At 62.2% G+C, this 81,256-nt stretch carries 65 protein-coding genes and 2 pseudogenes (1 of these 67 only partly in view); 48 read left to right on the top strand and 19 right to left on the bottom strand.

Features of this window, described 5'->3' with window-relative positions; all coding sequences use genetic code 11:
- Window positions 1-96: 96 nt before the first annotated feature.
- A complete protein-coding gene (gene uraH, locus V3C40_RS12770) occupies window positions 97-450 on the bottom strand; it encodes a hydroxyisourate hydrolase (protein WP_072454221.1) in 354 nt (117 codons plus the stop codon).
- A gap of 121 nt (window positions 451-571) precedes the next feature.
- Here uraH and puuE point away from each other — a divergent pair, with 121 nt between their 5' ends.
- The 10 genes from puuE to V3C40_RS12720 all read left to right on the top strand — a co-directional run bounded on the left by puuE (window position 572) and on the right by V3C40_RS12720 (window position 17,800).
- The gene (gene puuE / locus V3C40_RS12765; RefSeq protein ID WP_072454222.1) at window positions 572-1,525 is read left to right on the top strand and encodes an allantoinase PuuE; all 954 of its coding nucleotides are present in this window, start codon (window positions 572-574) and stop codon (window positions 1,523-1,525) included.
- 99 nt (window positions 1,526-1,624) lie between these two features.
- Window positions 1,625-3,091, top strand: coding sequence for a xanthine dehydrogenase small subunit (gene xdhA / locus V3C40_RS12760; RefSeq protein ID WP_331777612.1), 1,467 nt, complete (start codon window positions 1,625-1,627; stop codon window positions 3,089-3,091).
- Window positions 3,092-3,101: 10 nt separating this feature from the next.
- On the top strand, window positions 3,102-5,447 hold the full coding sequence (gene xdhB, locus V3C40_RS12755; RefSeq protein ID WP_331777611.1) for a xanthine dehydrogenase molybdopterin binding subunit: 2,346 nt from the start codon (window positions 3,102-3,104) through the stop codon (window positions 5,445-5,447).
- Window positions 5,448-5,456: 9 nt separating this feature from the next.
- Window positions 5,457-6,524, top strand: coding sequence for a xanthine dehydrogenase accessory protein XdhC (gene xdhC, locus V3C40_RS12750; RefSeq protein ID WP_331777610.1), 1,068 nt, complete (start codon window positions 5,457-5,459; stop codon window positions 6,522-6,524).
- A 9-nt stretch (window positions 6,525-6,533) separates the two neighbouring features.
- A complete protein-coding gene (gene guaD, locus V3C40_RS12745) occupies window positions 6,534-7,850 on the top strand; it encodes a guanine deaminase (RefSeq protein ID WP_331777609.1) in 1,317 nt (438 codons plus the stop codon).
- A gap of 43 nt (window positions 7,851-7,893) precedes the next feature.
- Window positions 7,894-9,390 (top strand): adenosine deaminase family protein, encoded by a 1,497-nt coding sequence (locus tag V3C40_RS12740; RefSeq protein ID WP_331777608.1) that lies wholly within the window; start codon window positions 7,894-7,896, stop codon window positions 9,388-9,390.
- A 792-nt stretch (window positions 9,391-10,182) separates the two neighbouring features.
- On the top strand, window positions 10,183-13,617 hold the full coding sequence (locus V3C40_RS12735; RefSeq protein ID WP_331777607.1) for a TonB-dependent receptor: 3,435 nt from the start codon (window positions 10,183-10,185) through the stop codon (window positions 13,615-13,617).
- A gap of 157 nt (window positions 13,618-13,774) precedes the next feature.
- Window positions 13,775-15,472: a bifunctional metallophosphatase/5'-nucleotidase gene (locus V3C40_RS12730; protein ID WP_331777606.1), complete on the top strand. Its 1,698-nt coding sequence runs from the start codon at window positions 13,775-13,777 to the stop codon at window positions 15,470-15,472.
- Window positions 15,473-15,491: 19 nt separating this feature from the next.
- Window positions 15,492-16,721, top strand: coding sequence for a phospholipase D-like domain-containing protein (locus V3C40_RS12725; RefSeq protein WP_331777605.1), 1,230 nt, complete (start codon window positions 15,492-15,494; stop codon window positions 16,719-16,721).
- Between the two features lie 8 nt (window positions 16,722-16,729).
- Window positions 16,730-17,800, top strand: coding sequence for a S1/P1 nuclease (locus V3C40_RS12720; RefSeq protein ID WP_331777604.1), 1,071 nt, complete (start codon window positions 16,730-16,732; stop codon window positions 17,798-17,800).
- Between the two features lie 36 nt (window positions 17,801-17,836).
- On the opposite strand, the gene V3C40_RS12715 is transcribed toward V3C40_RS12720, so the two are convergent.
- On the bottom strand, window positions 17,837-18,601 hold the full coding sequence (locus V3C40_RS12715; RefSeq protein ID WP_331777603.1) for a DeoR/GlpR family DNA-binding transcription regulator: 765 nt from the start codon (window positions 18,599-18,601) through the stop codon (window positions 17,837-17,839).
- 75 nt (window positions 18,602-18,676) lie between these two features.
- Here V3C40_RS12715 and V3C40_RS12710 point away from each other — a divergent pair.
- A pseudogene (locus tag V3C40_RS12710) lies at window positions 18,677-19,261 on the top strand (NUDIX domain-containing protein); the annotation flags it as partial.
- 420 nt (window positions 19,262-19,681) lie between these two features.
- On the opposite strand, the gene V3C40_RS12705 reads toward V3C40_RS12710, so the two are convergent.
- The 7 genes from V3C40_RS12705 to V3C40_RS12675 all read right to left on the bottom strand — a co-directional run bounded on the left by V3C40_RS12705 (window position 19,682) and on the right by V3C40_RS12675 (window position 27,919).
- Window positions 19,682-20,653, bottom strand: a complete 972-nt coding sequence (locus tag V3C40_RS12705; RefSeq protein ID WP_034754516.1) for an ABC transporter permease — start codon at window positions 20,651-20,653, stop codon at window positions 19,682-19,684.
- 4 nt (window positions 20,654-20,657) lie between these two features.
- Complete coding sequence (locus V3C40_RS12700) at window positions 20,658-21,737, bottom strand: ABC transporter permease (RefSeq protein WP_046685488.1); 1,080 nt, start codon at window positions 21,735-21,737, stop codon at window positions 20,658-20,660.
- On the bottom strand, window positions 21,734-23,263 hold the full coding sequence (locus V3C40_RS12695) for an ABC transporter ATP-binding protein (RefSeq protein WP_331777602.1): 1,530 nt from the start codon (window positions 23,261-23,263) through the stop codon (window positions 21,734-21,736). The genes V3C40_RS12700 and V3C40_RS12695 overlap by 4 nt, the downstream gene beginning before the upstream one ends.
- Before the next feature lie 81 nt (window positions 23,264-23,344).
- Window positions 23,345-24,340: a BMP family lipoprotein gene (locus V3C40_RS12690; protein ID WP_034754523.1), complete on the bottom strand. Its 996-nt coding sequence runs from the start codon at window positions 24,338-24,340 to the stop codon at window positions 23,345-23,347.
- A 503-nt stretch (window positions 24,341-24,843) separates the two neighbouring features.
- The gene (locus V3C40_RS12685; RefSeq protein ID WP_034754538.1) at window positions 24,844-25,746 is read right to left on the bottom strand and encodes a LysR family transcriptional regulator; all 903 of its coding nucleotides are present in this window, start codon (window positions 25,744-25,746) and stop codon (window positions 24,844-24,846) included.
- 84 nt (window positions 25,747-25,830) lie between these two features.
- On the bottom strand, window positions 25,831-26,760 hold the full coding sequence (locus tag V3C40_RS12680; RefSeq protein WP_331777601.1) for a pseudouridine-5'-phosphate glycosidase: 930 nt from the start codon (window positions 26,758-26,760) through the stop codon (window positions 25,831-25,833).
- 1 nt (window position 26,761) lies between these two features.
- On the bottom strand, window positions 26,762-27,919 hold the full coding sequence (locus V3C40_RS12675) for a carbohydrate kinase (protein ID WP_331777600.1): 1,158 nt from the start codon (window positions 27,917-27,919) through the stop codon (window positions 26,762-26,764).
- 366 nt (window positions 27,920-28,285) lie between these two features.
- Between V3C40_RS12675 and xapA the strand changes: the two genes are divergently transcribed.
- The 7 genes from xapA (at window position 28,286) to V3C40_RS12640 (ending at window position 36,996) form a co-directional block, all read left to right on the top strand.
- On the top strand, window positions 28,286-29,125 hold the full coding sequence (gene xapA / locus V3C40_RS12670) for a xanthosine phosphorylase (RefSeq protein WP_058050228.1): 840 nt from the start codon (window positions 28,286-28,288) through the stop codon (window positions 29,123-29,125).
- A 120-nt stretch (window positions 29,126-29,245) separates the two neighbouring features.
- Complete coding sequence (locus V3C40_RS12665; protein WP_131374317.1) at window positions 29,246-30,439, top strand: phosphopentomutase; 1,194 nt, start codon at window positions 29,246-29,248, stop codon at window positions 30,437-30,439.
- Window positions 30,436-31,395, top strand: coding sequence for a deoxyribose-phosphate aldolase (deoC, locus tag V3C40_RS12660; RefSeq protein ID WP_034754550.1), 960 nt, complete (start codon window positions 30,436-30,438; stop codon window positions 31,393-31,395). The genes V3C40_RS12665 and deoC overlap by 4 nt, the downstream gene beginning before the upstream one ends.
- Before the next feature lie 12 nt (window positions 31,396-31,407).
- Window positions 31,408-33,789, top strand: a complete 2,382-nt coding sequence (locus tag V3C40_RS12655; RefSeq protein WP_442907253.1) for an aldehyde dehydrogenase family protein — start codon at window positions 31,408-31,410, stop codon at window positions 33,787-33,789.
- A 170-nt stretch (window positions 33,790-33,959) separates the two neighbouring features.
- Window positions 33,960-35,282: a thymidine phosphorylase gene (deoA, locus tag V3C40_RS12650; protein ID WP_331777599.1), complete on the top strand. Its 1,323-nt coding sequence runs from the start codon at window positions 33,960-33,962 to the stop codon at window positions 35,280-35,282.
- An 84-nt stretch (window positions 35,283-35,366) separates the two neighbouring features.
- Complete coding sequence (locus tag V3C40_RS12645) at window positions 35,367-35,774, top strand: cytidine deaminase (protein ID WP_442907252.1); 408 nt, start codon at window positions 35,367-35,369, stop codon at window positions 35,772-35,774.
- Window positions 35,775-35,778: 4 nt separating this feature from the next.
- Window positions 35,779-36,996 (top strand): nucleoside deaminase, encoded by a 1,218-nt coding sequence (locus V3C40_RS12640; RefSeq protein ID WP_331777617.1) that lies wholly within the window; start codon window positions 35,779-35,781, stop codon window positions 36,994-36,996.
- On the opposite strand, the gene V3C40_RS12635 is transcribed toward V3C40_RS12640, so the two are convergent.
- The 4 genes from V3C40_RS12635 to V3C40_RS12620 form a co-directional block, all read right to left on the bottom strand.
- Window positions 36,993-38,156, bottom strand: coding sequence for a dipeptidase (locus V3C40_RS12635; RefSeq protein WP_331777598.1), 1,164 nt, complete (start codon window positions 38,154-38,156; stop codon window positions 36,993-36,995). The genes V3C40_RS12640 and V3C40_RS12635 overlap by 4 nt on opposite strands.
- An 11-nt stretch (window positions 38,157-38,167) precedes the next feature.
- Entirely contained in the window at window positions 38,168-38,590 is a 423-nt protein-coding gene (locus V3C40_RS12630; RefSeq protein ID WP_128140497.1) for a VOC family protein, read from the bottom strand.
- Between the two features lie 160 nt (window positions 38,591-38,750).
- On the bottom strand, window positions 38,751-39,020 hold the full coding sequence (locus V3C40_RS12625; RefSeq protein WP_034754563.1) for a hypothetical protein: 270 nt from the start codon (window positions 39,018-39,020) through the stop codon (window positions 38,751-38,753).
- A 142-nt stretch (window positions 39,021-39,162) separates the two neighbouring features.
- Complete coding sequence (locus V3C40_RS12620; protein WP_034754565.1) at window positions 39,163-39,645, bottom strand: hypothetical protein; 483 nt, start codon at window positions 39,643-39,645, stop codon at window positions 39,163-39,165.
- A 310-nt stretch (window positions 39,646-39,955) separates the two neighbouring features.
- On the opposite strand from V3C40_RS12620, the gene V3C40_RS12615 reads away from it, so the two are divergent.
- Window positions 39,956-40,891 (top strand): choice-of-anchor A family protein, encoded by a 936-nt coding sequence (locus V3C40_RS12615; RefSeq protein WP_331777597.1) that lies wholly within the window; start codon window positions 39,956-39,958, stop codon window positions 40,889-40,891.
- Window positions 40,892-40,917: 26 nt separating this feature from the next.
- On the opposite strand, the gene V3C40_RS12610 is transcribed toward V3C40_RS12615, so the two are convergent.
- Both V3C40_RS12610 and V3C40_RS12605 read right to left on the bottom strand, forming a co-directional pair.
- Entirely contained in the window at window positions 40,918-41,601 is a 684-nt protein-coding gene (locus tag V3C40_RS12610; protein WP_219330077.1) for a TetR/AcrR family transcriptional regulator, read from the bottom strand.
- Window positions 41,602-41,611: 10 nt separating this feature from the next.
- On the bottom strand, window positions 41,612-43,069 hold the full coding sequence (locus tag V3C40_RS12605) for an aminotransferase-like domain-containing protein (protein WP_331777596.1): 1,458 nt from the start codon (window positions 43,067-43,069) through the stop codon (window positions 41,612-41,614).
- Between the two features lie 358 nt (window positions 43,070-43,427).
- Between V3C40_RS12605 and V3C40_RS12600 the strand changes: the two genes are divergently transcribed.
- From V3C40_RS12600 to V3C40_RS12570, 7 genes are all read left to right on the top strand, one after another.
- Entirely contained in the window at window positions 43,428-44,744 is a 1,317-nt protein-coding gene (locus V3C40_RS12600) for an aspartate aminotransferase family protein (protein WP_139090116.1), read from the top strand.
- A gap of 118 nt (window positions 44,745-44,862) precedes the next feature.
- A complete protein-coding gene (locus tag V3C40_RS12595; protein WP_331777595.1) occupies window positions 44,863-46,365 on the top strand; it encodes a CoA-acylating methylmalonate-semialdehyde dehydrogenase in 1,503 nt (500 codons plus the stop codon).
- A gap of 46 nt (window positions 46,366-46,411) precedes the next feature.
- Window positions 46,412-47,779, top strand: a complete 1,368-nt coding sequence (locus tag V3C40_RS12590; protein WP_331777594.1) for an NAD(P)-dependent oxidoreductase — start codon at window positions 46,412-46,414, stop codon at window positions 47,777-47,779.
- On the top strand, window positions 47,779-49,059 hold the full coding sequence (gene preA / locus V3C40_RS12585; RefSeq protein ID WP_331777593.1) for an NAD-dependent dihydropyrimidine dehydrogenase subunit PreA: 1,281 nt from the start codon (window positions 47,779-47,781) through the stop codon (window positions 49,057-49,059). Before V3C40_RS12590 ends, preA begins: the two co-directional genes overlap by 1 nt.
- Before the next feature lie 122 nt (window positions 49,060-49,181).
- Window positions 49,182-50,666 carry an NCS1 family nucleobase:cation symporter-1 gene (locus tag V3C40_RS12580; protein ID WP_072454245.1) on the top strand — a complete coding sequence of 495 codons (1,485 nt, stop codon included), beginning with the start codon at window positions 49,182-49,184 and terminating at the stop codon, window positions 50,664-50,666.
- A 17-nt stretch (window positions 50,667-50,683) separates the two neighbouring features.
- Entirely contained in the window at window positions 50,684-52,075 is a 1,392-nt protein-coding gene (hydA, locus tag V3C40_RS12575) for a dihydropyrimidinase (protein WP_331777592.1), read from the top strand.
- 10 nt (window positions 52,076-52,085) lie between these two features.
- Window positions 52,086-53,321 carry a Zn-dependent hydrolase gene (locus tag V3C40_RS12570; RefSeq protein WP_219330070.1) on the top strand — a complete coding sequence of 412 codons (1,236 nt, stop codon included), beginning with the start codon at window positions 52,086-52,088 and terminating at the stop codon, window positions 53,319-53,321.
- A 2-nt stretch (window positions 53,322-53,323) separates the two neighbouring features.
- Here V3C40_RS12570 and V3C40_RS12565 read toward each other — a convergent pair whose 3' ends face one another.
- A complete protein-coding gene (locus V3C40_RS12565) occupies window positions 53,324-55,078 on the bottom strand; it encodes an allantoate amidohydrolase (protein WP_331777591.1) in 1,755 nt (584 codons plus the stop codon).
- A gap of 72 nt (window positions 55,079-55,150) precedes the next feature.
- Window positions 55,151-56,089 carry a LysR family transcriptional regulator gene (locus tag V3C40_RS12560; protein WP_034754583.1) on the bottom strand — a complete coding sequence of 313 codons (939 nt, stop codon included), beginning with the start codon at window positions 56,087-56,089 and terminating at the stop codon, window positions 55,151-55,153.
- A gap of 131 nt (window positions 56,090-56,220) precedes the next feature.
- On the opposite strand from V3C40_RS12560, the gene V3C40_RS12555 reads away from it, so the two are divergent.
- The 14 genes from V3C40_RS12555 (at window position 56,221) to V3C40_RS12490 (ending at window position 72,052) form a co-directional block, all read left to right on the top strand.
- Window positions 56,221-57,453, top strand: a complete 1,233-nt coding sequence (locus V3C40_RS12555) for a urate hydroxylase PuuD (RefSeq protein WP_331777590.1) — start codon at window positions 56,221-56,223, stop codon at window positions 57,451-57,453.
- Window positions 57,450-58,685: a M20/M25/M40 family metallo-hydrolase gene (locus V3C40_RS12550; RefSeq protein ID WP_331777589.1), complete on the top strand. Its 1,236-nt coding sequence runs from the start codon at window positions 57,450-57,452 to the stop codon at window positions 58,683-58,685. Before V3C40_RS12555 ends, V3C40_RS12550 begins: the two co-directional genes overlap by 4 nt.
- Window positions 58,686-58,742: 57 nt before the next feature.
- Window positions 58,743-59,657, top strand: coding sequence for a LysR family transcriptional regulator (locus V3C40_RS12545; RefSeq protein WP_331777588.1), 915 nt, complete (start codon window positions 58,743-58,745; stop codon window positions 59,655-59,657).
- Window positions 59,658-59,825: 168 nt separating this feature from the next.
- Entirely contained in the window at window positions 59,826-60,497 is a 672-nt protein-coding gene (locus tag V3C40_RS12540) for a hypothetical protein (RefSeq protein ID WP_331777587.1), read from the top strand.
- Between the two features lie 108 nt (window positions 60,498-60,605).
- Window positions 60,606-61,934 carry an MFS transporter gene (locus V3C40_RS12535; RefSeq protein WP_139090127.1) on the top strand — a complete coding sequence of 443 codons (1,329 nt, stop codon included), beginning with the start codon at window positions 60,606-60,608 and terminating at the stop codon, window positions 61,932-61,934.
- 4 nt (window positions 61,935-61,938) lie between these two features.
- The gene (locus tag V3C40_RS12530) at window positions 61,939-62,616 is read left to right on the top strand and encodes a DUF2848 domain-containing protein (protein ID WP_331777586.1); all 678 of its coding nucleotides are present in this window, start codon (window positions 61,939-61,941) and stop codon (window positions 62,614-62,616) included.
- A 4-nt stretch (window positions 62,617-62,620) separates the two neighbouring features.
- Entirely contained in the window at window positions 62,621-63,970 is a 1,350-nt protein-coding gene (locus tag V3C40_RS12525) for an amidase (protein WP_331777585.1), read from the top strand.
- 130 nt (window positions 63,971-64,100) lie between these two features.
- Window positions 64,101-65,393, top strand: coding sequence for a paraquat-inducible protein A (locus V3C40_RS12520; protein ID WP_442907250.1), 1,293 nt, complete (start codon window positions 64,101-64,103; stop codon window positions 65,391-65,393).
- Window positions 65,386-67,017 carry a PqiB family protein gene (locus tag V3C40_RS12515; RefSeq protein ID WP_072454258.1) on the top strand — a complete coding sequence of 544 codons (1,632 nt, stop codon included), beginning with the start codon at window positions 65,386-65,388 and terminating at the stop codon, window positions 67,015-67,017. The genes V3C40_RS12520 and V3C40_RS12515 overlap by 8 nt, the downstream gene beginning before the upstream one ends.
- The gene (locus tag V3C40_RS12510) at window positions 67,014-67,610 is read left to right on the top strand and encodes a PqiC family protein (protein ID WP_331777583.1); all 597 of its coding nucleotides are present in this window, start codon (window positions 67,014-67,016) and stop codon (window positions 67,608-67,610) included. Before V3C40_RS12515 ends, V3C40_RS12510 begins: the two co-directional genes overlap by 4 nt.
- Window positions 67,611-67,657: 47 nt before the next feature.
- Entirely contained in the window at window positions 67,658-68,065 is a 408-nt protein-coding gene (locus V3C40_RS12505; protein WP_331777582.1) for a DUF2946 domain-containing protein, read from the top strand.
- Window positions 68,066-68,142: 77 nt separating this feature from the next.
- Window positions 68,143-70,266: a TonB-dependent receptor family protein gene (locus tag V3C40_RS12500; RefSeq protein ID WP_331777581.1), complete on the top strand. Its 2,124-nt coding sequence runs from the start codon at window positions 68,143-68,145 to the stop codon at window positions 70,264-70,266.
- Between the two features lie 8 nt (window positions 70,267-70,274).
- Window positions 70,275-71,612, top strand: coding sequence for a PepSY-associated TM helix domain-containing protein (locus V3C40_RS12495; RefSeq protein ID WP_331777580.1), 1,338 nt, complete (start codon window positions 70,275-70,277; stop codon window positions 71,610-71,612).
- A gap of 56 nt (window positions 71,613-71,668) precedes the next feature.
- Complete coding sequence (locus V3C40_RS12490; protein WP_331777579.1) at window positions 71,669-72,052, top strand: hypothetical protein; 384 nt, start codon at window positions 71,669-71,671, stop codon at window positions 72,050-72,052.
- Window positions 72,053-72,058: 6 nt separating this feature from the next.
- On the opposite strand, the gene V3C40_RS12485 is transcribed toward V3C40_RS12490, so the two are convergent.
- Window positions 72,059-72,973 carry a LysR family transcriptional regulator gene (locus V3C40_RS12485; RefSeq protein ID WP_034754711.1) on the bottom strand — a complete coding sequence of 305 codons (915 nt, stop codon included), beginning with the start codon at window positions 72,971-72,973 and terminating at the stop codon, window positions 72,059-72,061.
- Window positions 72,974-73,075: 102 nt separating this feature from the next.
- Here V3C40_RS12485 and V3C40_RS12480 point away from each other — a divergent pair, with 102 nt between their 5' ends.
- The 4 genes from V3C40_RS12480 to V3C40_RS12465 all read left to right on the top strand — a co-directional run bounded on the left by V3C40_RS12480 (window position 73,076) and on the right by V3C40_RS12465 (window position 76,835).
- A complete protein-coding gene (locus tag V3C40_RS12480) occupies window positions 73,076-74,185 on the top strand; it encodes a muconate/chloromuconate family cycloisomerase (protein WP_331777578.1) in 1,110 nt (369 codons plus the stop codon).
- A gap of 9 nt (window positions 74,186-74,194) precedes the next feature.
- Entirely contained in the window at window positions 74,195-74,485 is a 291-nt protein-coding gene (catC, locus tag V3C40_RS12475; protein WP_070303391.1) for a muconolactone Delta-isomerase, read from the top strand.
- 11 nt (window positions 74,486-74,496) lie between these two features.
- Window positions 74,497-75,300 carry a 3-oxoadipate enol-lactonase gene (gene pcaD / locus V3C40_RS12470; protein WP_331777577.1) on the top strand — a complete coding sequence of 268 codons (804 nt, stop codon included), beginning with the start codon at window positions 74,497-74,499 and terminating at the stop codon, window positions 75,298-75,300.
- Window positions 75,301-75,443: 143 nt separating this feature from the next.
- A complete protein-coding gene (locus V3C40_RS12465; protein WP_331777576.1) occupies window positions 75,444-76,835 on the top strand; it encodes a sodium:solute symporter family protein in 1,392 nt (463 codons plus the stop codon).
- Window positions 76,836-76,848: 13 nt separating this feature from the next.
- On the opposite strand, the gene V3C40_RS12460 is transcribed toward V3C40_RS12465, so the two are convergent.
- Window positions 76,849-78,243: a GntP family permease gene (locus V3C40_RS12460; protein WP_331777575.1), complete on the bottom strand. Its 1,395-nt coding sequence runs from the start codon at window positions 78,241-78,243 to the stop codon at window positions 76,849-76,851.
- A 995-nt stretch (window positions 78,244-79,238) separates the two neighbouring features.
- Here V3C40_RS12460 and V3C40_RS12455 point away from each other — a divergent pair.
- The 4 genes and pseudogenes from V3C40_RS12455 to V3C40_RS12440 all read left to right on the top strand — a co-directional run.
- Window positions 79,239-79,397: pseudogene (locus tag V3C40_RS12455) on the top strand (IS5/IS1182 family transposase); the annotation flags it as partial.
- A gap of 239 nt (window positions 79,398-79,636) precedes the next feature.
- Entirely contained in the window at window positions 79,637-80,218 is a 582-nt protein-coding gene (locus tag V3C40_RS12450) for a PAAR domain-containing protein (RefSeq protein WP_254798454.1), read from the top strand.
- Between the two features lie 59 nt (window positions 80,219-80,277).
- Window positions 80,278-80,946: a VRR-NUC domain-containing protein gene (locus V3C40_RS12445; protein WP_254798456.1), complete on the top strand. Its 669-nt coding sequence runs from the start codon at window positions 80,278-80,280 to the stop codon at window positions 80,944-80,946.
- Window positions 80,947-80,955: 9 nt separating this feature from the next.
- Window positions 80,956-81,256, top strand: partial view of a type VI immunity family protein gene (locus V3C40_RS12440; RefSeq protein ID WP_072454268.1) — the beginning only. It continues 776 nt past the right edge of the window; only the first 301 of its 1,077 coding nucleotides appear in the window; it begins with the start codon at window positions 80,956-80,958; its stop codon lies off the right edge, out of view.

Below are 81,256 nucleotides of genomic sequence, written 5' to 3'. Positions count from 1 at the left end.
CGCGCGTTACGCTAATCCGACCTACGTGGCCTGCAACGGAAGTAGGTCGGATTAGCGCGTAGCGCGTAATCCGAAAACATTGTTGGCCTCGCGGGATCAGCTACCGCGGTAAGTGGAATACGACCAGGGCGATACCACCAGCGGCACGTGATAGTTCTCATCCGTATGCGCGATGCCGAAGGACAGGGTGACCAGGTCGATGAAGCGCGGCGAGGGCAATTCCACTCCTTGGGCGGCGAAATAGTCGCCGGCATTGAACACCAGTTCATATTGCCCTGCTTTCATGCTGTCGCCTTCCAGCAAGGGAGAACTGCAGCGGCCATCGCTGTTCGTCATATCCATCTTCAATAACACTTTTCCTTCCGGCGCGACTGAAAACAGGGCGACCTTGACGCCGGCTCCCGGTTTGCCGTGGGCGATATCGAGTACATGCGTGCTGAGTTTTCCCATTTGCTATCCTGTATATAGGGTGAGTGAATGTGCTTATCGTGCAAATCATATACCGGTGGCTGCGCCTGGCTATATGATTGGGCATATAGCCAACATTGTCCTCCTATAGGCGCGCCTCCGCATGAACAATTACGAACATTATCCTCGCGACTTGATCGGCTATGGCCGCACGCCACCCCATCCGCAATGGCCGGGCAAGGCCCGTATCGCCCTGCAATTCGTCCTCAATTACGAGGAAGGGGCGGAAAACAGCGTGTTGCATGGCGATCCTGCATCGGAAACGTTTTTATCGGAAATGATCGGTGCGGCCGCTTTTCCTGCGCGCCACCTGAGCATGGAGTCGATTTACGAATACGGTTCGCGCGCCGGGCTATGGCGCTTGCTGCGCATGTTCGAGGAGCGGCGCCTGCCGCTGACGGTGTTTGGCGTTTCGATGGCCTTGAAACGCAATCCGGAGGCGGTGGCAGCCTTCCAGCAACTGGGTCACGAGATTGCCTGCCACGGTTTGCGCTGGATTTCCTATCAAAACATGGATGAAGCAACGGAACGCGAACACATGCGTGAAGCCGTGCAGATCATCCGCGAATTGACGGGTTCCGCCCCGCAAGGCTGGTACACGGGGCGCGATTCTCCGAATACGCGCAAACTGGTGGTCGAACATGGCGGTTTCCGCTATGACGCCGATTATTATGGCGACGACCTGCCATTCTGGGAAAAGGTGGCGTACACGGATGCCGCTGGCATGCCGGCCGTGCAGCCGCAACTGATCGTGCCCTATACCCTGGACACGAACGACATGCGCTTTGCCGCCATGCAGGGCTTTAATTCGGGCACGCAATTTTTCGACTATCTGAAAGATGCCTTTGATGTGCTGTACGCGGAAGGCGATCCGAACGGCTTGAATCAACCGAAGATGTTGTCGGTAGGCCTGCATTGCCGTCTGGTGGGGCGGCCTGGACGGGCCGCGGCGTTGGCGCGCTTTCTCGACTATGTGCAGGGCCATGAGCAGGTGTGGATCACGCGCCGCATCGATATTGCCGAACACTGGCATGCGACGCATCCGTTCCAGGCATAAGTTCTATTGAGATAGGATGATAAGTAAAATCAGTCTTTGCATATAGTTGTCCCATATGCCGGTGTTAATCTCCTATACTGGGACTATACCGAGGCCAGCATGTCAGAACCTATCCGCTTTTACTATCGTGGTGCCGTACAGGAAGTACGCAACGCCGCCCCTACGCAGACTGTGTTGCAGCACCTGCGCGAGGATTTGCATTGCACGGGCACCAAGGAAGGCTGCGCCGAGGGTGATTGCGGCGCCTGCACGGTGGTCATCGGCAGCCTGGTGGACGGCCAGGTCGAGATGAAAGCCGTCAACGCCTGCATCCAGCTCACGCCCACTCTCGATGGCAAGGCCCTGTTTTCCGTGGAAGACTTGCAGCAGCCCGATGGCGCCCTGCACCCGGTGCAGCAGGCAATGGTCGAGTGCCACGGTTCCCAGTGCGGTTTTTGCACGCCCGGATTTGTCATGTCCTTGTGGGGCATGTATCTGGAGAAAAACGGCGAGACGCCCACGCGCTGCGAAATTGACGACACCCTGTCGGGCAATCTGTGCCGCTGCACGGGCTACCGACCCATCATCGATGCGGCCAGACGCATGGGTGAATTGCCGCATGTGGCATTCGATCGCGATGCGTTGCGCGTGCAATTGCAGGCGCTGCAGCGCGGCAGCCTGACTACGTATGAACACGGCGGCCAGCACTTCCACGCGCCGCGCACCCTTGAGGAACTGGTGGCGCTACGCGCGGCCAAGCCGCAAGCCTGCCTGCTGGCCGGCTCCACCGATATTGGCCTGTGGGTGACCAAGCAATTGCGCGATCTGGGCGACATCATTTATCTCGGCAACGTCGCGGCGCTGAAAACCATCGCCGAGGATGACGGCAAGCTGCACATCGGCGCCGGCGCCAGCCTCAACGATGCCTATGCGGCGCTGTGCGAACATTATCCGGAAGAATTGTCGGAACTGTGGCAGCGCTTTGCTTCCTTGCCGATCCGCAACGCCGGTACCTTGGGCGGCAATGTGGCCAATGGTTCGCCGATCGGCGACTCGATGCCGTGGCTGATTGCGCTGGGCAGCGAGATCGTGCTGCGTGGACCTGCTGGCCAGCGCATCATGCCGCTGGAAGATTTTTATCTCGGTTATCAAAAGAAAGATCTGCAGCCAGGCGAATTCGTCGAAGCCGTGCGCGTGCCCTTGCCCCGTGCCGATGTGCATTTCCGCACGTATAAATTGACCAAGCGTTTCGACCAGGATATCTCGGCCGTGTGTGCCGCGTTTGCCTTTGAGCTCGATGGCGAGCGTATTGTTGACGCGCGTATTGCCTTTGGCGGCATGGCGGCCACGCCGCAGCGCGCCGCGCAAACGGAGGCATTCTTGCGTGGACAGGCGTGGACGGAAGAGAACTTGCTCATCGCCATGCGCTTGCTGGCCGACGATTACGCGCCGCTGTCGGACATGCGCGCGTCGAACACTTACCGCATGACGACGGCGCAAAACCTGTTGCGCCGCTTCTGGCTGGAAACTCGCCCCGATGCGCCTTTGCTGTGCATTGCCGTCAACGCCTACGCTTGCCGCGCCTGAAAGGACCAGCATGAACCATCCTGCCACGCCCGAACTGCAAGCGGCCGCCTGGGCCGCCGTGGGCAAGCCCAGCCCCCATGAATCGGCGCAATTGCATGTGCTGGGGCAAGCCACGTACACGGACGATATCGCCGAGCTGCAAGGCACCTTGCACGCGGCGCTGGGTCTGTCGCAAAAGCCGCACGCGCGCATCACGGCCATGGATTTGTCGGCAGTGCGCGCCGCTACGGGTGTTGTCGCCGTCTACACGGCACACGACATTCCCGGCACCAATGACTGCGGTCCCATCATCCATGACGATCCCATCCTGGCGGCGGAACTGGTGCAATACGTGGGCCAGCCCATCTTCATCGTGGTGGCCGATACGCATGACCATGCGCGCCGCGCGGCCCGCCTGGCGCAAGTGTCGTATGAGGAATTGCCCGCGATCATGACGCCGCAAGCGGCCAAGGCCGCGCAATCGTATGTGCTGCCACCGATGCAGCTGACGCGCGGCAACTACCAGGCCGCGTTCGAGGGCGCGCCGCACGTGGTCAAGGGCCAGCTGTATGTGGGCGGCCAGGAACAGTTTTATCTGGAAGGACAGATTTCCTACGCCATCCCGAAGGAAGCGCAAGGCATGCTGGTGCTGTGTTCGACCCAGCATCCGAGCGAGATGCAGCACGTGGTGGCGCATGCGCTGGGCGTGCATTCGCACAACATCACCGTCGAATGCCGGCGCATGGGCGGCGGTTTTGGCGGCAAGGAATCGCAGTCGGCCCTGTGGGCGGCGGCCGCATCGATTGCGGCGGCGAAATTGAAGCGTCCCGTCAAATTGCGCGCCGACCGCGACGACGATATGCTGGTGACGGGCAAGCGCCACTGTTTCTACTATGAGTACGAAGTAGGCTACGACGACGATGGCCGCATCCTTGCCGCCAAGGTCGACATGACCACGCGCGCCGGATACTCGGCCGACTTGTCCGGCCCCGTTGCCACGCGCGCCGTCTGCCACTTCGACAACACCTATTACCTGTCCGACGTGGACATCCGCGCCGCCTGCGGCAAGACGAATACGCAGTCGAACACGGCCTTCCGGGGCTTTGGCGGGCCGCAGGGCGCCATTGCCATCGAGTACGTCATCGATGAAATTGCCCGCCATTTGAAACGCGATGCGCTCGATATCCGCCTGCTCAATTTCTATGGCCGCAACGATGTAGAAGGACGCAACGTCACGCCGTACGGGCAGAAAATCGTCGACAACGTCATTCATGAACTTGTCGCGGAACTGGAAGCGAGCAGCGATTACCGCGCGCGCCGCCTGGCTATTGATGCGTTCAACGAGGCCAGCCCGATCCTGAAGAAGGGCCTGGCATTCACGCCCCTGAAATTCGGTATCGCCTTCAACGTCACGCATCTGAACCAGGCCGGTGCGCTCGTGCACGTGTATGTCGATGGCTCCGTGCTGGTCAACCATGGCGGCACGGAAATGGGGCAGGGCATCAATACCAAGGTCATGCAAGTGGTGGCGCACGAACTGGGCCTGGATATGGACAAGGTACGGGCCACGGCCACCGATACCAGCAAGGTGGCGAACACGTCGGCCACGGCGGCCTCCACCGGTGCCGACCTGAACGGCAAGGCGGCGCAGGATGCGGCGCGCCAGATCCGTGAACGCCTGGCCGATTACGCGGTCAAACTGTACGGTGGCGAGACGGACGCTGTTCGTTTCTTCGACAACCATATCCTCGTGAATGGTCACGTCGTGCCGTTTGCCGAGCTGGTGCAGAAGGCGTATCTGGCCCGTGTACAACTGTGGTCGGACGGTTTTTATGCCACGCCTGGCCTGTCGTGGGATGCGAAGACGATGACGGGCCATCCGTTTTCGTATTACGCGTATGGCGCGGCCGTGGCCGAAGTGGTGGTCGATACCCTGACGGGCGAATGGAAGCTGCTGCGTGCCGATGCCTTGTACGATGCGGGCCAGTCATTGAATCCTGCGATTGATCTGGGTCAGGTGGAAGGCGCATTTATCCAGGGCATGGGCTGGCTGACGACGGAGCAGCTGTGGTGGAATGCGGCGGGCAAGCTGATGACGCATGCACCATCGACGTACAAGATCCCCGGCATTTCCGATTGCCCGGAAGATTTTCGCGTCCAGCTGTTCCAGAACCGCAACGTGGAAGACAGCATTCACCGTTCCAAAGCCGTGGGTGAACCACCATTGTTGCTGCCGTTTTCCGTGTTCTTTGCCATCCGCGACGCCATTTCCAGCGTCGGCCATCACGCCGTGCAACCACCGCTGAATGCGCCCGCCACCAGCGAGGAAATCCTCAAGGCGGTGATGGCCGTGCAAGCGGCGCATGCCGGCGCATAGGGGCTGACGATGAGCGACTGGCTGACAGCAATCGAGAATGACGCGCAGGCATCCGTGCTGGTGACGGTCGCCCTGGTGGAAGGTTCCGGTCCGCGCGAGGCGGGCGCGAAGATGCGCGTCACCCTCGATAGTCAAATGGACACCATCGGCGGTGGCCATCTGGAATTGCGCGCCGTGGAAATCGCCAAGACCATGCTGGCCACGGGGAACACCCATGCGCGGCTCGAGCGTTTCGCGCTGGGCCCCAGTCTCGGGCAATGCTGCGGTGGTGTCGTCCACCTGGCTTTCGAGTATGTCAATGCCAGCCTGCATGCGTTGCTGGTCGCCTTGCGCGAACGCCGCCAGCAAGACAGCTGGCGTTTGACGGCGCTCGACGGTGAACCCGCCTCGGCGCTGTTTGACGCCGCTGGTAACTTGATCGCTGGCACTGGCGAACAGGCACCCGACACGTTTTCGCGCGAACGCAGTACCCATGTCGCTCAGGATGGCAAGGGGCGGCGCTGGCTGGTTGACCCCTGCCTGGCGCCGCGCGCCCACCTGACCTTGTTCGGCGCCGGCCACGTGGGTGCCGCCATCGTGCGCGCGCTGGCCCACTTGCCCTGCAATATCACCTGGGTCGATGAACGCGAAGACATGTTTCCCGCGCAGATACCTGATAATGTCCGCATCGCCGCCACCGACACGCCCGAGGAATTTGTCGCCATGGCGCCGCCCGGCGGCAGTTTTCTCGTCATGACGCATAGCCATGCGCTCGATCAGCGCTTGACGCAAGCCATCATGGAGCGCGAGGATGCGGGCTGGTTCGGCTTGATCGGTTCGCACACGAAACGCAAGCAGTTCGAGCACCGCCTGCGGGCGCGCGGCGTGCCGGACGAGCGCATCGCCGCCATGGTGTGTCCGATTGGCATGCCCGGCATCCGCAACAAGGCGCCGGCCGTGATCGCCGCCTCCGTTGCCTGTCAATTACTGATGGTGTGGGAAGAGGCGGCCGCTGCCGTCCTGGCCGCACCGCTGCGGCTGGCCTCTGCCAGCGCGCCACCGCGCCGCCGAACACGCGCCGCCATTCACCCGTTATAGAAAGAAGTCATGCCGATTGTTCCTGCCACATTGCAAGCTTACCGAGCCAGCTTGCTGCACTTCCACGCCGATCCCGCTTTTAGCGAGGAGGCGCACGCCTGGCATGCGGACGGCTTGCTGATCGTGGCCGATGGCAAGGTCGTGGCCGCCGGCGATTACGCGCAGTTGCAGCCGACTTTGCCGCCGGGCACGCAGATCGTCGATTATCGCGGCAAGCTGATCGTGCCCGGTTTTATCGATACGCATCTGCACTTCCCGCAGACGGAAATGATCGCCTCGCCCGCACCCGGTTTGCTGCCGTGGCTGGAAACGTACACCTTTCCGACCGAGCGCGCGTTTGAGAATCCCGAGCATGCGCGCAACGTGGCTGAGTTTTTCCTCGACGAACTGCTTCGCTGCGGCACCACGACGGCCATGGTGTATGGCAGCGTGCATCCGCAATCGGTCGATGCCTTCTTTGGCGCCAGTGAGGCGCGCGGCTTGCGCATGGTGGCAGGCAAGGTCATGATGGACCGCAATTGCCCCGAGTTCCTGCGCGACACGGCCGAGTCCGGCGCGCGCGAAAGCGAAGAGCTGATCCGGCGCTGGCACAAGCACGGCCGTTCGCTGTATGCGATCACGCCCCGTTTCGTGCCGACCTCGACGAATGAACAGATGCATCTGGCGGGCGAGCTGGCGCGCGCCTATCCGGATACGTATTTGCAGACGCACGTGTCGGAAAACGAGGATGAATGCCGCTGGGTACGCGAACTGCATCCGCACGCGCGCAGCTACCTCGATGTGTATGACCAGTACGGCATGCTGCGCCCGCGCGCCATGTTCGGCCATTGCATCTGGCTTGACGAGCGCGACCGCGCGCGCATGGCGGAAACATCGTCGGCGGCCGCCATTTGCCCGACGTCCAACCTGTTCCTCGGCAGCGGCCTGTTCGATTTCGAGCGGGCCGATGCGGCGAAAGTGCTGCTGTCGCTGGCTACCGATGTGGGCGGCGGCACCTCGTTCTCGATGTTGCAAACAATGAACGAAGCCTATAAAGTAGCACGCTTGAAAGGCAGCTATCTGCCCGCCTTGCGCATGTTTTACCTGGCGACCCTTGGCGCGGCGCGCGCCATGCAACTGGAAGGCACCCTGGGCAATTTCACGGCCGGCACGGAAGCGGACTTCATCGTGCTCGACAAGCAATCGACGCCGCTGCTCGAGCGCCGCACGGCCGGCTGTCAAAGCCTGGAGGAATTGCTGTTTGCCTTTGCGCTGCTGGGCGACGACCGCGCCGTGGCCGCCACCTACTCGGGCGGGCAATGCGTGCATGTGCGGGGGCAAGGCTGACCTACCCGTTGTTCAACACGAATTATCCTGAGCGAGAACGCGAATGCACAAGAAACTCACTGGCCTGGCGCTTGGCGCCGCGCTGGCATTGACCGGAACGGCGCAGGCCGCCAAGGTCACGCCGTCTTCCAACGAGGCGGCTACCGCGCGCCATTTTGCCGCTCTGGTTGCCGGTGCGCAGCCGAAGACAGCCGAGTTGAGCCTGTTCTTTTCCATGATGCCCAAGGGCGGTGATCTGCATCATCATTACTCGGGCGCCATTTACGCCGAGCAATTCCTCGACTGGGTAGACAAGGAAAACTATTGCGTCAACAAGACAACTTACCGCATCGAAAGCAATAAGGACGTTGTGGCGGCCGAGCGCGCCAAGCCGGCCGCGCAGCGTGCCTGCCTGTCGTCCACGGAAGTATTTGCCGACGCGGGCTTGTATGCGGAATTGCTGCAGCGCTGGTCGACCAAGGATTTCTATAACCACGGCGCCATCCAGACGCCACCGGACCGCACCTTTTTTGATACCTTCGGCTACTTCGGTCCCGTGGCATCGAGCAACACGGCCGATGGCCTGAAAACCCTGAAGCAGCGCGCCATCGCGGAAAACCTCAGCTACATCGAGACGATTTTCGAGCTGTCGCCATTCGTGCAAAACGCGCAGTTCGACCAGCAGGTGCTGGCGCCGGGCTTGCAGCCGGCAGCGTTGCAAGCTGTGCTGGCCAACTGGTCGCAGAGCCTTGAGCAGGATACTGGCTTCCAGAAAAGCATCACCGCCTATAACGATAACGTCAACGCCAGCAGTGCCGGCATCGATGACGCGAACTTCACCATGCGTTACCAGGCGTATGTGCTGCGCTTCCTGTCGCCATCGCAAGTGTTTTCGTCGATGGTGGCCGCGTTCAAGGCAGCGAGCTTGAATCCGCTGCTGGTGGGCGTGAATATCGTGGGCCAGGAAAGCGTGAACGTATCCATGCGCGATTACAGCCTGCACATGGAAATGTTCAAGTTCCTCAAGGCAAAGTATCCGAACGTCAAAATCGCCCTGCACGCCGGCGAACTAGCGCTGGGCATGGTGCCGCCGGAAGGCATGGCCTTCCATATCGCCGAAGCCGTCGATGTGGCGGGCGCCGACCGTATCGGCCACGGCATGGATATCGCGTACGAAAACAATGCGCTGGCAACCATGCAGAAAATGCGCGAGCGTAACATTCCAGTGGAGGTGAACCTGACCAGCAACGATTACATCCTCGGTATCAAGGGCCAGGCCCATCCGATCACCCTGTATCGCAAGTATGGCGTGCCGTTCGTGATCTCGACCGATGATGCGGGCGTCTCGCGCAATACCTTGTCGAATGAATACGTGCTGTTTGCCAGCCAGTACAAGACCGATTATGCGGAAATCAAAAAGCTGTCGTACAACAGCCTGCGCTATTCCTTCCTGGCGGAAGCGGACAAGCAGCGTTTGCTGAAAGCGCTCGATGCCCGTTTCACCCGTTTTGAAGCGCAAATTGCCGCAGCCGACAAGGCAGGCAAGGGTGGAAAACCGTAAGTTGCGCGACGTTCAGAACTGATACTCTTAAATGGCCGGATATTCCGGCCATTTTTTATTCCTCATCTTAAATGCCGTGCTGTTATTTTGTTAATTTTGTGGCGGCCATGCGACACAATTAACAGTAGATACACGACTTTATCTGATTTCATGGATGAATCAATTTCAAGTACATATTGCTCATTTATAATCACGCGCCATAAGCCCGGACGCTGTCAGCACGATATCAATCCAACTAGTTACCCCATGCTATTTATATTTTAAATATATAAATATGTAAAAAAAATCGTATTTGTCATCCATTTTTTGATGATGCATAGTGAGATGAAGATGATATTAAAAAGTCACAATTCATCTGGGCGATATCGTATGAAGATGGGTATTTGCAGTAAATAAAGGTGAGATGCAGAGTGAAACAAACAGTCGCACAGCTAAATGACGACATTCTTCTGTATTTTGCCGCCGTGTCACAGTCTTGAAATATTTAACAATTACACTCGCGGCTTGCCATGTTAGCCGGGTAAGCATGTGGGATGAATGACACAGGTGCTAGCGCCCTGGGTCGTACGGATCGGATGTGGTTTTTTCCGCCGTTATTGTCTGGATATGAATAGTTGTGATGTGTGGAGCGGCGTTTTGTGATGGTCTTGTCAGGACCGCAGCCAGTCCCGCCGGCGTAACAGTTGCAGCATCGTAAAGAGGAAATATTGTGTTTGTGTTGCTGTGCGGCGCAGCCGGACAGTGGGGCAATCCAGGATTTTCAAAAAATAATAGTCTTTTCTGGGGTTAAAGATGATCAATCACAAGCGACTTCGGCTGACGCAAATCGCGTTAAGCCTGTCTATTGCACTGGCGGCGGCACCATCGTTCGCACAGAACACTACGTCTTCCATCGGCGGCCGTATCTCGGCCAATGACGGCAAGCCGGCAGCTGGTGCCACCGTTACCATCGTGCACACCGAGTCGGGTTCCGTCAGCAATGTAACGACCGATGCGGAAGGCCGTTACGTCGCGCGCGGCCTGCGTGCCGGCGGTCCATACACCATCACCATCACCAAGAATGGTGAAGTGGAAAAACGCGAAGGCGTGTACGTGCAATTGGCTGAAACGGCCAATGTGGACGCCACCCTGGGCGCACAGATGCAAACCGTGAACGTCACGGGCACGGGCGCACGCGCACAGATCTTTAACCGCAGCAATATGGGCGCCGGCACCAACATCGGCCCCAATGAACTGGCCATGCAAGCGTCGATCCAGCGCAATCTGCAAGATTACGCCCGTTCCGATCCGCGTGTTTCGCAAACGGACAAAGAGCGCGGCGAATTGTCCGTTGCCGGTCAAAACTCGCGCTATAACTCGATGACCATCGATGGCGTGGCCGTGAACGACACCTTCGGCCTGGAATCGAACGGCAGCCCGACGGCCAAGCAGCCGATCTCGATCGATGCGATCCAGTCCGTGCAAGTGAACGTCGCCAACTACGACGTGACGCAAAAAGGCTACACGGGCGCCAACATCAACGCCGTGACCAAGTCCGGTACCAATGATGTCAAGGGCAGTGTCTATTACGTGTTCCGTAATGACAGTATGGCGGGTGACCGTTACGACAACGTCAAAGACAGCTATTACGCACCAGCACCATTCCGCGAAACGACCAAGGGCATTTCCGTTGGCGGCCCGCTGATCCAAGACAAGCTGTTCTTCTTTGCAAACAAAGAAAAGCTGGAAAGTACCCGCACGGCACCAAACTTTGGTCCGCTGGGCAGCTCGATGACGAACGTCGGCGTTACCGAATCCGCTATTGCGGGTTTACAGACGATTGCCAAAGAAAAGTACAACTTGCCAGTCGGCACCACCACCGTGCCTGCCGGTACGAAGTTGACGGTTGATGATGTCTTGCTGAAACTGGACTGGAACATCAACGACAACCATCGCGCGATGGTTCGCTATTCCAAAACCGATCAGTCCGAGCCGATGTTTACCGGCGTAACGTCAAGCGGTATCGCCTTGAACTCGGCTTGGCGTTCGCAGGAAAAGTCGATCGAAACCATCGTCGGCCAGTGGTTTGCCGACTGGACGCCAAATTTCTCGACGGAATTCAAAGTATCGTCGCGCGACTATGAAAGTCTGCCGAAGAACAATTCCACCCTGCCAACCATGTCGCTCAAGTTTACGGGTGCCTTGCCGGCGGGATCGCCTGCAGGCGTGTCGACCAACGACCGTTTCCTGAACTTCGGTACCGATCAGTCGTATCAGTTTAACGTCTTGCGCACCAAGACCAAGGATGCCTACCTGGGCGCGAACTGGGCCCTGGGCGATCATGAAGTCAAGTTCGGCGGCGACTTCAGCAAGAACGATGTCTACAATGCGTTCCTGCAGAACATCAATGGCAACTACACCTTCGGCTGTATCAATAATGTCGGATACTCGTTTGTCAAACCAAACGCGGACGGCAGCACTACTTTCAATTGCAACAGTTCAGCCGCTCTTCAGGAACAAGCCGTACTGGAAAATTTCCGTACCGGACGCCCGAGCTCTTACCAGGTGCAAGTACCATTGGCAGGCGGTTCCTTGGAAAACGCCATTGCTGATTTCAGCCTGAAAAACTATGGCTTCTTCGCCCAAGACGTATGGACCGTCAACAAACAGTTGACCGTGCAGTATGGCGTGCGTGTCGACAAGGCCGCCATCAGCGACCGCCCGCTGTATAACGCTGCCGCGGCGGCACCTATGGTTGCTGGCAACCCGCAGACCGGCAAGGTACAAAGCGGTGGTTTTGGTCTGAACAATACGCAAACCATCGATGGACAGACACTGTGGCAGCCACGCGTGGGCTTCAACTACAAGTTCGACAGTGCCCGTCCAACCCAATTGCGCGGTGGTTTCGGCCTGTTCCAGGGCGCGGCGGCCACGGTATGGATGTCGAACCCGTTCGCTAATCCTGGCGTGGCAACCCGTATCGTTGGTTGCGGCACCAGTGGCTTCAAGGCTTGCCCATCGGTAGGTGGCTTGTTCAATCCTGATCCGAACGCTCAGCCGACGAACTTCGCTGATGCCGCACCTGCAGCCAACGTCGACTTCCTGTCGCCTAACCTGCGCCAGCCATCGATCTGGAAGGGCAACCTGGCGTTCGAACATGAGCTGCCATGGATGGGTCTGGTTTTCGGCGCGGAATATCTGCGTACGCAAAACAAGGATGCCATTTACTACGAGCATCTGAACCTGGGTGCAGCGACGCGTACCGGTACCGATGGCCGTGAGCTGTATTACTCGAATACTGCCTACAATACGAATTGCTGGACTTCAACCGGTGGCTTGTCGTCGACCAATGCGGGTTGCTCGGGTTCCTTCGCCAAGGCACTCAAGAACCCTGCGTTCAACAACGTCATGGTTGCGCAGAAAACGGATAAAGGTGCAGGCAATCTGGTGACCCTGTCGGTCAGCCAGCCGATGACCAAAGGCTTTGGCTGGTCGGTTGCCTACACCTATACAGATGCAACGGAAGTGTCGCCGCTGACCTCGTCGGTATCGACGTCGAACTTCAACGCCCGTTCGATTTTCAATCCGAATGAAAACGTCGCCGCCAATTCCGGCTACCTGGTGAAAGACCGCTTCAATGCTGTGTTGAACTTCCAGAAGCGCTTCTTCGACAACTACAAAACCAGCTTCGGCCTGTTCTATGAAGGTCGCAAGGGTAAGCCATACAGCTGGACCTACAGCAATGACTTGAACGGTGACGGCGTCAGCGGCAACGACTTGATGTACATCCCATCGAAACCAGGTTCGGGCGAAGTGGTATTCCGTGGCGATACGGCAACCAACCACGCTAACGAAGACCGTTTCTGGTCCTTGGTCAATGCCAATGGCGACCTGCGCAGTTCGAAAGGCGGCGTGGTGAAGCGTAACGACAGCTTCTCGCCTTGGACCAACAGCTTCGACATGCGTGTCAGCCAGGAAGTCCCAGGCTTCTTCAAAGGCAACAAAGGCGTGTTCACGATGGACTTCTTCAACGTGGGCAACATGATCAACCGCAAGTGGGGCCGTATCAATGAAATGGCTTTCCGCTCGGCTGGTGGTCAAACCCGCAGCTTTGTTGATTTTGCCGGCCTCGATGCTCAAGGCCGTTATATCTACCAAGTGCGTGACAAGGTAGAGGACTACACCGTGCGTCAACAAAAGGGTGAATCCCAATGGGCGATCCAGGCTACGGTCAAGTACGAGTTCTAATCTCGGCGTCTGACTGAAGTTGCAAACGGCTGGTGGCGACACCGGCCGTTTTTTCGTTTTATGTTGTGCTTTCTTGTCATACTCTGATGGGCTTGCGGCGCACGGCGTCCCCCCGGATGAGATAGTCTTTTTGAATACTGATAACCATGTGGGGACCATGAAACATCATCTGACACCACTCGCCGCCGCAGCGGCCCTGACCTTGCTGCTGGCCGCCTGTGCCGCACCTACCGCGCCTTCCGCGACGTCCGTCGATATCCACCTGGTCGCCCTGAACGATTTTCACGGCAACCTCGACCGTAGCAAATTCACCTATACGAGTGCCGCCGATGCCGAGCGCAAGACGGTGCAGGCCGGCGGCATCGATACCTTGTCCGGCGCCCTGACGGCGTGGCGGCGCGAAGATGCGCAGCTGATTTTCGTCGGCAATGGCGACCTGGTCGGCGCCAGCCCCGCCATGTCGGCGCTGTGGGCGGATGAACCGAGCATCGTCGCCATGAACATGCTGGGCATGAGGGCCAGTTCCGTCGGTAACCACGAATTTGACCAGGGCAAGGCGGAATTGCTGCGCCAGCAGCGCGGCGGCTGCGAGTCGTCGCGCGCCGACAAGGCCTGCAAGTTCACGCCCGACTTCAAGGGCGCCAGCTATACCTATATGGCGGCCAATGTGATCGACACGCAGACGGGCAAGTCCCTGCTGCCCGCCTACCGGATCGAAGAGGCGCATGGCGTCAAGGTGGGCTTGATCGGCGCCGTGCTGAAAGATACGCCGTCCGTGGTAACGGCCGCCGGCATTGCCGGCCTGCAGTTCGGCGATGAGGCGGATGCCATCAACGCCACCTTGCCGCAACTGCGCGCGCAGGGCGTGGAGGTGTTCGTCGTGCTGCTGCACCAGGGCGGCGAGACGAGCGAAGCCGTCGACCAGCCTGATTGCAGCCATTTGAAAGGCGAAGTGGTCGACGTGGTGAAACGCCTCGACCCGGCCATTCAAATGGTCATCAGCGGCCATTCGCACCAGGGTTACCTGTGCCGTGTCGATGGCCGGCTGGTGACGCAGGCGCAGATGGGCGGGCATATGCTGACGCGCATCAAACTCAAGGTCGATCCCGTCAAGAATGCGCTGATCGATGCCAGCGCGCAAAACGTTGTCATGTTGCCAGGCATGTATGAGCCGGACCCGGCCGTGGCAGCCTACCTAGCATCGGTCAAGCAGCGCAGTGAGGCTGAATTGTCTCGCCCTGTGGCCGCCATCGCCGTACCGAACGTGGGCCGCAGCACCAAGGGCAGCGGCGCTTCCGCGCTGGGCGACCTGGTGGCCGACAGTACCCTGTTCGGCGCACGCGCTGCTGGGGCGCAAATCGGCCTGATGAACAATGGTGGCATCCGCAAGGACCTGGAAGCGGGCGCCGATCTGATGACGAACGTGGGCCAGAACCAGGCAGTTGTACCGTTCGGCAATACCTTGATCGTCGTCAGCCTGTCTGGCGCGCAAATCCGCACCTTGCTCGAGCAGCAATGGCCGGGTGCCGAAGCGGAAGAGGGCAACCTGCTGCAAGTGTCCGAAGGGTTTAGCTACCGCTGGGACAGCACGCAGCCGCAAGGCCAGCGTGTGCTGCCGGGCAGCATCATGCTCAATGGCATTCCTATTGAGGACAATCAACAATACCGTGTCGCCGCCAACAGTTTCCTGGCCGGCGGCGGCGACCGCTTTACTGTGCTGGCGGCCGGCACGCGCCGGCTCGACACGGGCGTGCGCGACATCGACGCCTTCAGCAATTACCTGACCGCCCGCGCGCGCGCCGGCAAGCCCGCTGGCAGTGCCACGGCGGCCGGCCGCATCGTGCGCGTCAAATAATCTTTACCAGGAAAAAACCATGCGTCGCTTATTTGTTTCTGTCGTTATTTCCAGTCTGTTCGCGGGCACGGCCCACGCGGACTTCACCATTCCCGGCTTTGAGCTCGTGCACACGTCGCCCGTGGAAACGAGCTTGACGAATCCCGACCTGCGCGAGCCCGTAGCCGTCTGGACCGAGTTGTTCGATTCGGCAAAAAAAGAAATCGTCATCGCCCAGTTCTACGCCGTCAGCAAACCGGGCACGGCCTTTGAAAAGGTGCTGGCCAGCCTGACGGCCGCCGGTCAGCGCGGTATAAAAATCCGCTTCCTGCTGGACCAGAAGGGCGTGGGCTTGTCGGAAGCGGCCACCATCGCGCAGATCAAGGCGATTCCGAACCTGGACTTGCGCCTGATCGACTTCAATAAAATCACGGGCAACGGCATCGTGCATGCAAAATACCTGGCCGTCGATGGCCAGGTGGCGTACATCGGCAGCCAGAATTTCGACTGGCGTTCGTTCGAGCATATCCATGAAACGGGCTTGAAAATCACGGAACCCGCCATGGTGAGCCAGGTGCAAGCCATCTTCGAACAGGATTGGCAAGCCCAGGCATTGACGTCGCAAGGCAGCCGCGCCACGGTGCTCAACAGCAAGGTGGTGCCCGCCAACTACGCGCAGAACGCTTTCCTGCTGGCCAGCCCGAACGCCTACAATCCGGCCGGCGTGGGCGACTCGGAAACGGGCTTGCCCGCCTTGCTGGCGCAAGCGCAAAGCGAAGTGCGCATCCAGCTGCTCGATTACGCGCCGCTATCCTACGGCCCGAACCGCACGCGGCCGTACTACGCCGTGATCGACAACGCCGTGCGCGCGGCTGCGCAGCGCGGCGTGAAGATCAAGCTGATGGTGTCAAGCTGGAATACGGAAGCGCCGGCCATCGCCTACCTGAAAAGTCTGGCCCTCGTGCCGAACGTGGACATCCGCATCGTGACGATTCCTGCGGCGTCGACCGGTTTCATCCCGTTCGCACGCGTGATCCATAGCAAGACCATGACCATCGACGGCAAGCTGGCCTGGGTCGGCACCAGCAACTGGGCGGGCGGCTATTTCGACTTGTCGCGCAACCTGGAAGTGGTGCTGCGCAATGAACAGATGGCGCAACGCATTGCCGCGCTGCATGAGCAGACGTGGAGCTCGGCGTATGCGCAGCCGATCGACATCAACAAGCAGTATCCGAAGCCGGCCAAGGCCACGCCGCAAGGCAAGGAGTAATGGTGAACATGCAAAAACTGCTGAGTGTGCTGGCGCTGGGCGCCGCTTTTGCTTCCGGTAATGTGCTGGCCTGGGGCAACGACGGCCACCGCGCTGTGGGCGCCATCGCCGATCAATTGCTCAAGGGTAGCGCGGCCCAGGCGCAAGTGGCCAAGTTGCTGTTGCCGGGCGAAAGCCTGGAAAAGATTGCCAACTGGCCCGATTGCGTGAAAGGCACGTATTGCGGTCCGCAATCGCCGGAAATGCTGACCTATGTAGCGGCTAACCCCAAGCATGGCGAATACCACTACACGAACGTGCCTTTCCAGAACGCGCACTATCACGACCATGGCGTGGGCACGGCCGATGACGATATCGTGCAGACGCTCAAGCAGGCGATCCTGGTGTTGCAAGGCAAGGCTGATGCGGCCAGCAATCCGCACGGCTTCAGCCAGCGCGAAGCCTTGATCCTGATCACGCATTTGGTCGGCGATATCCACCAGCCTTTGCATGTGGGTAATGCTTTTGTTGGCAAGGATGGTCAGTTTTTCGCGCCCGCCACGCAGGAGCAGATCGACGACGTCACCATTTTCAATGCGCGTGGGGGCAATGACTTGCTGCTCGACGATGCGAAGATGACGGCGCTGTCCGATGCCGTGATCCCTGCGCCGCTGCCGGCCGACGATGGCGCGGCCAAGACGGCAAGCAGCTATCCGAAGTCGCCCACCAAGCCCCTGCATTCGTATTGGGACACGACCGTGGTCGATTACGCCATGCGCCGCCTGAGCACGCGCACGCCGCAGCAGTTTGCGCGCTCCGTGATCGCCAGCGCGCCACAAGTGAGCAGCAACACCGGCGACCCTGCCACCTGGCCGTATCAATGGGCCGATGCCTCGCTGGCGGCGTCGAAGATGGCTTTCACGGATGTGGTGGCTGGCCCGGCCACGCAGCAGACCAGCCGCAAGGGCGAGGTCTACAACGTCTGGAGCTTGACGGTGCCGGACAATTATCCCGTGCCCAGCTCGGCGCTGGCCAAGCAGCAGCTGATCGAGAGCGGCTATCACCTGGCGGCCGTGCTGCAGGCGATCTGGCCGCAGTAAAGACGTCATTCGAAAGCGGCCTGCTGGCCGCTTTTTTCATGCCAGGGTGATGGCGATTCCCATCTCGCGGTAGGGCGCGACCAGGGCGTCTGCCACGTCGCGGTGCACGATGATATCGTTGACCTGACTCAAGGGTGCAATTTGAAACGGCGAAGCCGTATTGAATTTTTCCGGCGAGGCCAGCACGACGGTGCGGGCAGACGCGTCGCTCAAGGCACGCTTCACGCACGCTTCTTCATAATCCCCGGTGGTGATGCCCGCTTGCGGATGCAGGCTGGACACGCCCATGAAGTACAGGTCGGCGCGGATGCGGCCGATGGCTTCCACGGTAGCTGCGCCGACGCCCACGATCGAGTGCTTGTACAGGCGCCCGCCCAGCATCAGCACCTCAATCGATGGATGATTCACCAGTTCGACGGCAACCGACGGACTGTGCGTGACGATGGTGGCGCGCAAGTCGCGCGGCAGCTGGCGCGCCAGTTGCACGGCGGTCGTGCCGCCGTCGAGAAACACCACTTGTCCCGTTTGTATCATGGCGCCCGCCGCGCGGCCGATGGCAGGCTTGGCTTCCGGCGAAATCTGTTCGCGGGCCGCAAACGACGCCAGCGCGGGCGAACTTGGCAACAAGGGCAGGGCGCCGCCGTGCACGCGCTCCAATAGCCCTTCCTTCGCCAGCTCGCGCAGGTCGCGCCGTATCGTGTCTTCCGACAAGCCCAGGCTATCGCTGACGGCCTTGGCGACGATCTGTCCTTCGCGCTGGAGCAAGTCCAGCAGGTATTGTTTGCGTTGATGTGTAAGCATGATTTTTCTTGTATTTTCTTGATATTGCACGAGTTTGCATGATAAAGTCGATCCGTGCAAGCACAAGGAGACACTATGCGCGAAGAAAATAGCAAGCAGGAACGGGTCCGTATCCAGGGCGTGCAAACCCTGTCGCACGACTGGTATCTGCTGCAAAAGACCACGTTCGACTATCTGCGCCACGATGGCCAGTGGCAGACGCAGACGCGGGAAACCTATGACCGCGGCGATGGCGCCACCATCCTGCTTTACAACGAAGTCAAGCGCACGGTGATCCTGATCCGCCAGTTCCGCTTTCCGACCTACCGCGAAGGCCACGATGGTTTCCTGATCGAATCAGCGGCCGGCTTGCTGGAGGAGGCCAGCGCGGAACAGCGCATCCGCGCCGAGGTGGAAGAGGAAACCGGTTACCGGGTGGGGCAGGTGCATAAGATATTCCAGGCCTTCATGAGTCCCGGCTCCGTGACGGAACGCCTGCATTTCTTTGTCGCCGAATACGACCCCGCCAGCCGCATCGGTGACGGCGGCGGCCTGGCGCACGAAGGCGAAGATATTGAAGTTCTGGAACTGCCCTTGGCGCAAGCGCTGCAGATGGTGGCGGACGGCCGAATCTGCGACGGCAAGACCATCATGCTGCTGCAGCATGCGCAGCTGCAACTGATGTCGGTCAAACAAGGCATGCAGATACTCGTTGCCGGCCCGTATCGCTCCGGCACGGGCGACGATCCCGCCCGGATGGCGGCGAATGTGGAAGCCATGGAAGCCGTCTGTCTGCCGCTGTACGCCAAGGGCCACATGCCCGTGCTCGGTGAATGGCTGGCCTTGCCCATGCTGGCGCTGGCCGGTTCAAGCCAAGTGGGCGACGCCGTGTATGAGCAGCTGTTCCACGCGCATGCGACACGCTTGCTCAGCCATTGCGATGCCGTGCTGCGCCTCGGCGGGGCGTCCCAGGGCGCCGACCAGATGGTGGCGGTGGCGCGCAGCCTGGGACTGGCCGTGTTTTTCTCGCTGGACGAGATTGCCCAGGCATAAAAAAAGCGAAGCCCGCGGGCTTCGCTTTTCGTTGGCGCAGGCTGAAACTTAGCGCGATTTGACGAACGGGATACCAATTGCTTTTGGTGCGATGGATTTCGCCATCAAGCCCGCCAGCACGATCACGGTGACGACGTACGGCACCATCTGGATCAAGGAACCCGGGATGCGGCCAACGACCGGCAAGTCCACGCCTTCGATCTGGATCTGGATGGCGGCGAAGAAGCCGAACATCAGGCAGCCGAGGAAGGTGTAGACGGGACGCCAGTTGCCGAACACCATGGCCGTGAGGGCCAGGTAGCCGGCGCCGGCCGACATGTCGCGCAGGAAGAAGCCGCTTTGCACGATGGCAAGATACGCACCCGAGAACGAGCACAGGATGCCGGCCACCAGCATGGCCAGGTAGCGCGTCGCTTCCACGCTCACGCCGGCCGAGTCGGCCGCATGCGGGTTTTCGCCGCAGGCGCGCAGGCGCAGGCCGAAGCGTGTGTGGTACAGCAGCCAGTGCACGAGCGGGATCAGCAGGAACGCCACGTAGACGAGGATGGAATGGCCGCCGATCAAGTGGGCGTAGACCCAGCCGATGAACGGGATGTGCTCCACGTATTGCGTGCCCGGCAAGACGACGTCGAACAGGCGCGCCGAACCGAGGTCGGGCGTGCGGCCGCCTTGCTGGAAGAAGAATTGCGCCAGCACGAACGTCAGTCCGCTCATGGCGATGTTGATCGCCATGCCGGCCACCAGCTGGTTGCCCTTTTGCGTGATGCTGACGTAGGCCTGCAGCAGGGCCAGGGCGACGCAGACGAGCATGCCGGCGGCCATGCCGTAATACGGGTTTTGCGTCGTGTAGGCTACGGCGGCGGAAGCAAACGCGCTGGCCAGGATCTTGCCTTCCAGGCCGATGTCGATCATGCCGCTGCGTTCGGCGAACAGGCCGGCCATGGCGGCAAAAATCAGGACGGGCGCATTGCGCACGGTCGATACCAGGATGCTGGCGAATTGAAAGTCGTCGAGTGTCATGGTGTTAGCCTTTGGTGCGCTTGAGCAGGGCGGAAATGGCCGGTGCGTAGAAGTTTTCCATGGCGCCGCAGAACAGGATGATCAAGCCCTGGATGAAAATGAAGGTTTCGGTCGGGATATTCGGTTTTTCCAGCGACAGGTCGAAGCCACCCTGGATCAGCGCGCCGAACAGCACGGCCGACAGGAAGATGCCGACCGGATGCTGGCGGCCCATCAGGGCGATGGCGATGCCGATGAAACCGGCGCCGCCAACGAAGTTCAGCGACAGATAATGCGTCGAACCCATGATGGAATTGACGGAACCGAGGCCCGCCAGCGCGCCCGAGATCAGCATGACGATGATGATCATCTTGCTGATCGACACGCCCGCATAGTGGGCCGCATGCTTGTTCAAGCCCGTGGCGCGCAGCTTGAAGCCCCACGACGAGCGCCACACCATCACGCCGTAAATCACCAGTGCGGCGATCGCCAAAAGAAAACTGATGTTCAGCGGCGTGTCGCCCAAGGATGGGAACCAGGTGGAGAGGCGCGGCATTTCGCCGCTTTCCGCGAACACGCGGCTGGCCGTGTTCTGCTCGCCCGGCGGAATCAGATACTTCACGATAATGAAGTTCATCAGGCTGGCGGCGATGAAGTTGAACATGATGGTGGTCACCACGATGTGGCTGCCGCGCTTGGCTTGCAGGTAGCCGGGCAGGAAACCCCACAGCGCGCCGAACAGGGCCGCGCCGATCATGGCCGCCGGTATCAATAGCCAGGCGGGCAGGGTCTGGTCGAAGGCCAGCATGGCCACCGTCAAGCCCAGGCCGCCGATATACATCTGGCCTTCGGAACCGATATTGAACAGCCCGGCCTGCATTGCCACGGAGACCGACAGGCCCGTGAAAATGAAGGTGCTGGCGTAGAACAGGGTGTAGCTCAAGCCTTCCGGATTGAGGATGGCGCTGTGGACGAGGATGGACAGCGATTCGGCCGGGTCTTCGCCCAGCATATAAATGACCAGGGCTGCGACCAGCAAGGCCGACAGCAGGTTTAACATGGGCATGACAAAGGCTGTCGCCCAGCGTGGCAAGTCGTTATTCATGATTTATGCATTCCCCCCATCAACAGACCGATGCGGGTGGTATCGAATTCTTCAATTTTCAGTTCGCCGGTGATGCGTCCGCCGCACATGACGAGGATGCGGTCGGCCAGCGCCCGCACTTCTTCCAGTTCGACGGACACCAGCAGGATCGCCACGCCTGCGTCGCGCAGGGCCAGCAATTGCGTATGGATGCTTTCGATGGTGCCGATGTCGACGCCGCGCGTGGGCTGGCCCACCAGCATCAGTTTCGGCTTGGCCAGCACTTCGCGCGCGATCACCACCTTTTGCTGGTTACCGCCCGACAGCAAGCCGATGCGCAGGTCCGGATTGGCCGGACGCACGTCGAACGTCTTCAGCAGTTCCGCGCAACGCGCGCCGATGGCCTTGAAGTTGAACAGGCCCCAGCGGTTTTTCAGGTGGTCCTGGTAACCGAGGATGGTGTTTTGCATGACGGAGAAATTCTTTACCACGCCGTCGCGCAAGCGGTCTTCCGGAATGTGGGCGATGCCCAGGTCGCGGAAGGCCAGCGGCAAGCCGTCGGCATCGTGGCGCTTGGCAAACGGCAAGTCCTTGTCGAGAAAACGCAGCTTGCCCGACGTCGGCAAGCGCATGCCGGACAGAATTTCCAGCAACTCGCTCTGGCCATTGCCCGACACGCCCGCGATGGCGACGATTTCGCCGGCGCGCAAGTTGAAACCTATGTCGGCCAGCAATTTGACTTGCTGATCGTCGGCCAATTGCAAGCCGTCCACTTCCAGCACCGTGGCGCCCGGATTGTACGGTGCACGGGGCAAGTGGCTCTGGATGGGGCGGCCGACCATCATGTTGGCCAGTTCCTCTTTCGAGGTGTCGGCGGTCGCCACGGCGCCCACCACCGTGCCGCCGCGCATGACGGTGACGTTGTCGGTGATTTCCAGGATCTCTTGCAGCTTGTGCGTGATCAGGATGATGGTCTTGCCCTGCTCCTTGAACAGGCGCAGGATTTCAAACAGCGAGGCCGTTTCCTGGGCCGTCAGCACGGCCGTCGGCTCATCGAGAATCAGGATATTGGCGCTGCGGTAAATCTGCTTGAGGATTTCCACGCGCTGCTGCGCGCCGACGGACAAGTCCTCGATCTTCGCCAGCGGGTCGACGTCGAGGCGGTAGCGCGCGCAAATTTCGCGCAATTTCGCTTCCGCTTCCGTGCGGTGGCTGGCCAGGCGAAAACCGCCTTCCGTGCCCAGCATGATATTGTCGAGGACGGTGAAGTTCTCGACCAGCATGAAGTGCTGGTGCACCATGCCGATGCCGAGATTGATCGCTTCCTGGCTGTTGCGGATAGGCTGTACTTTCCCGTCTAGCAGGATTTCCCCGCCGTCGGCACGGTAATACCCGTACAGGATGCTCATCAAGGTCGATTTGCCGGCGCCATTTTCCCCCACCAGGCCATGGATACTGCCCTTGGCGATGGAGAAGCTGACGTCGGCGTTCGCCTTCACATGTCCAAAATGCTTGGAAATGCTGCGAAATTCTACTGCTGGCTGCATAGGTTCATAACTGGATAGTTTCATGGAAACGCGCCGCGCGGAGACTGGCCCCGGCGGCGCGCTAAAAGATACGGAGAAAAATTAAACCGGGCAGCTGCTGCCGACGCGGTAATCGATCACTTTGATCTTGCCATCGATAATGTCCTTACGCGCACCCAACACGCGCTTTTCGATTTCCGGCGTAATCAGCTTGCGGTTGTTTGCGTCGAGCGCCCAATCCACGCCGCCTTCTTTCAAGCCTTTATAGCTGACGCCGCCCTTCCAGGTGCCGTTCTTGACTTGCATGAAGCTGTCGTAGACCGTGTTGTCGACGCGCTTGACCATCGAGGTCAGGATGCTGCCTGGATACAGATGATTCTGGTTCGAATCGACGCCGATGGCCAGCTTGCCTTTTTCCTTGGCCATTTGCAGGGTGCCCATGCCGCTGCCGCCAGCGACGGCGAAGACGACATCGACGCCGCGCTCGAATTGCGAGCGGGCCAGTTCGCCGCCCTTGGCCGGGTCATTCCAGGCGCCGGACGTGGTGCCGACCATGTTTTGCGTGATTTCCATCTTCGGATTGACGGCCTTCGCGCCTTGCGCGTAGCCGCAGGCGAAGTTGCGGATCAGGGGAATATCGATGCCGCCGATGAAGCCGACTTTCTTGCTCTTGCTGGCCATGGCCGCCGCCACGCCCACCAGGTAGGAGCCTTCTTCTTCCTTGAAGACAACGGAATTGACGTTGCTGCCGGCGGCCTGGCCGTCGATCAGCACGAATTTCACGTTCGGGAATTCCTTGGCGACCTTTTGCACGGCTTGCGTTTGCGCAAAGCCGATGGCGGCGATCATGTCGAGTTTCTTGCGGGCCAGGCCGCGCATGACTTGCTCGGCTTGCGTATCGCTCGATGCCTGTACTTCGATGAAGGAAATGCCCGTGTCTTTTTTGAAGCGCGATGCGCCTTCGAAAGCGGATTGGTTGAACGACTTGTCGAACTTGCCGCCCGCGTCATACACGACACCCAGTTTTGGGGTAGCCGCGGACGCTTGAGCAGTCAGAAATACGGCTGCGATCGTCAAACTAAATTGTGTAAGTTTCATGAATTGGCTCCTGGAAGATCGATATTGTATATTTTTTATAGGTGAAACATATAATTTGGGGCCGATTTAGCCTGTTTTTGATGCACGAGGTGATAATTCCTTATCAACATTGCACTGTATTGCACAAGATCATTGCTGACCTCGTGTGCTTTCATGTCGTCAGTGTGATGCTCATGCAACAGTCGCGCCCCGTCTCTTTTATAGGTACAACATCGAATGGGGCTGCCGGAGCGGGCTGGGATGCGCCGTCAGATGACGGGCAGGGCAAGCACGGAACCGGCGCCGCGATGGGCGTCCGAATCACTATGCATCATGCCAGATATGTATGACAAATACGTTTTTGTTTATGTATTTATATGCACTGCATATAAATAGGTTTTAAGAACGCATAACAAAACCGTAGCGAGCGGCAGTGAGTTGTGGTCGAGAAGCGGAGCTGTGCGAATGCACAGTGAGCATCGGAGGCCGCAAATCGCGACGCGCAGTAGGTTTTGTTCGCGTTCTCAGGCAGCCGGGGGATTGAGGATATTCAGGAAGGCCCGCACGACGGGAGCGTCGTCGAGTGTCGTGTAGCTGATGTACAGATTCGCCGACGGGGGATTCGTCTTGATCGGCAGAAACACGACGCCGGGCCAGCCGATGCGGCTTGTCGTTTCCGGCACCAGGGTCACGCCCAGGCCCGCGCCCACCATGGCCAGCAGGGTTTGCGGTTCGCTCGCTTCCTGGAAAATCACGGGTTCGAAACCGGCGTTGATGCAGCATTGCACCAGGTAGCGGGGAAACGCGGATTTGTCGAGGTTCAGGGTCAGCATCGGCTCTTCGGCGATGTCGATCAGTTCGATGGACGTGTTTTTCGCCAGCGGATGGTGTTCATTGACGGCCACGCAGACGTTTTCGCGGAAGCACAGTTCCTGGCGCAGATTATCGTGACGCAAGTCGTCGTCGTTGAGCTTGGGTTCGCGCCAGAAGCCCACGTCGATCTGCTTGGCGCGCAAGGCTTCGTATTGCACCGTGGGACCGAATTCATGGATGGTCCAGGTGACGCGGGGAAATTTGGTCTGGAATTCTTCCAGCAAACTGGGGATAGGGCCCCACATGGCCGAGCCGACGATGCCCACGCGTAAGCGGCCCACTTCGCCGCGGTCGATCTGGCGGATGGTGTCGATGGTCATGCGCATCTTGGCCAGCAGGTCGGCTGCTTCGTTCATCAGCGCCTTGCCCGCCACGGTCAGCTCGAAGGTGCGCGTGGTACGGGCAAACAGGCGTACGCCCAGTTCGCTTTCCAGTTTCATGATCTGCTGGCTCAGGGGCGGCTGCGAGATATGCAGGCGCTCGGCGGCGCGGCTGAAGCTTTTCTCCTCGGCAACGGCAAGAAAATACTTTAACTGTTTCAGATCGATGGACATGCTTTCCTTGCGTTGCGTGTTGCTAGGCGATGGAACGGCGCGCAGACCCGTGAAGGTGCGCGCGCTTTCTTTACAGCAGTCCTATTATCGTGCCACGACCGCCTGCATGGCAATGGCCAGTGCCGTGCCGACTTGCGCATTGTGCTTGACGAGGGCGATATTCGTCGCCAGGCTGCGGCCATCCGTCAGCTGCTTGATGCGCGAGAGCAGGAATGGCGTGACTTGCTTGCCTTTCACACCGCCCGCGTCCGCTTCCTGCAGCGCTTGCGCGGTGATGGCATCGATCTCTTCCTTGGGCATCGCTTGCGCGGCCGGCACGGGGTTGCTGACGACCACGCCGCCTGTCAAGCCCAGCTGCCACTTGGTGCCGATGAACGCGGCTTGTTCGGCGGCCGTATCGAGGCGGAAATCGGCCTTGAAGCCGCTTTCGCGCGTGAAGAAGGCAGGAAAACCTTCCTGGCCCACGCTGATGACGGGCACGCCATGCGTTTCCAGGTATTCCAGGGTCAGGCCGATGTCGAGGATGGATTTGACGCCCGCGCAGACGACGGCCACCGACGTTTGTGCCAGTTCCTGCAAGTCGGCGGAAATATCGAAGCTCGTTTCCGCGCCGCGGTGCACGCCGCCGATGCCGCCCGTGACGAACACGGCAATACCGGCCAGTTCCGCGCAGATCATGGTGGCGGCCACGGTGGTGGCGCCCAGCTTGCCTTGCGACAGGACGAACGGCAAGTCGCGGCGGCTGACCTTCATGGCGTCGGGCGAGGTGCCCAGCAATTCCAGCTGCTCGGGCGACAGGCCCACGCAGATTTTGCCGCCGATGATGGCGATGGTGGCCGGCACGGCGCCGCCGTCACGGATGATCTGTTCCACTTCGCGCGCCATTTCCACGTTTTGCGGATACGGCATGCCGTGCGAAATGATGGTCGATTCCAGCGCCACGATGGCCTTGCCGGCGGCGCGCGCGTCGAGCACTTCTTGCGAGAACAAGAGGAAATTCTGTAATTGGGTCATGTCAGTCCTGTTGAAAGAGGGTAGGTGGGGGCGGCGCCAGATCGGCGTCGTCAATGTTGTCGAGTGCGCCAGCGGAAATCTGGGGCGAGACGGTGGCGGCCGATTCCAGGGTCATGGCGGCCAGCTTCAGGCCGCGCCGGCAGGCCAGTTTCAAATCGCTGCTGTCGTGGTATAGCGACCAGCAGACGGCGGCGGAAAACGCGTCGCCGGCGCCCGTCACATCGACGGCGTCCACTTCGCGCGCGGCCAGGTGGACGATGGGGGCGTCCAGGCTGTCGCCATCCGTGAAGTACACGCCTTCGCCGCCGCAGGTGACGATCACCTGGCGCGCGCCCTGGCGCTGCACTTCGCGGCAGGCGGCGCGCAGATCGGTTGCCGTGGGCAAGGCCCGCGCCACGCGCGTTTCCAGTTCACCACGGTTGAGGATCAGCAAGTGCAAGCCCGACAGGTCTTGCGGCAAGTGCGCCATCTTCGGCTGCGAGACGGCGACGATGACGAGCGGCGTCGCGTGAGCCCCATCCTGGCGGGCATCGGCCAGCAGGGCCTGCACGCTGTCGTGGCCCAGGTTCAGGTCGCAGACGGTGAGGGCGGCGGCGGCGCGCTGCGGCTGGCGGCTATGCAAAAAGGCGGGCGTCAGCTGTTCATACAGTTGCATGTTGGCCATCGCCAGCAGCATTTCGCCATGTTCGTCGAGCACGGCCGTGTAGGTGCCGCTGCTGGTATTGCTTAGATGCAAGCTGCCGCGCATGTCGATGCCCGCGTCTTCCGCGTGCGTCTGCAGGGCGTGGCCGGCCGCATCGTCGCCCAGCGCCGTCAGCAGGGCGACGGGGATCGACAAGCGGGCCAGGTTTTCCGCGATGTTGCGGCCTACGCCGCCAAACACTTCTTCCGAACGCACGGGATTCGAGGTGCCCATCTGCAGGGTCGCCAAGGTGCGCATCTTGCGGTCGAGGTTGGCGGCGCCGATGCACAGCACGGGACGGCTGTCGGGCAGCACATAGGCGCGTCCCAGCAGGCGGCGCTCGCGGATCAATCCGGCGATGTGGCCGGCGACGGCCGAGCGCGACAAGCCTAGTTCGCTCGCCAGGTCTTGCTGCGAGATGAAGGGGTTGTTGCGGATCAGCGTGTACAACTGGTCTTTTTTATTGGTATCGGTCACAGGGTTTTCGCTGGGGTTTAAACATTTGTCTGAAACTGTAAACATTTGTCCGATCGGTGTCAAGCTCGTGTCAAGCGTGCATGAAAAACCTTCGTATGGAGCTTGTATGCATGCATTTTCCAGGGATGGCAGGCTGAGGCTAGCCTCGACTATAATGTCGGCCATTTATATTTGAATTGTATAAATGGGCAAGAAAAATGGTATTTGCCATACATATTCCGTTTGATGCATAGTGGCGGCAAATAGAGGCAATACGCATTTCGATATACCTGTAACACCATACATACCCGATACCTGGGCGCGATATTTTGCCTATACCGCCGCGCAGGCAGCAACCAATCACCATTAGTCAATCAGAGGATAACCATGTCGAACAACACCCCTTTCCACGCCGCCGAAATCATCCGTGCCCGCGCTCCTGAAAATTTCAAGCCGCGCGTGGCGATGATCCTCGGCTCCGGCCTGGGTGTGTTGGCCGAGCAGATGACGGACGCCGTCAGCATCAGCTTTGACGAATTGCCGGGCTTCCCGATCAGCACCGTGCACGGCCATGCCGGCGAACTGGTGATCGGCACCCTGTCGGGCGTCGCCGTCGTCTGCATGAAGGGCCGTGGCCACTTCTACGAAGGCTATGGCATGGGCGTGATGACGAGCGCCATCCGCACCCTGAAACTGCTGGGCTGCGAAATGCTGTTCGTCACCAACGCCGCCGGTTCCCTGCGCCCTGAAGTGGACGCCGGCAGCCTGGTGGCCATCAGCGACCATATCAACCTGCTGCCAGGCACGCCGATGGTCGGCCCGAACGACGACCGCTTCGGCCCGCGCTTCTTCAGCATGGCCAACGCCTACGATGCGGATCTGCGCAATCTGGTCAAGGACACGGCTGCCGCGAACGGCATCACCCTGCACGAAGGCGTGTTCGTCGCCTACCCTGGCCCGAACTTCGAGACGGCCGCTGAAATCCGCATGATGGCCCGTCTGGGCGCCGACACGGTCGGCATGTCCGTGGTGCCGGAAGTGGTGTCGGCCCGTCATTGCGACCTGAAAGTGGTGGGTGTGTCCGTTATCACCAACCTGGCCGAAGGCATGTCGCCATTCGCCCTGTCGCACGAACAAACCCTGAAGTACGCGGCCATCGGCGCGAAAGACCTGGTCAAGCTGATCCTGGCTTTCCTGGCCACCGTGGCCGCCAAACCGCAAGCCTAAGCACTTTTCTTGACGCAGTAGCGGCGCGCCACTTAGCGGCGCTGCCGCGCGGCAGGCCGGGAAAATCCGGCCTACACTGTTCGCATCATCTTCGCATCACTCCATAAAGCGAGCCTTATCATGTCACGCGCATTTATCCTCCTGCTTGATTCTTTCGGCCTTGGCGCGACGCCAGACGCCGCCAAGTATGGCGACGCAGGTGCCAATACCTTTGGCCACATTGCCAGCACTGTCGCCAAAAGCGGCAAGACCTTGAAACTCCCGAACATGGAACGCCTGGGACTGGGCGCCGCGGCGCACCTGGCCAGCGGCGAATGGGCCACGGGCTTCGACCAGCGCGACGGCTTTACCGGTGCCTACGGCGCGGCGCGCGAGCGCTCCACCGGCAAGGACACGCAGAGCGGCCACTGGGAAATCGCCGGCGTGCCCGTCGAATTCGACTGGGGATATTTCCCCCGCACGACGCCGTCGTTCCCGGCCGACCTGACCGACAAGCTCAAGGCCATGTCCGGCGTGCCGGGCTTCCTCGGCGACTGCCATGCCTCGGGCACGGACATCATCAACAAGCATGGCGACGAGCACGTCGCCACCGGCAAGCTGATTATCTATACGTCGGGCGACTCGGTGATGCAGATCGCCGCGCACGAAGAATCGTTCGGCCTCGAGCGCCTGTACGCAGTGTGCGAAATGGCCTTCAAGCTGGTCGAGCCGTACAACATCGGCCGCGTCATTGCCCGTCCGTTCACGGGCAGCAATGGCAACTACACGCGCACGTCCAACCGTCACGACTACGCCGTCGCACCACCCGCGCCGACCCTGCTCGACCACGTCAAGAATGCGGGCGGCGAAGTCGTCGGCCTGGGCAAGATCAGCGACATTTTCGCTACCCAGGGCATCTCCAGAGTCGTCAAGGGCGTCGACAACATGGCGCTGTTCGAAGCGCTGTTGAAGACGGCCGATGAAGTGCAGGACAAGTCGCTCACCTTCGTGAACTTCGTCGATTTCGACCAGGCGTTCGGCCACCGCCGCAACGTCGAGGGCTATGCCGACGCGTTGCGCGAAATGGATGCGCGCCTGCCGGAATTCATGGCCAAGCTCAAGGAGGGCGACCTGGTCGTGATCACCGCCGACCATGGCTGTGACCCCACCTGGCATGGCTCCGACCACACCCGCGAACACATACCGATGATCTTCTTCGGCCCCGGCGTCGCCCCGCGCGCACTGGGCATTTCCGAGACCTTCTCCGATATTGGCCAAACCCTCGCCAAACACCTTGGCGTACCACCACTTGCTAATGGAACCAGCTTGTTATGACACTCATGCATCCCGAATTCAAGCGTAACGAGGCCGTTGGCCTCGACCTGGGCTGGATCAACCAGATCCGCGTCAACCGCGCCGCGACAGACCGCCGCGCGGCCAGCCTGGCAAACCGCCGTACCGTGAAAAAGGAATACCAGGCCGCCTGGCTGGTGAAAGCCATCCAGATGATCGACCTGACCACCCTGGGCGGCGACGATACGCCGGGCAGAGTCGAACGCCTGTGCATGAAGGCCATGCGCCCGCTGCGCGCCGACCTGATGGAGGCACTGGGCCTGACTGACTTGAGCACCGGCGCCGTGTGCGTGTACCACGAGATGATCCAGCCGGCCGTGAAAGTCATCCAGGGCCGCTTGCCCATCGCCGCCGTATCGACGGGTTTCCCGGCCGGCCTGACGAGCATGGAAACGAAGCTGCGCGAGATCGAGCTGTCGGTCGCCGCCGGCGCTTCCGAGATCGATATCGTCATCACGCGCCAGCACGTCCTGAATGGCAACTGGCAAGTGCTGTACGACGAAATGCTCGCTTACCGCAAGGCGTGCGGCGAAGCGCACGTGAAGGCGATTCTCGCCACGGGCGACTTGCTGACCATGGAAAACGTGGCCAAGGCATCGTGGGTCTGCATGATGGCCGGCGCCGATTTCATCAAGACTTCCACCGGTAAAGAGGGCGTGAACGCCACCATTCCCGTGGCCCTGACGATGGTGCGCACGATCCGCGAATACCACGAGCAGACGGGCTTCCAGGTGGGCTTCAAGCCGGCCGGCGGCGTCAGCTCGGCCAAGAGCGCGCTGCAATACCTGACCCTGATGAAGGAAGAGCTGGGCAACGAATGGCTGCAGCCGCACCTGTTCCGCATCGGCGCTTCCAGCCTGCTGACCGACATCGAGCGCCAGCTCGAGCACTACGTCACCGGCAGCTACTCGGCCAATCATCGTCACGCACAACCTTAAAGAACAATCGTCATGCCAACAATTAACGAGATTCTCAATACTATGGACTACGGCCCTGCTCCCGAAAGTCAAAAAGAAGCGCAGGCGTGGCTCGATGGCCACCAGCGCACATTCGGTTTGTTCATCGACAATGCCTGGAGCGCGCCAGCGGAACTGTTCGCCTCGACCAATCCTGCCGACGGCACGCAGCTGGCCGAACTGACGCAAGCGACCGACGCCGACGTGGAACGCGCCGTCGACGCGGCGCGCCGCGCGCTGCCCGTATGGCAGGGCATGGGCGGCCACGGCCGCGCGAAAGTCATGTACGCACTGGCCCGTTTGCTGCAAAAGCATTCGCGCCTGTTCGCCGTGCTGGAAACCCTGGACAACGGCAAGACCATCCGCGAGACGCGCGATATCGACCTGCCGCTGGCCGCGCGCCATTTCTACCATCACGCCGGCTGGGCGCAGCTGCAGTCGGAAGAGTTCGCCGACTACCGCGCCGTGGGCGTGGTAGGCCAGATCGTGCCGTGGAATTTCCCCCTGCTGATGCTGTCGTGGAAAATCGCTCCGGCCCTGGCCGCCGGTAACACGGTCGTCTTCAAGCCGGCAGAATTCACATCGCTGACCGCCATGCTGTTCGCCGAATTGTGTGTGCAGGCGGGCGTGCCGGCCGGCGTCGTCAATATCGTCACCGGCGACGGCCGCGTGGGCTCGGCCATCGTCAACCATCCTGGCGTCGACAAGATCGCGTTTACGGGTTCGACCGAAGTGGGCCGTTTGATCCGCGAAGCGACGGCCGGCAGCGGCAAGAAGCTGTCGCTCGAATTGGGTGGCAAGTCGCCGTTCATCGTCTTTGAAGACGCGGACCTCGATGGCGCCGTGGAAGGCCTGGTCGATTCGATCTGGTTCAACCAGGGACAAGTGTGCTGCGCCGGTTCGCGCCTGCTGGTGCAGGAATCGGTCCAGGAACGCTTCCTGAACAAGGTGCGCGCGCGCATGGAAAACCTGCGCCTCGGCTCGCCCCTGGACAAGTCGATGGACGTGGGGGCGCTGGTCGACCCCGTGCAGCGCCAGCGCATCGCCGCGCTCGTCGATTCGGCCCGCGCCGAAGGCTGCGACGTGTGGCAACCGGCGTGCGAACTGCCGGCTGACGGTTCGTGGTTCCCGCCGACCCTGATCACGGGCGCGTCGACCTCGGCCGCCGTGGCGCAGGCTGAAATCTTCGGCCCCGTGCTGGTGGCCATGAGCTTCCGCACGCCGCCCGAAGCGGTGCAGCTGGCGAACAACACGGTGTACGGCCTGGCCGCCAGCGTGTGGACCGAGTCGATCAGCCTGGCCCTCGATATCGCTCCCGCCATCAAGGCTGGCGTGGTGTGGATCAACAGCGCGAACCAGTTCGATGCGGCGTGCGGCTTCGGCGGCTACCGCGAATCGGGCTTCGGCCGTGAAGGCGGCCGCGAAGGCATGCTGGAATACATGACGGCCCTGGCCGAAGATGCGCGTCCGGCCCTGCCGGTGGTGGAAGCGAAAGCCAAGGCCAACGTGAAGCCGGCGCCAGCCGATCCATTCGCCATCGACCGCACGGCCAAGATGTACATCGGCGGCAAGCAGGCGCGCCCTGACAGCGCTTACAGCGCGCCCGTCTTCGGCGCGAATGGCGCCCTGCTGGCCGAAGTGGGCGTGGGCAGCCGCAAGGACATCCGCAACGCCGTCGAAGCGGCCCATAAAGCGTCCGGCTGGACCAGCGCCACGGCGCACAACCGCGCGCAAGTGCTGTACTACATCGCTGAAAACCTGGCAGCGCGCGCCGACGAATTCGCCGCCCGCATCGCCGCCATGACGGGCAGTAAAAATCCCGAGAAGGAAGTGCAGGCCTCGATCGAACGCCTGTTCTACTACGCCGCCTGGGCCGACAAGTACGACGGCCTGGCGCACCAGCCGCCAACCAAGGGCATCACCGTGGCGCTGAACGAAGCGGTTGGCGTGATCGGCATCGTCTGCCCGAATGAAGCGCCGTTACTCGGCTTCATTTCGCTCGTCGCCCCGGCCATCGCGCTGGGCAACCGCGTGGTGGTGGTGCCGTCGGAAGCGCATCCGCTCTCCGCGCTGGACCTGTACCAGGTGTTCGACACGTCCGACCTGCCTGGCGGCGTCGTCAATATCATCAGCGGCAACGCCGATGAACTGGCGCGCACCCTGGCCACGCACGCCGACATCGACGCCGTCTGGCGCCATGACGGATCCGCCGAAGGCTGTGCGGAAGTCGAGCGCCTGTCGGCCGGCACCCTGAAGCGCACCTGGGTCGGTGGCGCCAAGGGCCGCGACTGGTACAGCGCCGCCCAAAGCGGTGGCCGCGCCGTGCTCGCGCATGCGTCGCAAGTGAAAAACGTGTGGATTCCTTACGGCGTCTAAGTTTGTAAAGCAGGATAGTGGGGCCGGTTCTTCCGCGCAGCGATGCGCGGGGGCGCCGGCCCCAAGTTGCTTTCGCCAGCAAGGCGTGTAGGTCGGATTAGCCCGCAGGGCGTAATCCGACAAGGCCGCTGGATCGACATCAGCATTTGAATAGGACATCGGGAGCTATCATGTTTCTAACTCAGGAAATCATTCGCAAGAAGCGCGACAAGGGCGTATTGAGCGCCGAGGAAATCCAGTTTTTCGTGCGCGGCATCACTGACGGCAGCGTCAGCGAAGGGCAGATCGCGGCGCTGGGCATGGCCGTCTATTTCAACGACATGAACATGGACGAGCGCGTGGCGTTCACCCTGGCCATGCGCGATTCCGGCCATGTGCTGGACTGGCGCTCGCTGAACCTGCCTGGCCCCATCGTCGACAAGCATTCGACGGGCGGCGTGGGCGATGTGGTCTCCCTGCTGCTGGGCCCCATGGTCGCCGCGTGCGGCGGCTACGTGCCGATGATCTCGGGCCGCGGCCTGGGCCACACGGGCGGCACGCTCGACAAGTTCGACGCCATTCCCGGCTACTGCACGGTGCCGGACAATGCATTGTTCCGCAAGGTGGTGCAGGATATCGGCGTGGCCATCATCGGCCAGACGGCGCAGCTGGCGCCGGCCGACAAGCGTTTCTACAGCATCCGCGACGTCACGGCCACGGTGGAATCGGTGGCCATGATCACTGGCTCCATCCTGTCGAAGAAACTGTCGGCCGGGCTGGACGCGCTGGTGATGGACGTGAAAGTGGGTTCGGGCGCCTTCATGCCGACCTACGACAAGTCGGTGGAACTGGCCGAGAGCATCGTCGCCGTCGGCAATGGCGCGGGCATGCAGACGTCGGCCATTCTGACGGACATGAACGAGTCGCTGGCGCCGTACGCGGGCAATGCGCTGGAAGTGCGCGGCGCCATGGATTACCTGACGGGTCGTTCGCGTCCCGCGCGCCTGCATGAAGTCACGCTGGCGCTGTGCGCCGAGATGCTGGTGCTGGGCGGCCTGGCCGCCACCGAAGAGGAAGCACGCGTGAAACTGATGGCGGCCCTCGATGCGGGCGAGGCGGCCGAGCGCTTTGCGCGCATGGTGTCGGCCCTGGGCGGCCCGGCCGACCTGGTCGAACATCCGGACAAGCACCTGGAACAGGCGCCGTTCATCGTGCCGGCACCGGCGCTGTCGGCCGGCTTTGCCAACGTGCGCGATTGCCGCGCCATCGGCCTGGCCGTCGTGGCCCTCGGTGGTGGCCGCCGCCGTCCGACGGACAGCATTGATTTCGCCGTCGGCCTGACGGACTTGGTTGGCCTGGGCGAGCCAGTGTCCGTGGGCCAGCCGCTGGCCATGGTGCACGCGCGCACGGCAGCGGCGGCGCAGCAAGCCGTCAGGGAAATCCAGGAAGCGTATGCCATCAGCGCGGTGGCGTTGACGGGCAATCCCGTGATTTATCGTACGATACGACCTTAAACTAAACCCAGAAGCAAAGTCTGGGGTCGTACCCTCAGGGTACGACCCCGGCATCTTGCTGCTGGGGTTGAAAAGAAAAATCAAATGAACAACCAAGAACTGATCGCCGAAGCCAATGCCGGCCGTGAACTGGCCTACGCGCCATACTCGCGCTTTAAAGTGGGCGCGGCGCTGCTGTGCAAGGATGGCCGCGTCTTCCGTGGCTGTAACGTGGAAAACGCCGCCTATGGCCTGTGCAACTGCGCCGAGCGCACGGCGTTTTTCAGCGCCATCGCGCATGGCTGCAAGCCGGGCGACTTCGCCAAGCTGGCCGTCACGGGCGATACGGCCGAACCGATTTCGCCGTGCGGCGCCTGCCGCCAGGTGATCTTCGAGATGGGCGGCACCGACTTGCCGGTGATCCTGACGAACCTGAAAAACGATGTCATGGAAGTGACGGCGGGCTGGCTGCTGCCGCACGGCTTCGGCAATTCCGACCTGGACATGAAGTAACAGGATCCGCTTGAACAAGACGATAGACATCCAGGCCGCCGTGGCGATTGCCGCGGCCGAAGCCATGGCAGCGAAGACGCAGGGCACGTTCGGCGTGGGCGGCGTGCTGCTCGATGGCGCCGGCAACGTGCTGCAATCGATGCACAACAACGTCGTGCGCCAGGGCCTGGTGTTCGACCCCACGGCGCATGGCGAGCGCCAGCTGGTGGACTGGTACTTCGCCGAGCGGGCCAAGGGCGTGCCCTTGCCGCCGCCGGGCGAGCTGACCATCGTCACCTCGCTCGACCCGTGCTGCATGTGCACGGGGGCGATTCTGGCGGCCGGTTTCAACGTGGTGGTGGCCGCACCCGACGTCAAGGCGGGCATCAATTACGATGGCAGCGCCACGTTCACGGCCTTGCCGGCGCCATTGCGGGGGCAGGCGGGACGCAGCTTTTGCTATCCGGCCGTGCGCGGCGCCACCGAATATGCGCGGCTGCCGTCCGGCGCCGCGCCCAAATCTTTTTTCATCGGAAAGAGCATCCACGAGGCGACGCAGGCACTGTGCTCGCTCGTTTTCGAGTCGACATCGGCGCAGGTGATGCAGCTGCTGAACGCGGGCGACGACGTGCATTTGCGCGATCCGGCCACCTTGCCGTCCGAGCATGCCGTGGTGCGTGCCTTGCGCCGCCGCTATCCTGACGCCCTGACTTACCGCTGCGAGCCGCATGCGCCCGATGCGGGCCTGGCGCCATTTCTGCAGGCGGCCATGGAGCAGGATGCGCGCGATGGCGGCCAGGGCGACGCGGCCGCCTTGCTCGATTCCTTCGGCAACCTGCTGCTATGCATGCCGGGCAAGTTGAACCAGTCGGCCATCCGCACGCCGTTCATGGAATGCACGCGCCAGTACGCGCAGCTGCGCTTCGAATTGATGGCGAATGCCGAGCCGGCGCTGCAGGAAGAAATCAAAAGCTACCTGGGCCACTCCAAGCACGGCACCTTCGTGCTGGCCATCGGCCCGGACGACGGCGCCGCCAGTTTCATGACCCTGGGCGCCTACGGCTCCACCATGGAAGGGGCGCTGCCGGAGAATAATCCCGCGCAGTTCCAGTACGTGCGCCCGGCCATGGGGGAGGACGCGCTGCTGGCGCTGTGCGAGTCGATGCCGCCGCTGTACCGCAAGCTGATACGCATCCGGCCGCGCCAGGTGGCGAGCGAGGACTTGATCAGCGCACTGGCCTAGGTGTCATCGTCCGGCAGGTTTTTTAGCAAGAAGTCGCGCACGTTTTCACCGGCGATGCGGCGGATCTGCGCTTCCGACAGGCCAGCGTCGAGCAGCGCCTGCGTCAAGCGCGGCAAGCCGGCCGCATCGATGGCCGTGGTGACGGCGCCGTCGAAGTCCGAGCCATAGGCCACGTGTTCGGCGCCGATCAGTTTGACCGTGTACTTGATGGCGCGCGCGATGGACGCCACGTCCTTGCCGCAGACGGCCGTATTCCAGAAGCCGATACCCACCAGGCCACCCTGGGCGGCGATGCGTTTCAACTGTGCGTCGCTGAGGTTGCGGCCGTTGGCGCAAGTGCCGCGCACGCCCGTGTGCGACACCATCACGGGGCGTTTCGCCATCGTCAACACGTCGTCGATGGTGGCCGGCGAGGCGTGCGCCAGATCGACGATCATCTTGCGCTGCTCCATGGCGCGCAGCCATTGCTTGCCCAGCGGCGTCAGGCCGCCTTTCTTCAAACCATGCTGGGAGCCGGACAGTTCCGTATCGAAGAAATGCGTGGGCGCGGCCATGCGGTAGCCGGCCCGGTACAGGGTGTCCAGATTATCCAGCTTGCCTTCCAGCGCATGTGCGCCTTCCAAGGTCAGCCAGCCGGCCAGCAGGGCGGGGTCTTTTTCGCGCGCGGCGATGAAGCTGCGCAGCTGGGCGCGGCTGCCGATGACCCGGACCTTGCCATCGCTCTTGGCCGCTTGCTGGCGCAGCTCATCGGCCTGATAGGTGGCGCGCGCCAGCAGGCTGTTCCAGGTGGCGGGCGGCAAGCCTTGCGCCGCCACCAGCGCCCTGATGTTGTCCGTGTCGCTGCCATTGCGTTCGATATTCATCTTGCGCGGCGTCTTGGTGACGACGGAAAACGCTTGCAGCGCTACGTTGGCGCGCTGCAGGCGGGGGAAGTCGACATGCCCGCGCTGGCTGTCGCGGTTCAGATTGCGTTGCCACAGCAGGCTGTCGGCGTGCAGATCGGCGATCCACAGGCTCTCGTGCAGGGTTACAGTAGCTGCCGATGGCGCCTTGCCGGACGGGGGATGGACGCGGTTGAGATGTTCGTCGACGAGGACGGGAGCGGACAGGAAGCCGCCGATCAGCGCAAGGCTGGCAGCGGTGAGGGCACTGATAATCATTGTTCTCCGTTTTACCATGGATCGTAGGTGCCCAGGCTCCAGATATGGCCTTCCGGGTCGCGGCAGGTAAAGCCCCGTCCGCCGTAATCTTCATCCTTGATGTCGAGCACGATTTCGGCGCCCGCTTCGCGCGCGCTGCGGTAGACGGCATCGGCATCGCTGACGACCAGGTAGCAGCTTTGCGTGTTGGCGCCGCCGACGTCGCCGGGCAGTTTCATCAGGCGACCATAGTCGCTGTCGATGGCGGGCGCCACCATGACCATGCCATTGCCAAAGCTCAGTTGGGCATGGGCGACGCCACCGTTGCCGTCAGGCACGATCAATTGTTTTTCAAAACCGAGCGCCTTGCACAGCCATTCGATGGCGGCAGGCGCGTCGCGGTAGCGCAGGCAGGGAATGGTCGTCGCTGCTGTCGCTTTTGCTGTCGTGGTCATCAGAAAACTCCTATGGCTGTGGGGGAGTAGCTTCGATCATGGATCCTGCGTGGCGTTCCGTATCAATACCATCCATCGGGATGGGCTTGACGCCCGTCAGTGCTGCGCCCATCCATAGTGCCATAGAACCATCATTGCACTCTTGCCATGATACAAATTTTTATTGCGGCGACTGCTGCGAGCCCGGTACTTTTTCGTCTGCGCCGGCATCGTCGCCGTTGCTTGCCCATTTCAGCAGCATGACGAGGGCAAACAGCATGATGGCCAGCGGCAAGATGGTGATCAGGAACGCCAGGCCCAGGCAGCATACCAGCAGCATGGGCCAGGGCATGGCGCGCAAGGCGGCCATGCCCTGGCGCGTGTAAGCGCACAGCTCGTTCCAGAAAGCGCTGAAGGAAGTGCTGCCCGGTGCCGAATTGATGTCTTTCATGCCGTTCTCCTGTCGTGTGGGTGCCGCTGCCGTATGCATGCTGGCAATGAAGCCACTATAGGAAAAACCTTGCTGCCGCGCATCGCGTATGCGACGAATGGCAGGAATGGCGGAGCGAACGGCGACAGGCAGGGACAAACGGCTATTCGAATACCTTGAGTTTCAGCTGGAAACTGAGCGCGCCATACAGGCGGTCCTTGTAGGACGGCACGATGGCGATATTCACGCCCACGCGCTGGTATTCATAGCTGATGGTGGGGACGAGGGCCGGGAACCAGCCGCCATCGCGCATCTTCGGATAGCCGCTGAAGCCGCCAACGACGGCGCCGATGCGCAGCGGGCCCACCTTGATTGGCTGGTAGTACACGCCCAGGTAGTTCGAGTAGGCGCGGTCGCTATTGTAGAAGCGGCCAGCCGTGACCGACGCGACCGTGGAAAAGCGGTATTCGGCGCCCAGACCCGGATTGCTGTCGTTCAGGTTCTTGTCGCGTTGAAAGTGATACGAATAAAAGCCCGCGTTGAGCCAGGTTTCGCTGAGCGGCTGGTTGTCGATCATGTTAAACACATCGGCGTGCGCGCCGCAGGCATATGCCAGCATCAGTGCGCCTAGGGACAATCGTTTCATGCGTGCTTCATCCTTATGATTTCGTACTCTGTGGGCCGGCCTGGTCTGGCGCTGCCGCGATCGTATCACCAAGTTGGCTGCGCTTCTAAGCAATATTGAAAGTGCAGAACAGGCGGCTGTTTGCCCGTCTGTTCAAAGCGTCATCGGGACGGCTAACGCGTTCTCCGGGCGGCGATAGAAGAATGATTCTCATTGAGCAACTATGTTTTCATTATTGTTACAAAAGTTGTTGGTTTGCGACATATCAAAGTCAATGGATATGATATTCTTGCGTCAAGTTAATTTTCTTTTTGGAAATAAAATGTCAATCATGCCTAAATCATCATTCGTACTCGTTCTGTCGACCGTGTTTGCCGCCAGCGCCGCGCAAGCCGGTGTTGTCGATTTGGGCATCGGTGGCGCCAATTTATATTCCCTGAGCAACTTCAGCGCATCCGGCAGCGATGTCGAAGGCGGCGTGCTGGTGGCCGGCAATCTGACGGCATCGAACTATTCTGTCAATGACAAGAACAAGGACGCCTACGTCACGCACGGTAATACCGGCTATGCGCTGGTCGTTGGCGGCAACCTGAACTACAGCTCCGGTTCTATCAAGAACGGCAATTACTTTGTGGGCGGCAGCACGACGACGAGCAGCGTGGGCCTGAACACGGCGACCAAGACGACGGCGTCGCCCGTATCGTTTGCCTCGACCTCGGCCCAGCTGAAAAATACTTCGGCCTCACTGGCGAACGTGGCATCCACGGGAAGCAGCTCCGTGGCCTACGGCGGCATGACCCTGAAGGGCGGCACGGGCGGCGTGCAAGTGTTCGACCTGACTTCCGCAGCCCTGGGCGGGGTGAACAACTTCAAGTTCAGCAACCTGCACACGAACGACACCCTGATCCTCAATATCAGCGGCACGAATGTTAACCTGTCCGGCGGCTATGGCGATTTCAGCAAATACAATGTGCTGTACAACTTCTATGAAGCGCAGACGATCACCCTGAACGGCGTGGGCCTGTACGGCAGCGTCCTGGCGCCGCTGGCGACCATGGCCGGTGGTAACGGCCAGATCAACGGCGACGTGGTCGTGGGTAACTGGGCTTCGAACATCCAGGTCAACGCCAGCCACTCTTTCAACGCCACCAACGTGGCCGGTTATGTCTCGGCCGTGCCGGAACCGGAAACCTATGCGATGCTGCTGGCAGGCCTGGGCCTGGTTGGCTTCATGGCGCGCCGCCGCAAGAGCAAGACGGCAGCGTAACGTTCGCGCTGTTCGGGAAACCGCCTTCAAGGCGGTTTTTTTTCGCCTGCCGGCGGCATGGACACGGCCGCCAGCACCATGTGCGCGATCAGGATTTCCGCATCCTCGTAATCCTTGCGCGTGAGCTGCCTGCGTTCCAGCACCAGGGCCATCTGCGCCGAAAAATCCGCATACGATTGCGTCATGGCCCAGATGGCGAACATCAGGTGCGTGGCGTTGACGGGCGCGATCCTGCCGGCCGCGATCCACGCTTCAAAGACGGCGATATCCTTGCGCAGCAGGGGCACGACCCGGTCGCGTATCTGCGCGCCGTACAGCGGGGCGCCATTGATCACTTCCAGTGCATACACGCGCGAAGCCCATGGCTGTTCGCGCGAAAAACGCAGCTTGGCGCCGATATACGCGCGCAGCACGTCGCGCGGCTCGTCGTGTGCATTGGCCAGCATGTCCATGCGCGCCAGCCAGTCGTCGAGCACGTCGTCGAGCACGCGCTGGTACAGCAGCTGCTTGGACGGGAAGTAATACATGAGGTTTTGCTTCGACAGGCCGGCCCGCTCGGCGATCGTGGCGATCGACGCGCCTTCATAGCCGCTTTCCGCAAACGCGCGCACGGCTTGCTCGAGGATGTCCGCTTCCAGGCGGTCGCGGTTTTGCAGGCGCCGGCCGCCGGCATTTTTCACGAGAAGGGCAGGGGATTTGTCGCTGGCCATGGCGGTTTCTTTAGCGTGGGCGGATCGATTGCAGGAATGCCTGCAGCACGGGGGTATCGGTGTAGGCCACGTTGAAGCGGAACCACACCGTCTCGGGCACGCGCAGCATGAAAAATTCGTTCGGCGACAGCAGGATGCCCGCCTTCAAGGCCATGTCGGCGATGATCTTGCCATTCCATTCCGGCGTCTGCACGTCGGGCCAGCCGGCGCTGACGAACATGCCGCCGCGCGGACGCGCCACGGGCGCCATGCCCGCCTGTGCCAGGCAGTCGATGCTGCGCTCGCGGGCCGCATCGAGCTGCGCCACCAGCCGCTCCACCATGCGCTTGTAGGGCCGCGCGGAGATGGCATGGTAGACGGCGCGCTCGTTGATTTCCGACGTCGTCAACCCCGCCAGCATCTTCACGCGCACCAGTTCCGCCACCAGCGACGGCGAGGCGCAAATCGACCCCACGCGCAGCACGGGCGACAGGGTCTTGGAAAAACTGCCCACGCGGATCACGCGGCGCAAGCCGTCCATGGCCGCCAGCGACGCTTCGCCGCGCGCCGCCAGCTCGCGGTAGATATCGTCTTCCACCAGCCAGAAATCGAATTGCTCGGCCAGTGCCAGCAGGCGGTGCGTCTGCGCCTGGCTGAGCGAAGTGCCCAGCGGATTTTGCAGCACCGTGTTGACGAACATCAGCTTGGGCTGCGTGCGCGCGGCTTCGCTGGCCAGCGCATCGAGGTCGAGACCCGCCTCGCCGCGTGCAATGCCGACGGGGATGCAGCCGTGGTGGCGGATCAGCGACTGCAGATTGCTGTAGCCGGGGTCTTCCACCAGCACCGTGTCGCCCGGCTTGGTCAGGCTGCGCAGGATCAAGTCAAAAGCATGCGTGGCGCCATGCGTCAGCAAGACCTGGTCGGGCTCCACCTGGAACAGCTCTTCCGACAGGCTGCTGGCCAGGTGCTGGCGCAGCGAGGGAAAACCGAGCGGGTGGCCATAGCCGCGCAGGCGGCTGGCGGGTATGCGCATGGCCTGGCGCACGGCATCGAGCACGGTCGCCTCGCCATACATTTCGGGCGGCAGCCAGCCCGCGCCCACGGGCAGGGCGTCGGACACGCCCGAATACAGATCGGGCGTGAGGGCGTCGATGGCGGTGGGACTAGCGTGTACGGTGCTCTGTGGCGTCGCGGCGATATCGTGGCGCGCGACGAAATAGCCGGAACCGCGCCGCGACGACAGCAAGCCGAGGTTGACCAGGCGATCGTACGATTCGACGACGGTAAACGTCGACACGCCATTGCAGCGGGCGAACTGGCGCACGGACGGCATGCGCGTGCCGATGCGCAGGGCGCGGCTGCCCACCATGACGCTGATGGCGATGACGATCTGCTCGACCAGGCCGCCCTTCTTCTGGCGGTCGATGTCCAGCACGGGCCAGCCACTTGCTTGCTCGGGGGCATCGTCTGTGCTGTCGCTGTGCTTCACGGTGGCTCCTTTCTGCTCAAGTAACCCCCAATAAATTCTTGTGATTTCTGACTTTCATAACCGGCGCTCTGCAGCGTTGCCTGCTGCTAGCAGTGCTTACACTGCGCCGCAACAGGCGCCTTGCATAGCATCCGGTTCTGTTTGTCATAAATTCACAATAATTTCCCGGAGATTACTTAACACAAAAACTGTAGTGGTTTTTCGACCTGTACGGTTGGGATACTTTGCCGTTTGTGTATCTGTGCCATTGGGGATGGCCTGTCTATTATTACATCAGCTTTTTGCCAACTGGTAAATTATTTTACGCATCGTCAAAAACGATCCTGGCCCCGCGCCAGCCCATCCCAAGGAGAAGGTCATGAACGAAACAAGGCCGGAATCGATGTCGGCATTCTGGATGCCGTTTACGAATAACCGTGATTTCAAAGCCAACCCGCGCTTGCTGGTGTCGGCCGAAGGCATGTACTACAAGGACGTCGATGGCAACGCCATCCTCGATGGGACGGCCGGACTGTGGTGCGTGCCGTGCGGCCATGCGCAGCCGAAAATCGTCGGCGCCATCCGCGAGATGGTGGGCCAGCTGGACTTCGCGCCCACCTTCCAGATGGGCCATCCGGCCGCCTTCGAGCTGGCGGAAAAACTGATGGATTACACGGGGCATAAATTTGGCCACGTCTTCTACACCAACTCCGGCTCCGAGGCCGTCGACACGGCCTTGAAGATCGCGCTGGCCTACCACCGGGCGCGCGGCGAGGGCGCGCGCACGCGCCTGATCGGCCGTGAACGCGGTTACCACGGCGTGGGCTTCGGCGGCATTTCCGTGGGCGGCATCGGCGGCAACCGCAAGACCTTCGGCCCCTTGCTGCCGGGCGTGGACCACCTGCCGCACACGCACAACCTGGACAAGAATGCCTACACGGTGGGCGAGCCCGAATACGGCACCCATCTGGCCGATGAACTGGAACGCATCGTCGCCCTGCACGACGCGTCGACGATCGCCGCCGTCATCGTCGAACCGGTGGCCGGTTCCACGGGCGTGCTGATCCCGCCGAAAGGCTATCTGAAACGCTTGCGCGAACTGTGCACCAAGCACGGCATCCTGCTCATCTTCGATGAAGTCATCACGGGCTTCGGCCGCATGACGACGCCGTTCGCGGCTGATTATTTCGACGTCGAGCCGGACCTGATGACGACGGCCAAGGGCCTGACCAACGGCATGGTGCCGATGGGCGCCGTCTTCAGCAAAAAATACATCCACGACGCCTTCATGGATGCGCCAGCCGGCATCGAACTGTTCCACGGTTACACGTATTCCGGTCATCCGCTGGCCTGCGCCGCCTCGCTGGCGACCCTGCAAGTGTTCGAAGAACAGGACATCCTCGGCCACGCCAAAGCGATGCAGGCATATTGGAGCGACGCCGTGCATTCCCTGAAAGGCTTGCCGCACGTGATCGACTTGCGCAGCATCGGCCTGATCGCCGGCATCGAACTCGATCCCATCGCCGGCAAGCCCGGCACGCGCGCCTTCAACGCCTTCAAGCAGGCCTTCGCCGACGGCGTGCTGATACGCACGACGGGCGACATCATCGCCCTGTCGCCGCCGCTGGTGCTGGAAAAACAGCATGTCGACGAGTTGTTTGGCAAGCTGGCCAAGGTCCTCAAAAATCTCGATTGAACGGCAAACTCAAACAAAACCCGGGGTCAGACCCCCTCATCCATTAGCGTCGACTTTTGCGTTAGCGGCATTGAGGGTCTGACCCCAGCCTCTGCCCTTGGGGTTAAAAAGGAACACCATGACTGATCTCGACACCATCACCCACTACATTAACGGCGCCAAAGTCGACACCCAAAGTGGCCGCTATGGCGACGTCTACAACCCCGCCCTGGGCGAACCCGTGGCCAGGGTAGCGCTGGGCGCTGTGGAAGACGTCGACGCGGCAGTGCAGGCGGCGGCCGCCGCCTTTCCCTCGTGGTCGGCCACGCCGCCATTGACGCGTGCGCGTGTTCTGTTCCGCTATCTGCAGCTGTGCCAGCAGCATACGGACGAATTTGCCGCCATGCTCACGCGCGAGCATGGCAAGACCTTTGCCGATGCACAGGGCGAAGTGGCGCGCGGCATCGAGATGGTGGAATTTGCCGTCGGCATTCCGCAGCTGCTGAAAGGCGAATTCACGGACCAGATTTCGCGCGGCATCGACGCCTGGTCCATGCGCCAGGCACTCGGCGTGGTGGCCGGCATCACGCCATTCAATTTCCCCGTGATGGTGCCGATGTGGATGTTCCCCGTCGCCATCGCCTGCGGTAATACCTTCGTCTTGAAACCGTCCGAGCGCGATCCGTCGGCGTCCCTGCTGCACGCGAAACTGCTGAAAGAGGCGGGCTTGCCCGACGGCGTCTTCAACGTGGTACAGGGAGATAAAGTGACGGTCGACGCCCTGCTTGATCACCCTGTCGTGCAAGCGATCAGCTTTGTCGGCTCCACGCCAATCGCCGAATACATCTATGCGCGCGGCAGCGCCAGCGGCAAGCGCGTACAAGCCTTGGGCGGCGCGAAGAACCACATGGTGGTGATGCCCGACGCGGACATGGACATGACGGTCGATGCGCTGATCGGTGCGGCCTACGGTTCGGCGGGCGAGCGCTGCATGGCCATCTCCGTGGTGGTGGCGGTTGGCGACGCGGGCGACAAATTGATCGATGCACTGGCAACGCGCACGGCCGCACTGAAAGTGCGCGACGGTATGGAAGATGGTGCGGAAATGGGTCCCGTCGTGTCCCTGGCCGCCAAGCAGCGCATCGAAAAACTCATCGCCTCGGGTGTGGAGCAGGGGGCAACTCTCGTCGTCGATGGCCGCAACCATGTGGTGCCGGGCCGCGAGAACGGCTTCTTTGTCGGCGGCACTTTATTTGACCACGTGACGCGCGACATGAGCATCTACAAGGAAGAAATTTTCGGCCCCGTGCTGTGCGTGCTGCGCTGTCCTGACGTGGTGCACGCGGTGGAACTGATCAACGCCAACGAGTATGGCAACGGCGTGGCCATCTACACGCGCGATGGCGGCGTGGCGCGCGAATTCGTGCGCCAGATCCAGGTCGGCATGGTGGGCGTCAACATTCCCTTGCCCGTGCCGATGGCCTTCAACAGTTTCGGCGGCTGGAAGCGCAGCATGTTCGGCGACCACCACGCGTATGGGCCCGAAGGCGTGCGTTTCTACACGCGCCACAAGGCCGTGATGCAGCGCTGGCCGAACACGGCAAGCGCTGGTGTGGAATTTGCTTTTCCCCAGATGAAGTAAGGGTTTCAAATCACAAGCCGGCCGCACATAACAAGAGGAATACGCGATGATCGAGTCTTTGAACTATTTGCCCCATCCCGCCCTGCCCAACGAGGAACTGGCGGGCCATTTCAAGGACCTGGCGCCGCCGCTCACGGCGCGCCAGGCCGCCATCGAAAGCGCCCGCTGCCTGTATTGCTACGACGCGCCGTGCAGCCGCATCTGTCCGTCGGAAATCGACGTGGCCAGCTTCATCCGCAATATCCACGACAAGAACATCAACGGCGCCGCCGCCGGCATCCTGAAACAGAACATCCTGGGTGGCAGCTGCGCCAGGGTCTGCCCGACGGAAATCCTCTGCGAAGACGTCTGCGTGCGCAACCACGACGCGGAAGGCCAGCCCGTCAAGATCGGCCTCTTGCAGCGCTACGCCGTCGACCACATGCATTTTGCACAGCACCCTTTCAAGCGGGCGGCCGCCACGGGCAAGACCGTTGCCATTGTCGGCGCGGGCCCTGCCGGCCTGTCGTGTGCGCACCGCCTGGCCATGCTGGGCCACGACGTGGTGATCTTTGAAAAGGAAGACAAGGCAGGTGGCCTCAATGAATACGGCATCGCCAAGTACAAGCTGACGGACGATTTCGCGCAAAAGGAAATCGACTTCCTGCTGGACATCGGCGGCATCGAGATTCGATGTCGCCAGGCGCTGGGCGAGAACGTGCAGCTGCGCGACTTGCACGCGCAGTACGACGCCGTCTTCCTGGGACTGGGCCTGGGCGCCAGCCGCAAGCTGGGCTTGACGGGAGAGGATGCGCCGGGCTTGCTGGCCGCCGTCGATTACATCGCCGCGCTGCGCCAGGCGGACGACTTGGCCGCGCTGCCCGTGCCGAAGCGCGCGATTGTGATCGGCGCCGGCAATACGGCCATCGACATGGCCGTGCAGATCCAGCGCTTGGGCGCCGAGGAAGTCACGCTCGTCTACCGGCGCGGTTTCGACGCCATGACGGCCACCCACCATGAACAGGAAATCGCCAAGGCGAACCAGGTGCGCATGCTGACGTGGGCCCAGCCGCAGCAAGTGCTGCTCGACGCTGGCGGCAAGGTGGCCGGCATGCGTTTCGAAAAAACGGCCATGCAGGGCACGCGTCTGGCGGGAACGGGGGAAACGTTCGACGTGGCGGCCGACGCCATCTTCAAGGCCATCGGCCAGAGCCTCGACACGGAAGTGCTGCATGACCCGATGGCGTCGCTGCTGAAACGTGAAGGCGACAAGATCGCCGTCGATGGGGGCTTTCGCACGGTGCTGCCGGGGATCTATGCGGGCGGCGATTGCGTGGCGCCGGGGCAGGACTTGACGGTGCAAGCCGTCCAGCATGGCAAGCTGGCCGCACTGGCCATCCATTCCGATTTGTTCAATAAAGTGGAGGCTGCATAATGGCTGATCTCAGCATCGAATTTTGCGGCATCAAGGCGCCGAATCCCTTCTGGCTGGCGTCCGCACCGCCGACCGACAAGGCCTACAACGTGGTGCGCGCGTTCGAGGCGGGGTGGGGCGGCGTCGTGTGGAAAACCTTGGGTGAAGACCCGGCCGCCGTCAACGTCTCGTCGCGTTATTCCGCCCTGTACGGCAAGAACCGCGAAGTGGTCGGCTTCAACAATATCGAGCTGATCACCGACCGCTCGCTGGAGATCAACCTGCGCGAAATCACGCAGGTGAAAAAGGACTGGCCCGACCGTGCCATGATCGTCTCGCTGATGCTGCCTTGCGAAGAACGCTACTGGGCCGACATCCTGCCCAAGGTCGAGGCGACGGGGGCGGACGGCATCGAACTCAATTTCGGCTGCCCACACGGCATGCCTGAGCGGGGCATGGGCGCGGCCGTGGGCCAGGTGCCCGAGTACGTGCAGATGGTCACCGCCTGGTGCAAAAAGCACAGCCGCTTGCCCGTCATCGTCAAGCTCACGCCCAACATCACGGACGTGCGCATGCCGGCGCGCGCGGCCAAGGCGGGCGGCGCGGATGCCGTCTCGCTGATCAACACCATCAACTCGATTACCTCGCTGGACCTGGACCGCATGGTGGCCCTGCCCATCGTGGGTGGCGCCAGCACGCACGGCGGTTATTGCGGCTCTGCCGTCAAACCGATCGCACTGAACATGGTGGCGGAAATCGCCCGCGATCCGCAGACGCGCGGCTTGCCCATATCCGGTATCGGCGGCATCGGCAACTGGCGCGACGCGGCCGAATTCATCGCCCTGGGCGCGGGCTGCGTGCAGGTGTGCACGGCCGCCATGCTGCATGGTTTCCGCATCGTCGAAGAGATGAAGGATGGCCTGTCGCGCTGGATGGATGAAAAGGGTTATGAACGCATCAGCGACTTTTCCGGCAAGGCCGTGGCCAACACGACGGACTGGAAATACCTGGACATGAATTACCAGGTCATCGCGCAGATCAACCAGGACGACTGCATCAAATGCGGCAAGTGCTACGTGGCTTGCGAAGACACGTCGCACCAGTCGATTGCGCAGCTGATCGACGCCGCCGGCACGCGCACCTATGAGGTGATCAAGGATGAATGCGTGGGCTGCAACTTGTGCGAAATCACCTGTCCGGTGCAGGGCTGCATCACGATGGTGCCGCAGACAACAGGCAAGCCGTACATGAACTGGACGCAGGATCCGCGCAACCCTCGGGCATTGGCGGAGTCGGCATAGGGCACGGTTATTGCGTGCGTTTTATTTGTAAACAGCGGCCGGCCTTTGCGGTAAGCTAGATTGACTTAAAGGTCGCGCCGTTTCTATAAAACCGATTCCCTCCCAACCGATGGAGCATACCTGTGAACCACGACTATTCAGGCAACACGCAACTCTGGAATGAAGACCTGGCGCCCACCACTGCGGCGCAGCGCACCTGGCGCTGGTATCACTTTGCCGCGCTGTGGGTGGGCATGGTGATGTGCATTCCCGCCTACACCCTGTCGGCCAGTTTGATCGACAGCGGCATGTCCGGTTACCAGGCCGTGCTCACGGTATTTCTCGCCAACGCCATCGTGCTCCTGCCCATGCTGCTGATCGGCCATGCTGGCACCAAGTACGGCATCCCGTATGCCGTGCTGGCGCGCGCCTCGTTCGGTACCATGGGCGCTCGCTTGCCCGCCCTGATGCGCGCCATCGTCGCCTGCGGCTGGTACGGCATCCAGACCTGGTTCGGCGGGCAGATGATCTACACCCTGATGGGCGTACTGGTGGGCCATGAGCTGGGCGGCGAGAAGATCGCGGGCCTGGGCATCAACGGCAGCCAGCTGCTGTGCTTTTTGGCGTTCTGGGCCATCCAGTTCTATTACATCCTGCACGGCATGGAATCGATCCGCAAGCTCGAAACCTACACGGCGCCGCTGAAAATCCTCATCTGCTTCGTGCTGCTGTACTGGGTGCACAGCAAGGCCGGCGGCGTGGCCAGCCTGCTGGACCAGCCATCGCAGTTCATCCCCGGCGGCAAAAAGGCGGGCCAGTTCTGGAGCGTCTTCTGGCCATCGCTGACGGCCATGGTGGGCTTCTGGGCCACCTTGGCATTGAACATCCCCGACTTCACACGCTTCGCCAAGACGCAGCGCGACCAGGTGATTGGCCAGTCGATCGGCTTGCCCGTGCCCATGGGTCTCCTGGCCATGCTGGCCGTCATCGTCACGGCGGGTTCCGTTGTAATGTACGGCAAGGCCATCTGGGACCCTGTCGACCTGGCCAGCCGCATGACGGGCGCCGCCGTGCTGATCGCCCTGATCATTCTCCTGATCGATACGGTCAGCGTCAACCTGGCGGCCAACCTGGTGGGCCCGGCGTACGATTTTTCCTCGCTGGCGCCGAAGCAGATTTCGTACAAGATGGGCGGCTACATCACGGCCTTCATCGCCATCGTCATGATGCCGTGGAAGGTGCTCGAGTCGACGCAGGGCTATATCTTCACGTGGCTGATCGGCTACTCGGCCCTGCTGGGACCCATCGCCGGCATCCTCATCGTCGACTATTATTTTGTGCGCAAGACGCAGCTTGATGTGAAGCAGCTGTACCGCGACGACGGCGTCTACTCATATGGCAATGGCTGGAACATGGCGGCGCTGATCGCCTTTGTTATCGCCGTGCTGCCGAACATCCCGGGCTTTTTGAATGCGGCCTTTCCCACGGCGTTTCCCGACGTGGCCGAAGGCTTCAAAACCATCTACACCTACGCCTGGTTCGTGGGCGTGGCCATCGCCGCCGTCGTGTACGGCGTCATGATGAAGGGCAAGGCCGTGGCGCACGTGCAGCAGGCGCCGCAGTCGTAATCACTGAAGGAGACAAGATGACTACACTGATACGTGGCGGTACCGTCGTCAACGCCGACCGCGCGTTTCGCGCCGATGTGCTGATCGAGGGTGACATTATCGCCGCCGTCGGCGAGAACCTGGCCGTACCGGCAGGGGCTACCGTGATCGACGCGGGCGGCCTGTACGTGATGCCGGGCGGGATCGATACGCACACGCACATGAACTTGCCCTTCATGGGCACGGTGACGTCCGACGATTTTTTCACGGGCACGGCGGCGGGGCTGGCAGGCGGCACCACGACCATCATGGATTTCGTCATTCCCGCGCCGAAGCAATCCTTGATCGAGGCCTATCACCAATGGCGCGAGTGGTCGGCCAAGGCGGCCGGCGACTATACCTTCCACGTGGCGATCACATGGTGGAGCGAGCAGGTACATGCGGAGATGGGCACCCTCGTGCGCGAGCATGGCGTGAACAGCTTCAAGCACTTCATGGCCTACAAGAACGCCATCATGGCCGACGATGAAACCCTGGTGAAAAGCTTTACCCGTTCGCTGGAACTGGGGGCGCTGCCCACCGTGCATGCGGAAAACGGCGAGCTGGTTTTTCAATTGCAGCAAGCGTTGCTGAAAAAAGGCATCACCGGACCGCAGGCGCATCCGCTGTCGCGCCCACCGGCCGTGGAAGCGGAAGCGGCCAACCGCGCCATCGCGATTGCCAACGTCCTCAACACTCCCGTGTACATCGTGCACGTCTCGTGCGCCGAGTCGCTCGACGCCATCACACGGGCGCGCGCCAACGGCCAGCGCGTGTATGGCGAAGCGCTGGCGGGCCACCTGGTGATCGACGACAGCGTCTACCAGAGCGATGATTTCGATTACGTGGCCGGCCACGTCATGAGCCCGCCATTCCGCGGCAAGCACCATCAATCGGCCCTGTGGCATGGTCTGCAAAGCGGCAACCTGCACACGACGGCCACCGACCACTGTACCTTCTGCGCCGAGCAGAAGGCGGCCGGCAAGGACGACTTCACGCGCATCCCGAACGGCTGCGGCGGCGTCGAGGAACGCATGGCCGTCGTGTGGGACGCTGGCGTCAATTCCGGCATGCTCACGCCTTCCGAATTCGTCAAGGTCAGTTCCACCAATGCGGCGCAGATTTTCAATATGTATCCGCGCAAGGGTGTCATCGCCGCAGGCAGCGATGCCGACATCGTGCTGTGGGACCCGCAGGGCACGCGCACCATTTCCGCCGCCACGCAGTTCGCCAAGGGAGGCTTCAATGTCTTCGAAGGGCGCACCGTGCGCGGCATCCCCAGCACCACGATTGCCGCCGGCAAGGTGGTGTTTCACCAGGGCGAACTGATGGCCGTCGAAGGGGCCGGGCGCTATATCGAGCGTCCCGCCTTTTCCGCCACGACAGCATAAGGAGTTGACGATGGATGCATTGCGTATCAATGGCGAACGATTGTGGGCGGCCCTGATGGAGCTGGCGCAGATTGGCGCGACAGCGAAGGGCGGCGTCAAGCGCCTGGCCCTGACGGACCTGGACAAGCAGGGACGCGACCTCGTGGTGGGCTGGGGGCGCGAAGCGGGCATGAGCATCACGATTGACCAGATCGGCAACGTCTTCATGCGCCGTGACGGCGTAGATAACACCTTGCCGCCCGTGATGACGGGCAGCCATATCGACACGCAACCGACTGGCGGCAAGTTCGATGGCAACTACGGCGTGCTGGCCGGACTGGAAGTGGTGCGCACACTGAACGATCTGAAGATCAAGACGCAGGCGCCCATCGAAGTGGCCTTCTGGACCAACGAGGAAGGCTCGCGTTTCGTGCCCGTGATGATGGGTTCCGGCGTATTTTGCGGCGCCTTTTCGCTCGAAACGGCGTATGCAGCGAAAGACACGGAAGGCAAAACCGTGGGCGAGGAACTGGCGCGCATCGGATACAAGGGCGAGCAGGTGCCGGGCGACCATCCGATCGGCGCCTACTTTGAAACGCATATCGAACAGGGCCCCGTGCTGGAAGATGCCGATAAAGTCATCGGCGTCGTGCCTGCCGTGATGGGCTTGTCGTGGTACGACTGTGTGGTGACGGGCATGGAAGCGCATGCGGGTCCCACCCCCATGGGCTTGCGCAAGGATGCGCTGCAGGTGGCCACCACCATCATGCAGGAAGTGGTGGCGATTGCCAACCGCTACCCGCCGTACGGGCGCGGCACGGTGGGCATGGTGCAGGTGTTCCCGAACAGCCGCAACGTGATTCCCGGCGAAGTCAAATTCAGCATCGACCTGCGCAATGTGAACGACGAACTGCTCAACACCATGCATGGCGAAATCACGGCCTTCATCGATGCCACGCGCGACAGGACGGGCCTGGGCATTTCACTGGAACGGGTGTCCTACTACCCGCCATGCCCGTTCCACCCCGACTGCGTGGGCGCCGTGCGCAACGCCACGGAAAAACTCGGCTACTCCGTGATGGACGTGGTGTCTGGCGCCGGCCACGACGCCATCTACGCGGCCCGGCTGGCGCCGGCCGGCATGATCTTCGTGCCATGCAAGGACGGCATCAGCCACAATGAAATCGAAGACGCCAAGCCCGAGCACCTGGAAGCGGGCTGCAACGTGCTGCTGCACGCGATGCTGGAGCGGGCCGTGGCGGTGTAACCTTATGGCTTCGGCTGGAAGCCGCGCAAAAACGCCAGCAGCGCGCGCGCCGCGATGTCGGCGTCGTCGGCCGTCATGGTTTCCAGCGGGTTGTGGCTGATGCCGCCATTGCCGCAACGGGTAAACAGCATGGCCACGTCGGTGATGGCGGCCATGGCCATGGCGTCGTGGCCGGCGCCCGACAGCAATGCGTATGGTTCGATGCCCACCGATTCCACGGCTTGCGCCAGCTGCGCCATCAGCCACGGTGCGCACGGCGCCGCACGCGCCGACAGCAGCAGTTCCAGCTGGTAGTCGATCTGGCGCCGCGCGCAGATGGCGGCGATGCCATCGAGAATATCGTCGACGGCGCTCTGGCGCACGGCATCAACGGCTGCGCGGATATCGAGCGACAGGGTGCAGGCGCCGGCGATCACGTTGACGGAGCCGTTGGGCACGTGCAGCTGGCCCACGGTGCCCACCAGCGCTTCCCCCTGGCTGCAGCGCTGTTCCACCAGCAGGATGATTTCGGCGGCAGCACTGGCCGCGTCCTTGCGCATGGTCATGGGCGTGGTGCCCGCGTGGCTGGCCACGCCGCCAAGATTGACCAGGTAGCGCGAGCTGCCGGCAATCGCCGTGACGATCCCCAGCGGCAGGTCGCGCTCGAGCAGCACGGGACCCTGCTCGATATGCACTTCCACATAGCCGAGCAAGCTGGCGGGATCGCGTGCGATGGCGCCGATGGCGCCCGCCTCGTGGCCGGCGGCGGCCAGCGCGTCGCGCATGCTCACGCCGTCCGCGTCTAACTGCTCCAGCAGCGACACGTCGAAGTTGCCCGTGACGGCCGTGCTGCCCAGGAACGTGCTCTTGAAGCGCACGCCTTCCTCTTCGGCGAAGCCGACGACCTCGAAGTGAAACGGCAGCTTTTCGCCCCGTTCGTGCAGGTGGCGCACGACGGCAATCGGCAGCACGATGCCCAGCCGGCCATCGTACTTGCCGCCGTTGCGCACCGTGTCGTAGTGCGATCCCGTCATCAGGGTTTTTGCATCGGGGATATCGGACAGATAGCGGCCGACGACATTGCCGACGGCGTCGATGTGTACCTGCATGCCAGCCTCCCGCATCCAGTCGGCCAGCTGCGCGGCCGTTTTCTGGTGCGCCGGTGTCAGGTAGGCGCAGGTCAGGTTGTAATCGCTGTCGCTCCAGCCGGCCAGGGTTTCGGCCTGCTGCATGATGGCCGGGCCGAAGTCCAGGCGCACGTCGAACAGCTCGTTCAGGCGCAGCTCGGCGATGCGCTTGATCTGCCGCAGCGACTCGGCCAGTTCATCGGCGTGGCGGTTCTTCAGGCGGCGCGCAAACGTGGCGATGATGTCCTGGCGCGTCAAGCCTTCGCCCGTCGGGCCCTTGACGGCCAGGATGAAGGGAAAGCCGAACTTGGCGTTGTAGTCGCTGTTCAGGCGCTGCAGGGTGGAAAATTCGTCGGCGCTGCACAGGTTCAGGCCGGACTTGGCCTGTTCGCGCGTCGATTCCGCCGTCAGTTGCCCGGCAATGGCGGCCTTGCCGGCCAGCTCCGGGTGGGCGCGGATCAGCCCCAGCTGCTCTTCAGGCGAGGCTTGCGCCAGCACGCGCTGCAGTTCCGTCTTGAGTGCCGTCAGGCTGGCAAACGGCCGGGCGGCGGCCGCGCGCTGGGCGATCCAGGGCGAATGTTCGTAGATGCCGTGCAGCCGTACGATAAAGTCTGCCGGGCTGCCGGCGTTCAGGTCTGAAAGGGTGGTCATGGTTTTCCGATCATGCAAGCGGTGATGATAGCGCCCCGTTCTGCGTCCATTATATGCGCGCGCTGATAGCGGCTATCGCTGCACCAGCGCCTTGGCGGCCGCGCTGACCTGGTCGCGCAGCCATTTGTGCTCGGGCGCCTGGTGCACGCGCTGGTGCCACAGCTGGTAAAAGCGCATCGGCGGAAATTTCAGGGGCACAGTGTACGTTTTCAGCGGCAGGGTCTTTTCGTAGAAACGCATGAACTGCCGGCCCGTGGTCAGTACCAGGTCCGTCTGCGTCAGCATGTAGGGAATCAGGCCGAAGTACGCCGACTCCACCACGACGTTGCGCTGCAGGTTTTGCCGTTCGAGGAAGGAATCGATCACGCCGTGGTAGCCGGGCATCATCTGCGACGGCGCCACGTGGGGCAGGCTCAGATAATCGTCGAGGGTCATGGCGTCGCTGGCCGTGCGCCGCGCATAGGCGTTTTCCGCATGCATGGCGCAGATGATGGGGTCCTCGAACAGCTTCGAGATATGCAGGTGCGCGGGCGGCTCGTCCCAGTTGGCGATCACCAGGTCCAGGCCACCATCGGACAACTGGCGGATATGGTCGATGCCCGGCCCCAGGCTATGCAGCACGACGCGGCTTTTCGGCGAACCGCGGCGCAGCAGGGCCACCACGTTGGGCAGGAACTGGCTGTCCAGGTAGTCGGGCGCGGCGATGTGGAAGGTGCGCGCCTCTTCCTGCGCCACGAACGGCGTCTTCTTGACGAACAGGCTTTCCGTCTGGTCGAGGATGCGCTTGGCCGGATTGAGCAGGCTTTCGCCATGCTGGGTCGGCACCATGCCGCGCGCGCCGCGCACGAGCAGCGGGTCGCCCGTCAATTCGCGCAGCTTGCGCAAGGAGGCGGAAATCGAGGGCTGAGGCTGATTGAGCTTCAATGCCACGCGCGAGACATTCTTTTCCACCAGCAGCAGGTAGAGGATGCGGATCAAATGCAGGTCGAGGTGCTGCGGCAGGCTGGACATGTGGCGGTGGCCCTGTTGTATATCGATTTGAATATGTCAAATATACGATATTTTTCATGTGATGGGCGGTAAATCCGTTTATCTTGTGTAGATTGGCACGAATATTGGTTCGGTCTGACTAGAGGAAATTTATGGAAGTATTTGCCTACCTGATCCCGTACGGCCTTGAGTGGCTGAACCTGATCGTCCGCTGGCTGCACGTCATCACGGGCATCGCCTGGATCGGTGCTTCCTTTTATTTCGTCTGGCTCGATAACTCGATCCGCCCACCCGCGCCCGGCTCCGAGCTGGCGAAGAAGGGCGTGTCGGGAGAATTGTGGGCCGTGCATGGCGGCGGCTTCTACAACCCGCAAAAATACCTGGTGGCGCCCGCCGAACTGCCGAAGGAGCTGCACTGGTTCAAGTGGGAAGCGTATTCCACGTGGCTGTCCGGCTTTGCGCTGCTGACGATTGCCTATTATTTCAATGCGCAGGCCATGATGATCGACAAGGCCGTGGCGGACATCTCCAGCGGCCAGGCTGTCGGCATCGGCATCGCCACCCTCGTCATCGGCTGGACCGTGTACGATTTGCTGTGCCGTTCCCCGTTGGCCAAACATGAACTGTGGTTCGGCGTGACGGTGTTCGCGCTGATCGTCGGCGCCGCCTACGTGCTCACGCATTTGCTCAGCGGGCGTGCCGCCTACATCCACGTGGGCGCCATGATCGGCACCATCATGGTGGCCAATGTGCTGATGCTGATCATTCCCGGCCAGCGCAAGATGGTCGAGGCCATGGCGGCCGGCAAGCTGCCCGATCCGAAGCACGGCTTGAAGGCCAAGCAGCGCAGCGTGCATAACAATTATTTTACGTTGCCCGTGCTGTTCATCATGATCAGCAACCATTACGCGATGACCTACCGGAATGACCACGCGTGGCTGGTGCTGGCGCTGATCATGGCGGCCGGCGTCTTCATCCGCCACTTCTTCAATCTGCGCCACAAGGGGCGTGTCGAGTGGCGTTATCCGGCTCTCGGCGTGGCGTTGCTGCTGGCTGTTGCCGTCGCCATCGCACCGAAGGTGCCAGCACCGGTAGCTGCCGTGGCCGCGGTGGACCCGGCCGCGCAGTTCAAGGCCGTGCATGCCATCATCGCCCAGCGCTGCGCCACCTGCCATTCGGCCCAGCCCACGCAGCCGGGCTTCGCCACGGCGCCGGCCGGCATGATGCTCGATAATGAAACGGAAATACGCCAGCATGCGGCGCAAATCTACAAGCAGGCCATCGAGCTGAAAGCCATGCCGATCGGGAACCTGACGAATATGACGGAGGCCGAGCGCAGCGAGCTTGGCGCCTGGCTGCAACAGACCATGCAAGGAGCAAAATGACTACGCACGCAGAAAAAATCACGGCCTGGATCGACGAGCACTTCGACGAGGAAGTCGCATTTTTACAGCAGGTGGTGCAGCAGCCGACGGATACGCCGCCCGGCAATAACGCGCCCCATGCGGACCTGGTGGCGCAGCTGCTGCAGGCGTATGGCTGGAACACTGAAAAGCACGCTGTGCCGGCGGACCAGGTGGAAGCATATGGCATGCAGAGCATCACCAACCTGATCGTGCGCCGCCCATACGCGGCGGGCGGGCCGACCGTGGCCCTGAATGCGCATGGCGACGTGGTGCCGCCCGGCGACAACTGGACGTATCCGCCGTATGGCGGGCAGATTGACGGCGGCTATATCTATGGCCGCGCGACGGCCGTCTCGAAAGGTGACTTCGCCACCTATGTGTTTGCCGCGCGCGCGCTCGAAGCCCTGGGCATTCCCTTGAAGGGCCAGTTGGAACTGCATTTTACGTACGACGAGGAATTCGGCGGCTTGCTGGGGCCGGGCTGGCTGCTGGAACAGCAGCTGACGAAGCCTGATTTCGTCATCGCCGCCGGTTTCAGCTACGGCATCGTCACGGCGCACAACGCCTGCCTGCAGCTGGAAATCACCGTGCACGGCAAGTCGGGCCACGGCTCGATGCCGGAGACGGGACACGATGCGCTGCAGGCGGCCAACAAGATCCTCAATGCCATCTATGGCCAGCTGCCGGAGCTGAAAAAGATCAAATCGAAAGTCGCCGGCATCGACTCGCCCACCATGCTGGTGGGCCGCATCGACGGCGGCACGAACACCAATGTGGTGCCAGGCAAGGTCGTCATGAAGATGGACCGCCGCATGATTCCCGAAGAAGACCCGGTGGCGGTGGAGGCGCAGGTGCGCGCGCTGATCGAGGACGCCGTGCGCGGCGAGCCTGGCATCCGCCTCGAGATCCGTCGCCTGCTGCTGTCGCACGCGCTGCGGCCCTTGCCCGGTTCCGAACAGCTGGTCGGCAGCCTGCAGAAAAACGCGCAAGCGATTCTGGGCGAGACCATTCCCGCCGTCGGCACGCCCCTGTATGCGGATGCGCGTCTGTATGGCGAGCGTGGCATTCCTGCCGTGCTGTATGGCGCCGGCCCGCGCACGGTGCCAGAGTCGAACGCGAAGAAGGCCGACGAGCGCCTGGCGCTCGACGATTTGCGCAAGGCGAGCAAGATCGTGGCCCTGACCCTGCTCGACTTCCTGGGCGAGAAATAGGGCGGGTGCTTTGGCTTACAATGGGGCGGACACTCAACCTGTGAAGAAGAGCCCCCATTGAATACCCGTTTTCTCGAAGCGTTTGTCTGGGCTGCGCGGCTGGGCAGCTTTCGCACGGCGGCCGACAAGCTGCACATCACGCAGGCGGCCATCTCGAACCGCATCGCGTCGCTGGAGCAGGATTTCGGCACGCGTTTGTTCGACCGCGACGCGCGTGAAATCCGCCTGACTTTTGCCGGGCGCAATCTGCTCGTGTACGCCGAACGCATGCTGGAACTGTGCCGCGACATGTATGCGGCCAATTCCTCGCCCGCGCTGATCACGGGCGAGGTGCGCATCGGCGTCATCGAAACCATCGTGCATACGTGGCTGATCCCGTTCCTGCAGCGCGTGCAGGAGCGCTATCCGGGCATCGAGATTCAGCTGACGTCGGAATCGACGCGGCGCCTGCACGAACAGCTGCAGCAGGGCGAACTCGATATCGCGCTGCAGACGGACATGCTGACGGGCGACCATATCCGCAGCACGGGCAGCGGCGCCATCGCCATGGGCTGGGCCGGCAGGGCCGCCGACTGGCCCGATACGGGCGTGCCGTTCACGGTGGCGCAACTGGCGCAGCATCCGATCATCACCATGAACCGCGGCTCGCAGCCGCATTCGGCCTTGAAAGCGCTGTGCCTGGACGAGGGCGTGCAGCTGGGAAGAGTCCACTGCGTCAGCTCGATTTCCGCCATCGTGCGCCTGGTCAAAGCGGGCTTCGGCATCGCCGTGCTGCCGCTGGCGCCCCTGCGCGAGGAAATCGAGCAGGGCCACATCGCCCTGATTCCCTGCACCAGCAGCCTGGCGCCGCAGCGCATCGTCATCAGCTACAGCGAAGACATCACCACGGAAGCGATCCAGCTGGTGGCCATGCTGGCGTGCGAGGAGGCGGCACGGTTTAGCGTGGGGCTTGCGGAGGAGTACGGAGCTTGACGCTGTGGCGTAGGTCGGACTAGCGTCCAAGCGCGTAATCCGACAACATTGTTGGCCCCACCCACAAGAAAAACTTATCAGTCGCGTTCAGAATAACCCGTTTGCCAAGTGATGGCGTGCCACCTATTCTGGGTTGGCACACCACCCATAACGCAGAACGGAACCATCATGACGACGTCCCCCACCTTGCCAGGCATCCTGTTTGTCTGGACCAGCGCCGACCCCGAACACGAACGCGATTTCAACCGCTGGTACGATCGCGAACACGTGGAAGAGCGCGTGCGCATTCCCGGCTTCGTCAGCGGCACGCGCTACCAGAGCGTGCGCGGCCCGCGCAAATACCTGGGCCTGTACCGCACCGTGTCGCTGGGCGCCTTCCAGACGCCCGACTACTTCAAGGCTTTCGGCCAGCAGACGCCATGGTCGCTGACGAACTTGCAGCGCATGGTCGACCCGATGCGCCGTGTATGTGCCATTGAGGCGGAAACGGGCATGGGCACGGGCGCCTGGCTGGCCGTGCTGCGCCTGGGCGCGCCCGCCATCGGCCAGGACGCGCAAGCCGTGGACGCCATGGCCACGCTGGGAACGAAGCTGCTGCAGATTGACGGCGTCATCGCCACGCGCCTGCTGACACCGGACGCGAATCTGTCCGGCCCTTTGCCGGCGGAACGGACGGAGGGCCGCGTGCTCGACCCGATTTTCCTGATCGACGCGTCGTCCGAAAGCGCCGCCATGGCGGCCGCCAATGCCGCCAGCGCGGCGCTGGGACTCGATGCGGAACAGGCGGCCATCCTGCAACTGTCCTGGCAATTGCGCGAGGAGGACCTGCGCGCTGCCTGACACGGCCGCGCGCATCTTGCCGGCACCGATAACACGAGACACGGGCCACGGCGCAGGGCAAAGCATCCTGCGCCGGGCCTGCAATAAAACTGACGAGAGAGGTAGGCTATGACCACATATACGAACGCTGCGCATCCGGCAGCCCAGGCACCGGGCGAGAAGGCCACGACGGCCAAGACGGGCCGCCTGGCCACGGCCAGCATGGTCGGAACGACCCTGGAATGGTATGACTTCACCGTCTACAACACCATGGCCGCGCTGATCTTCAATCACCTGTTCTTTCCCTCGTTCGACCCGCTGACGGGCACCATCCTGGCCTTTTCCACGTATGCGGTCGGCTATATTTCGCGCCCCATCGGCGGCGTGATCTTCGGCCATCTGGGCGACAAGCTGGGACGGCGCTGGGTGCTGGTCGTGACCCTGATGCTGATGGGCGTGACGACGGGCCTGATGGGCCTCTTGCCGACGTACGCGACGGCCGGCATCTGGAGCCCCATCCTGCTGGTGGCACTGCGTTTCGTGCAAGGCATTGCGCTCGGTGGCGAATGGGCGGGCGCCGTGCTGATCTCCGTCGAACACGGCGCGCCGGACAAGCGTGGCCGCAACGCCTCGTGGACACAGGTGGGACCATCGTTCGGCACCTTGCTGGCGACCGGCTGCATCGGCTTGATCACCTATCTGCTGCCGCATGAAGCATTCATGGACTGGGGCTGGCGCATGCCGTTCATCGCCAGTCTGCTGCTGGTGGCGTTCGGCATGTGGATACGCAGCGGCATCGAGGAAACCCCGCTGTTCAAGGAACTCGACCAGCAGGATGCGAAGGCGGAAGCGCCGATCGGCGACGTGTTGCGCGTGTACTGGCGCCGTTTGCTGATCGCCGGCGGCGTGCGTATCGGCTCGGACGTGCTGTATGCGCTGGTGGTGGTGTTCACCCTGACGTATGTGACGACGGTGCTGCACCTGTCCTCGACCTTGGCGCTGACCGCCATCATGGTCGGCACGGCCTGCAATGCGCTGGCGGTGCCCGTCTTTGGCGCGCTGTCGGACAAGATCGGCCGCCGTCCCGTGTATGCACTGGGCGCCATCCTGGGCCTCGTGTGGGCGTTTGCCTTCTTCACCTTGTTAGACACGGCCAGCCCGGCCGCCATCGTCACGGCCGTCGTCGTGGGCCTGGTCATCCACGCCATCATGTACGGCCCGCAAGCGGCATTCGTCATCGAGCAGTTCCCCACCAAGGTGCGCTATGCGGGTTCCTCGCTGGCCTACACCCTGGCCGGTGTCATCGGCGGCGGTTTCGCCCCGCTCGTCATCGCCAGTCTGTACCGTTCGTACAACAGCACCGTGGCCGTCTCGCTGTACGTGGCGGCGGCCTTGCTGATCACCGGCGCCGCCGTCTTTGCGGCGCGCGAAACGGGCCGCGGCCCTCTTGAGGAATAACATCATGACGACCTTGCGTTTTCAACTGGCCGGCCACGGCCCCGTCACCTTCGATATCGACCGCCTGATCATTGCCGGCTGGACGGGCCGCGACATGGCGATGGTGGAACACCATATCGCCGAACTGGAAGCCATCGGCGTGGCGCGCCCGAAAAGCGTGCCGACGTTTTACCGCGTCTCGGCGGCATTGCTATCGAGCGACGCGGCCATCGAAGTGCCGGGCGGCGATTCGTCCGGCGAAGCGGAATTCGTGCTGTTTTCCACGGAATACGGCCTGCTGGTGGGAATCGGTTCCGATCATACGGACCGCAAGGTGGAAAGCTATGGCGTGACGGTGTCGAAGCAGATGTGCGGCAAGCCCGTGGGCGATACCTTGTGGCGTTATGCCGACGTGGCCGGCCACTGGGACCAGCTGCAGATGCGTTCCTGGCGCGAGCGTGCCGGCGTGCCGGCCCTGTACCAGGACGGTCCCGTGACGCGCATGCTGTCGCCGGAAGACCTGATTCAGCGCTACACGGGGCAGGCCAGCCTGCCCGTGGGCAGCGCCATGTTTTGCGGCACGCAGCCGATCATCGGCGAGATGGGCCATGGCGACGCGTTCGCGCTGGAGCTGTATGATCCAGCCTTGCAGCGCCGCCTGCAGCACCGCTATGCCGTACAAACCCTGCCCGTGGAAGGATAGAACAATGACCAAGACCATCCGAGAACTGGCGGCCGACCTGGCCGCCGGCCGCATCACCAGCGTGGCGCTGACAAAGCAGATGCTGGCGCGTGCCGAGGCGCACCGGGCGCAGGGCGGCCATGCGTATGTCAGCCTTGATGGCGAACAGGCGCTGATGGAGGCGCGGGCCAGCGATGCGGCGCGCGCCGCCGGCATTGTTGCCTCGCCGCTGGCCGGCGTGCCCATCTCGATCAAGGACCTGTTCGACGTCAAGGGGCAAACCAGCAGCGCCGCCTCGCTGGCGCTGGCCGATGCACCGCCTGCCGAGGCAGACGCGGGCGCCGTGGCGCGCCTGCGCGCGGCCGGCGCCGTCCTGCTGGGCCGCACCAACATGAGCGAATTCGCGTTTTCCGGCCTGGGCTTGAATCCCCATTACGGCACGCCGCGCAATCCGCTGGACGGCGAGCGCGTGGCGGGCGGTTCCACCTCGGGCGGCGCCGTGACGGTGGCGCTGGACATGGCGGCCGGCGCGCTCGGCACGGACACGGGCGGCTCGATCCGCATCCCGTCCACTTTTTGCGGCTTGACCGGTTTCAAGCCGACGGCCGCTTCCGTGCCGCTGGCCGGCACGGTGCCCCTGTCGCGTTCCCTCGATTCGGCCGGCCCCATCGCTCGCAGCGTCGACTGCTGCGCCATCCTGTACGCGGCCTTGTCGGGCCATGACATCGGCGCGCAGGCGCCGGCACTGAAAGGCTTGCGTTTCGGTTTTACCCTTGACTACGTCGGCACGCACGTGGAGCCGCAGGTGCAGCAGGCTTTCGATGCGGCGCTGGACCAGCTGCGGCAAGCGGGCGCCTTCGTGGAGCAGTTCGATTTCCCCGAATTGCTGGAACTGCCGGGTATCAATGGCGGCGGCGGGCTGGTGGCGGCGGAAGCCTGGCACTGGCACAGGGAGCTGCTGGAAGAGAAGGGCGCGCAGTACGACCAGCGCGTGGCGGCGCGCATCCGCCGCGGCCAGCAGCAGGGTGCAGCGGACTACATCGATTTACTCGATGCGCGCGCGCGCCTGATCGCCATCGCGGAGCAGCGCCTGGCGCCATACGACGCCTGGCTGATGCCCAGCGTAGCCATCGTCGCGCCGCAGGTCGCGCCATTGGAATCGGATGACGCCACCTTCTTTGCCACGAATGGCCTCGTACTGCGCAACGCCAGCGTGATCAACTTCCTCGACGGCTGCGCGCTGTCCCTGCCGTGCCATGCGGAAGGCGAGCTGCCCGTGGGACTGGGCATTTGCGGCCTGGCCGGCGCGGATGGTCAAGTGCTGCAAATCGGCCGCGCCGTGGAGGCGCTGCTGCGGGGGCGTGCAAAAGAATAGTGCCGTAGTGCAGGAAAATGCCAACTATGTAATATGATGGCTGGCATTGACATGGGAAAGTCGCGCTTCGGGCGCCGGCAAACTTCACACTGTGCACCGATACGACCTGATTAGCTGTCATGACTGCGGCGTGCTGTACCGCAAACGTCCGCTGCGTCCCCGCGAAAAGGCGCGCTGCATCCGTTGCCGCTCGGTGCTGTACCGGGGCGCCCATGCGCGCGGCGCATCGGCCGAATTGACCAAGGTGGTGGCGCTGACCCTGGGCGCCGCATTCGTCTTCCTGATCGCCCAGTTTTTCCCCATCGTCGAACTCGACGTCAATGGCCTCACGTCCAGTGCCACCTTGCTCGGTTCCATCCGCGTGCTGTGGTCCGAGCAGATGCACATCGTGGCGACGATGGTCTTCCTGTTTACTATCCTCTTTCCCGCCATTGAACTCGGTTCCCTGCTGTATGTGGCGCTGGGCTTGCGCGGCGGCGTCAAGGTGCCGGGCTTTAACCGCGTGCTGCGCGCCGTGCAGACAGCGCGCGAATGGGGCATGACGGAGGTGCTGATGATCGGCATCCTGATCACCGTCGTCAAGATGACCAGCCTGGCCACGGTGCTGCCGCAACCTGGCTTGTTCGCGTTTGGCGCGCTGACCCTGATGCTGGCCATCGTCGTCTCGTTCGACCCCAAGGCCCTGTGGAACCTGGGCGACGACCTGACCCGCCAGGCGCTGCCCGGCATCCGCTACAAGGCTTTCGCGCCGGACGAGAAGGTGCTGCCCTGCCATGCCTGCGGCCTGGTGGCGCCGCCTCTGGGCAAGGGCAGGCACCTGGCGTGCGTGCGCTGCGGCACGGCCCTGCATGTGCGCAAACCGGACAGCATCAACCGCACCTGGGCCTTGCTGATCGCCGCCATGATCCTCTACATTCCCGCCAACCTGCTGCCCGTGATGGTGACGCAATCGCTGTTCGGCGCGCAGGACGACACCATCATGAGCGGCGTGGTGCTGTTCTGGACCAGCGGCTCGAAGGGCCTGGCCATCATCATTTTCATCGCCAGCGTGGTCGTGCCGATGCTGAAACTGGGCGTACTGGCGCTGCTGGCGTTCACGGCGCAGCGGCGTTCGCGCTGGCGGCCGCGCCAGCGCACCATTTTGTACCGCATGGTCGAATTCATCGGCCGCTGGTCCATGCTCGACATCTTTGTCGTCACCCTGACGGTGGCGCTGGTGCGCTTCAAGTCGCTGGCCGTGATCACGGCCGGACCCGGCGCGCTGGCCTTTGGCGCCGTGGTGGTGCTGACCATGCTGGCGGCGATGCAGTTCGACCCGCGCCTGATCTGGGACCCCGTCGACGACAAGGCGGCCGAGGATGAAAAACGCAGCAGTGCGGCAAATACCGGAAACAATACAGTGATTGGAGAACAGCATGGCTGACAAAGAAACGGGCGACCTTGCCGAAACCGGCGCGCGGCCTCTGCCCGAACCCGATGTGGACCCGGCCAGCCGCTGGCTGCCGTCGCTGGTGTGGCTCATTCCGCTGCTGGCCGCGCTGATCGGCGCCGGCCTGGCCGCCAAGTCCATCCTCGATCAGGGACCCACGGTGACGGTCAGCTTCAAGAGCGCCGAAGGCCTGGAGCCGGGCAAGACCAAGGTCAAGTACAAGGATGTCGATATCGGCCAGGTGCGCGCCATCACCCTGGGCGACGACTTGAGCAAGGTGCTCGTGACGATCGACATGAGCAAGGAAGCGCGCCGCTTCGCCACCGCCGATTCGCGCTTCTGGGTGGTGCGCCCGCAGATCGGCGCCAGCGGCGTGACAGGGCTGGGCACCTTGCTGTCGGGCGCCTACATCGGCGTCGACACGGGCAAGTCGGAAGCCAAAAAGGAGAACTTCATCGGCATGGAGAGCCCGCCCGCCGTGGCGGGAGACCAGAAGGGCAAGCTGTACACCTTGCATGCGGACAGCCTCGGCTCCGTCGACGTGGGCTCGCCCCTGTTCTTCCATCGCCTGCGCGTGGGCAAGGTGGTCAGCTTCGCGCTGGACAAGGATGGCAATGGCATTACCATGTCGGTTTTCGTCAATGCGCCGTACGACCAGTTTGTCGGCAAGGATGCGCGCTGGTGGCATGCCAGCGGCGTCGATGTACGCCTCGATTCGAACGGTTTTAAACTGAATACGCAATCACTGGCCGCCATGCTGGTGGGCGGTATCGCCTTCGAGGCGGAAAATGGCCGCAAACCCGTCGAACCGGCGCCGGCCGGCACCAACTACCGCCTGGCGGCCGACGAGGCCAGCGCCATGCGCGAGCCCGATGGCGAGGCGATCACCACCGTGTTCTATTTCGACCAGTCCCTGCGCGGCTTGCAGCCTGGCGCCACGGTGGACTTCCGCGGCATCGTGCTGGGCGAGGTGCGTTCGGTGGGTATCGAATTCGACCCTGTGAAGAAGAACTTCCGCATGCCCGTCACCGTCAACCTGTACCCGGCCCGCCTGGGCATGCGCTTCAAGGCCGCCGTCGACGATGAGGAAGGCTCGGCCGGCCACCAGCTGCTCGAACGCATGGTCAGCCGGGGTTTGCGCGCCCAGCTACGCACGGGCAACCTGCTGACCAGCCAGCTGTACATCGCGCTCGACTTCTTCCCGAAAGCGCCGAAGGTGGCGCTCGATCCGAACAAATACCCGCTGGAAGTGCCGACCGTGCCGAATACCCTCGATGAATTGCAGACGCAGATCGCCAGCATCGCCCGCAAGCTCGATCAGGTGCCGTACGCGGAGATCGGCAATAACCTGAACGCCACCATCAAGCAGGCCAATACCCTGTTCAAGCAGCTCGATGGCCAGGTGGTGCCGGAAATGCGCGACACCCTGACGGCGGCGAAACAGACTTTTGGTTCGGCCGAACAGGTGCTGCAAAAGGATTCGCCGCTGCAGTCGGACGTGCGCCAGGCCTTGCAGCAATTGACGCAAACCCTGCAATCGCTCAATGCCCTGTCGGATTACCTGGAACGTCATCCCGAGTCCCTGATCCGCGGTAAAAAAGGAGATGAAAAAAAATGATGAAGCCGATTTTTTCCGCGTTGCTGGCGGCCAGCCTGCTGGGCGCCTGCTCCACGCCCCAGCCCGAGCATTTCTATACGCTGAGCGGCGGCGCCGACGCGCAGCCGGCCAAGCCCGTCAAATACTATGTCGAGGTGCTGGCCGTCAGCGTGCCGCAGCAGGTGAGCCGTAACCAGTTTGTTGTGACGGCGCCGTCGGGCCGCATCGAATTGCTGGAGCAGCGGCGCTGGGCGGGGCCGCTGGCCGGCGAGATCGGCCAGGCCCTGTCGACGGCCGTGACGAACGACCTGGGCGCCATCGACGTGTTCCGCACGCCATACCCGGACAAGCTGCCCGTGTACCGCATCAGCACCAATGTGCAGCGTTTCGAGTCGGTGATGGGACAGTATGCGCTGATCGACGCTGTGTGGAGCGTGCGCCAGCTGGCCAGCAACAAGGTGGTTACGTGCCGCACGGTCGCCAATGAAAAGGTGGGCGCCGGCTACGATGAACTGGTGCTCGGCCACCGCCGGGCCGTGAACCGCATCGCCGCCGATACGGCAAGCGTCGTGCGCGCTTTTGACAGCGGCAACGCCGCCTGCCCGGCCGCCTGAGCCGCTTTCCGCTACCCAGTCCCGGCGGCCGCTGGTAAAATGCGGCCATGGGAATGACCTTGTTCACGCGCCGCTTCGCCGCCTGGATCGCCTGTTTCGCGATCCTGCTGGCGGCGCTCGCGCCATCGATTTCCCAGGCCGTCGCCAACGCCAAGCAGGAATCCGGCTCCGGTTGGGCGGAAATCTGCTCGGTGGCCGGCATCCGTTTTGTCCAGCTTGTGCAGGCCGGTGACGGCGCCGCCGATGAAAAGTCAGGCGACAAGGTCATGCAGATGGAGCATTGCGCCTTCTGTTCCACGCATGCGGGCTCCGTCGGCCTGCCGCCGACCAGCCCCGTGCTGCCGCTGCTTGTGGCCAGCGGCACGGCCATTTTCCCATCCCTGTACTACCAGTCACCCGCACCGCTGTTCATCTGGTCCACCGCGCAATCGCGCGCGCCGCCCGCTCTCGTCTGAGTTTTTGCATTTTCAATGCTGGCGCTGTCCACCTCGCGGTGTGACGCGCCGCATCCGCACACTTAGACGAGAATCACATGAACAAGAAACTGTTGGTGCTGGCCGCGGCCATCACCGTGGCTTACCCGTGCGCACAGGCGCAGCAACCTGACCAAACTGACCACACCATCGACACCGTCGTCGTTTCCGGCTCGCGCGCGCAATCGTGGCTATCCGAAACGCCGCAAGCGATTGGCGTCATCAATGCCAAAACCCTGGAACGCGACAAGCCCAAGACCATGGGCGATATCCTCAACCGCATCGCCGGCGTGTACTGGAATGACCTGGGCAACGAGCAGCACAGCATGAGCATCCGCCAGCCCATCGGCACGAATGCCGTCTACCAGTACCTGGAAGATGGCATTCCCATCCGTCCGCTGGGCGTCTTCAACCACAATTCTCTCAACGAGATGAACATGGCGGGCGCCGGCGGCGTGGAAGTGGTGAAGGGCGCCGCTTCCTCGCTGTATGGCAGCAATGCCGTCGGCGGCGCCGTCAACTTTCTCACGGCAGGCGCCAGCGCGACACCGACGGCAAGCGTGGGCGTGCGACGCGACAGCGTGGGCGGCTACACGCGCTACGACACGGCCGCCAGCGATACCTGGGGCCCGCTGGGACTGCGCTTTTCCCATTACAGTTCGCGCCGCTCGCGCGACAACTGGCAAGAGTACAGCTATGGCGACAAGGATTCGTTCTCGCTGCGTGCCGACTATGCGCTCAGCCCCACGTCGCAGCTGCGCGCCACCATCGTCCACACGGATCTCGATGCGGCCATGACGGGCAGCCTGTTCGAGAACGACTACCGCCGCAATCCCGGCAAAAGCCTGAATACGTTCACCTACCGTAAGGACAGGACCACGCGCATGAATCTGGCGTGGGAAGGGCAGACGACGGCCAATGGCACGAGCACCATCACGGTGTTTACGCGCAAGAACGACCATGGACAGCTTCCCGCGTACTCCATCGGCAGTTGCGTCGGCATGCTGTGCAAGGGCGTCATCAACAACAACCACGTCGATTCACTGGGGCTGGACGTGAAGCACCAGCAGGAATTCGCCTGGCTGCGTTCGCGCCTGATCGCCGGTGTTTATGTGGACAAGAGCGACAATCTCTTTGTCAGCGATAACCTGTCCATCGTGCGCGATGCGGCCACGGGCCGCTACCTGCGCTACTCGCTGGCCAATGCGTCCAATCCGCAGGGCGTGCGCGACTACCAGACGGACATCCTCAACACGGCCGTCTTCGCACAGTGGGAATTTACGCCGCTGGCCGGCACGCGTGTGGTGCTGGGCGGCCGTTCGGACGCCATCCGCTACGACTACCATAACAGGCTGGCGCCGGGCGGCAGCGCCAGTTACGGCGCGCCCGACGAGTCGCGCAGCTTTTCGCATGTGAGTCCGAAGCTGGGCGCCACCTACGCCATCGGCCATGCGGGCAGCGCGTATGCAAACGTCAGCCAGGGTTTCACGCCGCCCGAAGTGAGCCAGCTGTATGGCAAGACGGGCATCGCCAACTTGCAGCCGTCCATCTACAACAACTATGAGCTGGGCTTGCGCTGGGCTTTTTTGCAGGGGCGTTTGAAACTCGATACGGCCCTGTACCGGCTCGACGGGCGCGACACCATCGTCAGCTATACCGTGTCACCGGGGAATAGCGAAAACCGCAATGCGGGGCGCACGCGCAGCGAGGGGCTGGAGCTGGGCCTGAACTATGACAGCGGCCCGTTCGACGCGCGCTTCGCCACGGCCATTGCGCGCCACCGCTACCTGCGCTACCAGGTGTCCTCCAGCCTCGATTACAGCGGCCGCACCATGCCGCAGGCGCCGCGCGACATCACCTCGTTCGAGGTCGGCTACAAGCCTGTGGCGGGCGCGCGTATCGCGCTCGAAGCCGTGCACCAGGGCCGCTACTGGATGAACAACGCCAACACGGTGGAGTACAAGGGCCATGCGCTGCTGAATCTGCGCGCCAATTATCAGCTCGCGCGCGGGGTGGAAGCGTGGGCGCAGGTGCGCAATCTGATGGATAAGCGCTACGCCGATTCGGCCAGCAGCAGTTACGCGGGCACGGGTAGCTACGCGGCCAACACGCAGAACCAGTACACGCCCGGTGCGCCGCGCAGCGTGATGCTGGGCCTGTCCTATACCTATAGCGCACTGTGAGGACGGCCATGGACGATTTCACCTTTCTCATCGCGCGCCGCAAAAGCCTGTACTGGCGCATCCACTTCTGGGCCGCGCTGATCGCCTCGCCCTTCGCGCTGGTGGCCACCCTGACGGGCATCCTGTACGTGTTCACGCCGCAGATCGAGGCAAGGCTGTACCAGCACCTCGATCATGTGGCGCCGCAAGCGTCCATGCTGCCGCTGGACGCCGCCGTGGCGGCCGCCGAACGGGCCGCGCCGCGTGGCTGGACGGTGCAGCACGTGGTGCCGCCGTTTCAGGCCAACGATGCGGTGCAAGTGGCGTTCGCGCCGCCCGGCGGCGCGCACGATGAACATGCTGGACATGGGATGCCGGTGAAAGCCAGGCCGAAGTTCGGCCTGCCCGCGCAAGCCATCGTCATGTATGTGAACCCCTATGATGCGCGCGTGCTGGGCAGCCTGGCCAGCAGCGAGCGCTTCGGCAACTGGGCCAAGAAACTGCATTCGCGCCTGCTGCAAAATGATGGCTGGCGCTGGATGATCGAGCTGGCCGCCAGCTGGCTGATGGTGATGCTGGTGACGGGCGTGGTGCTCTGGTGGCCGCGCGGCGCGCAATCAGGCTTGCCGAAGCGAGGCGCGCGGGGCCGCAATGGCTGGCGCCAGTGGCATGCGTTTCTCGGCGTGGCGCTCGGTATCGTCAGCTTCGTGATCCTGACGACGGGGCTGACGTGGAGCCAGCAGGCAGGCGGGCGCGTCCGCGCGCTGCGCGACGTCAGCGGCCAGGCGCCGCCGCCCGCGCCGCGCGGCTTGCATTCGACCGAGGCGGGTGCTCCGCTCGACTGGCAGGATGCGTGGAAGGTGGCGCGCAGCCATGCGCCGGCCATCGCCGTGCAGCTGACGGCGCCGGCCAGCCAGGACGATGTGTGGCGCGCCACGATGGCCGACCGCAGCCAGCCCACCCTGCGCTTCGACCTGCAGTTCGACGCCTACAGCGGCAAGCCCCTGTATTACGCGGGCTGGGAGGCGCAGACGGCGTTCGGCAAGGCCACCGCCATCGGCATCCCGTTTCATCGCGGCGAATTCGGCTGGTGGAACCAGGCCTTGCTGCTGGTCTTTGGCGCCAGCGTGCTGTTCTCGCTGGTGTCGGGCTGGGTGATGTTTTTCAAGCGGCGCTTGCCTGGCTCGCTGGGTTTGCCCAAGCTGCTGCCGGGCGCCTGGACGTCGCCTTCCGCGCTGGCCTGGCTGGCGGCGGCCGCCATGTGTGCGCTGATGCCGCTGCTGCTCGTTTCCGGCGGCATGCTGCTGTTGCTGGAGCTGGTCCTGGCGAAATGCGGTGCGCGTATCGGCAGGATGCGACTGCGCTAGAATAAGGGGTGCGGCCAGGCTCGTTGCCATGGGCCGTCCCCTTGTAACGGCTGAACATGGTATTCATCGACTTTCCCGCCTTGTCCGCACTGGCCGCCGCGTCGGCGCTGGTGACAAAAAAATGCAGCTGCTGCGCCGTCCCGCTCGACGCCTGGCAGCGCCTGCCTACCTCGCTGGAGCTGGACCGCTTTGAAGAAGTCGGCACCCTGCGCGAAGACCCGTACGAGGAACCGACGTTTGCCGAGTACCACCCGCACGGCACGCGCTACGACAGCATCGATGCGCCCATCGCACCGCGCTACTATCCGGCCAACCTGAGCCAGGTGGCCCGCTGCCTGAACTGCGGCCGCCACTACCTGCGCTACAACGAGGCGGGCGGCTATTTCACGGAATTGCGCATCCGCGCGCTGCGCCCGGAATTGCTGGCCGACGCCGCGTAGTCATCGCTACAGGCTTTCCTTGACGTGCGCGATGCCGTGTTCATCGTAGATCGAGTACACGGCAGCGAGGATGTTTTCCAACTCGGGCGAGCGGTCCCTATGCCGCATGCTGAATAAGATGGGCGAGAACGCATGCTTGTCGTCCAGCTTGCGGTACACGACGTTCCGGTGATGCATGGCTTGCACGCTTTCCGGCACGATGGAAATGCCCTGGCCGGCCGCCACCAGTCCCATGGAAATCTGCAGCTCGCGCACTTCCGTGACGGGACCGGGCGTGACATTGCCTTCGCTGAACATGGCCAGCACCTGGTCGGCAAAGCTGGGGCGGGGCGCTTTCGGATACACGAGCAGGGTTTCGTGGGTCAGGTCCGTCAGGCGCAATCCGCCTTCTCCCTTGGCCAAGCGGTGGCCGGGCGGCAGGGCCACCACCAGCCGCTCCTCGCGCAGCAGAATGCGGCGGATGCTGGGGTCTTCGCTTTTCAAACGCCCGAAACCCACGTCGATGCGGCCTTCCTTCAGGGCCTTCAACTGCTGCACCGTCGTCATTTCATGCAGGGTCACGTCGACCTCGGGATGGCGCTCGCAAAAGCGGTGCACGATGTCGGGCAATTCTCCATACAGGGTCGAGGCGACGAAGCCGATCGACAGCGTGCGTTCCAGCTTGCCCACGCGCTGCGTCATCGCCTGCAGGTCGCGCACCTGGTCGAGCAGGGGGCGTGCATGGGCGAGGAAAAACTCGCCCGCTTCCGTCAGCCGCAAGGGCCGCGACCCTTTTTCGATCAGCGCCACGCCCAAGGTTTCTTCCAGCTGCTGCATCTGCCGGCTCAGCGGCGGCTGCGCGATATGCAGGCGCGCGGCGGCCCGCGTGAAGTTCCTTTCCTCTGCGACCGCAACGAAGTATCGCAAGTGCCGTAATTCCATCTTCATACCTTTCAGGTATAGGTTTGATACCAACTCGGTGTTGGACGTGGCGAGATTCGGGGAATATCGTGTCACCACTCCACAGAATTATACGGAATAAATATGATTCAAAATATCGAGACCTACCTGGTCGATGTGCCTACCATCCGCCCGCACCGCATGTCGGTCGCCACCATGAATACGCAAACCCTGGTGCTGGTGCGGCTGCGCTGCGCCGACGGCATCACGGGCTGGGGCGAAGCGACCACCATCGGCGGCCTGGGCTACGGCGGCGAAAGCCCGGAAAGCATCAAGACGAATATCGATACCTACATCGCGCCGCTGCTGGTCGGCATGGAAGCGAGCGAGGTGGCCAAAGCCATGGCCAGGGTGCGCAAGGTCATCCAGGGCAACCGCTTCGCCAAGTGCGCGATTGAGACGGCCCTGCTGGACGCCCAGGCGCGCCGCCTGAACGTGCCGCTGTCGGAATTGCTGGGCGGGCGCGTGCGCGATGCGCTGCCCGTGGCCTGGGTGCTGGCCAGCGGCGACACGGCGCGCGATATCGCCGAAGGGGAAAACATGCTGGAACTGCGCCGCCACCGCATCTTCAAGCTGAAGATCGGCTTGCGCGACGTGATGGATGACGTGGCCCACGTGCTGGAGATCAAGCGGGCGCTGGGCGAACGGGCCAGCGTGCGCGTCGACGTCAACCAGGCCTGGAGCGAGACGGACGCCGTGCGCGGTATCGCCGCACTGGAAGCGGGCGGCGTCGACCTGATCGAGCAGCCCGTCAAGGCCGGTAACCGCGCCGCGCTGGCGCGCCTGAAGCAGCGCTTCGACGTGGCCATCATGGCCGACGAAGCCCTGCACGGTCCTGCCGATGCGCTGGCGCTGGCGCAGGCCGATGCGGCCGACGTGTATGCCGTAAAAATCACCCAGTCGGGCGGCTTGCTGCCCGCGCTGGAAGTGGCCACCGTGGCGCGCCTGGCGGGCGTGGGCCTGTACGGCGGGACCATGCTCGAAGGCGGCGTCGGCACGGCCGCCACGGCCCACGTGTGTTCCACGTTTGCGGAACTGGCCTGGGGCACGGAACTGTTCGGGCCTTTGCTGCTGACGCAGGAAGTCTTGCGCGAGCCGCTCGTCTACCGCGACTTCATGCTGCAGGTGCCGACAGGGCCGGGCCTGGGCGTCGAGATCGATATGGACAAGCTGCGCTCCATGCAGCGTCAATAAGGAGAAACCATGTTATTCCATGTACGCATGAACGTGAACCTGCCCTTGAGTATGCCCGCCGAGCAGGCGGCGCAGCTGAAGCAAACGGAAAAGGAACTGGCGCAACGCCTGCAGCACGAGGGCAAGTGGCGCCACCTGTGGCGCATCGCCGGCCAGTACGCGAACGTCAGCGTCTTCGACGTGGATAGCGTGGACGAGCTGCATAATTTGCTGACCTCCCTGCCGCTGTTTCCCTATATGCAGATCGACGTGATGCCGCTGTGCCGCCATCCCTCGTCGGTGCGCGACGACGATTCCTGAGGAGACATGCCATGACGCAGATAGGCAATGACACTGTCGGGCAGACGTGCGACGTGGACGGTATTCGCCTGCATTACCGCACGGATGGCGAGCGCGGCAAGCCCTGCCTGGTCCTGTCGAATTCCCTCGGCACGGACCTGTCCATGTGGGATGCGCAGGCGGCCGCGCTGGCCGGCGACTTTTTCGTCGTGCGCTACGATACGCGCGGCCATGGCCGGTCGGCCAGCGGCGATGCGCCGTTCGGCATCGACCGGCTGGGACTGGACGTGGTGGCGTTGCTCGACCACCTCGATATCGAACGCGCCGCCTTCTGCGGCATTTCCATGGGCGGCTTGACGGGCCAGTGGCTGGGCATACACCAGCCGCGGCGCTTGACGAAGCTCGTGCTGGCGAATACGGCGGCGCGCATCGGCGGCGCCGCGCCATGGCAACTGCGGGCGGAGCAGGTGCGCCGCGACGGCATGGCCGCGGTGGCCGAGAGCGCCGCCACGCGCTGGTTCACGCCGCAGTTTATCGAACGCGAAGCGGAGACGGTGGCGCGCCTGGCCGGCATTTTGCGCAGTCAGGATGCGGGCGGTTACGCGGCCTGTTGCGACGTGCTGGCCCAGACGGACTTGCACGACGCCGTCGGCACGATCGCCGTGCCGACCCTGATCATCGCGGGCGAGCACGATCCCGTGACCACCATCGACGACGGGCGCTGGCTGCTGCAGCAGATCGCGGGCGGCCGTCTGGCAAGCCTGCCCGCCTCGCACATCTCGAACATCGAGGCGGCGGACATGTTTACGGCGCAGTTGAGGACTTTTTTAGTGTGAGGCTTGCTGTACCGTATCGGTATGGCGGGAATGCGGCTTTCTCCTGAGCACCGCCGCCGGCTGGTCCGGCATGCGGCAGGGGAAGCTTTCTTGAAAAATAATAATAAGAAAAGCAGACTTGGAGTAGACGGATGGAAAACAGATTGATCATTATCGCTGCGGTCACGGTGGGCTATTTCGCCCTCATGTCGTACATTACCTATAGCGTGCGCAAGCATGCGAACAGCGCCGAGGGCATGACGGCGGGTGGGCGCAACTATCCCGCTTTCCTGATCGGCGCCTTGCTGCTGTCGGAATTCATCGGCAGTTCCGTCAGCATCGGCACGGCCCAGAAAGGCTATGAACTGGGCATTTCCGCCGCCTGGAATCTGGTGGCGTTGTCGCTGGGCTTTTTCCTGCTGGCCATCGTGCTGGTCAAAAAATACAAGGAAAGCGGGCAGTCGACGATTTCCGGCATCCTCGCGCAAACGTATGGCGAGCCCGTGCGCTATGCGGCATCCATCCTCACCATCGTCGCGCTGAGCATCGTTGCCGTGGCCCTGTACGCGAGCGGCGGCGCCGTGCTGGCGGCCGTGCTGCACATCAACAAGACGGTCGCCATCTTGCTGGTGGGCGCCATCACCGTGATCTATGTCAGCCTGGGCGGCATGCGCTCGGTCGTGTACACGAATTTCGCCCACTCCATCGTCAAATACCTGGGCGTGATCCTGGCGCTCGCGTATGCGCTGGAAGCAACGGGCGGCATCGGCGCGCTGCAGGCGCAGTTGCCGGCCAAGATGTTCAACTGGGTCGAGATCGGCTGGGGCCAGATCATCGCCTGGATGATCGGCGGCATCGGTTCCATCTTTGCCACGCAATACGTGATCCAGGCCCTGGTCAGCACGGACAACCCGGCCGTGGCCAAGCGCGCCTGCTATTACGTGTCGTCGCTGATGATCCCGTTCGGCCTGATGGCGGCCCTGATCGGCATGTGCAGCGCCGTGCTGTATCCGGGCATGAAGTCGATCGACGCGTTTCCCACCATGATCGCCCACATGCCGGCATTTTCAGCCAGCATCATGATCGTGGGCCTGGCCGGCGCCCTGTTCGGCGGCATTTCCGCCACCACGCTGGCATCGGCCACCCTGGCCATGAAGGATTTTTATGATCCCTGGTACAACAAGGCCAAGAACGACGCGAAATCGCTGATGTTCCTGCGCATCGCCATCGTCGTGGCGGGATTGCTGCCGCTGGTGCTGGCGCTGTATGCGGAAAAACTGCTGATGATCGCCTTCCTGGGCAAGGCCCTGCGCGCCACCCTGGCCGTGCTGGTGCTGATGGCCTTCTATGCGCCGAAATTCGGCACACCGCGCGGCGCCTTTGTCGGCGTGATCGTCTCGGTGATCGCCACGATTGGCTGGTTCCTGGCGGGCAATCCGTACGGCGTGGACAGTTCCTACCTTGCGCTGGCCGGCCCGTTGCTGACCATGGGCATCAGCCATCTGTTCAAGCCGGCGCATGCGTTGGCAAAGCCGGCATCGTCGTCGCGGCTGTAGCTTGCCCCAACCCTCAGACCAGTCCCGTCATGTAATAGATGGCAATGACGAGGAACACGGCCACCGTCTTGATGACGGTGATGCCGAAAATGTCGCGGTAGGACTGGCGGTGCGTGAGGCCCGTGACGGCCAGCAGGGTGATCACGGCGCCATTGTGCGGCAAGGTATCCATGCCGCCGCTGGCCATGGCCACGACGCGGTGCATGACTTCGAGCGGAATGTGCGCCTGCTGCGCGGCCTGGATAAAACTGTCCGACATGGCCGCCAGCGCGATGCTCATGCCTCCCGAGGCCGAGCCCGTGATGCCGGCCAGGGTCGTCACGGACACGGCCGCGTTGACGAGCGGATCGGGCACGCTGCGCAAGGTGTTGCTGACGGCAAGGAAACCGGGCAGCGCGGCGATGACGCCGCCGAAGCCGTATTCGGACGCCGTATTCATGGCCGCCAGCAAGGCGCCGCCCACGGCCGCCTTGGTGCCTTCGGCAAAGGCGGCGCGGATGCGCCCGAAGGCGGTAATGCAGACGAGCAAAATTCCCAGCAACAAGGCGCCTTCCACGGCCCAGATACCGGTCACGGCGCCGATCGACGTCGACACGGGCGCATGCAAGCCCGGCAGGGCCTCGGCGGTGAGCACGTAGCTGTCGCCATACCAGTGGGGAATCAGTTTGGTCAGCGCAAAGTTGGCCACGCCCACCAACACCAAAGGCGCCACCGACAGCAGCGGATGGGGCAAGCCGCCTACATCGGCCGTGGCCTTGTCGGCCTCGGCCCCATAACCTTCGCCCGTCGCCATGACGGAACGGCGGCGCCATTCAAGGAAAGCCAGTCCCATGATCACCGTCAGCACGGCGCCTATCGTGCCCAGCCATGGCGCGGCCCAGCCGGTCGTGTTGAAGAAGGTGGTCGGGATGATGTTCTGGATCTGCGGCGTGCCCGGTAACGTATCCATGGTGAAGGAAAACGCGCCCAGGGCAATGGCACCCGGCATCAGCCGCTTGGGGATATTGCTCTGGCGGTACAGTTCGGCCGCGAACGGATACACGGCGAACACCACGACGAACAGCGACACGCCGCCGTACGTGAGCGCCGCGCACACGGCAACGATCACGGCATTGGCGCGCGCACTGCCGATATAGCGAATGGCCGCCACGACGATGGACTGGGAAAAGCCGGACAGCTCAATTAGTTTACCGAACACGGCGCCGAGCAAAAAGACGGGGAAGTACAGCTTGATAAAGCCCACCATCTTTTCCATGAAGATGCCGCTGAACACGGCCGGCACGGCCGAAGGATCGGTCAGCAGCACGGCGCCGAGCGCAGCGACGGGCGCAAACAGGATCACGCTGTAGCCGCGGTAGGCGGCCAGCATCAGGAAGGCCAATGCGGCCAGAACTATCAGGAAAGACATCGGTCAGGCCCTTGCGCGAGAAGTGGTTAAGATATTAATAATTAAATTAATAACATACTTCTCGGCAACCCGCCAACGCGCAGGTCAAGGTGCAAGCAGTTCAAGCTGGCGCAGTGAGGGAGGAGGCTGGTCGGGGTGAGAGGATTCGAACCTCCGGCCTCTGCGTCCCGAACGACATTTTCGAAGCTTTGTTGCCTTTAAGACGGGTATGGCTACTGTACACCATCCTTTTAAAATCAACAAGTTATACTCAGATTCGGTCAGTTTCGGTTAGCTTCGCGAAGATGGGAATCTGTGTCAAATGACACAGATTTGACACAGATTTTGATGGCGGTATGGTCGTATACAAGTTTCTTTTTGAATATCCGTAAGTGTAACAACAAGCCGAGTGCAGCGCATTTTCCGCATATTTTCCAGGCTTTTCGGAGGCGTATAAACCTCGATAGCTATCCATGTAATTCATTACATGGACGCCAAAAAATGACCGCACCTTTCGTACCAATGACCAAAGAGGCAGTTGCAGCTGTACTTGACTGCACAACCCGTACTATCGAGAACCTCGTCAAATCCGGTGGGATTCCTACTCCTACATTACTAGCCGGGCGCGTCTTTTGGCATCCCGATGTCTTCTATTCATGGCTTGATAGGACGCTGCGTGGCGGCGGAACTGATGGTCATCGCAGTGACCAGTCCGTTGGCAGTACCAGCGACGAAGTCCTGGAGGTAAAAGTAACAGGACGTCCGAACTCAAGTGAAAAAAGCAATGAACCGGTTTCGCGGATGAAGGCAAAGCAAGCTGCTCGTATAGTCGTCCCTCAGGACGGAGTTACTCTCCGTGCCCCTTCCGACACGTAGCGGGCACCTTTTTAGGATGCACTACGCGCTGTGGCACCAGATGGCTATCCATCCACAATCCGCATCATCTACGCCATTTGCCTAGCCGGTGCCGCCTTCAATCACGCGCGCATGCCCTAGAACATGGGCTGAGCTATTGGCGCATTCTGGTGGAAACGAAAATTCGTTGCTTCAAGCTTCTCGGTGAGCGGGTGATGGTGAGGGACTTTGACCGCCAAGTCACGAAGTTGCAAGTACGCGCCGCTATCCTCAATCGATTAGCCCGACTCGGCACACCCACGACGGTGTCCACGGGATAACTCAGTCCGGGGGCAGGGTACGACGCTATCAATTTATTTGTGCAACATAGCCATCTGAATCGCTCAAAAAGCATGTTTTGAAAAGAGGCCCCACTAGGGGGCGAGTCTGCGAACCTCGGCACAGAATGTGAGTTGCTGGTCGACGGCATTTTGCTGTGGAATTTCGACCATAGAGGTGACGTAAACGTCGAGATTAACAATTGTGCTAATATTGCATAAAAAGTATTTAAAGGAAAATCTTGAGTAATCCCGTAATCGTGCTAGGCGATAAGACGAGCCACGGCGGCACCGTCGTCACCTGCTCACCGTTATCGGATACTCATGGCAAAGGCTGGGCTCGTGTCGGTGATATGGTCTCTTGCCCTCGGTGCAAGGGAGTGTTTCCCATCAGCCAAGGCGACACCAGCCTCATCGATGCGGGCCAGGCCGTGGCCTACCATGGCTGTAAGACTGCTTGTGGCGCCACGCTACTCTCGAGCCAGTTGTGCACCCTTACGACACCATCGGGCGGCGCCGCGCCGGGCGCCCACGGCAGTCTCCCACCAATGGCCTTGATGCAGGGCTTTGGTATTATCCACACCGGGTTGGCCAGCAGGTATCAAGATGAGCCCGTGGCGGATGAAACTGAACGCTTTCGCGGCCGCTTTCAGGTGGTCGACGCTACAACAGGTGACCCCGTGCGCAGCTTGGCTGTACGCGTACGGTCGACCGATGGCCAGTACATCACGGGCAGCACGGACGAGGAGGGCTTCACCCAGTGGGTGGAACGGGACGGCCTTGAGTCGCTTGCATTCGACTTGATTCAGGATGGTGACGCATGACGGGGCCGAATAACACCCCGCCCGCAGGGCAAGCGCCGTTGGCCGTGGGAGGCATGAGCATGGAAGGCGCCACGACCGTCGTGCCGATTAACAAGCCGCAGCTCGATTTTTCTGACAAGAAGGCCTTGTGCTCCGCCGTGTGCAAATGCCAAAGCATGCCGGCAATCGGTGCGGACGGCCGGTCGCTGAAACAAGAGTGCGTCTCGGCTCGGTTGAAAGCTCTCGATGTGGCCCTTGGCCACCGAAGTCCATACAAGGCGGAGTTCACATACGATATGACTAAGCGGCCGCCAGCGCCTTTTCTGGATAAGGACGTGGACACGAAAAGCAGAACCCTGTGGCCCGGCTGGACGAATGTCCTTTGGCCGAAAGACCCAAGCCGCCCTGTGCCTTATAAACCAGGCAAGGGCTACACACGGAGACCCGACGTCATTATCGTCAAGGACCCGACGAAACCTCCAACGCAGGACAACATCAAACAGGTCGTGGAAATAAAATTCCCTGGAGACCCGTTCCGTCCCGGTCAGCGAGAGGACTATATCGTCATCGCCGGAGACGAAATGAAAATGGTGCCGTTGGCATCTGATGAGTGCGACTGCGACCGGGCCGAGCTCGAGCCCTCAAAAATCCCGGTCGAGCAGCTCGCGAAGGCCGCCGCTCTTCTTAGGTTAATCTATATGGTTGTTGTTATAAAACGGCCGCCGCTTGGTGGCTTGCCAGCGTATTAAGGACTGAACATGACTGAATTACCATCGGACTTGCTGGAACTTCTGCGCGAGAACCCGGATGCAATGAATGTACCTGGGGGCTTGCTCACTAAGCAGGGACCACAGGACTATGTCGGCAGCGTGCCCGCAATCGCCGGCACGCTCTTCTTCAAGGATGCGCATCTCCCGGCGGTTCGCGATGCCATCAGCGCTTGTTTCGAAGAGTTCCAGGCCAAGGCTGAGCCTAAACTCACCTGGCTCTACCGGGAAGACCCGCCGGAAGGGCCGGATAAGATGGCCTACGCGGAGGCAAAACCGCTGAACAAAATGC

The sequence above is a fragment of the Janthinobacterium sp. LS2A genome, from assembly GCF_036543145.1.
Lineage (GTDB): Bacteria > Pseudomonadota > Gammaproteobacteria > Burkholderiales > Burkholderiaceae_D > Janthinobacterium > Janthinobacterium aestuarii.
Note: the sequence above shows the minus strand (reverse complement) of the source record. Positions and strands in the feature narration are given on the sequence as shown.

Coding starts and splice junctions, on each gene's coding strand:
- uraH (WP_072454221.1), bottom strand. CDS start 450: ATGGGAAAACTCAGCACGCATGTACTCGATATCGCCCACGGCAAACCG.
- puuE (WP_072454222.1), top strand. CDS start 572: ATGAACAATTACGAACATTATCCTCGCGACTTGATCGGCTATGGCCGC.
- xdhA (WP_331777612.1), top strand. CDS start 1,625: ATGTCAGAACCTATCCGCTTTTACTATCGTGGTGCCGTACAGGAAGTA.
- xdhB (WP_331777611.1), top strand. CDS start 3,102: ATGAACCATCCTGCCACGCCCGAACTGCAAGCGGCCGCCTGGGCCGCC.
- xdhC (WP_331777610.1), top strand. CDS start 5,457: ATGAGCGACTGGCTGACAGCAATCGAGAATGACGCGCAGGCATCCGTG.
- guaD (WP_331777609.1), top strand. CDS start 6,534: ATGCCGATTGTTCCTGCCACATTGCAAGCTTACCGAGCCAGCTTGCTG.
- V3C40_RS12740 (WP_331777608.1), top strand. CDS start 7,894: ATGCACAAGAAACTCACTGGCCTGGCGCTTGGCGCCGCGCTGGCATTG.
- V3C40_RS12735 (WP_331777607.1), top strand. CDS start 10,183: ATGATCAATCACAAGCGACTTCGGCTGACGCAAATCGCGTTAAGCCTG.
- V3C40_RS12730 (WP_331777606.1), top strand. CDS start 13,775: ATGAAACATCATCTGACACCACTCGCCGCCGCAGCGGCCCTGACCTTG.
- V3C40_RS12725 (WP_331777605.1), top strand. CDS start 15,492: ATGCGTCGCTTATTTGTTTCTGTCGTTATTTCCAGTCTGTTCGCGGGC.
- V3C40_RS12720 (WP_331777604.1), top strand. CDS start 16,730: ATGCAAAAACTGCTGAGTGTGCTGGCGCTGGGCGCCGCTTTTGCTTCC.
- V3C40_RS12715 (WP_331777603.1), bottom strand. CDS start 18,601: ATGCTTACACATCAACGCAAACAATACCTGCTGGACTTGCTCCAGCGC.
- V3C40_RS12705 (WP_034754516.1), bottom strand. CDS start 20,653: ATGACACTCGACGACTTTCAATTCGCCAGCATCCTGGTATCGACCGTG.
- V3C40_RS12700 (WP_046685488.1), bottom strand. CDS start 21,737: ATGAATAACGACTTGCCACGCTGGGCGACAGCCTTTGTCATGCCCATG.
- V3C40_RS12695 (WP_331777602.1), bottom strand. CDS start 23,263: ATGCAGCCAGCAGTAGAATTTCGCAGCATTTCCAAGCATTTTGGACAT.
- V3C40_RS12690 (WP_034754523.1), bottom strand. CDS start 24,340: ATGAAACTTACACAATTTAGTTTGACGATCGCAGCCGTATTTCTGACT.
- V3C40_RS12685 (WP_034754538.1), bottom strand. CDS start 25,746: ATGTCCATCGATCTGAAACAGTTAAAGTATTTTCTTGCCGTTGCCGAG.
- V3C40_RS12680 (WP_331777601.1), bottom strand. CDS start 26,760: ATGACCCAATTACAGAATTTCCTCTTGTTCTCGCAAGAAGTGCTCGAC.
- xapA (WP_058050228.1), top strand. CDS start 28,286: ATGTCGAACAACACCCCTTTCCACGCCGCCGAAATCATCCGTGCCCGC.
- V3C40_RS12665 (WP_131374317.1), top strand. CDS start 29,246: ATGTCACGCGCATTTATCCTCCTGCTTGATTCTTTCGGCCTTGGCGCG.
- deoC (WP_034754550.1), top strand. CDS start 30,436: ATGACACTCATGCATCCCGAATTCAAGCGTAACGAGGCCGTTGGCCTC.
- V3C40_RS12655 (WP_442907253.1), top strand. CDS start 31,408: ATGCCAACAATTAACGAGATTCTCAATACTATGGACTACGGCCCTGCT.
- deoA (WP_331777599.1), top strand. CDS start 33,960: ATGTTTCTAACTCAGGAAATCATTCGCAAGAAGCGCGACAAGGGCGTA.
- V3C40_RS12645 (WP_442907252.1), top strand. CDS start 35,367: ATGAACAACCAAGAACTGATCGCCGAAGCCAATGCCGGCCGTGAACTG.
- V3C40_RS12635 (WP_331777598.1), bottom strand. CDS start 38,156: ATGATTATCAGTGCCCTCACCGCTGCCAGCCTTGCGCTGATCGGCGGC.
- V3C40_RS12630 (WP_128140497.1), bottom strand. CDS start 38,590: ATGACCACGACAGCAAAAGCGACAGCAGCGACGACCATTCCCTGCCTG.
- V3C40_RS12625 (WP_034754563.1), bottom strand. CDS start 39,020: ATGAAAGACATCAATTCGGCACCGGGCAGCACTTCCTTCAGCGCTTTC.
- V3C40_RS12620 (WP_034754565.1), bottom strand. CDS start 39,645: ATGAAACGATTGTCCCTAGGCGCACTGATGCTGGCATATGCCTGCGGC.
- V3C40_RS12615 (WP_331777597.1), top strand. CDS start 39,956: ATGCCTAAATCATCATTCGTACTCGTTCTGTCGACCGTGTTTGCCGCC.
- V3C40_RS12610 (WP_219330077.1), bottom strand. CDS start 41,601: ATGGCCAGCGACAAATCCCCTGCCCTTCTCGTGAAAAATGCCGGCGGC.
- V3C40_RS12600 (WP_139090116.1), top strand. CDS start 43,428: ATGAACGAAACAAGGCCGGAATCGATGTCGGCATTCTGGATGCCGTTT.
- V3C40_RS12595 (WP_331777595.1), top strand. CDS start 44,863: ATGACTGATCTCGACACCATCACCCACTACATTAACGGCGCCAAAGTC.
- V3C40_RS12590 (WP_331777594.1), top strand. CDS start 46,412: ATGATCGAGTCTTTGAACTATTTGCCCCATCCCGCCCTGCCCAACGAG.
- preA (WP_331777593.1), top strand. CDS start 47,779: ATGGCTGATCTCAGCATCGAATTTTGCGGCATCAAGGCGCCGAATCCC.
- hydA (WP_331777592.1), top strand. CDS start 50,684: ATGACTACACTGATACGTGGCGGTACCGTCGTCAACGCCGACCGCGCG.
- V3C40_RS12570 (WP_219330070.1), top strand. CDS start 52,086: ATGGATGCATTGCGTATCAATGGCGAACGATTGTGGGCGGCCCTGATG.
- V3C40_RS12565 (WP_331777591.1), bottom strand. CDS start 55,078: ATGACCACCCTTTCAGACCTGAACGCCGGCAGCCCGGCAGACTTTATC.
- V3C40_RS12560 (WP_034754583.1), bottom strand. CDS start 56,089: ATGTCCAGCCTGCCGCAGCACCTCGACCTGCATTTGATCCGCATCCTC.
- V3C40_RS12555 (WP_331777590.1), top strand. CDS start 56,221: ATGGAAGTATTTGCCTACCTGATCCCGTACGGCCTTGAGTGGCTGAAC.
- V3C40_RS12550 (WP_331777589.1), top strand. CDS start 57,450: ATGACTACGCACGCAGAAAAAATCACGGCCTGGATCGACGAGCACTTC.
- V3C40_RS12540 (WP_331777587.1), top strand. CDS start 59,826: ATGACGACGTCCCCCACCTTGCCAGGCATCCTGTTTGTCTGGACCAGC.
- V3C40_RS12535 (WP_139090127.1), top strand. CDS start 60,606: ATGACCACATATACGAACGCTGCGCATCCGGCAGCCCAGGCACCGGGC.
- V3C40_RS12530 (WP_331777586.1), top strand. CDS start 61,939: ATGACGACCTTGCGTTTTCAACTGGCCGGCCACGGCCCCGTCACCTTC.
- V3C40_RS12525 (WP_331777585.1), top strand. CDS start 62,621: ATGACCAAGACCATCCGAGAACTGGCGGCCGACCTGGCCGCCGGCCGC.
- V3C40_RS12515 (WP_072454258.1), top strand. CDS start 65,386: ATGGCTGACAAAGAAACGGGCGACCTTGCCGAAACCGGCGCGCGGCCT.
- V3C40_RS12510 (WP_331777583.1), top strand. CDS start 67,014: ATGATGAAGCCGATTTTTTCCGCGTTGCTGGCGGCCAGCCTGCTGGGC.
- V3C40_RS12505 (WP_331777582.1), top strand. CDS start 67,658: ATGGGAATGACCTTGTTCACGCGCCGCTTCGCCGCCTGGATCGCCTGT.
- V3C40_RS12500 (WP_331777581.1), top strand. CDS start 68,143: ATGAACAAGAAACTGTTGGTGCTGGCCGCGGCCATCACCGTGGCTTAC.
- V3C40_RS12495 (WP_331777580.1), top strand. CDS start 70,275: ATGGACGATTTCACCTTTCTCATCGCGCGCCGCAAAAGCCTGTACTGG.
- V3C40_RS12490 (WP_331777579.1), top strand. CDS start 71,669: ATGGTATTCATCGACTTTCCCGCCTTGTCCGCACTGGCCGCCGCGTCG.
- V3C40_RS12485 (WP_034754711.1), bottom strand. CDS start 72,973: ATGGAATTACGGCACTTGCGATACTTCGTTGCGGTCGCAGAGGAAAGG.
- V3C40_RS12480 (WP_331777578.1), top strand. CDS start 73,076: ATGATTCAAAATATCGAGACCTACCTGGTCGATGTGCCTACCATCCGC.
- catC (WP_070303391.1), top strand. CDS start 74,195: ATGTTATTCCATGTACGCATGAACGTGAACCTGCCCTTGAGTATGCCC.
- pcaD (WP_331777577.1), top strand. CDS start 74,497: ATGACGCAGATAGGCAATGACACTGTCGGGCAGACGTGCGACGTGGAC.
- V3C40_RS12460 (WP_331777575.1), bottom strand. CDS start 78,243: ATGTCTTTCCTGATAGTTCTGGCCGCATTGGCCTTCCTGATGCTGGCC.
- V3C40_RS12445 (WP_254798456.1), top strand. CDS start 80,278: ATGGAAGGCGCCACGACCGTCGTGCCGATTAACAAGCCGCAGCTCGAT.